The sequence below is a fragment of the Trichocoleus sp. DQ-A3 genome (assembly GCF_039961975.1).
Lineage (GTDB): Bacteria > Cyanobacteriota > Cyanobacteriia > Cyanobacteriales > FACHB-T130 > FACHB-T130.
The window spans coordinates 57,672-169,726 of record NZ_JAMPKC010000010.1 but is presented as its reverse complement, the minus strand read 5'-3'; the positions used below and the strand labels follow the sequence as shown (position 1 = coordinate 169,726).

The following is a 112,055-nucleotide window of genomic DNA, read 5'->3' as shown; positions in this document are numbered from 1 at the left end:
TTCAACTTCATGATCGTGTTCCAAGCCGAGCACAACATCCTGATGCACCCCTTCCACCAACTCGGTGTAGCCGGTGTCTTCGGGGGTGCCCTGTTCTCCGCCATGCACGGTTCTTTGGTGACTTCCTCCTTAGTGCGTGAAACCACCGAAACCGAATCTCAGAACTACGGTTACAAATTCGGACAAGAAGAAGAAACCTACAACATCGTTGCAGCCCACGGCTACTTCGGTCGGTTAATCTTCCAATATGCTTCCTTTAACAACAGCCGTTCCTTGCACTTCTTGTTAGGTGCATGGCCCGTCGTCGGCATTTGGTTCACCTCTTTGGGAATCAGCACGATGGCCTTCAACCTGAATGGTTTCAACTTCAACCAGTCAGTGATTGACAGCCAAGGTCGGGTGATCAACACTTGGGCAGACGTGATCAACCGCGCCAACCTGGGTATGGAAGTAATGCACGAGCGCAACGCTCACAACTTCCCCCTCGACTTGGCAGCAGGTGAGTCTACTCCAGTGGCTCTGATGGCTCCCAGCATCAATGGCTAATCGCTAGAGACAAGATATATCGCGTCTCTATATCAAAAGCGCCTCCCACAAGGGGGCGCTTTTTTATTGGGAACCGCAGATAGAAGCAGATTGTATCAATCCAATCTCTCGGGGGTTTAGGATAAATATGGAAGCATACAGATTGGAGATAGGACAACGGTTTACACACGTCCCTTAGCTCGTCTCATCGAGCAACTACAACGGTTGCCAGGAGTTGGCCCGAAAACTGCACAACGTCTGGCACTGCATATTATTAAGCGATCGCCCGAAGAAGTAGAAACACTGGCTCAAGCTTTAGTTGAGGCGAAAAAGCAAGTGGGTTTATGTCAGGTGTGCTTTCACCTCTCGGCTGAACCTGTCTGCGATATTTGCCGTAACTCTAACCGCGACAACAGCACGCTCTGTGTGGTGGAAGATTCCCGTGATGTGATTGCGCTGGAAAAAACTCGCGAATATAGCGGCAAGTATCACGTCTTGGGAGGCATCATTTCACCGATGGATGGAATTGGCCCCGACCAACTAAATATTCAACCGCTGGTGCGGCGAGTCAGCCAGCAAAAAATTAAAGAAGTGATTTTGGCAATTAGTCCCAGCGTAGAGGGTGAGACAACAACCTTGTATGTCGGTCAATTACTAAAGCCGTTTACCAAAGTGACGCGGATTGCTTTTGGTTTACCGATGGGCGGTGATTTAGAGTATGCCGATGAGGTGACACTAGCACGAGCCTTAGAAGGGCGCAGAGAGTTGGATTAAGCAAGTAGAACCCTAGAATTGCTAGATCCCTCTTCTGACAAACTGAGGTAAAAGCTTGATTTCTCATGGGCTGTAATACTGTAAATTCATCGAATTCTCTCAAAATGACACAAGAGGGAGATTAGCAATGAGTCATTAGCAGCCAGTAGATAATCTGGGTATTCTAGTCACTTAAATAGGGCTTCTAACTCAACTTTTGCTTAACGAAAGCCATCATCTGAGCCAATTGTTTTTTCAGTGCCGGAATTTCAGCAACTTGTTCCTTCAATCCCTTAATTTCAGCCTGCATTGCCGCCATTTTTTCATTTAATGCCTTAATTTCAGCCGATGCATCTGTAGAGTCAGCAACGACTGCGGTTGTCTGAGCAGAAGGTGTTCCAGCTTTTGGGCGTGGCAATTTGGCTTTAGCGATCGCTGACTGGATTGCCTGATTTAAGTGCTTCTCATTGAAGGGCTTCTCTAGAAATTCAAAATACTCAAATGGTTCTGAAAGTTTCTCCATCACTTCCGCTTTCCGCCCAGAGATGACTACTAAAGGAATCATCTGGAGTTCGGGCGAAGCTTGAAGTTGCCCAAAAACCTCCCAACCGCTCATGCGAGGCAGAATCCAATCCAAAATAATTACATTCGGATGCTCTTGACGGATGAGATTAAGTCCCTCTTCCCCATCTTTTGCTTCTAAAACTTGAAAGTTGCCCGGAGGCAACATTTCTGGCAATGAAGCCCGAATTACTTTAGCATCATCAACAATTAGGATTTTTTGAGTTGCTCCCGCTTTCTGAACGTCGGGAGCCGTTGGGGTTCCTTTAGCGGCTGGTGCTGTTTGGGCACCAGGCGCAGCCGCTTGCCGACGAGGCAGTTTCGCCTTAGCCATTGCTGATTTCATCGCCTGAATCAGCGTCTTCTGCTCCAACGGCTTGGCAACAAATTCAAAATACTCAAACGGTTCTGGAATTTTGTGTGTAACTTCTTCTTTACGTCCTGATGTCACCACTAAAGGAATCTTTTGGAGTTCCGGAGAGACTTGAATTTGTTGAAAGACTTCCCAGCTACTAGGCTGAGATGACAGGAAATCCAGCACGATTAAATTGGGGCGTTCTTTTCGGATTAAATTCAGTCCTTCTTGAGAGTCTTTTGCTTCGAGAACTTCAAAGTTACTCTGGGGCAATAGCTTGCGGACTAGACTCCGACTGGTGCTGCTGTCATCGATAACCAGGATCTTGTTACTTGGCATAACTAACTCCTAGGAGTGGTGACTGAGGACATTCCATGAAACAAGGAACTCAACCGTAAGAACGCCCCGATTACGAGTCAGATGAGCTGGAAGATTGAATGGGGACAGGATCTAAATGCTGAGGTGTATTCTATAAATGCTAGCGATTACTTCAGCTTTTGTTTAATGAATGTCACAATTTGAGCTAGCTGTTTTTTCAAGCCATCAACCTCACTAGGTATCGCTGCCATTGGAGCCACCTGTTTCTTCAAGGCGTCAATCTCAGCTTGCATCTTGGCAATCTTGGCATTTAACTGCTGAATGTCTGCTGACGCAACCCCTGAATCTGGTGGGACTGTATCCTTAGCGACGGCTGGCTGCGGTGCTGATGGTACTACCACCGGGCGGTTTCTTGCTTTTGCCATCGCTGTCTTGATAGCGGCAATCAGTTGCTTCTGGTCAAAGGGCTTGGGTATGAATTCAAAATATTCAAAAGGTTCTGAGATTTTCTCTGTCACCTCTTCTTTCCGACCAGACATTAAAACGAGAGGAATTGACTGAAGTTCGGGCTTACTTTGAATCTGCTGAAACACCTCCCACCCGCTCATTTTGGGCAAGAGAAAATCTAACATAATCAAGTTCGGGTGTGACTGGTAGATCAGATTCATGCCTTCCAGACCGTCTTTTGCTTCTAAAATTTCAAAGTTACCCGGTGGTAACATATCTCGTACTGTATTTCTGATCACTCGACTGTCATCAATCACCAGAATTTTGTGACCTGCCACGACTGACTCCTTAGGGGTAATTTAAAGAAAAACTAAAGTTGATTTGAGCCGACTGCTGCCTTGTCGCTAATTTCAGCAAGATGAGCGGCTAGCAGAAAACTGCCTCGCGTTCATACCAATCAGGATAATTTGGAATGTGTAGTACAAGTGTGTCTGCGCTACAGAACTATGATTTCTATACCCGATTACGGTAAACCAACGCTAGCGCCGTAATGGGGATTCTCATGAGTGCGTGGTATACAGCAACACAATGGCTTGCCTGATATCCTCACTCTTCGATCGTCTTGACATACAAAAACATAAAGCCAAAAAGCTAGCAGCGTGCCTAATTCTAGATTAATCCGGTCTGACCTGAAAGGGAAAAAAACTAAGGCAGAAGCAGAATCAGAGTTAGAGTCGAATGATTTAAGATTTGTATCATAGGACTCACGCATTGCCCGACAACGTAGGGGCTTTTTTGGGTTGTGCCAGTACTGGCTATCCTGTACTGGCTATATAGACAAAGGCGCAGGAAAGCAGGCGAGATAGTGGTTCTCACTCGATCGGAACCTCACCCCCAGCCCCTCAACCTTCACGGAGAGGGGAGAATATTGAACCAAATCCGCGAACAGAGAGGGGAAATATTAAACTCAAATCCGCGAACAGAGAGGGGCTGAGGTGGGGTTAAACCGGACTGCGTTTAATAGAAAATTGCGATGAAAATTGTTGTAAGCCCTTGAGTTTAGGAGTTTGGCTGCGTAAGTTCTGTATTATACGGATGCTCATTGAGCTGGTAGCCCAGAAAAAAACATGAATTTGCCTACCGAAACGAATGCTCGACAAATTCAGCCTGATGTACAAGCGTGGAGGTCAGAAATTGAGGCGCTACCGCCTTGGTTGCGACGCTCCATCGGGAAAGCAAGCGACATTTCGACGGTGCAGCGAATTATTAAGCAGCGGCAAATTCACACGATTTGCGAAGAGGGGCGCTGTCCGAACCGGGGAGAGTGTTATACCCAAAAGACAGCAACGTTTCTGCTGATGGGGCAAACTTGTACCCGTGCCTGTGCTTTTTGTCAAGTGGAGAAAGGGCACGCACCGATGCCTTTAGATCCGGAAGAACCGCAAAAGGTGGCTCAGGCGGTGCAGTTGCTTTCTTTGCGCTACGTGGTGCTGACTTCGGTGGCGAGAGATGATTTGCCGGATGGGGGGGCGAGTTGGTTTGCGGCGACGATGGCAGCGATAAGACAGATGAACCCGGAAACCCTGATTGAGGTGTTGACGCCAGATTTCTGGGGGGGTAAGGATGCGGTGGAGAAACAACGACAACGAGTTGCAACGGTGGTTGCAGCGTCACCCGTTTGTTATAACCACAATATTGAGACGGTGGAGCGTCTGCAAGGACGGGTGCGACGAGGGGCACAGTATGTGCGATCGCTTGATGTTCTCCGGATTGTGAAAGAACTTGACTCCACGATTGCCACGAAATCCGGCTTGATGCTGGGACACGGAGAAACTGAAGTCGAAGTGATTGAGGCGATGACCGATTTGCGGAATGCTGGATGCGATCGCATTACCCTCGGTCAGTATATGCGCCCTTCACTAGAACATCTGCCAGTCCAAAAATACTGGACGCCAGAAGAATTCGAGCATCTGGGAGCGATCGCGCGGAAAATGGGCTTTGCTCACGTCCGTTCCGGTCCCCTCGTCCGCAGTTCCTACCACGCGGGAGAGAGTGTTTAAAGTCAAGAAACCACGGGAGGAAAAAAGAATTTTTCTATTGATCGTGCATCGGGAAAGCGCCTATCAAGGTCTACGCTGCTTTCAGGAAGACTGCGGTAAATGAAAATATTTCTATCGAGCCGTGCTAATTGTGACAGCTCTTTGGTATTTCTTGATAAAGTCCAAAATTAGGAGCAAATGCTTATGACTGCACAAGCCAAGAAACCAAAAGGTTCTCTTACCCAAACGAGTAAGCCTCCCTATCCTTTCCGCACTATCGTTTCGCTGATCCTCTTAGCTGGTAACTTCCTGGTTGCAGCGATTTATTTCCACATCATCAACCCGTAATCCATCTCTAAGAAAACTGAATCTACAGTTTTGAGGTTAGGGTGAATGACAACGATGAAGGCGGAAGGGAGAAGGATGGATAGCCTGTTGATTCATCCTTCATCCTTCATCCTTCATCCTTTTATAGGGTGCCCTTGAACAAGCCTTGGGGACGGACAAGCAGAATTAAGACCATGATCAAGAGGGCAACACCCTGCTTGTATTCAGACCCCAGGAAGGGGACGCTGAGTTCTTGGGCGATACCAATTACCAACGCACCTGCGATCGCCCCGTAGGGGTTGCCAATCCCGCCGAGAATCACCGACGCAAACATCGGCAAAATCAAAAACCAGCCCATGTTGGGGCGTATGCCGGTAATCAGCCCGTACATGGCTCCTCCCAGGGACGTAAAAACGCCGGTAATTAGCCAAGTCCAAATCACCACGCGCTCAACGTTAATGCCTGAGACGCGAGCGAGATCGATATCATCCGCAACTGCTCTCATTGCCTTCCCGATTTTGGTGTTCTGCAACAGGAAATGCAGCCCCAACATTGCGAGGACGGCTAAAACCATGACAACGATCCGGTAATAAGCCACGTTGACTCCGAAGATGTTGAGGGCGGAGGCAATTGGCAAATTGTAGCGCTGGTTGCCTCCTCCCCAAATGAAAATGATGCCATTGCGGAGAAACAAGGCAAGTCCAATCGAGATGATGATCAGGGTGGTAGGGGAGGCACGGCGTGCCCGCATTGGTTTCCAGAGCAGCTGTTCGCTCAGTAGCATCGCCGCCACCGTTCCCCCCGCGCCTAGAATCATTGACAGCCAAATATTTATCCCACTGATATTCGCTAACCAGGTAAGATACGCGCCCAAGGTCATAAAATCGCCATGAGCAAAGTTGGAAAGGCGCAAAATTCCATAAGTCAGCGTTAGACCAATCGCCGCTAGCGCAATGATGCAACCCACGGCGATGCCATTCACAATTAATTGAGCAGTTTGTACATCCATTCACTTGACTCTCCAGTTAACTGGAGATTTCATAATAGCGATTGAAACAATAATCCTGAATTTACACTATGACACTACAACTGAAAGTTCCCAGCATGGCTTGTTCTGCCTGTGTAGACACGATTTCTAAGGCAGTTGCCACTCTTGACCCCACCGCGAAGGTAGAGGCTGATACCAAAACCAAGCTCGTAAGTGTGGAAACACAACAGCCAGCAGACAAAGTCAGGGAAGCGATCGCGAACGCTGGATATCCTGTCGCCTAGCGATAAGATTATCGCAAAGGTTAGGGGAAATTTGGATGCAGCAGTGGAGCAGAAAATTAACACTCGTCTTCGCCGCTGGCGCTTTGGGAGGACTGGCAAATAGTCTTGCTGTTTGGCTGTTTGGAGTTCTGGGCATCACTGCTGCCTTGGGGGTGAAAATTGCGCCAGCTTTGACCCCAGATTGGCTGTATCCTCGCATCGTTTGGGGCGGTTTATGGGGATTTCTCTTTGTCTTGCCTTTTCTGCGTTACCCCTCTTGGTTGCGAGGGATTGTCTTGCGAGGAATTGTCTATAGTCTTGCGCCGACACTGGCGCAATTACTGATTGTATTTTCGGTGAAAGCGAATCAAGGGCTGCTAGGGTTGAAATTGGGAGTTTTAACTCCACTGTTTGTATTATTTTTTAATGCAATTTGGGGCATCGCTGCGGCTTTTTGGCTTCAGTTTATCGAAGAAAAGCGAATTTCAACAAATAGCTACGAATAAGGCGATTTTCTTTGATTAGTTAGCCAGCCCTTCAAATCCCAAACTTCGAGAGAGAAGTCGGGTATCTCGCCTTCACAAACCATTTAAGAGTGCGATATTCAGCCGTATACAAAATCCGCTTCGGCGCGACAACCCTTACAAATTCCGTAAGCAGTGTCATCAGTACCTTCTAGCCATTCAAACTCTGTGCCTTTGCAGAAGGGACAGTACGCAGTGCTAGGTAAATTGCCAATGATACACTTCCATTTTGGTTCATTAAATGTTAATTCCTGCTCTAGTGAAGTTGCGGAATTAACAGGTAAACGCCATATTTTTTCTAGTAAATCATTTACCCTAGCCGCTACGTCATTGATGTCTTGGATATTTAAGTAGCCACATCGGACAGCGCGACTTATCAAGACATCGGTTTTCTCCTCAATATGAACTAAAGTGCTGTTAGGAGCGATCGCTCTACATTCCCAGCCAGCAGAGATAGGGACTTCTTTTTGGTATGCCAAAATTAAGCGATCGAAAACGTTGAGTTGATTTTCAGTAACAAAAGCAACCCAGCGATCGCCCCCAATTCGTTTGAAAGCTTTACCGAGATGAGCTTTTAACAAAGTATCGAATTCTAAAATATCTTTATTTACTTCTTCGTGACCTAAGTAAAGGTTGCGCCGCTTCGTATCAGCCAAATCAAAAATTGCTAGATAACCAGGTAACAATGGCTCTATGCAAAGCTTTAATTCTGCAATTAGCTGGTCGCGATACATAGGTGCTTTCTTCTAAACGGATGGGGGTGGTGGGGTGGCGAGAAGCGGAATTATCGCTGCATACGCGATCGCTCTTTTAACCACGAATATGGCACGCAAAATTTTTTCTCTACCCCTTGACTCTCCAGTTAACTAGAGAGATTAACCTAAAATCATCGAGTTAGAGAAAGTTATGGAAACACATTCTCTGAAGTTACAAGGAATGAGTTGTGCGGCTTGCGCCGGTGCGATAGAAAAAGCGATTCGCAATGTTCCAGGCGTCAGCGAGTGTAACGTTAACTTCGGCATGGAACAGGCGACTGTTAAGTACGAGCCTCAGCAAACGAGTTTAGAGGAAATTCAGCAGGCTGTCACCGACGCCGGATATACAGCCGCGCCAGTTCGAGAATTCGGAAGCAAAGAAGATGATACCGAGGCAGCCCCTCGCCGCCAGGAACGGCAAGATTTGGCGCGGAAAGTGGTATTCGGCGCAGCGATTAGTATTGTGCTGGTGGTGGGGTCAATTCCGGCAATGACTGGATTGCACCTCCCCTTAATTCCGGCATGGTTGCATAATTCTTGGGTGCAGCTAGTGTTGACAACGCCAGTTTTATTTTGGTGCGGTCAATCTTTTTTCACAGGTGCGTGGAAAGCTTTGAAGCGTCACGCGGCTGATATGAATACGCTGATTGCGCTGGGTACAGGTGCGGCGTATTTCTACTCGCTGTTTGTGACTGTATTTCCAGAATTCTTGGAGGGAATTACAGATGTCTATTACGAAACAGCGGCGGTTGTAATTACTTTAATTCTGCTAGGACGGTTTTTAGAAACTCGCGCCAAGGGACAAACGTCGGAAGCGATTCGCAAATTGATGGGTTTGCAAGCGAAAACAGCACGTTTGATCCGCAATGGACAGGAAATCGATGTTCCTGTTGAAGCTGTCCAAGTTGGCGATGTGGTTTTAGTGCGTCCTGGCGAACAAATCCCCGTGGATGGGGAAGTGGTAGAAGGTACGTCTAGTGTCGATGAAGCGATGGTGACGGGTGAAAGCTTGCCCGTGAAGAAACAGGCGGGGGATGAAGTGATTGGGGCGACGATTAATAAAACTGGCAGTTTTCAGTTTCGGGCGACGAGAGTTGGACGAGATACCGTTTTGGCTCAAATTGTCCGACTAGTGCAACAAGCGCAAGGTGCCAAAGCCCCCATTCAGCGATTGGCGGATCAAGTAACCGGGTGGTTTGTGCCAGTGGTGATTGCGATCGCGATCGCTACTTTTATTATCTGGTTCGACGTGATGGGCAATCTCACAATGGCCCTGATGACAATGGTGGGAGTGTTAATTATTGCTTGTCCCTGTGCTTTGGGTTTAGCAACGCCGACTTCTGTGATGGTGGGAACCGGAAAAGGTGCAGAAAATGGCATCTTAATTAAAGGTGCTGACAGTCTGGAAGTGGCGCATAAAATTCAAACGATTGTGTTGGATAAAACGGGGACTCTGACTCAGGGAAAACCCACTGTTACCGACTACATCACGATGGTAGGAACTGTCCACAGCAATGAGATAAAGCTATTAAAGTTAGCGGCAGCAGTTGAACGCAATTCAGAACATCCTTTGGCTGAAGCGGTTGTAAGGTATGCCCAATCTCAGGAAGTGCAGTTTCCATTGCCGGAGGCGAAAAATTTTGAAGCGATCGCGGGTAGTGGCGTTCAAGGGATTGTATCCGACCGACTGGTGCAAATCGGTACTCAGCGTTGGATGGATGAATTAGGGATTGAAACGCTACCTTTGCAAGGACAAAAAGTTGCTTGGGAATCTGCCGGAAAAACTGCCGTTTGGATTGCGGTAGATGGCGAAATGCAGGGATTGATTGGCATTGCCGATGCCCTGAAACCCTCTTCCGCAGGCGTTGTGCGATCGCTACGCCGCATGGGTTTAGAAGTGGTGATGTTAACGGGGGATAATCGCAAAACAGCAGATGCGATCGCGCAAGAAGTCGGTATCACGCGAGTGTTTGCGGAAGTCCGTCCCGACCAAAAAGCCGCTAAAGTCCAGGAACTGCAAGCCGAAGGTAAAGTAGTGGCAATGGTGGGCGATGGCATCAACGACGCCCCAGCACTGGCACAAGCAGACGTGGGGATAGCGATTGGCACTGGAACCGATGTCGCGATCACGGCTAGCGATATCACCCTCATTTCTGGTGACTTGCAAGGCATTGTTACTGCGATTCAATTAAGTCGCGCCACGATGCAGAATATTCGCCAAAATCTCTTCTTTGCCTTTATTTACAACGTGGCGGGAATTCCAATTGCTGCTGGTATTTTATTCCCTATTTTCGGTTGGTTGCTAAATCCAATGATTGCGGGTGCAGCGATGGCATTCAGTTCGGCTTCTGTTGTCAGTAACGCTTTGCGCTTGCGGAATTTTCAGCCACGAGTAAATTTCTAACTGCATAGAAAAGGAGGAAATATGGTAACTCAAAAAAAATTGTTGAGTAATCTTCTGGTTTTGTGGATTTTGCTCTCGGTTTTCTCAGGAACACCCGCAAAAGCCGCTTCAGCCGAGGCACCAATGCCCACAAACCAATTTCGTCAAATTAAGCAACCTTTTGAGCTAAAACTGGGTCTTACTTTAGGCGGGTTGGCTTTAATTGGGTTAGAACTTTGGTGGTTTCTGGTGAGTAAAACTCAAGCTCAACAAGCGACAGCAAATCAAGGAATTCAAGAACTGACTATCCAAGTAGATGGCGGTTACGATCCAAATCGAGTCGTCGTGAAAGCAGGGCAACCTGTGCGGCTCAATTTTTTCAGAAAAGACCCCAGTAGTTGTCTGGAAAAAATCATTTTACCGGATTTTCACATTGCTAAAGATTTGAATTTGAATCGGCTGACACCTGTGGAATTCACACCAAAAACCCCAGGCGAATATCCCTTTACCTGTGGAATGAATATGGCTAGAGGTGTCTTGGAAGTAAAAGCAGCCGGAACGGCAAATCAAGAGGAGTAAAATAATGAAAAATAAGTCAATGCTTTTGGGTTTGGTTGGTTTAGTGGCAGGAAGCGCGATCGCTACAGGCGCAGTCACTCATACGATGAAAATGAAGGATGGAACGATGCAAGCGACCCCTACAAACACTAGGAATGACTCCCATACGGGGCATCATGCGGCTGGAGGCGACCCTCATGCGGGGCATCACATGGGGCACGGATCGAAGCACGAATCGGGGCACGAATCGATGCCTGAAACTCAGCCAGCACAGGCGAAGCTGACGATTCTAGGAACGATTACCCCGAACAAACCCGTTCCTTTAGCGATTGATATTCAAGACAAATCCGGGAAAGCGATCGCTAAGTTTGACACTTTTCAAGAAAAACTGATGCACTTGATTATTGTCAGTGACGATCTCCAGTTTTTCAGCCATCTTCATCCCACATACAAGCAGAATGGGCGTTTTGAAGTCAAGGCAAGTTTTCCTCAACCGGGTAATTACACTCTTTTAAGTGACTACAAACCAGCCGGTCAAAAGGAACAAGTCTCGGCAGTAAAAACACAGATTCCTGGTAAAATTTTATCTGCGCCAGCAATCGATCTAAATCGGTTTAAAACTTTCGGAAATACAAAAGCGAATCTTGTATTTTCTGAGTCAACCCTCAAAGCAGGTAAAGATGTTACCTTAACGTTTGATCTGCGAGACGCTTCTAACACTCAACCCGTCAAAGACTTGCAACCGTACTTAGGAGAAAAAGGTCATTTAGTCATTCTCCGACAGTCACCAAGCTTAACAGCCGCAGATTACATTCACGCCCATGCCATGAAAGATACTCCTGAAGGCCAGGTTCTTTTCCATACCAAATTTCCCGAACCAGGAAAATATAAACTCTGGGGTCAGTTTAACCGCAACGGTAAGATTGTTACCACTGATTTCTGGATAGAAGTTCTCTAACACAATGGATTCAACCCCTTGAGCATATCTATAGCAATCCTAATTTCACTCGCAACACCATTCTTTCTCTCTTCTTCTCTTCTCTCTGCGCCCTCTGCGGTTCGTTAAAAACAACAAAGATAAATTTCACATTGGATTGCTATAGCCTTGCTCAACAAACTTAGACAAACTTACCTCATCGGAAATGGCTAACTTGGTGTAGACGATAAACACAATTCCTAAGCTTCATCTCCCCAAGTTTTTAGCTGAAAATACACTAACACCAGCGTTACTGCTAACAGCACAGTTGCCGCCGCTGCGGCATAACCAAAATCAAATTGGGCAAACGCTTGGTCGTAGATGTAGTAAACCAGCAAATTAGTCGAGTTTAATGGCCCGCCGCCGGTAATAACGTAAACTTGCTCGAAACTCCGCAGGGTAAAAATAGCCGTCGTGACGGTGGCAAAGATGAGAGTTGGACGCAATCCTGGCAGGGTAATGTACCAAAATTGTTGCCAGGAATTGGCACCATCTAGTTCTGCCGCTTCATAGCGACTGGAGGGAATCGCCTGCAACCCTGCCAAAAACACCACCATATTGAAACCCAATTGCTTCCAAATGCTTAACAAAATCAGCACTGGCATCGCCCAAAACGTGCTACCCAGCCAGGAAATCGGTTCAATTCCGATAAGATTTAGAAATGCGTTGATTGGCCCTTCGGTTTGAAACAGCCAGCGAAACCCCAAACCGGCTGCCACGAGACTGACGATTGAGGGGATAAAATAGGCAGTTCGCAGGATTCCTCGCAGGGCAAAGGCACGATTTAATAGCACTGCTAAACCCAAAGGAATTACCAAACTGGGAATCACCGTGGCAATGGTGAAATAAGCGGTGTTACCGAGAACTTGCCAAAACTCAGGACTCAGCATGAGACGCCAGTAGTTTCTCAATCCCACTAAGCGCACACCCGTAGCGGTAAAGCTACCCGTGGTAAAACTGAGGTAAAACAAATAAGCGATAGGCCATAGGAGAAAAAGCCCTAATAGAATTAAGGCAGGGGTCAGAAAAATCCAGGCAGCGATCGCATCATTATCTAACAGCTGCCTGCGAGAAGAGTGCGTATTTTTCATTGAGCAATTGGCTTACCGTTGAATGTTAGCGTCGTAGCGTTATTCTACCTGGCGGCACTGGTAAGATCCTGTTAATCTCTGGTCAGTAACTGATACCGTGAATATAACCGTATTCAAGCAACGCAGCCAACACCCTGGTTTCAGAATGCTTAGCGGATTGCTTGGGTTACTCGCTATCTATGGATGTAATTCAACCAATACACCTTCAGATTCTTCCTCTCCCAGCGCTGCTAATGCCAATTCAGGGACAGATCGATGGGTAGGACAATGGCAAGTCAACAACCCATCATCCAATCAGACGGTGAAATTTGTATTGACGGCAGAAGGTAAATTATTCCTCCTCCCGCCGGAAACATCTTCTGAGTCTCCGGTTGCTTATGAAATCCCGGTTCAAAAGCTTTCTGACTCACCCACTTTACCTCCCAATACTAAAATAGTTGATATTCAGGAAGCCTTTAACAATCAAGCAACCAAGGCAAAACAATCTGAAGGGAAAATGTACATTGGGGCGATGAATCGTTCCCAACAAGCTTATTACTTGGAAAATAATAAATTTAGTACAACAATCGAGCAGCTAGGGATTGGGATTAAGCCAGAGACAGAGAGTTATATTTACAAAATTGTGCCTCAAGGTAATGGCACTCAGAGGGTGATGCACACTGCCAGAGCCAAGCGCCCTGAACTTAATAGCTACACGGGTGCTGTATTTGTTGTCACAAATAATGGTGAAAATATTACAAGAACAGTAATTTGCGAAACAGATAAACCCTCATCCACGCCACCTGCAATGCCAACGCCTCCTAAGGATATATCTGGGGAAATCCAGTGTCCGGCTGGTTCCCATTCGGTAGGACGCTGAAGAGTTTATGAAAACGAATCCAACATTGGCTAAATCTATTCATAGCTAGGTCGATTTCTCCCTGAATCCTTATTTATGGGTTCTCCTTTTTAAGAAGGTATTTGAAATTTCCCCAAAATTCTGTAAGAGACCTTGAAAGAATGTTTATAAAATCGTATTCTTCAAGAAAAGATGTTGTCACTTGGATTCTTATTCCATCTCCAGCAAAAGAGAAACCCGCATCGAAATTTATAGTAAACTTTAAATAGTTGCCAGATTGGCTAATTATGAAAATTGCCGGTTGACTCATAGAATTGAGTTCCGCTATCTCCCTTATGCCAGATACAATGCCTTGTACATCCGTTATAAATTTATCAAAATCTTCAAATTTAAACCAGATGCGATCGCTGTAATTATATTGAAGTTTAATTGTTGAAGAAATTTTACAGTCAATTTTTGCTGCAAATGAGGGTAAGTAATTAAGCTCTGTTTCTATAGGATATATTTTGATGTAAAAATTATTAGATTCAATTAATAATTCATTGTCTATTTCTAGCTCCATGACTTTCAATCCCTCAACATCTGATTCTAGCCCTAATTATATCCCCAGCCTAATTTCTCCAACGGTTCCTCCCAATCTTTTGAGCGATCGCTCTCCTTTAAAATTAGGTGTGATGGCGTCGGGAAATGGCAGTAATTTCGAGGCAGTTGCAGAAGCGATCGCGCAACAGCAACTTAATGCCGAAATAAAAGTTCTGATCTACAATAATCCCGGTGCAAAAGCCGCTACCCGCGCCGAAGGCTGGGGTGTACCCACTGTTTTGCTGAATCACCGAGACTTTAACAGCCGCGAAGCGTTAGATCAAACAATTGTGGACACCTTGCGGCAGTATGAAGTGGAATGGGTAATTATGGCAGGTTGGATGCGCGTCGTTACACAGGTGTTAGTGGATGCTTTCCCGGATCGAATGATTAACATTCACCCCAGTTTGTTACCGAGTTTTAAGGGAATTCGAGCGGTTGAACAAGCCTTGAATGCAGGTGTAAAAATAACTGGTTGTACGGTTCACCTAGTAAATGTAGAAGTTGATAGCGGCAAAATTCTGCTACAAGCGGCTGTCCCGATTCTTCCTGACGATACGTTAGAAACGCTACACGCCCGAATTCAAGTTCAGGAACACAAGATATTGCCGCAAGCGATCGCTTTGGCAGCCGCGCGATCGCATTAACAAGATAAAAGGTATCGAAGTTTTATTTGATTTCTGAAAAAACGAACCGCAGAGGACGCAGAGAGCGCAGAGAAGAAGAAGAGAGAATTTTACAACTAATCGCAGTTTCCCTTGTCTTTCTCAACAATCGATATCCTAATTCTTAAAATTTATGCCTTTTTAGTATCCAGCTTCCAAAGGCAGCTGGATATTAAATTTGTCGTAATGTGAGCCACAATTGGCACTAGCAAATTACCCGTCTCCAAGGCGCTATAACCGAGTAGCAATCCTACAGTGGTTGCCCACGCTGCATAAGGCCATTGTTGAGGGCCACTCAGATGTAGGATGCCAAAGCAAAAACTCGATCCTACTAGCCCAACCCAGTTTAATCCCACTGCTGGCAGCATTACACCCCGAAATAGCAATTCTTCACTTAAACCGGGCAAGAGTCCTAACCAGATCAAATCAGGCCAAAATAAGGGTTTTAGGACTAATTCTAGATAGTAGTCGGCGCTGCGCTGATAACCAGGCCATAGGCGATAGATAACGCTACTGGCACCCGTAATTCCTAGCCCAATTCCGACGCCCAAAAGTAATGCTTCTAGGGTCGGGCGCACGGGCATAACGGAAAACGCGCCGAAATGCAGGGACAGCTTGGCGATGACGAGCAATACAACCGCTGTCACCCCCATCGCAATTAAAATTTGGGTGCGCGTTAGGGATTCGATTTCCGGATCGGTAGGAAGCTGTTTTGCCACTTCGGAAAGATGAAGGATGAAGGGTAAAAGTAGAGGATTGTCCGCCTTACTGAATTCTGACTAGCGAAGATAGGGTTGGACTAATGGCACCTGGACTAATGCCAGCTCGATGGGCCACCAAGACACCGAGTGCTTCTAAATATGAGTTTACCCGCAATGCTTTAATTCCCACTTGTTCTGGAGGAACTTGCATCTGAGTTTTATTTTCTTCAACGGCAATAATCTGCGATCGCGTTTGGCTTAAACTCAGGATTGCACTGCCGCCACAAGCAGTTGCGGGTACGACGACGGCATCGACTCGATCTGCCCACACATCTCCAGGTAAGGTCGTACCACTGTGGGTTTTTCCAATAAACTGGGGGGCGCGACTCAGACCAACTAGAACGCAGGGTAAAAAAGTATAACCCAATTCCTCGGCAGCTGAGCGGGGAGACAGGTGCGGATCGAGGGGCAGGGGTAACAAAGCTGGGGCGTGGGCACAGGGGATTTGAAAGGTTCGCACGATCAGGTGACTAATTACAGCTTCAGCACCGGCGAGGGGGTCAACTCCCTGCCCGTGTCGGTAACTTTCCAGCGCCTCGGTTTCGATGTCATCGGGGAAACGGGCAACGACTGCGATCGCTTCTGCCCTCGCCTTAGTAATCAGTACCTCTGCTGCCCGTAATAAACTATCAGGATTTCCAATCGTCCCCCAACTAGCTCCCGATGCCGCTGTCCGCAGTTCCACCCCTAGCGGGGCGTCTGTCACCACATAATCTGTGAGATTCAATCCCAGCGTGGCTCTCGTGGCATCCGCTGCCTGGAGATGCCGCAACCGCAGTTCGGGTTCAATTCCTTGGTCGAGGATTAAACCGACCCGGTTCTGATGCACGGGTCGCAGTCCCCAGCACCCAGCCGCAAATTTGTCAAGTCCGTAGCCTTCCACATAGAAAGCGTTGGGCAAATTCCAGTACAACTGGGCACCGTTGAGGACATTGGGGTGGGTAATCAGGATGTCGGAGATTTGCGCGATCGCTCTTGCCACTGGCAGCGCATCCCCCGCATATCCCCCAACTGCTGCCCCAACCCCAGTCGGGACAATTAAGACAACCGTGTAAGGACGCCGATTCACTGAGCTGAGTCGGATGCGACTGTGATGATTGCCTCAACGTGGGCTTTCTGCTGTTCGACATCTACAGAAGCGATCGCCCAGCGCAAGGGTTCTCCCCGTTTTTCCAATTCTGCCTCAATAGCAGAGTGTAACTGCACTGGCGATTCCTGAAGGTCAATTTCTGCGGTAATAAAGTGTGTCGTCATCTTAGTGGTTCTAGTACGGAATATTGAAATACCAGTTTGCCCTGTGCTGAATTAAGGCTAAATGACCGCAGGCTTTGTTTGAAAAGCCGCGAAATTACTTGTCGAGTCTGAGTAGCCCTACTTCTGGAACTGCCCGAATTGTAGCTCGTACAGTTCGTCTTCTTTCCCACTCTCAATTTTCAAATCGGATCGGGGATAAGCGACGCAGAGCAGTACATAGCCTTGTGCCTGAAGCTCTGGACTGACGCCCATGCCATCCCCCTGTTCTACCTTGCCTTCTAGAACCTTAGCCGCACAGGTAGTACAAACTCCCGCATTGCAAGAGCTGGGTAAGTCTAACCCAGCAGCAGAGGCAACCTGAAGGATCGTTTTATCCTCTGGCACTTCAAGGGTCTGAGTATTCCCTTGATCGTAAATTTCAACTTTATGTGTCTTGGACATGAGCAGCAATGGCTAGAGGGAATGCTTCCCTACGGAAACTAAACTTTCTCTATTGTTCCATGAATCAATTAGCTACTCACCCCGGTCAAACGACAATGCTGGAAATGAGAAACCCCAGCTTTGGAGGAGCTGGGGTTGAAGAAATTTTCACGTTGTCTTTGTCTTAAAACGAGTAGAAAGTAAAGGCTCCAACAATCACTGTGAAGACAACAGCACTCAAGATGTTGTTGAAGAGTCGCCCTACTTCAGGATTATCTCCCAGCGCCGCATCGTTACGACCAGCGGTAAAGAACAACGACCAAGCTTGATTAGCAGTGATGGGCGCAAAGTTGTTGAAATCAGTGTTAAAGACAGTCGGCGCAAACTGATAGCGGGCATCAAAGTCAAAGTCAGTCTTCATAACCGAACTCCTAAGTATTGGAAATAAGTGTCTGAAACTTCTCTTTCTTCAGGTTTAGCTGACACTCAATGCAGTCAGAACCAGCAGGGTGACAAACAAAGTAGCGATCGCGCCTTGAAAAGCGTAGCGACGCTGCTGCTCTGGTGAAGGGGACTCGGCAAAGTACACCGCAGGCTCAGCTGCATAGTTGTTGAGGATGCCTCTTTCGTCGGTGGTGTATTTCATGGTTGTTTGTCCTGGTTGGTTGTATTGCTCTGTAAATCTTGAATAACTTAGCTGACACCCAATGCAGTCAGAACTAGCAGGGTGACAAACAAAGTAGCGATCGCGCCTTGAAAAGCGTAGCGACGCTGTTGCTCTGGTGAGGGGGATTCGGCAAAGTACACCGCAGGCTCGGCTGCATAGTTGTTGAGGATGCCTCTTTCGTCGGTGGTGTATCTCATGGTTGTCTTTCCTTTGTTTCTCTATATTAACTATTGTAACAGTATGTAAATAAATTGCAATAATCTAGAAACTTTTTGTTATACGCTTTGCTTTGGGCAGTGATAGGTGCTGCTTAAGTGGGTCTATCCGTTCGATGATGCGAGTGCATACAACAAAAAAGCGTCTGAGATTACTCAGACGCTCTGTGTAAATTAAATTGAAAAGCTAAATCTAGCCTTGTAACGCTTCGGCACCGCCGACAACTTCCAGAATTTCCTGGGTGATTGCCGCCTGACGCGCTTTGTTGTACTTCAGAGTAAGAGAACCAATCAGCTCCTTAGCGTTGTCGCTGGCGTTGTTCATCGCCGTCATCCGTGCTGCTAGTTCGCTCGCTGCCGATTCTTGCAAAGCCCGCAGTAACTGGTTATTCAGATACAGCGGCAGGAGGGCATCGAGAATCTGTACTGGATCTTGCTCGAAGATCATGTCCCGTGGGAACTCTCGAACTTGGGTAGAGACTTTCTCCCGCGTTACCTCAAAACCACCACCGCGAGTTGTGAGGCGGAAGATTTCATCATCTCTTGCTTCTAGTCCTTGGGTTGTTAGCGGCAGCAAGGTTTGCACCACTGGGCGAGAGCTGATCAAGGAGACAAACTTGGTGTAGACCAATTCAATCCGGTCTACATTCTCTGACAAGAACAAGGAAAGCAGTTCGTCAGCGATTCTGGATGCTTCTGCTGCTGTAGGAATTTGCTCTAAGCCAGTATAAGTAGCGTCAATCGGCTGGTCGCGACGCTGGAAGTATTGGATAGCTTTGCGCCCTACCAGCACAAATTTATAGTCCCGACCTTCGGCTTGTAGTTCCTTGGCGCGGTTTTCAGCGCGACGGATGACGTTGGTGTTGTAGGCACCGCAGAGACCGCGATCGCCTGTAATCACCAAAATTCCTACAGACCGAACCTCCCGGTTTCTCAACAGAGGCAGATTTGCTTCTTCAAACCGCAGACGGTTTTGCAGACCGTAGAGAACCTGAGCGAGGCGGTCGGCAAAGGGGCGAGTGGCAGTCACCTGTTGTTGGGCGCGGCGCACTTTGGCGGCGGCAACTAGGCGCATTGCCTCGGTGATTTTTTTGGTGTTTTTGACCGACTGAATGCGATCGCGAATAAATTTTAGATTTGCCATAGTTTTGTCCGATGTCAGTTGTCCTTTGCGAGTGGCTAATTACGAATAGCTAATTGCGAAGCGCTACTGATTACAATTAGCTATTCGCGTTTAGCTATTCGCTTTGGACAAGTTACGCCATCGCCATGAAGGTCTTCTTAGCTTCACCGATCGCTTCCTTGAGAATGCCTTCCGCATCTTCCGTCAGCTGCTTCTCTTTGCGGAGGATTTCCATGTACTTCGGCTTGCTGTTTTTCAGGTACTCCCGCAGCGATCGCGCAAAAGGAGCCACCTTTTCTACAGGAATATCATCCAAATAGCCATTCAAACCTGCATACACAACTGCCACTTGCTCAGCCACTGATAGCGGCGAGTATTGCGGCTGCTTCAGAAGTTCCCGCAAGCGCTGACCCCGCGCCAACTGGTCTTGGGTTGCCTTATCCAAATCCGAGGCAAACTGAGCAAAAGCTTGCAGGTCGTCAAACTGGGCTAACTCCAGCTTTAGCTTACCAGCCACTTTTTTCATCGCCTTGGTTTGAGCCGCTGAACCCACCCGTGACACGGAAATACCAGGGTTCACTGCGGGACGCAAGCCAGAGTTGAATAGGTCGGAGGTCAAGAAAATCTGACCATCGGTAATCGAAATCACGTTGGTGGGAATGTAAGCGGAAACGTCCCCAGCTTGGGTTTCGATAATTGGCAGCGCGGTCATGCTGCCTTCACCCAGTTCTGTACTCAGCTTTGCCGCACGCTCCAGCAAACGGGAGTGGAGATAGAACACATCCCCAGGATAAGCTTCCCGTCCGGGCGGACGACGCAGCAGCAGGGACATCTGGCGATAAGCTTGGGCTTGCTTGGAGAGGTCATCATAGATGATCAGCGTCGCCTTGCCCTTGTACATGAAGTATTCTGCCAAGCTAGCGCCCGTGTAGGGAGCCAGATATTGCAGGGTTGCTGGGTCGTTAGCGTTTGCTGCTACCACAATGGTGTAGTCCATTGCGCCTCGTTCTTGAAGCACGTTCACCACTTGGGCGACGGTAGAAGCTTTTTGACCGATAGCGACGTAGACGCAAATCACGTCTTCTTCTTTCTGGTTGAGGATGGTGTCAACCGCGATCGAAGTTTTTCCGGTTTGTCTGTCACCAATGATTAGCTCCCGCTGACCCCGACCAATCGGAATCATCGCGTCAATAGCGGTAATGCCGGTTTGCATCGGTTCGTAAACCGAGCGCCGAGCAATAATTCCCGGTGCGCCTGATTCAATGAGGCGGGTTTCTGTGGTGTTAAGGTCTCCCTTTCCATCAATCGGACGAGCGAGAGCATCCACAACACGACCAATCAAGGCTTCGCCCACTGGCACCTGAGCAATCTTGCCGGTGGCGCTCACAGAGCTACCTTCCTGGATGTTGCGACCATCACTCATTAGCACCACGCCCACGTTGTCTTCTTCTAAGTTCAGGGCGATGCCAACGCTACCGTCTTCAAATTCCACCAATTCCCCGGACATGACCTTGTCTAGGCCATAAATCCGGGCAATCCCGTCACCTACTTGCAATACGGTACCCACGTTAGAAACACTAACGTCTCGGTCGTATTGTTCAATTTGCTGCCGAATAATGCTGCTAATTTCGTCAGGTCTGATGCTGATCATGGTTACTTGTTAAAGGAGGAAAGGGTTTGTGTTAAAGGTTGAAGGTTTTAAGAAGAATCCCTTCTCGAAGGGTAGCTTAAAGGTTGAAGCTCTCTATTTTGGCGGTGGTAGGTTGAACATTAGAAGTTAAGATTTGCAAATTTCACTTGCTTAACTTGCAAACATCTGAAAAGTTTCCACCGACAAACTGCTTACCTTTCCAACTCTCAACTTTCAACTTTAGGCGGCACTGTTCAGGCGTATGCCAATACGGCGCAGTTGTCCTCGCAAACTGGCATCCAATACCTGAGACCCCACTTTGATGATGACACCACCGATTAAATCTGGATCGAGTTTGGTATCGAGTTCTACTTGCTGGGCACCGCTAATCGCTTTTACTTTTTCACCGATGGCTTGCTGCTGAGACTCCGACAGTTCTACCGCTGAGATAACTTCTGCTAGAACAGTCTGATTCAGCTTCCGCAGAAGTGCCTGGAACTGTTTGCAAATTCCCTCTAGAAAGAGGATACGTCGCCTCTCTACCAGCAACATCAAAAAGTTGAGGATGTAGGGGTGAAGTCCATCGCCAGCAATTTGCTGCAATACCGCTTTTTTATTTTCAGCGCTTACAACTGGATTGCCCAGAAAATGCTGTAGATCCTCAGAACTTTCTAGGACTCCCAACAAAGATCGTACATCTTCGCCAAACCGCTCTGTCTGGTTCTGCGACTGAGCCAAGGACATTAATGCCTCTGCATACGGCTCTACGATTTCACCGCTAACCATACTACCTTTCATCAGCGACCTCCTACACTAGCGATGCTGCTGTCAATTAATTGTTGTTGAGCAGCATCATCCAATTGGCTTTTGAGTTGCGATTCAACGCGCTGCAACGCCATTGCAGAAACTTGCGCTCTGAGTTCAGCGATCGCTCGCTCCCTTTCAGTGTTCAAATCGGCAACAGCTGTTCTGTGCAAGCGCTCGACATCCATTGCTGCTTTCGCCAAAATGGCTTCTCTCGCTGCCTTCGCACTTTCTTCAGCATCTTTGCGGATTCGTTCTGCCTCCGCTTGAGCCTGAGTTAATTTCTGCTGGGCATCAGAGAGTGCAGCTGCTGCCTCTTTCTGGCGTTGCTCTGCTTCTCTAATCGCCGTTTCAATCCTTGCACGACGCTCGCTTAGGATATTTCCTAATAAGTTACGTCCAAAGTAAAACAGTACACCAATAAGAATTGCCAGGTTAATTAGATTGGCTTCAAAAATGTCCGGATTTAAACCGAAACCATGATGCCCCTCTGCCTCTGCTAATTCAGCGCCAGCTGAGTGAGCCACCTCGGCTAATAAGAAAAAAGTCCCCATGATACCCATCCCATTGAAGTATGAAGTTGGTCATTCGTCATCAGTCATTGGCTTTGGTCTAATGACTAATGACTAATGACTAATGACAGCTTTTCCTTCAAGCTCTCTATCTATTGACCAGCTGCTGTCCCAATATTTTTTCCAGAATTTGGCGACTCAGTTCGTCCACCTGGGTTTCTAGAGATTGCAAAGCTTCTTGCTTTTGCTGCCCAATCTCTATAGACGCCTGTTCTCGTTTTGCAACAGCTTCTTGCTGTGCCTCAGCTACTTGTTGAGCGCCTATTTTCTGGGCATCGGCTTGAGCATTTGCAATCAGCGCTTGAGACTGCCTGCGGGTATCCGCTAGCTGTTGCTCATATTGCTTTGCTAACTGCTCAGCTTTTGCCAAGCGTTCCCGCGCACCCATCTCATTCGATCTGATGTAATCGTCGCGCTCGTCTAGCACTTTAGTCAGTGGCTTATAGAAAACCACATTTAATACCGCTGCCAATAGCAGAAACTGCACTGCCATCAAGGGCAAGGTAGCGTCGAAATCAAACATTTCTTCCCTCTTTATGCTTGAACAGCAGTTTTAATGGCAAGCAAAATTATCTCACTTGTCATATTCTCTATACCCTCTAGGCAAGGGGTTCAACTTACATCAACAGGACTGGACACTAAAAACTTCGTTTGAGTAGAGACGTGGTTAACCACGTCTCTACTCAAACAAAAAATGTTAAGCGAAGGGGTTAGCAAACAACAGAACTAGGGCAATCACCAGACCATAAATGGTAAGGGATTCCATGAAAGCCAGGGTTAACAGCAAGGTGCCGCGAATTTTCCCTTCTGCTTCTGGCTGACGAGCAATACCTTCGACTGCTTGACCAGCAGCATTTCCTTGACCGATACCAGGGCCAATTGCAGCTAAACCAATTGCGAGAGCAGCAGCCAGAACTGAAGCAGCAGAAACCAATGGATCCATGATTATTTCCTTACCTTGAAGTACAGAACAAACAACAGAGAGTTTCGAGTAGAGACACGGCAATGCCGCTCCCTTACAAGTGTTGAGTTTTGAGCCAAGATTTTTAATCTTAAATCTCAAATCTCAAATTCTATCAACTGAGGGCATCCCGAATGCGATATGGAAAAGGAGGGATGATTTTATTCATCTTATATCCTTCTTCCTTACCTCTAAAAAAGGTCAATGCTCCTCATGCCCTTCATCACCATGCCCCTCCATCGCTTCATGAATGTATGCAGCTGCTAAGGTGGCAAACACTAAAGCTTGAATGGCACTGGTAAATAGCCCCAACGCCATAACTGGCAGAGGAATAAACAGGGGAACCAGTAGCACTAATACTGCTACTACCAGTTCATCCGCCAGAATGTTGCCAAATAAACGGAAGCTGAGGGAAAGGGGCTTTGTGAAATCTTCTAAAATGGCAATGGGTAATAGGATTGGTGTCGGCTCAATATACTTTTTAAAGTACCCTAAACCCCGCTTGCTAAAACCCGCGTAAAAATACGCTAAAGAAGTTAGCAATGCCAGTGCCACTGTGGTATTGATGTCATTAGTGGGAGCTGCTAGTTCTCCTTCTGGAAGGTGAATTAGCTTCCAAGGAACTAATGCACCAGACCAGTTTGAGACAAAGATAAACAGAAACAGCGTGCCAATAAATGGCACCCACGGACGGTATTCTTTCTCGCCAAGCTGGTTTCTAGCCAGATCTCGAATGAATTCTAGAGCATATTCCATGAAGTTTTGGATACCTTTAGGAATTCTCTGAATATTCCGAGTTGCAGCTAACGAGGCAAGCAGAAGAATACCAATAACAACCCAGGAAGTTAGAAAAACTTGCCCGTGAATCTTAAGATTTCCCACTTGCCAATAAAGGTGATGACCAACTTCTAGTTTGGCGAGAGGGAATGAATTAAAGGCGGAAAGAATACTTAGCATTTCCATTCAATGAGGGTTCTCCAGGGATTAAAGAGTGGAGAATTCTAACACTGTCCAACCTATCGAGCGTCCGGGGGAAACAAAGTCCGAAGCATATAGACGATGAGGGAGGCTTTATAAGTCAGAAATCCCAAAAAAACGGGCAGAATCTGTAGCTTATTCACTTGGGTTGCGATTATAATCAACCCAATAAACAGAGCAAACCGAGTCTTACTCAGACGCTGTTTCTCTGCGCCAAGTCGCTCAACGTCTTTAGCCAACATCCTCAAGTAAACCACACATGTGCACGCCCCTATCAAGTAATTCAGGGCAATGTTGAGAGAGTAAAAAATCCAGACGGAGATAAAAATAATCCCGCTCAAAGCAAGTGTAGTCAGCAACAACTCTTGTTGAAGTTGGTAGTACTCTTGCATGGAGCCATCTGGTTCTGATACAGGCGAACCAGTTTGTGGTAACTCCTCGGTGGTCGGCGTGGTTGTTTGAGATTCGTTTGACAAGTTCACAACTGATGTGTTTCAGCTTGTGCTATTTGGTCTGACTACTACAGGTCAGAACCAAACATTTTGAATATACCATGCAGAGGTAACATTACTTAAAAAAGAATTAAGTCGATGTCAGCAAATTAAAAGGTTCTCTCTGGTAGCGATCGCATTCATGCTCATGAGTTCTCATCCAAGAAGCATTTTTCGCATTCATGCTCATGGGTTCTTATTTAAAAAGCATTTTAGGCATCAGCGTGGGTATCGCCCCGCCCCTTGTTGTAGCAGCTTGCGGCGATTTTCCCTAGCTTTTTACTCAGCTTCCCCAATCAACGTGTATGCAGCCCAAGCGCTGGGTTGGTCAGGATATTGTTTCATCGTCGTCAGCATCGCGCTTCGCAAAGCTTGTGCTTTATCGGAGTTTTGTTGCAGATTTTGATAAAATTCGGTCATCAACAAGGCAGAAGGATTATCGGGTATCGACCACAAAGTGACGATGACACTGGGGACACCCGCAGTAATTAAAGAGCGAGACAATCCAATCACGCCATCGCCAGTCAGCTTACCTCGCCCAGTGTCGCAAGCACTCAAGACAACTAACTCGGCATTGAGCTTGAGATTGAGGATTTCGCTGGCGGTGAGCAACCCGTCATCTTGACCAGAAGGAGCCAGCGCGATCGCTCCCGGTACTCCGCTACGCTGAAAATCATCCAGCAACCCGTGAGTCGCAAGATGAATCATTTTTGCTTTAGACATTTGCTGGACAACCGCAGATTCATTGGCAGAGTTGCCAATGAGAGCTTTGGTATTAAGTAGAGTAGCGATCGCTAAAGCTTCCCGTTCCGCACCAGGGAGCGTTGACAATTTTTGAGGCGATTCTCCCCGCTTAAGAGAAACACTGGGCATATTGGGATTGCCAACCACTAGCACATTCGGGTTTTGTCGAGAGGCTAAACTTCGAGTCTCTACACGTTGTTTTTGCTGACGGGTTAAATCCAGTACCTGAATCGAGGGTGCAGTCAGGATGGTGTGATGTTCAATTAAGTATTTGCCAGAACGGTCTTGCAGAGCGGCAAAGGGAACCAAAAATAAAGATGTTTGAGGAATAAAAACAACACGGGCATTTGCCTCTTTTGGCAACAGATCGGTAATTGGTTGAATCAGTAGCTGATGAAGTTGTTGTAATTGTTTAGCTTGACTTGTTTCATCTACTTTGCTAACAACACTCAACCCGCGACCTCTGACACCAATTGATTCTCGACTATTGACAACAAGCTTTGCCAAGTCTGTATTCTGTTGCTGCCACAGAGGTTTAAGGTTAGAGGAGCGAAAACTCACTTCACCTGTGGGCTTAACGACCCAAATATAGAGTTCTGATTCTTCGATTTTTTCTCGATTTTTTTCTTCTAAACTATCGACGATAATTGAATACTCAACCAGTGTGGCGTTTTGTTCTTTGGCGATTTGTTGAATTTTCTGAATGTTAGGGGGAGTAATGGTTGTTAGAGCATTGGGTGAAGCGACGCGCGTCATCAATAACTCCACAAATGCCCGCGCCCGACCCCGTTCGGCAATTTCCAACGCTTCATTTATTTTATTTTGGGCGATGAGGACTTGTTGCAGCAGACGGTAAGTTTTGGCTTGCTGTTCAAAAACTGACACCTTGTAAGTATCGTTATTCCCTAATTTTTGCCGAAGCGATTCCCAAATTTGAATTCCTGCGCTTAGGGTTTTTTCAGCTTCTGTAAGCTTGCCCGCTCGGCGAAGCGCCACTCCCAAATTGTTTAGCGCCGTTCCTTCGCCTTCAATGTCGCCAATTTGCCGCGCGATCGCGATCCGCTGCTGCTGATAATCAATTGCCTTGGCATAGTCGCCCAAGGAAGTGTAAGCATTGCCTAAATTTCCCAGTGCTGTTGCTTCCCCTAAGCGATCGCCAATTTCCCGCGCGATCGCGATTCGCTGTTGCAGATACTCAATTGCTTTGGGATAATCCCTCAAATCCATGTAAGCAACGCCTAGATTCCCCAGAACTTGCCCCTCTGCGTGACGCTCACCTAACTCTCGCGCCAGCGGTAAACGCTGTTGATAGTAATTAATAGCTCGTGAATAGTTGCCTAGAGAATCGTAAGCGATGCCCAAATTATTCAGAGATGCACCTTCCCCAGAGCGATCGCCAAGTTCTCGCGCGATCGCTAAACTCTGTTGATGGAAATCAATCGCTTTGACATAATTTCCCAGGGAATAGAAGACAATCCCTATATTTCCCAGAGCGCCTTGTTCTCCGGAGCGATCGCGAATTTCTCGCGCGATCGTTAAACGTTGCTCAAAGTAATCAATTGCTTTGGCATAATCGCCCAAATGATGATGAACAATGCCCAAATTATTTAGAACGTATGACTCTCCTTTGCGATTGCCGAGGGAACGATCCACCGCTAAACTTTGTTGATAGAACTCAATCGCTCGTGTATATTCACCCAACGATCGATAAGCTTCTCCCAAATTGTTAAGAACCGCCCCCTCTCCCTTGCGATCGGCGATTTCTCGGTAAATCTTCAATGCTTCTTGTCCAGACTGTAAGGCAGCTCTAAATTGACCCTTCTTTTGCTGCTCAACCCCTTGCTCTAGCAACCGATCGGCTTCGGTTTCTCGCTCGGCTAGGGTTTGAGCCAACGCCTGAGAATTTTGGATGGCGCTAGAAGATTTTGGATTTTGGATGAATTGCCAATCTACAGTTGGAAATCCCAAATCGACACTCAGAATAGTAGCCAGGAAGGTGATGAAGGCGCAAAGTCCGATTTGAGAGCGCATAGCGATTTTTCGAGAAGTGTGCAGCGACATCTACTGTCTTAGCCCACACGGAAAAGGCGCGTCTATAGCACTTCTCTTGGACTCCTAAAAAACGAACCGCACAGAACACTCTAGAAACAGAAGTGTCAAGGAGCGATCGCCTCGCCATCGGTTTGTGACGCCAGAAGAATTATCAAATGGGTACAGTAGCGCTCTGGGTGTAGTAGCGATCGCTTCGTTTGCTAGTTTTATCTGGCTGAGTTTTAATCTCAGGTGATACGTCGGCAGCTAGAGGTTACAAAAAGCAAACTTGCTTAACTTGAATACTAGGAGACGACACGTAGTTAAGGAAGTATTGGTCAAATGAAATTTAAAACCCAGTGGCTGATTGGCATCCTGGGATTAACTGCCCTCATCAGTTCCCCAGCCGTAGCTCAAAACACACCGTTACAAGACTTTTTCAATGGTCTCCCCCCATATACGGGGGACGACGTTATTGAACCCCGCAACCCGACTGGAAATCGGGAAACCTCTAACGATGATAGCGAGGTTCGGGAATCAACTCAGAATGCGACACCGGCAACCAATCGCAAGTTAACAGAACCAGAAAACAACAATCCTAATCAGTCGGAAAGCCAGTTACAAAGAGATGCAAGACCCACGAACCAGCCCTACCAACCAGGTTCACTAAGGTAGTCATGCAAGTTCTAATAACGCCCTCATCTTTTATTTACTCTAAGTAAAGGTTGAAGGCTTATATTTTTATAATTGCATTTTTTACACAACTGATTCCCCTAAATTTTTCTTAATCAAGGAAGTTAGGGGAATTGTTTTTTGTACAGAGGTTCAGATGTGCGACTTCTCTAAGCAGTCGCGAATCTCGTCTTCAAGAATCATTTACAACTGCTATATTTCCTATTGTTTTAGGGGCAATTGTCTCCATTAGCAATGCCAGCAAAACTTGTTCTTGACGATATCAAAATATTCTTTGATGCTGAAAAAATCCTTCAAGGAGTACAATCACGTCCTTTTTGTTGCCGATTCCATCTGAACTAATTTTTTTGTTCAAGTTTTACAGAAGTCACTAAAGGATATAAACTGGAAACTTCGTTTAATTTTGGTGGTTATATAGACTACAGGTAGCTGTAGTTGAGGAGGTATTGGTTAAATGAAACCTCAAACTCAAGGGTTAATCTGCATCATTGGATTAAGTGTCTTTATCTGTTCCCCAGCCGTGGCTCAAACCTACCGGCTTGAAAAATTCTTCAATGGCACTCCCCCCTATGATGGTGACAGCCTTAACAGTGCGCGAAATCCTATAGGAGATATGGAAGCCTTTATCTATCAGGAGGCTAAACCGATTATTACGATTGAGTTTGAAGCAGGAGATGAAGCTCCATCTGAAACACCTGCTGAGACTCCTGCTGAAGTCCAAGAACCAACGCCTGCTGAGACTCCGGAAGAACCACAAAATCAAATCCCTGCTGAGACTCCTGCTGAAGTTCCAGAACCAACGCCTGCTGAGATTCCAGAAGAACCACAAAATCAAATCCCTGCTGAGACTCCTGCCGAAATCACCGAACCAACGCCTGCTGAGACTCCAGACGACAACGAAGAGCCAAAACGAGAGATCATTTGGGAAGCAGAACCAAGGAACCCGCAGCCAAACCAGGGTAACTAATGTAAGGCAAGCTGATTTTATATATGAAATATTGGTAATGGGAATAGGTAATAGGGAATGAATCGTCACGAATTTCCTATTACCCATTAACAATTACCGATTTGTTAACTCGGGGTCAGCATAATTAGCTGTTGTTTTAAGAGCGATCGCACAAGATCCAACTCCAACGAAACAGTCGCCAAAATTTCTTTTACGCTTCGGCGTTTTTCTGAGTTAACATCACACGCTTGCAAAAATTCAAACTCTCCCTCTGACAAATTGACAATCTGATAATCGTAGTTAAACAGACAGCGGCTAGGCCATCCATCCATGCATGGGTTTCGAGCTGGAATAGCTGCCAACAGCGCCTCATCCGATGACCAATCTGCTTTGGATAGGGGAGGACGTGCCAGGAAAAATTCGTAGTGAGTGACCGCTTCTGGGTCTAATAATTCGATTAAACGATAACGTTCGCGATCGCTCAAATTTTTTGCCCGTTCGAGCAAGTCTGGATTTTTCCCCAAGAGTCGCTCTAATTCCCAGTTTTTGGGATTAGAAAAACCAACAAAATCCAAACCTGAAGCATCAATGAGTTCAAAAAGAGTGTCGATGTTGTAGTCGATTTCCTGGGGATGAACGTACATATCTGCAAAACACTCATCCCGCTGATTTTCTAAAGACCAGCGCTCTTTTTCTCGCTTGACCAGTCGATTATTTTCTGGCAAAGCGGCAAATATTTGACGCCCCACCTGAACGCCATCGCGGTAGTCGCCTCGCCGTTCGCCTTGAAGCAGTGCGATCGCTTTTTGCATCAACTGGATTTCCCAGCGCCCCAGCTCAGCATAAACGAAAATATGCATCAAGCCTCCCGGCGCTAACTTCGCCACTAGGGATTGAATTCCCCGAATCGGGTCGGGCAAATGATGCAAAACCCCAACACAATTGATTAAATCAAACTCACCCGGTAGTTCCTGCGCGTCATACAAGCTCTTGTGATGAAACTCGACGCGATTTGCCCCGGAACGGCGACAACGCTCTCGTGCCACTTCCAAAGCGCCCGAACTCAAATCAATTCCCACCACTTGAGCAGCCGGATTGAGGTGAACCAGGTACTCTGTTCCTACACCCGTGCCACATCCGGCATCTAAAATGCGGACATCCTGCTTTTGGGGTGTTTGATTGGTGCAAAAGTGATAAGCAGCTAGCCAATTCCAGCGCCAGTTGTAGCCGGGAGGCGGACTATCCAGCAGAGGTTCTGGTGGAAAAGGGTAAGTATCGTAAAGTCGTTGGACGGCGGAACTGATATCCTGCCTGATTTCCATATCACGTTAAAGGGTAAAGTTAGAGATGTCCGGGCAGGTCATCTGTAGCTAGACGGCGTCTTAAGTAACAAAACTTATCGCTCTTCTCAGGGAATCTGCCGCCATTTAGTATTATGACCTTGTGAACACCTAGATAGGGTTCTACACACTTTTTAACAAACCAGTCTGAGAAGCCCGAAAAGTTTTAATCTAAAAACTGAGCTGATTAACCCCAGGCAGTTAAAGGATAAAGGCTCAAAGATGAACGCTGAGATGTTGAAGGCGCAAGAATGAAGTTGATAAGCCATAAGCCGTAGGGAAAAAGCCACTTTCTCCGGGTCAGTCGCTCCCGTGGCGGTTGGTTAACTTTAATCCCTCAACCTTCACAATTCATCATTCATCATCAGTGGCACTCTGGTCATGTTTAACGCAGTGACGATTTAGATAGGGAGCTTTTGAGATCCAATGAGTGTTAAGGCAAGTGGTGGAAGCTCAGTTGCGCGTCCGCAACTATATCAAACAGTACCAGTTGCAACTATTTCGCAAGCGGAACAACAAGACCGCTTCTTAGGGAGAGGTGAGCTGGATGAACTGAAGAGCTATTTCAGTTCCGGCAGCAAGCGTCTTGAGATTGCTCAAACGCTCACCCAAAATGCAGACCTGATTGTGTCCCGTGCTGCCAACCGCATTTTCGTCGGGGGTTCCCCGATGGCTTTCTTAGAAAAGCCTCGCGAACCCGAATTGGTGACGGCGAACGTTCCGGATGTCAAACAAGGGATGGCGCTGGGAAATGTCACCTATGTGGAAAGCAGCGGTGGCTTTTTGCAGGGGTTGCGATCGCTCTTCAGCGCAGGCGGTGGCGGTCCTACCCCAGCTGGTTTCCGACCGATCAACGTTGCCCGCTACGGTCCGGGCAATATGCAGAAGTCGTTGCGGGACTTATCCTGGTTCTTGCGCTACCTGACCTACGCAATTGTTGCCGGAGACCCCAATATCATCGCGGTTAACACGCGGGGTTTGCGGGAAATCATTGAAAATGCTTGCTCCGGCGAAGCGACAATTGTGGCGTTGCAGGAAATGCGGGCAGCCGCCTTGGGTTATTTCCGGCGCGACGAGGAAGGGACAACGATTGTCAACCAGTACTTTGAAGTGCTGATTAGCGAATTCCGCGCCCCCACCCCCTCCGACAAAGTGCGGCAGCGTCCTTCTGGCGATCAGCAAGGTCTGCAACTGCCCCAAATTTACTTCAATTCAGCCGAGCGGCGTCCCAAGTACGCCATGAAGCCCGGTTTGTCATCTTCGGAAAAGCAAGAAATCATCAAAGCCGCCTATCGGCAAGTCTTTGAGCGCGACATTACTCGCGCTTACAGCCTTGGCATCTCTGACTTAGAATCCAAGGTCAGAAATGGCGACATCTCAATGAAAGAATTTATCCGCCGCTTGGGTAAATCTACTCTTTACCGCAAAAACTTCTACGAGCCATATATCAACAGTCGCGCTCTGGAACTGGCATTCCGTCACTTCCTGGGTCGTGGCCCATCCAGCCGTGAAGAAGTCCAAGAATACTTCTCCATTGTTTCCAGCAAAGGTCTACCCGGTCTCGTTGATGCCCTGGTGGATTCTAAGGAATATTCCGACTACTTCGGCGAAGAAACCGTGCCCTACATCCGGGGTTTGGGTCAAGAAGCGCAGGAGTGTCGCAACTGGGGACCGCAGCAAGATTTGTTGAACTACAGCGCGCCTTTCCGCAAGGTACCGCAGTTCCTCACCACATTTGCTGCTTATGAGCGACCGCTGCCCGACCAACATCCGTATGGTTCCGGCAACGACCCCTTGGAAATTCAGTTTGGGGCAATCTTCCCCAAAGAAACCAAAAATCCCAACACCCGTCCTGCTCCCTTTGGTAAAGATACTCGTCGCATCCTGATCCGCCAAGGCCCAGGAATTGACAACCAACTGAGCAACCCAGCAGCTCGTCCCAAAGCTCCGGGTTCCTTGGGTCCGAAAGTGTTTAAACTGGATCAACTCCCCGGTCCAGGTGGGAACGGCGGCACATCCTTCAAACGGTATGTGAAGAATTCCAGCGTTAAATACTCCGAAAGTTCCACCCAAGCGGTGATTAAGGCAGCCTACCTGCAAGTATTCGGGCGGGATGTCTATGAAGGTCAGCGCCTCAAAGTGGCGGAAATCAAGCTGGAGAACGGCGAAACCACAGTGCGGGAGTTCATCCGCGCTCTGGCTAAGTCTGACTTGTTCCGCAAGTTGTACTGGACTTCGCTGTACGTTACCAAGTCGATTGAATACATCCACCGCCGTCTGTTGGGTCGTCCCACCTATGGACGTCAGGAAACTAACAAGTATTTTGATATTTGCGCCAAAAAAGGCTTCTACGCCCTGGTTGACGCGATTATCGATAGCCCCGAATACAGCGAGTCATTTGGGGAAGATACGATTCCTTACGAGCGCTATCTGACACCAGCTGGAGTCAGCTTGCGTAGCCTTCGGATTGGCAGCATTGCCGACACAGCTCTGAAAATTGAGAAGCAAGAAACCCCTCGTTTTGTGGAACTCGGTCAAGTCACGCAGCTGCGGACAGAACCCGACATTCAATTCCGCATCAACCAGGGTGTCAGCAAGAAGCGCGAGCAAACCAAGGTCTTTAAGCTGACAGAAACCAACGACAAAGCGTTGGTGCAAAACACAATCCGGGCAGCATACCGGCAAATTTTCGAGCGCGATATTGAACCCTATATCGTGAAGAACCAATTCAGCGACTTTGAAAGCAAGCTGCGGAATGGTGAAATCAACCTCAAGGAATTTATTGAGGCGTTGGGAGGTTCAGACCTCTACATCAAAGAGTTCTATACTCCCTACCCGAACACTAAGGTGATCGAGTTGGGTACGAAGCACTTCTTGGGACGGGCACCCCTAGACCAAGTAGAAATTCGCAAGTATAACCAGATCCTTGCATCTGAAGGGCTTCGGGGCTTTGTGGGCGCAATGGTGAATAGCCCAGAGTATGCCCAGGCGTTCGGAGAAGATACGGTGCCTTACAACCGCTTCCCGACCCTGCCAGCGGCAAACTTCCCGAATACCGAGAAGCTGTATAACCAACTGACCAAGCAGAATGATGACTTGGTGGTTCCCAGCTTCAAGCCGGTGCAGTCGCGCATGGATGTGGCGAAGATGCCGCTGATGGGTAAAGCGATCGCAGATATCGCTGCAAAAGCTCGTCAGCGCGACATGAGTAAGCCGCTGTTTATCGAGTTGGGTCGTTCCTTTACCAACGGTGACGGGCAATCCGTTGAAGTTGGAGTTGGGACATCGCGGCGTAAGCCTGCTCGAATTTACCGGATGAACCCAGGAATGAACCAGGGTGAATCTGCACAGGTGATTAATGCCATCTACTGTCAGGTGATGGATATCTTCAGCGGTCAAGTTCCTGGGGAACTGCGCCGTTCGGATCTCGATAGCAGACTCCGCAACGGTGAAATCTCGGTGCGCGAGTTTGTGAAGAGTCTGGCGAGTTCCGATATCTATCGCCGTCGCTTCTATGCCCCCTATCCCAACACCAAGGTGATTGAGTTCCTATTCCGGCACCTGCTGGGACGCGCACCCGCTACCCAAGGTGAAATCCGGCAGTACAACAAACTGCTGGCGGATAGCGGCTTGAAGGCGGCTGTAGAGGCAATGGTGGATAGTCCTGAGTATGCTCGTTACTTCGGCGAGGATGTGGTGCCTTACAACCGCTTCCCGTCCCTGCCAGCGGGTAATTATCTGGGCAGTGTGAAAGCAGCAGCTGACTTGGTGAAACAATCCTGGTCAGATATGTCGCCTTCCTACATCGGTAATCGCTTGAGCCGATAAATCCGAGAGTCGGGAATGGGGAATGGGTGATTAATATGACCCGTTCCCCATTCCTAATGAATCGGAAGTTTTGCTCTGTGCTCTGGATGACGCGGGGAGTTTATCGAAACGCAGAAGCGCTCCAGAAACCACAGAAATAGAAATAGAAGAGGCGATCGCTATCTTGTCGATCATCCTCCAATGAGATAGATTCTTCGGGTCAAATTCCCCCAATAACCGCACTGCAAAACCTTGTCCAACTGCATTGTGGTAAAGTGGCTCATCTAGTGTCCACAACTTGAATCCCTTAAAGTTTCTGCTAAAGCTAAATCAGCAGAACAGATTAGGGCATGGAATGGGCGATCGCATTTTTATGGAGCCGCGAAGATTTGGAGGACAAGGGGGAATAAAAGGTGATTGATGCTCAGGGGTGCAGAAATTCAAAAATCCTGACAGCGATCGCTCCCCTCCCAAGCAAGCGATCGCTCTTTGATGACCAACTGACCCCAGCGAAACCCGCTGCGATCGCCCTCAAAGCCCCAAAATGAGGAACAATATTAAAAAGTGTTAAGAAGAGACCTGGAATGTGAACAGAATGCCGCAAAATTATTTGCGGAAGGTAGCTGAGTCCCAGGCAGTGTGTACGGATGGTTACACTGAAAAATGCTAAAGATACCGAACAAGTATTCTTGTAGCAGTGACAGGCTTCCACATTCCTTGGCGAATGCCAGTTTCAAACCATCTGGTAAAACTTTTCTTTTGATTGGAGGAATCCACAAATGAGTATCGTCACGAAATCCATCGTGAATGCTGATGCCGAGGCTCGTTATCTTAGCCCAGGCGAACTAGACCGGATCAAGAACTTTGTGACCTCCGGTGAGCGTCGCCTCCGGATTGCCCAAACGTTGACCGACTCTCGCGAGCGCATCGTCAAGCAAGCTGGCGACCAGTTGTTCCAAAAGCGTCCTGATATTGTTTCTCCCGGTGGCAACGCTTACGGTGAAGAAATGACCGCTACCTGCCTGCGGGATATGGACTACTACCTACGCCTGATCACCTACGGAGTCGTTGCTGGTGATGTCACCCCGATTGAAGAAATCGGTTTGGTTGGCGTTCGTGAAATGTACAAGTCTCTGGGTACCCCGGTTGACGCAGTTGCTGAAGGCGTTCGCGCTATGAAGAATGCTGCTTCCTCCATGATGTCTGGCGAAGATGCTTCTGAAGCAGGCGCTTACTTCGACTACGTGATTGGTGCCATGCAGTAGGGTGTTTCCCTTCCCCTGCTAAGGATTAGAACCTGACTACGTAAGATAAGGAAACAAGAAAAATGCAAGACGCAATTACTGCTGTTATCAATTCCTCTGACGTTCAAGGTAAATACCTTGACACTGGTGCTTTGGAAAAGCTCAAGGGCTATTTCAACACTGGCGAACTACGCGTTCGTGCAGCAACCACCATTAGCGCTAATGCTGCCACCATCGTTAAGGAAGCGGTTGCTAAGTCCCTGTTGTACTCTGACATCACCCGTCCCGGTGGCAACATGTACACCACCCGTCGCTATGCTGCTTGCATCCGCGACTTGGACTACTACCTCCGCTATTCCACCTATGCCATGCTGGCTGGCGACCCATCCATCTTGGATGAGCGCGTGCTGAACGGTCTGAAGGAAACCTACAACTCCTTGGGTGTTCCCATCTCCGCTACTGTGCAATCTATCCAAGCCATGAAAGAAGTTACCGCCAGCTTGGTGGGTGCTGATGCTGGTAAGGAAATGGGCGTTTATTTAGACTACATCTGCTCTGGCTTGAGCTAAGCGTAAGCGCTCGTTCATCGCTTAAGTTTTAAGCGACTGCGTTTTGTCTGGTGAAGTCTGGGAAGTCTGGAGTGAATGCTAGCTCGTCAAAGGCTTGTCGAATTAAGTTGATAAGTTTTAGCGGTCTAGTATTGACTCTTGACTCCCAGCCTTCGGTGTCTTAATTAGATACGCCAATCCAAAGATTGATTGAGATCAAAAATTTCCTCACCACCTGACTAGGAGAAATTAACCATGCGGATGTTTAAAATTACTGCCTGTGTTCCCAGCCAGACCCGTATCCGGACTCAGCGGGAATTGCAAAACACTTATTTCACGAAACTCGTTCCCTACGAAAATTGGTTTCGCGAACAGCAGCGGATTATGAAAATGGGTGGAAAAATCGTTAAGGTTGAGCTGGCTACTGGTAAGCCAGGAGTAAATACTGGTCTACTTTAATTTGCGGAAATAGGCTTGTTTACGGAATTTTCAACATTTAGATAAGATTCAAATGCAAAGAGGTCTTAAGGACCTCTTTTTTTGTGGCTCAATAGCCGCTTTCGATAGCAATTCGTTTTATTAGTGGGACTTAGGCATTTTCTAGCCCCTTTAGGGGCTGAAAACCTCTCTGAGCAAGAAAAAAAGGTCGATAATCAAAAAATGCCTGAAACCCTTGTGAATACTGGATTTATGCTCTTTTGAGCTGAAAATTTTTCTCTGTCTAAGTTTGAAGCCATTTTTTTATCAGTTTTTGTCTAAGTCCCGTTAGGCTACACTTCGATTCCCGAAGCTCCCTTTTTCAGCAGACGCCTAGAGCGATTCTGTTGCTAGTAATTTGTGAATCATATAAGAACTAGATTAAAAACAACGACTAAAGTTTGCTAGGTAAGCATTTATTGACTTCTTGTCAAGGATTTTTCCGGAATTTCTGTTAAGCCAAATTCTTTTAGAACTCAGCGCTGTGTTCGTAATCCAGGCATTCTTCCTCGCTCTCTTCTCTCCAAGTTCTACCGCTTGTCTCACATCGATGCTGCTCGCCTATCCAAGGTATCACCACTGGATGTGTAGATGAGTAGAGTGAAGATGAGCTGACGAGAGCTAATAGGATGGAGGCGATGCCGATAAATCCTGCCAACACCAGGACAGTCAGCACCGTTACATTGAGAGGATGAGTTTTGACCTGCATTTCTAAGTAATCTCGCTCAACTTTATAGGAAATAGGGAATCGTCTCTGTAGTCTTGGGGGCTAATTGAGCTTTTTCAGCTTGCTCAATCCAAAACTCTAAGTGGTCTGCGTGATTATACGTAATAGGGGCGATAGATATTACGAAGTAATAAGGTCGCGTTTTTACTTAAACCACTGAAATTTAGAATTTTGATTCGGTAATCATACGGTTAAGTTCAATACAAAGATCGTCAGTGAAGCAATCTTCTTGAAAGCTTTAATTTAGAGGGTAGATTAATAAATTTTTGATTTAGAAAGCGATCGCCTGATGCCGTTAGATGTCAGAAAGATTTATAGAAAAGCAAAGAAAATCGGGAGCGGATGAACCGATATAGGGCAAAGCGCCTTATCATTTTGGTCGGTACCGCTGCTAATGTTGGGGAGCGAGCAGCACTCCGTGCATCCGCCAGAGCGATCGCTTTGTGATTCCTTGCCGCTGAATGTTACCTATACGCCAAGTCGCTGTGAATTTACGCCAGCTAATTCCTGTTTTTAATTCCTCTGCCCAGGATTGGGCAATAGATGCCAGATTGTTGCGGTGGCTCACCTTCCTCTGGCTGTTTATCGGGTTAGTCGTGCTATTTTCGGCGTCCTATCCCAGCGCAGATGCTGAGTTTGGAGATGGGATGTACTACTTCAAGCGCCAAATCATCTCAGTCATCCTGGGGCTAGTAGCCTTTAACCTGGTGGTGAACTTCCCCCTACGTTCTGTTCTAGAAATCGCTGATTGGTTTGTCATACTCCTGTTGGGAGTGATTTTCATCACCCTGATTCCAGGAGTGGGAACCACCACCAATGGCGCAACCCGTTGGATAGCCTTGGGGCCATTTCCACTTCAACCCTCTGAGTTGATCAAGCCGTTCCTGGTGTTGCAAGGCGCTCGGATTTTTGGGCATTGGGACAGACTAACGTGGAAAGTCCGCTTGACCTGGCTGTTTATTTTTTGCTGCGTGCTTTTGGGAATTTTGCTACAGCCCAACTTAAGTACAACCGCACTTTGCGGGATGACTTTGTGGCTAATTGCACTTGCTGCTGGGTTGCCTTATTCCTACTTGGGAGGAACAGCGCTGGGCGGGGTGCTCTTGGCGACAATCAGTATCAGCGTGAAAGAATATCAGCGTCGTCGGATAATGTCTTTTTTGAATCCTTGGGCTGACCCCATGCAAGACGGATACCAGCTGATTCAAAGTTTACTGGCAGTTGGTTCTGGCGGCACCTGGGGGTCTGGTTTTGGGCTATCGCAACAGAAGCTGTTTTATTTGCCGATTCAATACACCGATTTTATCTTTGCGGTGTACGCAGAAGAATTTGGCTTTGCAGGCAGTTTGCTGCTGCTGTTGCTGCTGATGGCTTATGCAGCGCTGGCGCTAATTGTGGCGATAAAGGCGCAAAATCCCATTCACCGGCTGGTGGCGATTGGAGCCATGATTTTGATGGTGGGGCAGTCACTACTAAATATTGGCGTTGCGACTGGTGTCCTACCTACTACGGGTTTGCCCTTGCCGCTGTTTAGTTATGGTGGCAATTCAATGATTGCGAGTTTGATTGCCGCTGGGCTGCTGATTCGCGTGGCGCGGGAAAGTAGCGAAGCAGAAATTGTGTCGCTGCAAGGACGTCGGTCTGCGGCTAGGCGGCGACGCCGAGAACAATAAGTTGTCTGTCATATATCTAAATTGCACAAATTGAAAGAGAGGTTTTAGGTGAGGATAATTTCCATTACCCACTACCAGAATTGACTGTGCCAGTTAAATGCTTTTCCCTGATGACGTTGACATTACATTGACTCGAACGAAGGCGTTTTCTGAAGATTCTGTCGAATCGGAATCGCTATGATGAATTCCGTACCCTCTCGGGGCGCTGAATTACACTGCATCTGTCCACCATGTTTGTCCACGACGATTTGATAGGTAAGGGACAACCCAACCTTCGTGCTTTTGCCATTCGTTTTCGGCGTAAAGAAGGGGTCAAACAGGTGAGGGCGGACTTCCTCCGCTATACCAGGGCCATTATCTATAATCTGAATCGTCACAAAGCCACGGTCAGTTACTTCGGTACAAATCCGAATGGTACTGCGGGAGAAGTGTATTTCTTCAGGCGATCGCTTATGGTCATACTCCTCCAAAGCATCAATCACACTCGACAGCACATTTATAAATGCCTGGTTCATTTGACCTGCATAACACTCTACAGGAGGCAGCTTGCCATACTCTTTAACGATCTGAATCCCCGGATAGTCAGCCTTGGATTTCAGCCGGTTGTTCAAAATTAGCAGAGTGCTGTCTAGCCCATCGTGAATGTTCACTGGCTTCATCTGAGCCTCATCCACGCGAGAGAAATTCCGCAATGACTGGACAATCTCGCGGATGCGCTCAGCCCCAATCTTCATCGAACCCAGTAGTTTTGGCAGGTCTTCAACCAGAAACTCCAGGTCAATTGCCTGAGCCTCCTCCAAGATAGTTGGCCCCGGATTGGTTAATTCCTTGGTATAAAGATTCAGCAGGTACAGCAGGTCTTGGGTATAGCGCTCTGCGTGAGTAATATTGCCGTAGATAAAGTTGACCGGGTTATTCATTTCATGAGCAACACCGGCGACTAACTGTCCTAAACTAGCCAGTTGTTCGCTTTGGATCAGTTGACCTTGAGTCTGTTGGAGTTGGCGAAAGGCGAGTTCTAGCTGATGCGCTTGTTCTCGATAGCGTGCCTCTGATTGTTGTAATACTGCTTCTGTAGAAATCCGCTCTTGAATCTCTTGTTTCAGCAGAGCATTAGAGTGGGAAAGTTCAAGGGTTCTTTCCTCTACCCGTTCTTCTAGTTCTTCTTTGAGCTGTAAGAGTGCTTTTTCTACCCTTGTACGTTCTTGAATTTCTTGTTCCAAAAGCACATTTTGTTCTTTCAGTTTCTTTGTTAAACTCTGGATACTCAGTTGGACAGTAATGCGAGCTAAAACTTCTTCATGCTGAAGTGGTTTAGTAATATAATCGACCGCTCCCAGGCTTAAACCTCTAACCTTATTGACCGTCTCGGAAAGCGCCGTCATAAAAATCACAGGGATATCTTTCGTAACTTGATTAGCTTTCAGTTGACGGCAAGTTTCAAACCCATCCATTCCCGGCATCAGTACATCTAATAAGATGAGATCCGGCAGGGCGTATTCCCCCTTTTGAATAGCACTTTCGCCATCCCGAGCTACCAAAATTTTGAAGCTAGAATCCGCCAAAAAGTCGAATAAAACCCCTAAGTTTGTAGGAGTATCATCAACAATTAAGATTATGCCTTTGTGGGGAATTTCTACGCTCATTTATTTTCTCTATATTGTTTGATAAATTCCAAAATTTGTTTTTCTTCAAAGCCCTTGGCTAATTGACGTAAATGGCTGGCAAACGGTATCCAGTCCTGATTCATCTGTTCCAGTTGAGCGGTTCGCTTGGCAATCCCTCTGAGGTCGCCCATCATTGCGAGATCGAAGAGAGCCGCGATTTCCTCTACAGGCGGAGGCACCATCGCTGCGGAAGGCTTCAAGAATTCTTTATTTTTAATTTTTTCATAAACCCATGACAGCCCCAAATAACCTCGTACCTTTTCTAAAAGTTCCTGGTTTCGGATAGGTTTTGCCAGGAAATCGTTACAACCGGCTTGAAAGCTCTGTTGTTGATCGCGATCAAAAACGCTGGCTGAAGTCGCAATCACAACGACCGTTAAATCGGGTAACTTTCTGATTCGACGAGTGGCTTCTAAGCCATTGAGGGTGGGCATCATTAAGTCCATAAAAATTACATGAGGTTGCCACTCCTGTGCTTTGGTTATGCAGTCGAACCCATCAGTGGCTTCCATAATTTCAAACCCTAATGGCTCTAACATTTTTACGAGAATCGAACGATTTTCCCATTGATCGTCGGCGATGAGAACTTTGCGTTTGTCGCCCAAATAACCAATGATCGGGCGTTCATCTATTTGGGCGATATCTGCCCACTGGTCAACGGAGGGTAAATCTAAATCAAAGTAAAAAACGCTACCTTTCCCTAAGATGCTATTAACTTTGATTTCGCCGCCCATCATTTGTACTAATTGACGGCTAATTGCTAAGCCTAAGCCGGTGCCTTCACTTTTGCGATCGCGCTCTCCGACTTGGTGGAAGGGTAAGAATATTTCTTCTAATTGCTCTGGTGCCATACCGACGCCGGTATCTTCTACTTGAAACCGAAATGTTCCGTCTTGATAGCTGACTTGGAAGGTGACGCCGCCGGTGGTTGTAAATTTGATCGCGTTGCTAAGTAAGTTGATTAAGACTTGCCGCAAGCGTTTTTCATCGCCCTGGACTGCTAAAGGAAGTGGGGCGGTGGGTTGGTAAGTTAAGTAGATGTCTTTTTGTTGGGCACGAATGCGGCACAGTTCGACGATGCCTTCCAGGAATTGGGGAAAATGAAAGTGACTCAAGTGGAGTTCCATTTTCCGGGCTTCTATTTTGGAGAGGTCTAAGATGTCGTTGATCAGGGTTAATAGATGTTCGCCGCACTGGTGAATGACGCCTAAACCATCTTTTTGCGGCTCATTTAAGGTTTTGTCTCGTTTGAAGATTTGGGCATAGCCGAGGATGCCGTTGAGGGGGGTTCTCAGTTCGTGGCTCATGTTAGCGAGAAATTCGCTTTTGGCGCGGTTGGCAGATTGGGCGGCTTGTTCGGCTTTTTGGCGATCGCGTATTTCTTGTTGCAGTTTTAGCGTTCGCTTTTGGACTTTCCCCTCCAGCATCCGGTTGTAGTTTTCTAGTTGCTCGTGGGAAAGTTTCAGTTGTATTTGCGATCGCTCTAGCGCTTCCTCAGCCCACTGGCGCTCCAGTTCGGCGCTAACTCGTGCTCCAAAGAGGCTCATAATTGATTTTGCCCGTTGCTCCTGCACGAGGGGCTTATCATCGATAAAGCAAATATGACTAATTGGCTTACTGGATGTTGAATCTAAAAGGGCAACTCCCAGGAAACACTCTCCTCCCAAAGCCGCTAAAGCTTCGCCTTTGGGGAAGAATGACTGGACGTTTTGGGGATAGCAACTGATGCCGTTGTTTTCAACCAGAGTCTCTTGTGTAAAGATGCTTTCGCAAGGAGTATGGACTAAGTCGTACTCAAAGTTGTCACCCAATTTGTCTGAATTCCAAAAGGAAAGCACTTTGGCTCGGACAGGTGTATCGTCCTCCCAGGCGGATGCTTCTGCCACGATAACGTAGCGAACTCCAAGCGCTGCGGCTAGATGCTGTGCAAACACCGGGTAGAAATCTTTGCCCGTAACTGAGGCGGTTCCGGCGATCAGATCCTGTAAGGCTTGTTCTGCTTGCCTGCGCTCGATAATTTGGCTATTTAAATAAGTGAGAGAGTTGGTTAATTTATCTCGCTGTTCTCCCCGGATATCTGCTGAATTGACTTCTATTAAGGCTGAGTCGGAGAGGTTGCCACCTAAAGCTACGTGACTGGACTCCACAACTTTGACAGCTTCGCCTTCAGCATTAAAAATAGGGACTTTAACGATGTCAAATAAATAGACTTGCCCATCGTAACGAGTTACAGGTTCTTGAGAGATGTGGAGCGTCTGCCCGGTATTCACGACATAGGCGTCATCCACGACAGACTGTTGGGTAGCATCCCGGTTATTTAGAGGAATATCTGTCGGATCGCGATCGCAAAGCTGTTCCAGTGTCATGCCGTAAAAGTCGCAAAATGCTTTGTTGGCATAAACTAGGCGCGATTGGGAGTTTTGGCACTTTACTAAATTTGGGATGGCATCTAAGACTTGTGCATACATCTCCGCCCGTTGACGCAGTTCTTTCTCGACCTCCTTGCAATCGGCTAGTGTCTGCTCTAGCTCGGCAATTTGCTGACGCAGTTTCAAGGATTCTTGATTCTGCAATTTGCCGGTACTGGTTTTACTGCGTCTATAACTTGTAACCATCTATTCCTCCTTCTATACCTTTTGGTTTTAGATATATCGAAATTAAGTTAAGCGGCTCAAATTCAACATTCAACACGGACATAGCACTCTCCTCGACCTTCTTGGAGTTTCCAATTAAATAGTCAATGATGCTCGCAGTTCGTTGGCGAAGTCATCCCTCTGCCAAGGAAAGGAGGAATAATATAGGCTCCTAGTGTCCGTATTTAGGATTCCCTAAATTTGGAAAAAAGCTCTAATGTTGAATGTTCTTTAATGTTAAGAAATACAAAAAAAATATTATTCCTTTATGAAAAAAGTAAAAATTTTCTTTTTTAGGCTTGACAATCAGTAGGCTGGATTAATGATTTGTAGGATGGGTTATCGATAGCGTAACCCTCACAGGTGTTGGGTTTCCTGGGTCAATCCAACTAAAGAACTATTCAATTTAATGCATCCGCCGACTGAATTAAGAACATTTGAATAAAAGACTCGCTGCAAGCTTAATGGGGCAATTAATAGAAACGGCGTTAAAAATTTCTTGAGAAACCTGCGTTGATAAAAAACATTGATGGGTGTTATTGTCAAGCAAACAATGCGGACGCTTTCCTTCGCGCCGGTTCTACCCTTCCAAGTAAGCTAAAATTCAAGCAGAATCAGCATTCCGCGAACTAGCCTCCTCATGATTGAAAGTCTGCAAACCCAGCTTTACGAACTCAGTGAATTTGCCAACCGTCTCGTTTTTATCCAGCTGCAACATCTCAGCGTTATCAGTATTGGCATTATCTTTGCAGCCGGATTGCTCACCAGTTTGACCCCCTGTATGCTTTCCATGTTGCCCATCACCCTTGGCTACATCGGGGGCTATGAAACCAAAAGCCGCCTCCAAGCAGCTGCCCAAGCTACCTGGTTTTCCTTGGGATTGGCAACAACGCTGGCAGGGCTTGGTATCTTAGCGGCGTTGCTGGGGAACGTCTACGGTCAAGTAGGATTTGGTTTGCCGATCCTGGTGAGCATTCTTGCGATCGCAATGGGGCTAAATTTACTAGAAGCTTTGCCCCTTCCGTTGCCTGCTTGGGGTGGGATGGAGTGGATTTCTAAAGAATTACCAGCGGGAGTGCGTTCCTATCTGATTGGTCTAACTTTTGGGGTGGTTGCGTCCCCGTGCAGTACTCCCGTGTTGGGAACGTTACTGGGTTGGGTTGCCACGACGCAAGACATGGTATTAGGTGCAGTCTTGCTGCTATCCTACACAGCAGGTTATGTGGCACCGTTGATTTTGGCAGGAACTTTTACAGCCTCTATTAAGAAGTTGCTAGAGTTGCGCCAGTGGTCGAGTTGGATTACACCCGTTAGCGGTGTGCTTTTGGTTGGATTTGGGGTATTTTCGCTGCTGTCTCGGATTCCAATTGGTTAAAGGTAATCAAAAGCACTCGCTATTACCAATTACCAATTATCAATTATCAAAAAATGACTGCAAAAAATTCTTTTTTCTCAAACTTAGGGTCAACTTCCTATCGGTTTTGGCGACAGGAGTTGTTGCCATTACTGGCAGATTTGCGGTTAGCGATCGCGTTGCTATTAGCGATCGCGCTTTTTAGCATCTCTGGCACGGTGATTGAGCAGGGTCAGTCGCCTGCTTTTTACCAAGCGAACTATCCAGAGCATCCCGCTTTGTTTGGTTTCCTGACTTGGAAGGTAATCCAGGTAGTCGGATTAGATCGTGTTTATCGCACCTGGTGGTTCTTATCACTCCTAATTTTGTTTGGCAGCAGCTTAACTGCCTGTACATTCACCCGCCAGTTTCCAGCTTTAAAAGCAGCACAGCACTGGAAGTTTTACGACCAACCCCGCCAATTTCAGAAACTCGCCCTGAGTGCGGAACTAGAAACAGGTTCGCTAAACAAACTGACCGAGTTGTTGCAGCAGCGACGCTATAAAGTTTTTCAAGAAGGAGATAAACTTTACGCCCGAAAAGGACTGGTGGGACGGATTGGCCCAATTGTTGTTCATGCCAGTATGTTAATTATTCTGGGGGGCGCAATTTGGGGGAGTATCACGGGTTTTGTCGCCCAGGAAATGGTTGCTAGCGGCGATACATTTCAGATAAAAAATATCATCGAAGCTGGTTCTTGGGCGCTGCCACAAGTTCCCAAAGATTGGTCGGTGCGGGTAAATCGCTTTTGGATCGACTATACACCTGAAGGCAGAATCGACCAGTTTTATTCCGATTTGTCGGTTTTGGATAAACAAGGACAAGAAGTTGATCGTCAAACGATTCACGTCAATCAGCCGCTGCGTTACCGAGGTGTGACGCTTTATCAAACAGACTGGGGAATTGCAGGTATCCAGGTGCGGCTGAATAATAGCCCAGTTTTACAGTTGCCGATGGCGTCATTAAATACTGTCAGCAAGGGCCGAATCTGGGGAACTTGGATTCCCACTAAACCGGATTTGAGTGAGGGCGTTGCCTTAATTGCCAAGGATTTGCAGGGAACGCTGATGCTTTATAACCCAAAGGGTCAGCTAATCAATACTATTCGCCCCGGGATGTCGGTACCTGTGAATGGAGTCAGGCTGAGCATTGATGAAGTAATCGGCAGCACTGGCTTGCAAATAAAAGCCGATCCGGGTATCCCGTTTGTTTATGCTGGCTTTGGTTTGCTGATGCTGGGTGTGGTTATGAGTTATTTTTCTCATTCGCAAATTTGGGCGCTACAAGAAGGGGTTAGTGCAGCGTCTCAGAAGGAGATTCGCTTCTATGTCGGCGGCAGAACTAACCGCGCACAGGTTGCTTTTGAACGGGAACTGTTGGAAATTTTGGATCGAGTCAGTCATCCGTCTCAGGAGGAAGTGCCAGTTGTTGAGATAGAAGCGAGCGCGACCCAGTCCTAAACCATTTTTGATGTGGGTTGGTAGAGGGGCGATTCATCACGCCTCTACCAACAAATAACGTCTTCCACTCACACCTTTTTTTCTAGTTTCCAAAGCCAAACTTGACCCGTTTGGTATGCAGGCTCTATTTTGTAGTTTTGCTTTTGTAGTGCCTTTCTTAATTCCTTGGAACTCCTGTATAAAAACACATCACTGAACCCATCTGGAATCTGAGGCACATTTGGTTTAACGACTAATTGAAGCCGCACTTTCGGTTCCAGTGCATAGGTTAAAGGAAGAAAAAAGTTTAGTTTCTCATTGCTGATCAAAAGCGGATGAGCTGTTTTGTTGATGATTTGGGCTACTTTTGGATTGTATTCAGTTTGAGAGAGAGCTTTATTCCACCAGATTTCTTGTTGAGAACTGATGGCACAGGATATAACACCACTCGAAACTACTGCAACAAGCACAAATTGCCATAGTTTTTGTACCTTTGCACTTCTCGAAGGCAAACTAATTTTAGTAGCCAGTAAGTAAGCAATTGCTAGCTGAATCCCCAAATAAACAGCAACTAGATGTCGAGTTGAACCTGACAATCCTCCTCCGGAGATTAGATCTCTGGAAATAAAGGGAAGGGCAGTTACCCCAAGCAAAGTTAAAACAAATAACCAAACTTGCTTGCCGGTGTTACGACACAAAAAATAAATTGCATATCCTGACAGGAATAAAATCATTCCTACCAGTGTCAGTCGGATAAATTCTGTCCATTGATTGTTAAATCCAAACTCAATCACTCCTCCTGCTGGATCTGTATCAAGAAATGTCCGAGTGATATTGCGAGTCCAAGCTTTCACCCAAGAAAACAGGCTTTCTTTCTGGCGAGACCAATCTGTTGTCTTTTCAACGGTAGATGAATTAGCAATTAGAATTAAAAGCCAAGGCACAAATGTGAGCAAACCAGCCAAAGATGCCAGCAAATAGGCAAAGACTGTTTTAGTGAATCGGAATTTTTCGATTGTCAATAAATAAATGCCATGTCCAATCGCAACTAGCGCAAAAAATAACTGGGTATAAATTCCCAGTGCTAGCGTTGCTGCATACAGCCCCCAAGTGGAAATAAGGGTTTTGGTGTCTCTATTTCCCATCCGCATCGCTCGCAGTAGTGCCGCACTTGATAGTAAGATTGCCACAATCCACAGACTATAAGGTCGTGCTTCCTGGGCGTAGAGAACTTGAAACGGGGAGACGGCAATGAGTGCGATCGCTATCCATCCTGCTAAGGAAGATCCAAATAATTCTTGGCATAGCCAATAGATGCAAGGAAACGCTAGCAAGCTAATTAAGGCGGACAAGCTTCTGATTATCCCTGGTGAATAGCCAAATCGTTGTACCCAAAATCTTGCCATCAAAAAATAGAGGGGCGGATGCTGGGGAGTATCGACCACTATCGAGTTGATGGTTCCGCTTACACCTTTTTCCGAATTGGGTTGTTGAAACTTCTGTAATTCTTCGACCCCCATCACCTGTCCATCAAAGACTTCTTGGGCGAATTCTGCCTTGCTGTAACCGGCAATCCGTAATGAAGTGAAAGTCTCATCGCCCCAGTAAACTTTGCGATCCAGGTTGACGAATCGAAAAAATACTCCCAGTACCAGCACGACAATGATAAAAAATTGTAACCAAGTTGGAGGAAGTAGCTTTGTCTGAGTTAACCTATTCTTAACATAGTTAAGACTTTGTGCAACTGTCATGAAACCTCCATTTCGCAATCTAAAAAGCCGCTAAGCTCTGCGAAATGTTAGGCGTGCCAATGGAAGTTATCATTCACCCTGAGACTGATATTGTGTCTATTTTTTGAGCCGATAAGATAGACTTTTGATGACACAAAGCAGAAAGCCCGTTGGACGGGCTTTCTGAAAAAGATAATTTTTAAACCAGGTGGAAGTAGCCAGATGCAAGTGAATTTTTTTGCTGCTATCTAGGCGTCAGAGGACTTCTGATGACGCACTTCAATGACTGTGTGAACATTACCGCGGGGCGCGAAATCCCCTTTGATAGTGGCTTCTAAAGGATCGCAAGCTGCCACAAAGTCATCCAAAATTTGATTGATGGATTCTTCGTGGGAGATGTAGCGATCGCGGTAACTATTGATATAAAGCTTGATCGCCTTCAGTTCCACTACCCTTTGATCGGGAACATAGGTAATATGGATGGTGGCAAAGTCAGGATAGCCAGAAAACGGACACTTACAGGTAAACTCTGGCAGAGTAATGTGAATGTCGTAGCGGCGTCCGACTCGCGGATTGGGGAAGGTAATTAATTGTCCTTCAGCAATATTGCGCTCACCGTATTTCATTTCCGAGAGCGGCGTTTCAGGTGATAATTGTTGTTGTGTTGGCGACTGACTCATCAGTAGTGCTTAGCAAACGTGGGTCATTAAACATTAGTTATTAGTCATTTATAACAAACAAAGGACTAATAACTTTTGAACATGAATGCAGGTCAAGCTTTTCAGCCTTCTTCACCTGCTTTCTTCAAAAAATATCTCTAGAGTTGAACGGGTCTGTGCTACCTTCCCAATCCGGACAATTTTTATCATCCCAGCCATAGGGATGCATGGCGCAGACTAACAAATTTCCGCCATAAGCTTGTCCGTGGTAATGGTGACAACCCATACATGCAGGATTTTTTTGTGGGGTGGGTTCAACAGTATCCACCATATAGGAAAAAGGCTGCTCGCCTTCGCCTACAATTTCTTCAAATTCTAAATAAATTTCAGCGATTGGTTCAAATAATTCTTGCAAACACTGATTGAGATCGGTTGCAATTGTAGTTTGCACGCTTTCGGCAACAGCGTCTACTACTTCTGTGATGCCAATGAAGAATTGCTCTACTTCATCAGCAACTGCTTCCATCATCTCGAAAAAATCTTTTTGCCACTCTTCCATTTTGGATACTCAGCACAAAAGGCTTAGTTTTTACCGGCGACGCGATGACGCCAATTAATCTGCAACTCTATTCTAAATAGTGCGAATCAATGATGCGATCGCAATGCTATAGATTAGCACCCGTTGCCTTGCGCGATCGCAAGGCGTGTGATGCTCTTCGCAGCGACTCGCTCTTGCCTATGCAGCTAACGATTCGGCTGTTCGCAGTTCATCGTTCATTACTGCAAAGCTAATCGCGCTTTAGCCGACGCAGTTCGTCCTGTAGTGCTTGCACCTGTTGGCGCATCGCGTCCACATCATTATTTGGAGCCGCATTTGGAGCTGCTGCCGACTTTGGCTCTTCATCTTCTGAGAGAATTTCAATCCGCCGCGGCTCACCGGGTTGGGTGCTGCTAGTAGATGGCTCAACGGGTGCCTGCTGGGCTTGTTTCATCATATCATCGACAAACCGGCGAGCTTCGTCTGTTGTCATCTCGCCTTTTGCTACCATTTCATCGGCTAGCTTTTGAGCTTGCGATCGCAACTCAGTTAACTTTCCCCCAGCTCTCTCACCCGCACAGGCAGCTAAGCCAACCCCTAAGTAAAACGCTTTTTGAACAATATCTCCAAAACCAGCCATCGCAATAAGTCGCTCCTTTAATCTGCAAGTATCTGCTGATTCCAGCATAAGCGTGAAATCGAGAAACTGCCCACCAATTACAAGGCAAACGAGGGCGAGGCGGCGATTCGGGTGATCCGGATACCACGCCTATCACAAGCATCCCGTGTTGCTGCTACCTTCCGGTTCTGACAAGGTTTAGGCGTTGCGATCGCATGGGTCCAGATCATCTAAAGCATAACATCATTCACTGAAAATTGAAACCTCTGGCGGCAATCAAGGATTCGCTTTTATTCGGCAACCACTCGCCACTCATAAAGTTCATACTTGACGCAGCCGTTTTGCACCAGCGGATCGAGTGAGACAATTGCGCGCGCCTCCTCCAGTGAAGACGCCTCAAATAGCATCATGCCGCCTCGCCGTTCCAGCCAGTAGCCGCTACGCGCCTGATATCCTTTGGTAATCAAATCCTGGACATAAGCTTTGTGCGCCGGTACAGATTTATCAAAGATCGGTTTATCAACGATGCCTTCTTCAATCTTTACAAACCAGGGCATTCACTTTCTTCCCTTATCTGGCTATATCTATTTAACAAGTAAACTACCGCTGGAAGTTCTTGGACAATACAAAACGCCGCTTCTTTATCGCTCTCTTGCCGCCGCAAGAGATTCAAGACTACGCCAAAGAGATTCAGCAGCACTTCGCCCAAACCTATGCTAGCAAAGGTGCCCAGAAATCTCCCCCGCATATCACGCTGCAACCGCCGTTTGAATGGCAGGTAGAGGCAGTGCCAGTGCTGGAAGAATGCTTGAGAACGTTTGCTTCCCATCGTTCACCTGTCTTCATTACCCTGAAAGGGTTTGGAGCTTTTCCACCCCGTGTTATTTACATCAATGTTCTTAAGACGCCGGAACTGCTAGCGTTACAAGCCGATTTAATGACCGATATGGAGACAAACTTGGGAATTGTCGATGCGGTTTCCAAGCAGCGTCCCTTTGCTCCTCACATGACTGTTGCCTTTAGAGACTTGACACGGCAAAACTTTCATGCGGCATGGCCTGAATTTCAGGGGCGATCGTTAGAGTTTGAGTTCACTGCTGCTCAGCTAACCCTACTGATTCATACAGGGGAACGATGGGAAGTGAGCGCCGAATTCCCTTGTTTAGCGCGCCGGAGGTAAACAGGGCAAGCCTTTCAGCCAAGGTTGCGGCTGGTTGTGGCGCGATCGCAACCTTTTTTCTTTCGCTCAGAAAAACCCTCACTATAATAGCGAATCTTGTTCACTCAATTTTCCAATCTATCCGAGGGAATAAACGTTGATAAAGATTTGTCCTCTCTCCTGGTAGAGGTAGTGCAAGCTTGACTCTCACTATTGTGTTGTTATTAGTGTGCTGTCCCCACACGAGTAGATTGCTAAAGTGAGAGGAGTCAATGAAAAAAGTTAATGTACTTAATGTATCCATTGACAACTTGTCAAGAGCAGAGCTATTAACCAAACTCGATCGGGAAGGTGGTATCGTATTTACGCCAAACGTAGACCACCTGATGAAGCTGCAAACCGATGGAGATTTCTACAAAGCTTACAATATCGCTACTTATAAAGTGTGTGACAGTCAAATAGTATTGTACGCTTCTCAATTTTTGGGAACGCCGATTAAAGAAAAACTGTCGGGTTCAGATTTATTTCCCGCTTTCTATATGCACCACAAGGACAATGAAAGCGTTAAGATTTTCTTGCTGGGTGCTGCTGAAGGGGTGGCTCGTAAAGCTCAAGAGCGAATCAATAACCAAGTAGGCAGAAATATTATAGTCGCTTCTCATTCGCCGTCTTTCGGATTTGAAAAGAGCGAAAAAGAATGCCTAGAAATTATTGACAGGATTAATAAGTCAGGCGCTACAGTCTTAGCCATTGGCGTCGGTGCCCCTAAACAAGAAAAGTGGATATTGAAGTATAAAAATAAATTACCCAATATCAAAGTTTTCTTGTCTGTTGGCGCATCTCTTGACTTTGAAGCAGGTCATAAACCAAGGTCTCCACAGTGGATGAGCGACGCAGGAATAGAGTGGTTACATAGACTCTTATCCGAGCCACAAAGGTTATGGAAAAGATATTTAATAGACGATATGCCTTTCTTCTGGTTAATTTTGAAACAAAAGCTTAACCTTTATAAAAAGCCTTTTCAGGCAGAGAAGAAATCTGTGAAATTAGAACGAGTTAAGTGGGAATAAAAAAATTCTTATTTGAAGGGACGTTTGTAAAGTACCTATTGTTGTGATGCTGTAGCTTGCTTGTCGTAGGGTAAGCAGCCTTAGCAGCTATAGGCTTTCTGTTAAAATTTATGGTTGCATGATGGACGTTCCCCGGAACGTCTATTTTTGTGATGAGATATCTTGGCAGGCGATTAGACTACTTGAATTAGACTACTTGAGAAATTTCTCCCACCTTTCCTCAAGCTCTTTCTTTCCGATAAACGGGTAAGGCTGGGGTTCTAAATAGATTGTAAGGGCCGAGCGCATTCCGAACCCCTTCGCTACAACTGCGTCACGAGATGTATTTGCTTGCCGCCTTAGGAGGATGTTCCTGCTGGATTACTAATTGCCATAGTAAATTCCTCTGCCATTTGTACCAATAAAAACTAAACCAAACTGCTGCAAGCTTGCTTCCATCACATTTGGGCTATTGCCAATCGGATTTTTCGGATTACCAATCCTTTGCCATGTCTTCCCTCTGTCGAGAGAACGGAAGATTCCTTTGCCCATATTATTAATTTCTCCGTATACATACAGTGCTGGAATCGTGCTTCCCTGCTGTGGTTTTCCTAAAGAAAACAAATAGGATCTCTTAACTGCATTCATCTTAGAGAAGGTCTTGCCACCGTCTGTCGAATGGTAAAGTTGTTTCTTATCGAGACTCAGCCAAATTTCACCTTTAACTCCAGATACGGTTCTTAGCGAGTGCCAACTTTCATCGGGAAGTGATGAATTCACGACTTTAAAAGACAAACCTCCATCGGTACTTTGATAGAATTTGCCATTCTTATAGTAATAAAACGTGTTACCATCCACTTTGTCTGCTGCCAGCGGCAAAGACCAATTCCAAGGTCCCTTGGAACCCTTGGGTAAGCCAGTAACTTCTTTCCACGAAGCGCCTCCATCATCTGTGCGGAGAGCTTTATCTCCACTAACAGTGACAACAAATAACTTTGGATTAGTTGCTGACATCGCTATACGCATCGGCATCGTGTCTTTTGGAAATGAAGCAAATTCTTTCCAAGTTAAGCCGCCGTCTGTCGAAGTTGCTCCCGAATAAGTATTGTTCCAGCGATTACCGCCAACGCGCACCATTTGCAGGGGAGCTTTTTCATAGTAGGCAATGCTGTAGGTATCCTGGAACGAAGGGCCACTAGCACTAAAGGTTTTAGATGGATAATTGTCTAATCCCTTGTTGTGGTAAAACCCGTCTACATCTGCCACCCCACTCAACAACAACGCGCCACTCGGAGGCGCAGTTAAGGTGAAGGTGACAAGCTCTTCGTGTCCTTTTTGATAGTTCGTCCAGGCAGAGGGTTGTTTGTTAATATTGTCTGTCCGCCATATTCCGTACCAATCGGTAAACCAAACTCTTCCAGAAACGTGGGGGTCAAACTCAATCGCAGAGACAGAAGGATTGGAGAGCATATAGCTAGACCACCAAGGAACGGTATTGTTAAGCGATCGCTTCTGCTCTTTCCATGTAGTTCCGCTATCGAATGAGCGGTAAATTTTAGTATTTTTTCTCTCTTTTGTAGCAACAAGAATATCTTTAGGATTAGCAGGGTTAATGCTCAACCCATTAAAATCCTCTTTGGAGCCTTGTGGAGTAATGTTTTTCCAATCTCCATCTGTATACTTTCTAACTCCAGGACTTCCATTAATTGTTGTGTAGAGAGTGTTATTGCGACTTGTCACTAGCCGCATCGCTTTTTTTGGGCTTCCGTCAATCTTGCTCCAGGTAATGCCTGTGTTAGTAGATTTATAAATTCCATCACCATAGGCATTGGCATAGACTAAGCCAGGCTTATCTTTGTCAAAGACAATTGCTGTGATGCCGATATCTTTTTCCGGCTTTCCGGGAAAAGAAGTCACTTTAGTCCAGTTCGCGCCAGCATCTGAAGATTTCCAAAGCCCATCGCGCCGCGAACCAAATAAAATCATTTTGGAATTAAACGGATTGATGACGAGTCTCTCTCCTACCTCCCGCCTATCTTGGTTGCCGCCCATTGGCAAGTCCAAATCCAGCTTTTTCCAGGTTGTACCTCGATCGTTAGACTTAAAGATAGTTCCAGGCTCATCCCAGACGTATTTGCCTGCGGCAATATAAATAATATTTGGATCTTTTGGATCGAGGGCTAGGGCTTCTCCGCCGTAGTAATTGCTCTTCTCTAGTGGAAAGTGGTCAGTTAGCGGTACCCAGCTTTTATTTACTGAATTCCAACGATAGAAGCCACCCACATCAGTTTTGATGTAAACAAGATCCTTCTGTAGCGGATGCAGAAAAATACCCGTAACATAGCCCCCTCCGCCTATTGCAACATTCGTCTCCCCCAAAGACACATTGGTTCGGTAATTGCGGGAAATGACGACTTCTGCCTGTCCTGATGCACCGTTAAGGATGTTGCTAGCAAGCCAGATGTGCTGAAGTGCGACTGTGGCAAACAGAGCAATGACAGCAAAGCGAACCGTTCGAGCTAACGAAAGGCTTGGTTGGGCGCTAAATTTAGTAATCAGCTTGAAGGCGATATGGGCGAGGCAAATCCCGATGGCGAAGACTAATAAGCTAGTCAGAACTGGTTGGACGCTTGCCAGCCCTGCAAATGTAACATTAGCGATCGCTTCAATGGTTGACCAATGATTAATAGCTGCATTAAACATCGTTGAGCCTCAAATCTCATAATCAGCTACTTCCAACTAAGGAATTATAGCTGACTATACAGATTTGACGGGTTAAGTCTTAACTAATGCCTAAGGTGACTGGGCTACTTTCTTTTAAAACTCTTGCATCAAGCATATCTAAAATTCTGCTGTCCTGCGTCATATCGAATTTTCGGGCAAAGTGAACGTCCCTTCTTATAATTGCTGAGTAATCTTCAGCATTTAGAGTACGAGGATGACCGTGGCGAGTCCCAGTCCAATCAATATAGCGTTTATAGTCGTTACACAAATGAAATTGCCCGCTATTGACTAAAACCGTTTGGACAAAAGATTCATCAGGAATACAAGTCTTTTTATAGTAATTAATTAGATCGGGGTTATGCTGGCAAAAATGATGTAAATATTCGACACACTTCCTCGATAGAGTCTTGAAGTAAGACCCTGCATAGCATTTAAAGTTTTCATTGAATGGAGATGAAGTCGTACGAACTCCTAGCATCAGCCCATAGGAAGAATTTATTCTCACCAAAGGCTGGACATTATTAATGACCATGCGAGGAATTTTGACGATAGCGCGTTTCCACAGTGGTAAATATTGACCCGAACGCCAGTACTGATAGAGATAGCGATCGCTACCTTCCCGGCTTCCCCAAAGATTTCCCTCTAAATCTGAAAGTACATCAAAATACTCTAAAAAGCCATCAAAAAGTGATTCCGCAAGAAACTTCTCAATTTTTGGTAGCGGTTGAATCGGATAGTCTTGGCCTGTAATATTGGCAAGCCAATCAAATTCAACATTATGGCTAAAAAGCCAGTCAATGGCATTCAGATAACCTTGAACAATGGAAAAATCTCCTCGTCCTCCCGTACCCCTAATTACATTCACTCCTGGGAATTCGTGAAAGGCCGTTACGTCTAAATGGCAACCCCTAAAGTCATGGCTAATCAATATCTGAGATTGGGGACTTGATTTTTTTAGAGTTTGCACTAGTCTAAAAATCTGTTCGGGATTTTTATGACTTTGAATCAGATATAAAACTTTCACGATCTTCAACCTCCAGAAAACAACTGCACGAAAAAGTGAACGCAGCAATCTGCCAAAGTGTTGTGCATAACACTTCGGATGTACCCTAAGTAGAGATAGCTAGATTCAACCAGGTCAAGGTATTAAAAAAACCTGATTATCTGCTCTCTATGCGGTAACAACAAAATTTGCAACAATTGTCAAACTAGAAATGCCTGCATAATAAATACTGGTGATTTTGTGCAAGCAAAGTCATAAATTGACAGAGAAATCTGTGTTCAAAAACTTAACTAAAACTGTTTAACTGCAATAGCATCGACAAAGTTAAAACAGCAGTAAATAGGTGCTTTCACTGGAAATCAGGCACTCTAGAATAGTTAAGTTCAGAATGGTAAATAGTACACCTGGTATATAGACGAAATGTGGGTTTATTTGGTTCCCGGTTTTCAACCGAACCTTGTTTTATTGTTTCACCCACATAGACATAGATACTAAACTCTGTACCCTAGGAAAAAAATCTCTGTCTTTTAACCATGTCCAAATTCAGTAATGGTGTACAAAATTAGATTCTTCACGACAGGCTATGACCTTTTCGTTGCACCCAATTTTTTACATTTACAGCTATGGTCATAATTAAAATCCCAGTCTAAGGAACTCTTTAAGGGACTCAAGCCACGCTTGCAATCCTAGTCGCTTTACGCTTTACATCTTGTTACAGTGCCTATCTTGCAAGCGTCCCCCTTAAGATAGACTTTACTTATGCGATTTGTCCGCCTAAAGTAAAACATTAATATATTTCCTTTAAAATTAAAATAACAGTAACAAGCAATACCAATCTTGCCTGCACAAAACTAGCATAATAAAAAGTACTAGAAAATTAGCTAATTGCCACTTTGCAGATAGCTCAAAAAGTATTCAGGCAAATTTTTCTGTTACTAAGGCATTGCTAAAAAATTCCAAGCAGAAGATTTTAGAAATTCATCCCGACTCAGCGGAGCTAAACCATCTACCCAATTTTTTAGCTTAAAAATTTTTAGACCACACTCATTGACAAGCAGATCATAAATTCTGCTATCGTGCCATTTTCCGTCTTTCAATGTGCCATCAACCCATTCTTGAGAATTAATTAAGCCACTTTCAAAAACTAAGTAAGGTTTATAAGTTTTTAATGTTCTGATAGCACCTCTAAAAACCTGCAATTCTACCCCTTCTACATCTACCTTGATGAAATGAATCTTAAGGTCTGGGGCTAATACATCATCAAGTCTCTGAGTTTTAACAGTGATTGGTTCCATAAGTGCATCAGGAATATGGCTTTTACAGCATTCTTTATCCAGGCTACTTACAGCAGGAGCATTCACTACATACCAAAAAGTAGTTTCTGCCTCCGAATCACTCAAAGCTGTTTCTCTTACCTCAACAGTTGGAAATTTTTTTCTAAGCCTACTGGCTAACCGTGGTATTGGCTCAAATGCATAATGAAATCCTAGAGGTGAAAACTGTAAAATTTTGTCAAGTAAATCGCCCGTGTTACAACCAACATCAATACAGTTTGAGTCTTTTGCTAAAACACAAGACATTATTTCAATCGTGAAAGCATTGTCTTGTCTATTAAGAATGTCACTGCGTCTAGGAGGATTTACTATATCTAAAAATGGTCTAACGACCGGATCGAGAAATGAACCCTTAATTGTTTCTTTGAAAAAGTTTTTTATTTCTAAGAAAATTTTCATGGTCTAGCTGCTCCAGTCACTAAGACGCCACTATACTAACATCAATTAATGCAACGTCAAGGTTTTATTGAAGCAGTTAGATTAATTTTATTAGAAGTATAAAAATGTTGATTATAAAGATTAGCTAGACTGATCTTGAAGAATACGGCGTCTTTGAATAAGCCCAGTCATTTTGGCAGCAAGAGCCTCTATTTGGTAATAAACAGGATGGGGTAAGAAGCAGAGCAAGTAGGCAGCTGCTAAGGTCATCAGCGTGCGGCGGGGTTGCTCCAAAAGGATGCGCCAGTGAGCAGCCAAGGCTCGGTGCATTAGCTGCACAGCCATTGAGCCTGCTTTTAAACGGACTGCACTTCTCGCTAAATATCGCAGTTGATATGCTTTAGTAGGGTTTTCCCATTCAGCGATTAATTCTGGAGCGTAGGAGCGTGTTTTTTCAATTACCCTTTCGAGAGCTTCTAATTGCTTCAGCAAACTAGCTGAAAGACCTCCCGCGTTTACCCGATACAGTGTCAGCGCTTCAGGAATCCCCTCAATTTGCCAGTTGGTTTGGAGGAGGATGCGAAGCCAGCATTCTATATCCTCTGCCTGACGAAAATTATCATCAAAATAAAAATCTTCAACAGTCCCGTAAAGATTATCTTGAAATTTAATCTCTTCAAATACCTCTCGCCGAACTACGGGAGCAGAACCATTTCCAACTGGATTGTCGCGAAGTAAATCGGGTGGTGTAATGTCCTTGAACTTGGGCATCAGATACGTACCCAAGGGATTTCCTGTTGCATCGATAAAAGCAGAACGGCTAAAGCTAATCCCTACCATCGAGGAATTATCTAAATGTTCGAGATGTTTCTCTAATTTTTCCGGTAGCCAAAGGTCATCGCCATCTAAAAAAGCTAAATAGTCGCCATGAGCATGGCGGATTCCAGTGTTTCTTGCTCCAGCGAGTCCTCTATTTTTCTGGCTAACGATTTTAATTCTAGGGTCTATAAACTGCTGGCAAATTTCTACAGTTCTATCGGGAGAGCCGTCATCAACTACAATAATTTCAAAATTTTTGTATGTTTGAGCTAGAACCGATTCAATTGCAGCAGCTATATAATTTTCTACTCCGTAGGCTGGAATAATAACCGAAAATTTTTTCATGAAAAGTACCATTTTCTTTAAGTTGCTTGAAAAATTCTTTCGTCAAGCATATCTAATACTTTGCTGTCCCGGTTCATGTCAAATTTTCTAGCAAAGTAATATTTATCTTTAATTAAATTTGGAAAATCTTCAGATGTGAGGATGCGGGGATGACCGTGTCGGCTGTTCTCCCAATCAATATAGCGCATATTGCGGGGATAAAAATTAAACAACCCACTATTTAATAAGATGGTTTGCATAAAAGATTCATCGGGAAGGCGAACTTTCTTGTAGTAGTTCACCAAATCAGGATTGACAGAGCAAAAATCATGAATGTATTGAATGCATTGTCTAGAAATTGTTTTAAAGTAAGAGCCTCCATAGCATACAAATTTGTCATTAAATGGAGCTGAAGCGGCCCGTTGCCCGATGATGAGTCCATAGGAAGAATCAATCCGCACAAAAGGCTGAACATTATTAATAAGAACTCGAAAAGGTTTGAATAAGGCTCTTTGCCACTTGGCTAATTCTATACCTGACCACCAGTATTGATAGAAGTAGCGATCGCGCCCGTCTTTAGCTCCCCAAGTACACTTATCAGAAAGCACATTAAAATAATCAAAAAATCCATCGTACTCGGTTGCAGCCAGAAAATTCTCAAATTTTGAGAGCGATTGAGTCGGATAGTCTTGACCTGTGAGATTAGCTAGCCAATCAAATTGAATATTCTGGGTTAAAATCCAGTCAACAACATCCAAATAAGCTTGGGTAATTGAGAAATCGCCTCTTCCAACTTTCTTGGCTCTCAGTACTTTAACATTCGGTAAACTCTCGAAGAGTTCTACATCTATTTGACTAGCATTAAAGTTATGACTCATCACTATATAAGAGTCATTACTGGACTTTTTAATAACTTTAACCAGCCGATAAATTTGCTCCGGATTGGTATGGGTTTGGATTAGGTAGACAACCCTCATATTCTGCAACCTATTTTGATGGCGAGCGGGTGTTTATAAAAAAGGTTCTATCGTTATGCCAATTGACGGGAACGATCTTGAAGAATGCGTCGTTTTTGGGCGGCTCCTGTCATTTTTAAGGCAAAACTTTCCATCTGGCGGTAGAGAGGACGTGGCAGTAGCCACAGCGAATAGGCAGCTCCCAACGTCAAAAGTGTCCGCCGGGGTTCGTCAAGAATCATGCGCCAGTGGGTAGATAAGGCGCGGTGAGCCATGTCTACAGCGGTTGGGGCAGCTTTCAGCCGGACTGCCCACCGGGCTAATTTCCGCAACTCGTAGGCTTTAGCTGGGTTTCCATACTGAGCAATCAAATCTGGAGCATAGGAGCGGGTTTTTTCCAGCACCTTTTCCAAGTCTTCTAACTGCTTGAGCAGATTTGCTGAAGCCCCTCCGGAATTAACTCGGTACAGCGTCAAAGCTTCAGGAATGCCTTCGATTTGCCAATTAGTCTTTAAGGAAATGCGAAGCCAGCATTCGACATCTTCAAAATGTCGCAATCTTTCATCGAAATAACAATCTTTTGCAGTACCCTGAGGAGCATCTTGAAACTTAATAGCTTCAAAAACCTCTCGCCGAATCACCGGAACTGAGCCATTTCCAATCGGGTTACGGCAGAGGATCAAGGGTGGAGCAATATCCTTGAGTTTAGGCATTTGATAGATACCTAATGGCTGCCCCGCTTCGTCAATAAAAGCAGAGCGGCTAAAGCTAAGCCCGACAGTTGGTGAATTTTCTAGATGCTCAATATGTTTTTCCAGCTTTTCTGGTAACCACAGATCGTCTCCATCTAAAAAAGCAAGATATTCTCCTTGAGCATGGCGAATTCCTGTATTTCGAGCGGCGCAAACCCCGCTATTCTGCTGGCGAATAATCTGAATTCGAGGATCTGTGAATTGCTGACAAATTTCTACACTTTGATCGGGAGAACCATCATCAATAATTAGAAGTTCAAAATGTTTGTAGGTTTGGTCTAAAACTGATTGCACTGTAGCAGCTATATATTTTTCGACTCCATAGACCGGAATTATGACAGAAATTTTTTTCATTTTAATTTTGAAAAATTGTGAAAAAATAATATTTGCTACAGCCAGCACTTCCTTGTGATTAACTGCCCCCTTACTCTGACTGACTTATAGTAGGAACATCCGTTGTCATGGACGTACTGGGACGCAAATTACCAAATTTACGGGCTATGGCAGAAACTAAACGACGCGGTTTATGAATCAACAAATTATAAAAGGTGAGGGACAGCCGCTTCTGATAGGACTTTGGTGCAAGACGAAACGAAACATCTTGAGCGTTTGTGTTACAAAGTTCGCTAGGTATTTCAGCGGAGGCAGTTTCTTTAAATGCTTCTGTTAGTTGAATAGCTAAATTAGGAAAACCTAACTTTTCTGCCATTTCTACGATCAGATGACCGTCATAATTAATGTATTGTTGATGTTTGAAATCTCCACAATAAACAATGCCAAAATCCAAGTATTCCTCTAGCTCATTGGCTAAGCGCACCAAAAGAATATCGCGCTCAAGCGGATCGAGCGTATCAATGCGGTGAAAAATAGCGGGAATCGTCTTTTTATTCCAGGATAGCGTTGCATATCTAGCAAGATACTCCTCAATCTCTTTGCCAACAACACGTTTTACCTGTTCGCGTTTGGCATTGGAAATGCCTTTTTTCCCGTTTCCAAAGTCACCATGAGTATAGGTAGCATGAAGCAGACCTGTTGCTACTATCTTTGCAGGTACATGAAGAGAAACCAGGATACTAGCAGTGCTGACTAGATGGGCGATAAACGTCTTACCTGAGGCTCGAAAAGCACCTGTGAACAGCTGCATTGTCAGCTGATAAGCATCACGGATGCGGTTAATATCGTTGCTTGAGTAGCCTTCTGCACGTAGCTGGTTGAAGAGTTGGATGTTTGTTTGGGCAAAAGAGTGCATAGTTTTGTTGTTGATTGGGATGCTTCATTTTTGTTGCACTCGGCTTAGGCGAATTCCGATGATTTTGCCTGGTTTAGTGCATTTACAAAAATTAACAATCATTGAACGGCTTAGGCAAAACCTCTCCCTGAAGAAGGAAAACCCAAACAACATTTCAATTTCAACAGGAGCGTTCCTGAAAAAGCGGGGAATCGCTTAACACAGAACAAGTTTAGTAATAGCATCCACTTTTCCAAGGTAGGAGTACGACTAAAAAAGTCTGTGGATTGCGATCGCTTTCCCCACTTGTTTTCTGGATGAAGACTTAGGTTTTGGCTGTGTAAGGGTATTTATCGTCGAAGCGATCGCACCTTCTTTTGGCACCTTCGTTTCGTCGTTCTACACCCTTACACGCCAACCTAACGGGACGATGCCGTCACTGTAGGCTTCTTCTCCGGTATTGCAGGCATCTGAGGTTGTAGCCCTTTCGCTTGCAGGCGAGCCTGACGATTCGTGAGATAACGGTTAAACACCTTATCTAGAGGACGCAACACTTTTGCCACCCCGCCCCCAGCAAGACCTAAAGTCAGGCGGCTACCAATTGGGTTCAGGATTGTCACGTATCGCCGCCATCCCAAGCGCTTGTAGCGATATTTGAAGTACCCGTCCTCGTCCAAATTCCATTTATCGCGCAAGCGATGCAAGCTATTGAGTTCCCAAGCGTCGCTCCAACGCAGCATATAGAAGAGCATATCTGAAGGCTTCAGTGGCGGGCCTGGAACATAAGTGACAAGAGACGCTGGCTCAAAGTAAACGCTACCACCCGCCTCAACGACTGTCATGCAGAAATCGAGGTGTTCTTTAGTATTGAACATTTGTTCATCGAGCAAGCCGACTTTCTCAAAGATTTCAGCGCGAACCAGCACGCAATGGAATTCTGCTAGTTCGGTTTGTTGACGTTTGAGCTTGGGTCGCACCTCCGCTACTTTCTGACCTTGCTTGTACATTTTCTCGCGGAGACGCCGTCTGGGGTTTTCGCCGACTTTTTCCAGCCAAATGTGGGCTTCTCCACCGGCAAAATGGACAATTTCGTGTACCGGAGTGCCTTGGCAGGTCAGGGGACCCACTACGCTAGCGTTTGTCTCTTCAGCGCACTGAACTAAGCTTTCTAACCAGCCTGGGCTGACGATCACATCGTTATCGATAAAGACGAGATACTTGGTTGTAACCTGACTCAGACCGAGGTTTCTGGCGCGGTTTGGAGTGAGGTAGTGATCGGTGCGAATGATTTGAAATCCTTTTTCAGTCGCTTGCTGTTGCAAATAACGCTGAATGTGAGCGGGTGAACCCCCATCTACGTAAACTAACTTGAATGGGACTGATGTATGTTCGTAAATGCTTTCCAGCGACTCGCGGGCGCAGCTGAAACGTTCGCGGGGTGAAACAACAATCGTAACTTGGGGATCTAACATCAGGAACTCCTCGCTAAAGACTAAACAATTTATCGGCTGTTTTGTTTGCTATGCATCAACTCAGCTAGATAGGGAAAAAACTTGTTTGTGTTTAAAGTCTGTACTGTGTAGTTGCCCGGTGTCGCTTGGGCAGGTCTGTTTTACACAGGCAAAGACTGGAGATTGTGGTAAGACCAGTAAGCTCCCTGCTGGGCAAGCAACTCGTCATGCCCTCCCTGTTCGATAATTCGACCTTTCTCCATTACCACAATTTTGTCGGCATTCCGGACAGTAGCCAAACGGTGGGCAATCACAATTACAGTCCGGTTTGTTCGCAAACGTTCCAGTGCTTCTTGCACTAACTGTTCTGACTGCGAATCTAAGGCGCTGGTGGCTTCATCGAGAATCATGATTTCCGGGTCGCGCAGCATTGCCCTAGCAATTGAAATGCGTTGTCGTTGTCCTCCGGAAAGCCTAACGCCTCTATCTCCTACCACTGTGTCGTATTGGTTGGGCAACTGACAGATAAATTCGTGGGCATTGGCAAGGCGGGCTGCCTCAATCACCTTTTCTCTGTCCATTCCCTCTAAACCGTAGGCAATGTTATCCAGAAGTGAGGCATTAAAGATGTAGGTGTCTTGGCTAACGACTCCGATGTGCTGGCGTAGCGAGACAACATCGTAGTTTCGGATATCTTGACCGTCGATCTCGATTACACCGTCGGTCACTTCGTAGAAACGGGTAACGAGAGATGCCACAGTGGATTTCCCGGCTCCAGAAGCGCCAACCAGCGCCACAGTTTTGCCACGAGGAATTTCTAGATCCAAACCGTTGAGGACGTAAGATCTGCCGCTGTAGGCAAATTTTACATTTTGGAAAAGAATGCGATCGCGCAACCCTGTAAATTTCTGGTTTCCATTAGGAAGCGGATATTTCTCTGGTAACGAGAGCGCCTCCGTGACTTTCGTTAACGCTGGCAGAGACTCTTGGACAGAACCCCTCGCTGCATTCACCTTTTTCAGTACCGGAACAATTCTAATCAGAACCAGCATGAATATCAGCAGCTCTGCGGTCGTGAGCAGACCCTTGGAGATAAACAAAGTGTAGCTACCGACTAGAACTACCATCGCCGCCGCCAAAGTCGCTAACTCTGTCAGCGGGTCGATGATGTTTAGCTTCTTAGCTAGCCCGATGTTTGCCTCCATATAATTGCTACTGATCTTATTGAAGCGGTTCAGTTCAAAATCTTCCGCACCATAAGATTTAACGATGCGAACACCGCCTAACGTATCTAAAGCCATCGCGTTCAGAGTGCGTTTAGCAGTGACAACTAAACCCCCCGATGTCTTAATCTTTTTCAAGAAATAACTGAGCCATAAAGCAACGCCTGTAATCAAAAATGTCGTTAGAACCGTCATTTTCCACGACACGATCACCAACGTTCCCAAATACGCGATTAAAATCAGCAGGTTGGTCAAGCCATAAAAGAAGTTAGTCAACAGCTTGTTTGTTTCCATCACCTCTGTATGTAAGGTGCTGGTTACTTTACCCATCTGCACATTATCAAAAAATTCAATGGGCGAATATAAATAGGTTTGATACAGCCGTTTCCTCAAGCGTTTGATGACGGCTTCCCGATAAATGGAAGTCAAGACTTGGGAAATGTAGTAGAAATACCCTTTTAAAATTAAAGAACCCATGAGGACTAAGGCAAACAAGCTAATGAGCGTTCCTTTACCTTGCTGCGCTAGCCAACTGTTCAACCCTTCCGTTAAAGCCATTTGAGGAAGAAGCGTTCCACCTCCTTCATTCAAAATTACTTTTAGGAAAGGAATCATCAATCCGATTCCTACACTATCTAGAATAGAAGACAAAATCATTGTCACTAAACCTAGATAGAGAGTTTTCTTCTGCACCTCCAAAATCAGAGAGGTCAGTTTATCGAATTTTCCAATTCGCTTCATTAAGCCCAATTTTAATTTTGCTTTAGCCTCACGCAACCTTGTTTCTCGTCCGAGTGTCTGACTTCGACTCATAGTGTCTACCGCTACTGAACCTTTGAACAGCCAATCGTTGATTGCTAATTCCAGGCTAAATTTTCTTGCCGGAGCGCTTTTTCCTGATGTTTCACTGTGCCGACGCTTGCTCTTAAATTATTTTGCTCGTAGGAAACACAGTGTTAGCTTTGTTCACTTTCTCTAGTAAATGTTACCAGACTTTTTGCTATAAAAGCATCGAAAAAACACGATTTCCCCTATTTTTAATGTGAAGTTTTAGTGAAGTTGCAATTAATATAAAATCCTTACTTGAAGTTTTTATTTTTTAACTCATTCAATCAGAAAATTATTCGGTTTATATCATGTTTTTTCTAGAAAAATATACTTCTAATGGCAGATTTTAACCTGCCAAATGCAATTTTAATGGTTGAACTCTATCTAATGGTAGATTTCTACTAACCGCTCGTTCAACTTGTTAAAGTCGTAATGCGCTTCTACGTAGGCGCGACCGGAGCGACCCATTTCAGGCCAAACTTCCGGATGTTCAAATAAATAGCCCAACTTTTCAGCCAGAGTATCGGCATCTCGTTCGGGAACCAAAAAACCTGAAATCCCATCTTCAATTAGTTCTGGAATGCCACCGTGTTGCGTCCCTATCACGGGTAAACCCATTGCCATTGCTTCTTTTAATACGTTTACGGGGGCATCTTGATCGCCGTTCTTCGCTGTCACGCAGGGGGCGATAAATATATGGGAGTTGTCGAGAATTTCAATGAGTTCCTGCTGCTGCTTGTGACCGAGCAATTTTACTTTGTCACTAACGTCCAGCTCATCAATGAGTTGCTGCAAACTTTCCTTTAATGGCCCATCCCCAACGATGTTGTACTCGATGTTGGGGTATGCCTTAGCCAACTTGGCAATGGCACGAATTCCATACTCAATCCCTTTTTTTTCGACAAGGCGACCCGTGGTGACAATCCCAATACGACCATCAGCGGGTAGATGACGTGTGGTAAACACAAACTTGCTACAATCAATGCCCGAACGAAGGACGATGATTTTCTTCTCATCGCAACCTAGCTTAATCAGGCGACGTTTGAAATAATCGCAGTTAGAAAGAAAAAGGTCTCCTGTGGCGAATAGGGGATTATAAACGTCTTCACCGAATTCCTGAATATGCTGGCTAATATCGAAACCGCGAAATGAGGTAATTAATTTTCCGTGGGGCGCACCAATCAGCCGAAATGACATCCCGATGAATCCTAAAGGGCCAAATTGACAATGGATGATGTCGTATTCTTTTTTGCCCAATAATGAGACTGCTGCATATAGCAACCTCAATGAAGCAGCTTCTTTGCCATACTTAAAAACATTAAGCGATCGCAGTAAGAGGGCTGGGTCTTTGTAGCTGTTCGCGAATAGCAACCCCAAGCCTTTTAGCCCGCGAATCGCAATATTAGATGGCATTTGGATATAGTAGGTGCGATTCAGGAGTTGGTACTTTTCTACTGCTGGATGCACCTTGGAAGTATCTCCGAGTTGGTCAGAATAGATATCAACTTCGTGACCCCGATCGATTAAACCAGCGATTTGGTTTAAGATAAAGGTTTCTGACAAAACCGGAAATCGACCAACAATCATCGCGACTTTCACAACAATTTTACCCCTACAACTTGACTTTTCTATTTACTAAATACCCTATCAGGTAATTAGCAGTTTCTCGTATATTTCAGCTAAATAGTCGTTTAGCTGCCCAATTTCATAGTGCTTTTCCACGTATGCACGACCAGCCGCACCCATTTCGGGCCAGACCTCTGGGTGGGCGATTAGGTAGCCTAATTTTTCTGTCAAAGCATCGACATCTCGTTCTGTAACTAGGAACCCTGAAACCCCATCTTCGACTAGCTCAGGGATACCACTATGGTAAGTGCTGGCAACTGGCAAACCCATTGCCATTGCTTCTTTTAAAACATTAGGAATTCCTTCTTGATTATTATCCTTACTGGTTACGCAGGGAGCTACAAAAATGTGGGAATCGTTGAGAATTTGCACGACTTCGTGCTGTTGTTTCCAACCCAAGAGATTTACTATATTTCCAACATCTAGCTCTTGAATCAGTTGCTGCAAATCTGGCTTTAAAGAGCCATCACCAATGATATTGTATTCAAGATCGAGGTTCATTTTTGTCAAGTTAGCAATAGCGCGAATACCATATTCAATCCCTTTTTTTTCAATTAGGCGACCTGTTGAAACAATCCGCACTTTACCATCGGGATGCGGATAGCGTGTCTTAAAGGAAAACCGATTACAATCGATTCCTGAGCGGAGTACAATAATTTTTTTTTCATTGCAGCCCAGACTAATCAATTTATTTTTAAAATGGTTACAAATGGGCAGGAAACAGTCTCCTTTTTCAAAAAGCTTTTTATAGATATCGTTACCATATTGACTGAGATACATAGTGAGGTCAGAACCTCGAAATGAGATAATTACTTTAGCTCTGGAGGCAGCAATTGTCCTAAAGTACATCCCTAAGAATCCTAAGGGTCCAAACTGGCAATGGATTATATCGTATGGCTTATTTGATAGAAATGGGAGTAACGAGAATGTTGTATACAGCATCCTCAATGAAGCAGCTTCTTTGCCATACTTAAAAACATTAAGCGATCGCAGAAATGCAACAGGATTTTTGGGGAAATTTGCTAACAGCAGCCAAATCGCCTTAATTACATAAATTAAAGGATTGGCTGGTCTTTGCTCCGGAACATAGTAGGTGCGATCAAGAAGTTGATATCTTTCCACATCTGGGTGGATTTTGGCAGTATCGCCCGGTTTCTGGGCGTAAATGTCAATCTCGTGTCCTCGCTCAATCAGTCCCACAATCTGATTTAAGATGAACGTCTCTGATACAGTAGGAAATTTACCAACAATAAAGGCGATTCTCATCGTAAATTTCACCTAATATCCGATACTCTGCTGTCATCATTCTGGACGGTTAAGCATCAAGAGCCTTTAGGTCGTTTGAACTGTTTTAGTACAGATAGGTAAAGGTCTTTGGTATTGAATACATAGAGCATCAAGATTAAATAGGTCAAAGCCATTACCGCCAAACTGACAATCACTGTAGCCCAAACGGTTAAAGTTGGCGCGATCGCTAACTTAACCCCAAACGCGATCGCTCCTGCGATTAGAGATGCCAGCAAAGGATGCTTCATCGTTTCTAATAAATTGAGCATGGTGATAGACGTGCCGCGCGTTGCATAGTACATACAAGGCAATGTCTGCAATAGCTTGGCAATTGAATAACTTAAAGCAACACCGCGTGCGCCGTAAGGTAATCCAAAGAAAAAAGAAATCACTAAGAAGCTGGAAGAAAATACTCCCCACTTGAACATCTGAGCTGTCCTTCCTGAAGAAATGTAGAGCCAGCCAGAGGTATTCGTAAGTGGTTGAACGAGTGCAGATATACCAAGAAGCTTGAAGATTGTACCAGCCTCTCCCCATTGGGAGCCAAGTATCAGCTCGACCAATTCTTCGGAGACAATCATCATAAATAGGACGATGGGCGTCGTCAAAAATCCGATCAGCGAAAGTCCTTTTAAATAGTGGTTGCGAAATTGCTGTGGCTCAGAATGCAATCGGCTCAGACCGGGAACGGCAACAGCGGTAATGGGGGAATTGATTTGTTGCAAAGGAAGCATCATTAGGCTGTATGCTTTCGCGTACACACCTAGAGCCTCAGCACCCCACACCCGCCCGATTAAAATGTTGTCCAGGTTTCGGGCGCAGTAGTTAAGGACGCTAAAACCAGTGAGGTTGCCACCAAAAGCCAGCATAGAACGGACGCCTGAGCGTTGAGCAGGTAAGCCAGGACGCCAACCACACATTACCCAAACCCCAACAGCCGTGACGATTGCTGTAGTCAGTGACATAAATACCAGCGACCAGTATCCAGCCCCATACACAGCTGAAATAATCGCGATCGCTACCCCCAGCACGATGGAGACGATCTCAATTGCAGCGAGAGCGGTGAAGCGCATCTGCCGCCGAAGCAAGGCTTGGTGCTGGACGCTCAACCCACCAAATATAAATGCACTAGCAGAAACGATCGCAATCCAGGTGAGGCGCGGCTCACCATAAAACCAAGCGATCGCAGGTGCCATCACCGCAGTCAATAGCATCAGCAAGAGGCTCATCCCCACATTCACCCAAAACAGGGTGCTGACTTGCTTGTGGTTGATTTCGGCTCTTTGGATCGTCGCCGTTGACAGACCCATGTCATTGAAGAGAAACACGATACCCGTCACGCTAGTCACCATCCCAATTAGACCGTAGTCTTGAGGTGAGAGTAGACGAGCTAGCACAACCGTCGATCCCATTTGAAGTACAAATTTGCACCCCTGACTCACCATCGTGACTGCACCGCCACGAACCGAGCGACCTTTTAAATCAGCCTTCAGATGGTCAGTCTGAAAGTGCTGAGTTTGGTCAGGCTCAGATAGAATCTTTTTCTCTAATCTTGACAAATTGATACCTCTTATAAAACTCTTTGAAGCGACTAATTTAAAAATTGCTAATTATTTCTGATATTTATAGAAGGATTAAAACCCTTCTTCTAAATTCCCTTGCTTTGGTCGGTTTTCAAACTAAATTTAGGGCGTCTCCTTACCGATATTTGCTAAATTTTTACTCCAGCGTTGATATCTAAAATCACGAAATTTAGTAGATATCTGCCGAAAATAGTTAGCGAATTTAGGGGAAAGCGATCGCATCACCAGCCATTTCAGCAGTAAGCGCTGAGCGCTGCTATTTAGGAGCATTTTTGGATACAAACGAACTGCCGTTTTTAGTTTGTAACCCGCTTGCTTAACTGCATCAGGATCTGCTTTACGAGTTAAATACAGATCGGCGAGGTGCTGATAAACATTTGCTAAACTCTGGTTCTTGAGAGATTGCAACTCTGATGGCGCTGTTTGAAAAGCCTTTTCAAGCGCCATCAGATTATATTTTTCCCTAACCTCTATCTTGGAAGAAATTGAGCCAGGTACTTGACGATAAAAAATTTGATGTTGAGGAACTAGAACGTAAGACCACTTAGCTGCTAACCTGAGCCAGTAATCCCAATCATGAGTAGATTTCAGTTCTGGGTCGAGTTCCCCAACGGACTCAATTGCTTGCTTACGAATCAGTGGAATTGACCCACAAACTAGAAAATTGCTGACTAATAATTGTGGATAAACATTTCCTTCAAAATATACGGGTTGCTGCACATATAAAAGTTTTCCTTTTTCATCTATAAAAGAAGTCCAGCTATAAGCTACTCCTGCTTCTGGGTGCTTTTGTAATTCTGCAAGTTGTAGTTCTAGCTTGTCTGGTGTCCATAAATCATCTGCATCAATAAAGGCAATAAATTCACCTTTAGCGTGAGCTAAACCGCGATTGCGAGCGACGGCGGCTCCGCCATTTTTATAGACAAATACTTTTACCCGTTCATCAACAATTCCTTTAAGCAGTTCTACGCTTTTGTCACTCGATCCGTCATCAACTAAAATTATTTCCAAGTCTGAAAATGTTTGCTGCTGAACAGATTTAACCGTTTCCAAGATTGTTTGTTCAGCATTGTAGACCGGAATTATCACTGATATTACTGGCATTTAGTTTAACCTTTGTGTAAGTCTAATAAAAAAAATGTTATCTTAATTCCCCTCAATCATCAGTAAACAGTTTAAAGTTCTGTTTTGACTCTATAACCGTTTTCAGGAATATTGGTCTCAGTGAATAAAAAGCTAGGAAACTTTTCTTTGATGCTAATTCCTAACATAACTAACCCAGGCCAATAAACATAGGCAAGAGCCTCTATATTTTCCCCAAAAGTAAACATAAATATCACCAAAATTATACTTAATCCTACTCGTGAAACTCGACTACTTTGCGACTTAATTACTAAATCTATGAAGCTCCAAGCCAAGGGAATGACAAGTGCCGTAAACCCTACGATTCCTTTCGTTACCAGAAGACCAAACCAAGTATTGTGAGAACCGATTGGCTTGAATGTTGCAACAGCAGGCCCTTTAAATTCACCAATTCCATGTCCCCAAATAGGAGCTTCTTTCCAACGTTCTACTGCTAGGCGAGCCAATATATCTCTCACTCTAGAAGAGCCGGCTCTAGCCTGGTAGAACATATCTGAGAAAGCTCTAAATGAATTGATTAGCCAGGAAGAAAACACTCCCATAATAAAACTGGCGATTCCGGCTATGAGCTGTATATAAGGTTTCGTAAAATTTGATAAAGCCCAAGTAGAAAATATGACAAAAGGAAGAGATACAATACCTAAACGCGAAACCGAACCCACAATCATTGCAACCGCGCCAATCATGCCAATGAATCGCCATTTTTTGTTCGATTCTTGCGCTGCTAGAAAGAAATAGATATTTCCTACCATTCCCAAGGCAGGTGCCCAGGGCGTAAACAATTCAAGACGAACTCCACCTCCTTCCGGATCGAGACCGTAGAGGTTAACACTGTAGTAAGCAAGACCGCTACGTTCTATGATCCGCAAAGGGGAAGTGTAGATATGAGAAGGTAGGTGTAATCTAGACGCTGTATAGCAAACGATCACAGCAATTAAACTTTGCAGACAAAGTATGCAAGCTGCTCTATAAATTATCTGAGGTCGAATTTTTAAACAGCCTGCAAGAGGAAATAACGCTAAGGGAGCATATCTTACAACCCAATTGATTGATGAGTTAAGAATTTTGCCTAATCCTAGATTGAAGTTCATGTGAGCAGCAATTAAAGCCACCTCCATGACTAAGATACAAATAATCCACACCCAGATTGTTGTGGGAATGGTTATTTTCTCCTCAGTGGGCGTATTCTCTGTTTGGTTCCACAGTTTCTTTCCTACACGCCACAAGAAAAACCAAGCTAGTATAGGCACTAAGGTCATTTGTAGCCCAAGAATGTGAATTACATAAATCCAGGTAATGTAATACCAAATCAACTTTTCTTCAAGATTTTGAGGTTTCATTGATATCTGGTTCATGCATCTTGGGTCTAATCAAAACAATATTGTTGCTGCGGTTTATCTCCTGAAATCTGAATCGATTTCCAGTGATTACGGACTGGTATCCAAGTAGGTATGTTTAACTAGCGTAGAAGACCGAGAAATTTTGCGATCGCGCAGCCACAGTAACAGCAGTCCATTGGTACAAAACAAGGAACCTAAGGCTGCACCTAGCAGAACTAATTTCTTATTGGGAGCACTCGCAGAAGTCGGAATTGTAGGCTCTGTAAAGATTTGAAGTTGAGGATAAGAGGAAGATATATTTGACTTGCTCAAATCCAATCTCGCTAAAGTAGAAGAAAAAACTGCTTCGGCAATTTGCACATCCCGCATCAGGTCGGCTAATGAAACCTCTTGCTGTGCTAGTGACTTGAGGCGACTCTCAAGTAGAGCAAGCTGTTGGTTGAGCGATCGCGCTTCTGCTTGGAGTCCTTGTGCCTCTGTCTGCACTGTCACTAACTCTAGGAAAAGAGCATCCCGCGAGGTTCCCGATCCACCACTTTTGCTCAGGTTAAGTTCTTCTAGACTTGCTATCGTAACGGGTCGCTTTAAAAGAGAGCGCCCCTGCCTCAGTAAAGCCGTTTGAGCGGCATTTAGCTTTGCCTGCTGCTGAATTAGAGCAGGATGATCGGGTAAAAACTTTGATTGCAAAGCAACGAAGAGGCTGTTCGCTTCACTATAGTCTTGTAAGTATTGTTGAAATAGGGAGTCGGCTTGAAGAACAAAAGCATCTGCTGCTTGTTTAGCCGATAAATCTAAGCTACTAGATAGTCCTTGCAAACGAGCATTCGCATCTTGCTGTTTAGCTAATACTTCAGCCCGCTGTCGGCGTAGCTGTTCAATATTTTGTGAAAGGTTCGTAAGTTGATCCGTAGAAGTTAAACCCGAACGCGCTTTGTACTCAGATAGGCGTGTTTGCGCTGCTTTTAATTTTTTTTGGGACTCCCCAAGGGTGGATTGTAGCGTTTTATCCTGCTGAGCGGCTTCCTTAATTCTCAGTTCGTTGATTTTTACTTGCAAGGCTTCGTAGAGCGCTAAAGATTTTTTATAAGCTTCTTCGGGAGTCGTTCCTTGAAACTCAAAAGTCATCAGCGTGGTGTTGTCTAATACTTTAGCTCTGGGTTTACCAAAATCTTGCAAGGGCATATTGAGCTTATTAGCAGCAGTCTCCAAGACCGGCTTACTGAGAGCTAGAAATTTATAGTTCTCTCTGGGATCTTGATTCGTACTCATGTAGGGAGAGTCGCTTTTAGAGGAAGCTTGCCCAATCCCTGGCAGGTTGATATTGCTGGCTGAACCGGCTGAGGGTAAACTAAGCGCTAACTCAGTGCTGTAATTGGGTTTGGTAACTTTTATATAATATAAAGCTCCTCCCCAAATAGCTGCATTAGTTAATAGTCCTAAGACTAAGTAACGCATCCAATTTCCTTGAGACCTTGTCGATTTTGGGGAAGATTTAGAAATACTTGCAGAGTCAGTAATAGCCAAATCTTCATGGGGAGAGGTAATCGGGCGTTTCATAGTCAAAGAATTAGGCTTACACTAGGGTTATTGCGATTGTTTGTCTCTTTGAATAGCTAGGCTCAAGGACTGAATGGCAATCTTGATTCAATAGTTTTGTATAACCTTTGCTTATTAGAGTATACACAGCCTTTACTTCGCTACTTTTTAGGAGTGGTTTATCATTGCTCTCGTGAAGAGATTGAGATAAAACGCTTTGATATTTTCAGTTTCAAACAACAGCTAGGATGCAATTTCAAGAGCTATTTAGAAACTACTAAAAAGCCTTTTGATTGACTGCAATTTCAACATAGAATGTTTTTCTATCCACCCTATAATTTGTTTTTCGCTAGTCATTCGCTTTTCGCATTAGAAACACCCGGAAAAAGCTTAGTTACTCGTATTTAAGAACAGCCTAGATTTCAATGAAATGATTCGGTTCAAGGAATCATTAAACATAATTTTAGTGTCATCTCATCGTAAGGGGCTTTACATAGCGAAACATCAGTCCAGAGGATGATTATGGACTGCATGATTTTTTTTAACCAAAGTGCAAATCTAGCGAACTAAAAACGTGTTGAAAGAGGCACAGGCAGGTTGTTTGAGCAATTGCTCGTGAGATAGCGATCGCTCTGTTACGGTGACAAGTAAAGTGATTAAGCGATCGCTATCTCAGCAATGAAAACTTCATCAAAAATTGCACAAAAATCGTGCAACTTTACCTAAACTTTACAGAAGTTGGATTGATTTTGTGATTCGATGAGCCTCTATATCTTAATCACGATCGCTCACTTCGTTACTGTAAATTTATACCGCAAAGGGCGACGAAATTAACAAATTTTTGTTCCCATGCCGCTCTTATTGAATTATCGATTCGCCAGGATAAACAAAAGCGATCGCTCTCTTGGGGCGATCGCTTTCCCAGCAAATACTACACTACAAACGTTAACTATTCGGACGTTGGATAATCGTTTCTGCAACGCGCCGCTTGGCCTTGGGGTCAATGCCAATGAAGCGCACGTACTCCCCATTATGCTCGCTCAAGCTAGCTTCCAAAGCAGCGATCGCTTCCGACGCATTTGTTGTCTGAATGGGATCGCCGCTTTGCCAAGATTGGCTGCGGAACCGACGTGCATTTGCGTGTTCTATACCAATGCGATAGCCTTGGGCAAGTAGATCCCGGATCTGTTGCTGCACCTCTGGACTAATTCGGGCACTATTTACCTGAGTGTTGCTGCTGTGACCGTTACCTCGATCGGACTCATGGGGGTGCGATGGCTCGTTCGCCAGTTCATTGCGGACAACGGTCTTCCGATTTTCCGGGGGTAGGGATGACATCTGAGGCACATCCCTAACTTCAGGAGTCACGGAGCGTCGGCTTGTATTGTACTCCTCTACCAAGCGTGAATTCTGAACTCGCTGCTGTTCTTGAACCATCAGGTTGCCAAACTCGATTAAGCGAGAAAGAGTGAAATCAGGCTTTTTGAACACTGGTGGCCCTTCAGCACTGTTTACTACCCTAGTAGAAACCCGGTTAATCCCAATGTCGTGGATGAAAGAGCGGATTTGTTCATCGTAAATGCGCGATCGCACTGCACCAAAGAAATCAATCGCTTGATCGGGAAAACGATCGACTAACTGTTCAATCTGACTGCGAGATAATCCATCTGGCTCAAAAATGCCTCCGACGATGCCAATCTTGTCATCTCTATCGGGTTCCCAGTGGAATTTTTCCATCCGACCATCCCGAATCAACGGCGCATACAGGGTGGCGAAGTCATTGCCTGTGACAATAATCGGCACTCTGGGTAGCGGCGTGGAATCATAACTGCCAGGAAGTTGCACATCTGTAGGTTTATCAGCAATATTCATCAGCGTGCCATTCACCAGCTGAGTATTCACCGTATATTGGGTGCCTTGATCGAAGCGCCCTGCCCCAGCATCCAAATCATTGATCATTAGCACGCACATCTTGCCGCGCACCTTGATCAAGTCTGCTGCTTCCCGATAGCGCAGGCGGATCAAACGCCCGGGATCTCCTGCATCTGGACTTTCCAGTTCCCCTGCCGACATATGGACAGCTTCAATGCCCATCCGCTCAAATACTAATTCACACTGAAAAGATTTTCCCTCTCCCTTCCGTCCATGAACTCCGAGAATCAGAGGAACTCGTACTCCAGGGAGGTCAAGAAAATTTTTGGTGATATGAACCGCCAGCTTGTCTAAAAAGCGGGGAGAAATGTAGTAGGTCATAGTCTGTTAAAGTGAATGCTCCGATTGCTAGGCATCAAACAAACAAATTGGAGAGGTAGATTGCTCTGCCTCTCCAATTTTGCACGAACGAGTTAAAAGTGAGTCGGTTAGGCAGCGCCCACCTGACTAATTAAGGTTTAGTAACCTCTTTGGTTTGGTTTCCCAACGATGAAGCTGAGAACTTGGCACTGCTTGATGTTATCAAAGCCCATGACTCGGACATAGGCGTTGGGGTTCTCAGAACGGCAAGCTTTGATTTCAGTGAGAACTTCTTGGGTTGTCGTAGCATTGAACAGAGGCAGTTTCCACAATGTCCAGTAGTGCTGTTCCGGTGCAGAACTATCGCTGAATTCAACCCCTGCAATATAGCCTTGGTCGAGGATGTATTGGATTTGCTTGTTGATTTGCGCGTCGGTAAGCGCTGGCAAATAGGAAAGAGTCTCGAAACGAATCTCTTTAGGCAGAGTTCTCATAGTTGTGTGGTCTTCCTTGTAGGTATGTCTGCTAAGTGGACGCTTGATGCGGTCTAACGTCCAAAGTTGAAGAGTTCTGTCAGATGACGGTCGAGGTTATCCAGACTCGCCTGGTGATTCAGTTTGTTGTTCCGGCTGGAAGCTGGGGTCAGGTAAAGTAAGTAGCGTAATTCGCTCCAGATGTTGACGCCGATATTCGATATTAGATTTCTCAATACCAGTGCGAGTCATCTCAGGTAAAAAGTCTGCTACTTCCTCTGCAAGATGCTGGCGCACAGTCATAATCCGAAGCGCTAACTCTGGATTTTCTTTGAGTAATTCCTTGACGTAAGCTTCTCCATCTTGGATGACGCCCGTTTTAGAAAAGTTACTCAGCCAAATTGCCAAAGGAGGATTTGTTTCGCTCAACTGAGCCACGATATTTTTCACTGCCTGATAAGTCAGGTAGCTAATCAGTGTCTTAGCCGTGTCTTTGGCAATTTGCTTGAGATCCATATTTGACCCCAGACCTAAAGAGTTCTGAATTTTGAGTGTTGAGTTTGTTTAAGTTTAACTCAGCACTCAACAATCATGACTCTGTCATTAGATTACAGAGTATCCATTGCCTCGAACTCGAACTTGATTTCCTTCCAAAGTTCGCAAGCAACCGCCAACTCAGGACTCCACTTACAAGCTTCGCGGATCACGTCGCCGCCTTCGCGCATCAGGTTGCGACCTTCGTTACGAGCTTGGACACAAGCTTCCAAAGCAACACGGTTGGCGGTTGCACCAGGTGCGTTACCCCAGGGGTGCCCAAGGGTTCCACCACCGAACTGCAAGCAGGAGTCATCACCAAAGATTTCCACCAGAGCAGGCATGTGCCAAATGTGGATACCACCAGAAGCCACGGGCATCACACCAGGCATAGAAGCCCAGTCTTGGGTGAAGAAAATACCGCGAGAGCGATCTTCTTCAATGTGGTCTTCACGCATTAGGTCAACAAAGCCCATCGTGATGCCTTTTTCGCCTTCCAGTTTACCAACGACGGTACCGGAGTGCAGGTGGTCTCCACCAGACATCCGCAGACACTTGGCGAGAACGCGGAAGTGAATACCGTGGTTCTTTTGACGGTCAATCACAGCGTGCATAGCGCGGTGAATGTGCAGCAGGATACCGTTGCGGCGGCACCACTTAGCGAGGGTGGTGTTAGCGGTGAAGCCACCCGTCAGGTAGTCGTGCATGATGATCGGTGTGCCGATTTCCTTAGCGAATTCAGCCCGTTCCATCATTTCTTCGCAGGTGGGAGCCGTCACGTTTAGGTAGTGACCTTTGATTTCACCTGTTTCAGCTTGAGCTTTTTCGATGGCTTCTTGAACGAACAGGAAGCGATCGCGCCAGCGCATGAAAGGCTGGGAGTTAATGTTTTCGTCGTCTTTGGTGAAGTCCAAACCACCGCGCAGGACTTCATAGACTGCACGACCGTAGTTCTTAGCTGATAAACCGAGCTTCGGCTTAATCGTACAACCCAGCAAAGGACGACCGTACTTGTTCAGTTTGTCGCGCTCAACGGTAATCCCGTGAGGAGGGCCTTGGAAGGTTTTGAGGTACGCAACAGGAATTCTTAAGTCTTCCAAGCGCAGCGCACGTAAGGCTTTGAAACCAAACACGTTACCCACCAGAGAGGTCAACAAGTTGGTAACAGAACCTTCTTCAAACAAATCCAGGGGATAAGCAATATAGCAAAAATATTGGTTGTCTTCGCCTGGTACTGGCTCGATGTTGTAGCAACGACCCTTGTAACGATCCAGGTCTGTCAGCAGGTCTGTCCATACTGTTGTCCAGGTACCTGTGGAAGATTCAGCAGCAACAGCAGCTCCAGCTTCTTCTGGAGGAACACCAGGCTGAGGCGTAACCCGGAAAGCCGCTAAGACATCAGTATCTTTGGGGGTATAGTCTGGGGTGTAATAGGTGAGTTTGTAATCTTGAACCCCGGCCTTATACCCAGTCTTTGTCTGAGTTTTTGTTTGAGAGTAAGACATGTCTTCCTTCCTGAGGGAATCCTGAATGTTGTTACGGGTTTAAGCGATCCCATAACTTTTTTCTTTATTAATTTTTAACTATACCAGCAAGGTAATAAGTTGATATTCTAATCTTCTTTTTGTAAACATAAGCTTTACTTATTGCCTATAAATCTATAGGTTTTGTTACAAATAAAGACTTGACTTTTGGAAACAATTAGTGAACGAATAAAAATCACTGAAAATAGCGATCGCGCACCGAATATTATAGGGTCGTTGTTTTTTGTTGGGAATGCTAAAAAAAGTTTCTCTCCTAGCCGCATCCTTGATGCTGGCAGCGTGTAGTGCGATCGCTGTATCCAACCATCTGCCGCTGAGTACATTAACCGATGTGACCGCCTCTCGCCGCGATCCCGCTTCGATCGGGACTCAAGCAGCCCCATCCATGACAGCGCTACCAGAACCTCAGTGCCAAGGAGAAATTCCCAAATCGCTCGAAGCAAGCTTGGGCGAGTATCGCTTGGCGCAAGAATCGGACTTTGTCGCTTCCATTCGTGCCTACGAGCGAGAAAATCCCGGACAGCGAAAGACTTGTAGCATTTTCACTGCTGACTTCAACGAAGACAAGCAGAAAGATTACGCTCTATTGTTAGTCAACCCTAAAAATAATAATTTTCGATTTTTGATCGCCATTAGCCAGAGCAGCGGACAGTTCGATTCAGCCGTGGTTAAGGATTTCAGCCATCTTCCAGACTCCTCAGAAGGCACTATTTACACAGCGATTAGCTTCAAACCATCCGGAGAACTAGGACCAGCCGCCCGCGAATATTCTCCTTTGAAATCTGGAACATCGGAACAGCAAATTTTTAAAGCAAAACCAGCAATTGAACTCTGGAAAGCACTACCAACTGATTCAGCCGGTGTCCCTCAATATTTAGAAATTGGCACCCTTGCATACTGTTCAAATGCTTTCTACTTTGTCAATGGCAAACTAAAAACATTTGGCGTTTGTGATTAATTTGTTGAGTACATATACTCAAGTTATGCAATCTGCGATCGCGACTTCGTTGTAATTTTTCAATCTGTCGCTAACACAGGCTTAAATGTAGTAGGAACTTATATTTCAGCTAAATGAAGAGAGGCACGTTAGCAAAGCCTCTTCTAAGGAGATTAGCGATGGCATTCTTGAGTGAGCGTATCGGTTTGTTTATTAGTGCTACGCTGCTTTCTTTAAGCCTACCAGTATGGGGAATCATCCAATCAGATTCACAGACCCGTGGTAGTGGCGTACTAGCTCAACAATCTACGGAGGTAGACTGGGGAGATGACCTACTCACCTATCCACCCTCATCGCCGCCGCCTGGAGGTCGTCCCTTGCCCCCCGAACGCCGACGGCAAGAAGCCACCCCCCTACCCGCAGATTTTCGCGTCACTGCGTTGCAACCGGGTTATACCGGCAGTCTCTGGGTCGGTTCCTGGCAGAGTTTAGCGCGGATAAATCCGAGGACAGGCAATGTTTTGGCTCGAATTGCTCTACCGAACTACACCATCGGCGCGTTAGCGCAAGACCGAGTGGGACGGGTTTGGGTGGGAACTTACGAAGGACTGTTGCGTGTAGATCCCCGTAGCAATGAAGTGACGGCGCAAAATTTCACCTTACCGTCTAACCGGGTGTTGTCGCTATTGACTGACCAGCGGGGTTATCTGTGGGTAGGAAGCGATCGCGGTCTTGCCATGATCAGTCCCGACCAGGGATTGTTAATGACAACGGTGCAAAAGCTTCCCGGAGTGTCAGCGAATGCCCTCACCCTCGACCGCGAAGGTCAGTTATGGGTTGGAACCTTAGAAGGATTAGTGCGAATTAATACCGCCAATGCCTTTGTGATGAAGCGGCTGAGGGATATTCCCGGCACCACAGTGCAAGCTCTCACCCTAGATCCACAGGGACGGATTTGGGCAGGAACGCCCAGCAGTTTGCTAGTCATTGACCCAAAAACCGGGGATGTGCTGCGGTCGGTGACGCCACTCAGGGGGCGCAACGTTACCGCTGTGCGCTTTGCCCAAGATCGGAGCGTTTGGGTGGGGACAGATAATGGTTTATTGAGATTGAATCCGGATACGGGTGCGGTTCTGGATCGAGTTGGCGACCTCCCCTCCAGTCGGATACTCTCTTTATCAACGGATGTCGCCGATAAGTTGTGGGTGGGAACCAGTGAAGGACTCGCTTGGATTAGCTTGACAACGGGGCGCGTGACCCCGCACTTAGCTTTCGTTCGGGGAGAAGAGTAAACAATTTGTCAGGGTCTAGTTTGACGGAATAAGTCAGCCGGAAGTTGAAGTCTGTTACAGGTTGTTTGAGTCATTAACAGATTGACGCTTCCATGCTGAAAAAATTTGCCAAAACTGTTGTGAGTGCAGCGATCGCTGCCACGGCTTTCTCTGCGATCGCTCAAGCTGCTAGTCCAGCAGACATCCGGATCAATACCATCCGATTAGAAAATACCCTCGATGCCAGTGCTAACGTACGACTGGGTTACTTTGAAGTCCCCGATCGAAACACAACTGTTTCTGCTTTCGGGGGTGAGATGCGCCGCTACGATGTCCACATGGCGCGGATGATTGCCTTGAGTCATCGATTCTACTGTCAGCAACCCTATTCTGCTGGAATTGAAAAGGTAGTCGTTTGGGATTACAGAGCTAACAATGGCAGAATCAATATGGGTACGTTCAATATGCCTTGTACTCTGGTAGAACAGGTAGTGAACACCTATGGTCTTGGTGGAACAGTGCCGATGGAAGTCGAACTGACTGACGGTTCTGTAGGAGTTTTTAACATACAGACCCTAGATATTGAAGACGGCTGGGAAACTGACGATTTTCTAAGATTTGTGCAAACGATGAAACCGGAGCGCTGAAATAGTTGTTAATTTTTACAAGTAGGGTGGGCGCTAGCCTATCCCTACCAATGATTAACAACCTTCTCAAAATCGCATCTAAAAAATGGCAGTCACCACCCAGCAATTAATCCAGTGGAAACAACAGGGGCGTCCCATTGTCGTGTTGACAGCTTGGGATTATGCGATCGCGCAACTTTTAGACGCCGCTGGAGTGGATGTGATTCTGGTGGGGGATTCCCTAGGGATGGTGGCACTCGGTTATCAGACAACCCTGCCGGTGACGCTAGATGAAATCCTACACCATGCATCCTCCGTGCGTCGCGGTGTCAAACAGGCGTTAGTCGTGTGCGATTTACCATTCTTGAGTTATCAAGAAAGTCCTCAGCAAGCGATTCACTCAGCTGGGAGAGTATTAAAAGAAACTGGCGCTCAGGCGGTGAAAATGGAGGGAGGATATCCGGCAATGGTGGAAACGATTGCCAGAGTCGTGCAAGCAGGCATTCCGGTGATGGGTCATGTGGGTCTGACTCCTCAATCGGTACATCAGTTAGGCTACCGACAGCAGGGGAAAACACCAGAAACGGCAGAGAAAATTTTACAAGAAGCGATCGCGCTGGAACAAGCAGGTGCTTTTGCGATGCTTTTGGAGCATATCCCATCCGATTTGGGATTGCAGATTACCCAAAAATTATCGATTCCGACGATAGGAATTGGGGCTGGGGTGCATTGCGATGGACAGGTACTCGTTACCGCCGATTTGCTAGGACTCTCCGAACGCCAGCCGCCCTTTGCCAAATCTTACGCCAATTTGCGAGAAACAATTACCCAAGCAGTGCAGAATTACGGTAGCGAAGTGCGATCGCGACAGTTTCCTGATTCCCCACAACCCTAAACAGCATTCCTAAAATTCTTATTTCAACGCCAAGGTACGCAAAGAGAATCCTTCTTCTGCGTACCTTGGCGTTCTTAACTTTTGGGTTCTTTGCATTTAAAAACAAGCTTGTGTGGCTAGGATACCGGATCGAAAGGTTCGCAAAAATTTTTCACACCCTGCTGAGCCACATACATCAAAACGGGCGTTACTAAAGGGCTTGGGCAAAGTTTTGTGGCTGCCAAATGCCCCATCATCCGGGCAAATTTTCCATTAACCAGCTCATCGCGAAATTCTTGTTGGCAGATAACAGCGCGGCATTTTTTAGTTAAAATCGGCAACCATTCTGCGTTTGCTATCTCTGGTTGCTGTCCGACTCGAATTGCCAGCACCATCGCCGCATCTTCTAAATCTCCTTCACAATCCTCGATTACATCCAAAGCTGCCAGAGCGTCTGGATAATCTGCCAATTCGGAACGAAAATTTTCAATTTCTGCCGATGTAACGATAGTCATGGGATTGTTATTCAAGGTAGCCAATCTGGAATTCAGATAGGCAATTACAACTATTGTGCCAAAGCATTGCCATTGTGGTGCGACAAAAAAAGGGCGGGCAGTGCCCACCCCCACTTGTTTGTAGAAACACCGACTTATCCCATCTTCTGGTCATCGGTGAAGCTTTTATCGCTTACACACCCACCAGTTCCAAGGCTTCGGAACCAGCAAGCTGTCGGGCGATCGCAAGACGTGTTTCCAGCTTGGCAACGCTAAACTGGTTGCGGAGATACTCCAGGTGAGCCACCGCATTGGCTTTTTCAGCACTTAAGCGCATCATCGTATTCAGCGCCTGCTGATACTCCAAATTCACCATCAGTAATTCAAAGCGACGCGCCTTGCGTTGATTGTCATTTTTCAAATCTTGCTCAAATGCCACCGTTTTGTCAGCATTGCCTTCCATGCGGTTAATCACCAGATGAGCGGCGGCAAGCTGAGCATCCACTTCATTCACAGTATGAGCAGCTTGAGCGATCGCAGCGGGATATTGACTCAGTTTCATTTGCATCTTCTTCTTGAAGAATACTTGTTGTAGAAAAATCTGTACTAGTCCACCGAAAGCGGACTTCCGTAGCGTCGGTAGGCGAACGGCACTGCCTTGTCCTAGTGTCGTCCGGACATGAGAAGCTGTAAAAAATTTGTACTAGCCTTCATGAAAGGCGGCTGCGTTCTTGTAGCCCCACCCTCGCCGGATTTCAACTTTAAACCGGAGGGCGGGTTTACAACAACGATTGCTGAAATGCCAAATTAGTTGGTATTCCGCCTCTACGCGACTAATTCCTTGAGCTGCTTCGGCGTCACTTGCACATCCAGATGAACGCGCTCTGGTTGCAGATTTGGTGCTTTTTCCAAAACTTGGACTTCGATATGGACAGCTACCAGGTAAGAACCGGCATCCGCTCCCACCGCTTCGGCAATCAAACTCGCCAAGTCTGGGCGTTCAGCAGTGATAGGGTTTCTGAGAGTGCAACGATCCCAGTCATGCTGAGCAGTCGGATTCAGGCTGAGAATGTAGTGCTTGGTCATGGCTTGAATACTTGACTCCATGTGGGGTTCAGGCGGTTTCTCGACTGGATTTGCCTACCCTTCTATTATAGTACATCAGTACTAAATTGGCGAGTGAGATTCGTGTTCATCCATCTGAGATTTTGCAGGCAGAGAACGGTTAAACCAAATCTCCTGTTGGGGTAGCGGGATTGGAACACCCGCCTCATCAAAGGCAATTTTCAGGCGGCGGCGGAACTCCCGCGCCACATCCCATTGTTTCAAGGGCTGGGTTTTAATCCATACCCGAATCGTGACGCCCCGTTCCCCAAAATTATCGACTCCTAGTACTTGGGGTTTTTCCAAAATTTGCTCTTGCCATGTCACGTCACGGCTCATTTCTTGGGCAATGGTGTCAATCAGCTTCAGCGCCTGATCGACATCGGCATGGTAGGCAACAGGGATATTTAAGTCTGCCCGCGACCAGTTGCTGGAAAGATTAGCGACAATTTTGATTTCACTGTTGGGAATCGTAATCAATCGACCCTCAGCATCGCGTACCTGAGTAATCCGCAGATTGATGTTTTCTACCAAACCGCCTACGTCGCCTACAGCAATCACATCGCCAACCGCATACTGGTCTTCCACAATGATTAAAAACCCATTAATCGCGTCCTTAATCAGGTTTTGGGAGGCAAGAGACACCGCAACGCCAACCAAGCCAGCACCGGCAAGTAAGGGGGCAATCTCCACGCCTAATGTCGTCAGGGCGACCAAGCTACCCACTCCTAACAAGACTAGGGTGGTAATACTTTTGGTGACACCGGAAATTGTCGAAACTCGCAGTTGCAAACGGCGGGAGGCTTCGGGCGTGAGTAAATAGCTGTTGGCTAAAGCGCCAGCGAAGCGGTCGATCAAGACGTAGCTCAAACGTATGACAACATAAGTCCCTAGTCCGACAATCCCCAGTCGCAAAGGGATTTGGAGAACGTTGAGCATCAAAACCTGTAGGATGCGGGTGTAGGGAAATAAACCAAGCCCGATGAGGGTTCCCCCGCCCCAAATACTGGCTTGCGCCATTTGATACAAGCGGCGCTGAACTTCTTGTAAATTCCCTTGTTGTTGTTGAGCCAGCTGGGTTGTGACCGGATGACCTGTAGGTGTAGTGGTGGTGCCGGTTAACCGTTGTCGCGATCGCTTGAAAGTACTGTGAATCGCGCAGCTACTCACAATCATTGCTACCAAAAACCCGCCCGCGATCGCACCTCGACGAGTTAAAAACTGGGGTTGTCGCTCCCGTTTCGCCCGTTTCAGTCCTTCTTGTAAGGATTCTTTGAGCTTTTCTGCCCGTGTATCTAAGTCTCCCCCTTGTAAGTCGGCATCGGGTCGTGTCACTGTCAGCAGGGGTTGGTCATTGACATAGATAGCTGGCAAATTATTTTGCTTTTTGCTTTCAATTTGGAGTTTTGAGGCATCCTCCTGCAAGTATTGGCTGCTAATTGTTTCCAATCTCTGCTGAATATCTTGGATACGTGTGGGTAATTCCGACTGGGGTACGGCTACTTGAAACAGACAGCGACCATCCAAGCGGATGCAACCAGACATGATTCTGCTTTGTGCATCGCTACTGGGTAGGCTAAGTGCGGGCAGTTCCAAATTCTGCGGAAGTGGAATTTGAGCTTGGATGGGAGATGCTACCCAACCAGTCAACAGAATTGTTCCAGCGATCGCCCAAGAAGATTGAGAAGGCATTTCAAACCTCCGAAATGCATTGAACACAGGTATCGGGGTAAATTTAAGTACATTTGCTTACTTAAATAATCCCCACCCAGCCTAACAACCCCTTTGTCAGGTAACTTCACACCAAAGCGAGAAGTTAAGCAACAACTTGGCAGAGTAAGGGTTCTAGCTCGATTTTGAATTTCTCCCAGCCTCAAACCTTTGTGTGGCTGGTGGGGTGGGGCTAAAAAATCAGGCTACCTTTTTAGCGGTCTAGTCGAGTAACCTAGTAAAAACCCGCAACTTAAATATTTGTTGAGCAAGCAATTTCATGACTGCAACTGTTACTCAGCCCAAGCACGAAGTCAAAGACCTCTCCCTCGCGCCTCTCGGTAAACAACGCATCGAATGGGCGGGTAGAGAGATGCCCGTGTTGAGACAAATACGCGATCGCTTTGCCCAAGAAAAACCCCTCGCCGGTATCCGGTTAGTCGCCTGCTGCCACGTCACAACTGAAACCGCGCACTTGGCGATCGCTCTCAAAGCCGCTGGTGCTGATGCCCTCCTCATTGCCAGCAACCCCCTCTCCACTCAAGATGACGTGGCTGCTAGCCTGGTTGCCGATCATGGCATCCCCGTATTTGCCATCAAAGGCGAAGACGCTGATACCTACAGTCGCCACGTGCGAATCGCCTTGGATCACAAACCCAACATCATCATTGACGATGGTAGTGATGTGGTCGCTACTCTGATTCAGGAACGTCAACACCAGATTGCAGATTTGATTGGCACCACCGAAGAAACCACAACGGGCATTGTCCGTCTTCGTGCCATGTTCAAAGATGGTGTTCTCACTTTCCCCGCCATCAATGTTAACGACGCTGACACCAAGCACTTCTTCGATAACCGCTACGGTACCGGGCAATCTACTCTGGATGGGATTATTCGCGCCACCAACGTTCTGCTCGCTGGTAAAACGATTGTTGTCGCCGGTTATGGCTGGTGCGGCAAAGGCACGGCACTCCGGGCGCGGGGAATGGGTGCCAATGTGATTGTCACCGAAATTGACCCCACTAAAGCAATTGAAGCGGTGATGGATGGCTTCCGAGTGCTGCCAATGGCAGAAGCCGCCCCCGTAGGCGATTTGTTTATTACTGTCACTGGCAACAAGCACGTCATTCGCGCCGAGCATTTCGATGTGATGAAAGACGGGGCAATGGTTTGCAACTCCGGTCACTTTGATATTGAAATTGACCTCAAGTCGTTGGGTGCCAAAGCGACTGAAGTCAAGGAAGCGCGGAACTTCACCCAAGAATACCGCCTCCAGAATGGTAAATCGGTTATTGTGCTGGGCGAAGGGCGTTTAATTAACTTGGCGGCTGCGGAAGGACATCCCAGCGCAGTGATGGATATGAGCTTTGCAAACCAAGCTTTAGCTTGCGAACACCTCGTCAAGAACAAAGGCAACCTGGAACCTGGATTGCACTCCATTCCAGTCGAGGTTGACAAAGAAATTGCACGGCTGAAGTTGCAAGCAATGGGTGTTCAAATTGATAGCTTGACACCCGACCAAATTGAGTACATCAATTCTTGGACTTCTGGAACCTAAATCGGTAAGGGTGGGCATTGCCCACCCTTCGTCATCATGTAGTAACAACTCAGGATTGCCACTTATCCGGATTGTTTGTTTGTATTACCGAAAATTTTGCAAGAACAGCCTCAGTTGTAGAAACTGACCCAGAAAACGTTAGGGTTACTCAACAGCTTTTCAACCTCACGAGATTTTTAATGCAGTCAAGCTGCGCTTGCTAAAAACTGAACCCTGTCTTTAGTAAAAAAGGGCAATTGAAAGAATGATTGCCACTTCAAATTGCCAATAAAACTTTCACTGCAAAAATTGGATATTGCAAATTTACGATGAAGATTTAGATAAATCAATTTTCAGATTCTCGAAAACCTGATAAAGTTAAGCAAACTTAGCTTGTTCACTAAACTTAACAGTTTAATTGTGACGTTAAGACAATGCGATTGCCAGAAGTATTGAAATTTTCAATTAAAATAACTGTCCCCTAATACCCAACACTAACTTATGCAGGAATGGATCACGAACACCATGAATTCCCTCGGTCACTTGGGAATTGGTCTACTGATGTTTTTGGAAAATCTTTTTCCCCCCATCCCTTCCGAACTGATTATGCCCTTGGCAGGGTATGTCTCAACGCAACCAAATAGCAAGATCCACTTTTTTGGAGCGATTGCAGCGGGAGTAATCGGCACGATGCTGGGTGCATTGCCGTGGTACTACGTGGGTAAACTCGTAGGCGAAGAAAACTTAAAGCGATTAGCGAATAAGTATGGCAGGTGGATAGGGTTATCCAGCAAGGATATTGACAAGGCAGATAATTGGTTTGATAAGCACGGCGGTAAAGCAGTGTTTTTCTGCCGTTTGGTTCCTGGAGTTCGCACTTTAATTTCGCTTCCAGCAGGCATCAGCGGGATGCCTTTATTGCCTTTTTTAATCTACTCAACCCTTGGCACTACATTATGGGTGGGTTTGCTGACTTATGCCGGATACGCACTAGGCGAAAACTATGAGCTTGTAGATGAGCATCTTGGGCCTGTTTCTAAAATTGTGTTTGTGATTCTTATTGTCGCTTTTGTTGTCTGGTTAGTTAGGAAAAGGCAAAAAAACAAAGGCAACAAGCAAGCGTGAAGAGGAAAAGCTTGGTTATATACAAAGAATCATTGATTCCCAGAATGGCTAAGTCATTTTATAGGTGTAGCCATCCTCAATGATTTGTGAATCTCTGTAGAGACGCGATATATCGCGTCTCTACAAGCAAATATCCGTTTATAACTTAAATAGCATTTTTATAAAAAAATATTCAAGAACTAGGGTACTTTCCGAAAAAATTTAATTGGTTTGGGCCAAATTTACTCAATAGCTACCCTTAACCCTACTTGGTCAAGGGATTTTGTTGCACGCGGAATTTTTTTTATAAAAATGTTAAAAACTCCCTAATACCAATTCACTTTTTCGATGCTACATATCTGAATTTCCTAAAGCAATCAACAAAGGGGTGCCAGACCGAACTCTTGCAGAAATAGAGTGAAAGGGTATAAGCAAGAAAGGAGTTATATTGGAGCGTTTTTCACAAAATTTTCGCACTTTTCGCAGTTTTGCTCCAAAATTACCGTATTAGCGCTGTGCAATCGCGAACGTTTTTAGCTTATAACTAGAGCTGGCGTTTTTAAAACTTTATATTAAAACTTTAGAAACAGGGAAGCGATCGCAATTGAGTGGAGCGATCGCTGACAACAATTATTGAAAAAACTTCAATCAGTCTCAAGCTGTGTTAAAACCGGAGAGATCGGTAAACAGAGCGCATACGCTACGCGACCCCTGCGGAGTTTTCCCTTGAGCGAAGCCTAGCGCGTTGCGGTAGAAAATACCCTACGCGAAAACAAGGAGAAAAGAGAATGATGTCGGGACAACATCAGCGAATTATTGGCTACTTTATTGAAGAGGCAATTGACCACCTCAATACACTTGAGCAAGGTCTCCTGGATCTACAAGGCACTATCGAAGACCCAGAAAAGATTAATCAGGTTTTTCGAGCTGCTCATTGTATCAAAGGTGGTGCAGCAATGCTGGGATTCCTCAGCATTCAGAAAACGGCTTACCGCCTAGAAAGATGTTTCCAGGTCTTCAATGCTTGTCCCGTTAGGATCGATCAAAAGCTAGAGTCACTCTTACAACGGGTTTTGGATACCCTAAAAGCTCTGATGCAGGAGCTTTCTTGGTCTTGTGGGTTGAATGATGAGCTGACTCACAAGATGATGTCGAAAGTTGAGCCAGTTTTTGAAGAACTTAATAATCACCTCAATCACTTGTTTATTGAAGGAACAAGAGAATATATCCGGACAATTGAGCAAGGTTTGCTGTCCGGAACAAGCACGATTAAAGACGCAGAAGAAATCAACCAGCTTTTTTGTGCTGCTCATTCGATTAAAAGCGGAGCAGCGATGTTGGGACTCACAAGTATTCAAGAAACTGCTCACCATTTAGAAAAGGGATTCCAGGTTATAAAAGAGTATCCAATTCAGGTTGATCAAAAGCTAGATTCATTCTTGTTGCGGCTTTTGAAGACGCTACAGGCACTTTGGCAGCAGTTACAAAGAGCGCTTGGTCTAACTGAAGAAATAACAGGCAAAATTATGTCGGAGGTTGAGCCAGTTTTTCAAGAACTCGATAATCACTTGAGATTGCTGGTTATTCAAGCAGGATTTGTTCGCACCAATCTGACTCTCGTAGCCACGGCGGGAACGCAACGGATTGATATATGTGGTTATTTTACGGTTGAAGCTAAATGTACTCTTAAAGTCATTCGTCAAGCTGTCAGTAAAGTCGGAGGCAGAATCACGGGTTGCCAATGCATACCGGGTGCTATCAACGACCACTTTTTCGGCGAACCGGAGGGAATCAACGACCAACTCTCGATTGGCGTGTGGCTACCAACCTTTTCCTGCCAGCAAGAGCTTCGAGACACGATTCCCTCTGCCGGTGGAGTCATTGAAACCGTTCATATAGAAGCGCTCCAGACCTGTCGAAGATGCCGTTTTTACTACGGACAATGCGAAATTGTCTGCGCGGTTCATCCTTCTGGCCCCCAGGAAGAACCTTGTCGGGATTGGGAACAAGGGGATGATTGGATAGGGGAATTATGGGCTTAGGTCGCTGTTATCTTAATACTTAGGCATCAAGAAGCAAATGAGCGATCGCTTTTCTCTGATTTCATCCCAGAACAGATAGCGATCGCATCATCATCAATTCTAAAACGCCTCTGGATCAATCACCGGCAACTAGCTACTTAAATCAATACTCATTTTGCGTTAATCCCTGCGACTTCCGAGAGCCGAAGACCCCCTATATTTTGGCAGTAAAAAGTTGCGTGATTTTCAGGACTACGACCAATTAGCTCGATAATTTGTCCTGCTGAGTTTTGCCAAAACCATTGGCATAGAGAATCACCCTTAAGAGGCTCTCTAGACAATGGATGAAACCCTTTTTTCTCCCAAACTAAACCAGCACTCTGCACATCGTCTACGCGAATCGCAATATGGTGGACGCCAGTGTTTCCCCGCTCATGTAGGAATCGGTCAAGTTGATCGTCTGGTGCGTGGGGCGCAGCTAGAACCACCAACCCCCCCGATGGCATCAATATTGTCAACAAATGCAACCATAAATCATTGGTAATTACATAAGTTTCAGGACAAAATTCGATGGGAAAGAGTCCTGGCCCTTCAACAATCTGACCACCCAATTGACACAAAGCTTCAGCGTAATTTTTGAGACGTGTAAAATCAGGAAAAGTCAGGACAAAGTGATCCACTTGCACTCGTTCACCATACACATTGGTGACAAATGACCAGCGTTTGAAAAACTCAGGAGTGGTCAATTCTGCCTTGAACTCCAATAAGCCATCTTTTTGGGAAAAAGGTGAGTCTAGGTCGGAATTCAAAGTTTTATCGTTTCCTTTAGGTAGCTCTAATTTCGTCATTTATCTACCCTCATTTTTCTTTAAATCCAATCGGTAGATGCTGGTTGTAAATCCAGCCTTTGTTAGAAGCTTCCTCACTCCACACTTTTAAAAACACTTACTCCAGCAGATCTGGTTGTTGACGCACAATCATGTCGTAGAGTGGTTGAAAACTAAACCACCCCATGTGGTGCGACCCCACTTGGCGAGACGTCAGACGAGCCATATCGGAGTCAATCAGGACAGGTTTACCCGCTGCCTCTGCCATCAGCTGTGCCTGACAGGAGCGATCCATTGTGATAAACCACCAGGCAGCTTCATCGACTGAGTGCCCCACTGTGAGAAGCCCGTGGTTGCGGAGGATGAGGGCTTTTTTGTTGCCTAAAGCTTCCGCAATCCGCTTGCCCTCCTCTAGTTTGAGAACGACGCCCGTGTAGTCATCAAACAGCCCGTGGTCTTCGTAGAAGCTACAGGCATCTTGCGTAAGAGGATCAAGGAGGCGACCCAGACTTGACCAGCTTTTGCCGTAGGTTGAATGGGAATGTGCGGCTGCTACAACGTCGGGACGGGCGGCGTGGATGCGGGAGTGGATGGCAAAGGCTGCTTGATTGACAGGCTTATTCCCCTCAACGACCTCACCTTGCTCATTGACTAGAAGCAGGTCGCTGGCTCGGATGAGGCTGAAGTGCATCCCGAAGGGATTGACCCAAAAGCGATCGCGGTGTTCGGGATCGCGGGCGGTGATGTGTCCGGCGATGCCTTCACTAAAGCCGAAGCGAGCAAACAGGCGAAATGCAGCGGCTAGGCGTTGTTTGCGATGGAGGCGTTCATCTTCGATGGAAGCAAAGGTCGGCGGCTGGGGAATATTGATAGGAATGTTTAATGTCTGCATAGATTTAGCCTGTATAAATTGGTTGTTGCAAAGATGTTTGATTCGTGAGTGTATTGTATTTTGCCAGGAATTCCCTAGAAAATCGTTAGCGATCGCTACCGATGGGCGGCGATTGAGCGCAGGAGTTTTTCAGGCAGATACAAGGCTTTCTCTAAAGCTGTTGCCCGAATTTTGAGTTCTATAATTTATTTTTTCTTGGTGAGGAAGCCATTGCAATCTGAGCAATCGCCAAAAGTATTTATTTCTTTAGCTTTATTTCTAGCTAAGCTGAAAATAATTGGGGAGAGGTTCTTGAATGCAGGAAGAATTTTATTGGTAATCCTTCTTTTATTTTAAACGTCTTTCTTTTAAAGTGCCATGATTGACTAATTCATAAATTAATATTTCGTAGCAAAAACTATAGCAGAAATTTTAATCTTTCTTAATTGTTCATAAAGTAGCGATCGCTCATCTAACTCCTTTAATTGTTCGGCTCAAGAGAGCGATCGCGCTTCAGCCAACTAACTTTATTATTCATAGGATGGGTGGAGCAGAAGCAAAACCCATCAAACCTTTGCCAAGATTGGATTCACTGATACTGCCAGCATTTGTGCTACGAAATGGTTACGCAAATGTGACAATGACTTCAGCCATTGGTATATTAATATTTCGTTCTCTACCAAAAGGTGTAACACGATAGAGGATGTATTTGTAATACTTTCACGAACAGCATCCAGAACTCAACGCAGCTTCCAAAATTACACAGTTAATTCAAGCATCCTAACTTAGTTCTGGAAGTAGCCTCAGCAGCAAGTTACAAACAGGAGAGGAGACGCTTGTGATTCTTTCCCGAAAAAGTTTTAATTATTCTCTGCTCATATAAAATAGTGAGGTTGTCGAAGAAACGAACGGCTACTTAGAAGAGCATCCCCTATTTATAGGAATGGCTGTCGCCAGAGAAGCAAGACGCTAGCTCAAAATGCCAGCTTAGCAATATCACTTTGTTTGCTCAATGCTATGTACAACCAGAACCCAGCTTTTATCTCTTCTGTTGCCAAGCAAAACAATTTTCTAGAATTCCAAGCAATACTCTTATGCCAAGAACCTCATAACAGAATTTCGCTGAATTAAACTAAACTTCAAGTTATTTTCACCGCCAAGTATATTGTCATGAAAACCGAAACCAAATCTGCACAAACTCCCAAACTGATTACACTCAACTGCTCTGGTGGCATTTCATTGGGTGCTTATATGGCAGGAGTTTTTTATGAATTGACGAAAGAATCCGTCAAGCCTGAACCGAAAGTGATTATTGATATTATTACTGGATCTTCAGCAGGGGCAATGTCTGGTGTCATCGCCGCCTACTGCTTACTTCAAGGAAAGGTAGATCCACCTTTTAAATTCGATCAACGACTCAAATTTTCAGAAGAAGAGCATAAAAGCCCTTTGTATCAAGCCTGGGTTCAACAAGCCGATATTCAAAAAATCGATAGCTTTTCGGTAATGCTATCTAGTTTTAAAGATGGATTTCAAGCGACGATAGAAAGTTTTGCCGATAGCTTTGAAGCAACCCTAGAGAAATATAAAAAGAGTTCTAATCCACTTAGAAAAGGTTTTTATAAGCTTTTTCATCGTTCTAAAGCCTCTAAATCTACTCCCCAAACAAAACGCGAAAAAACCAATCTCAGCGTTCTTTCTGGTGAAGCAATTGAAAAAATTGCCGAACTTGTTATCAAGCCTCCCCAAATTACAGAAAATACGAAACCCCTGGCGCTTTTAATGACGCTTACCAACTTGCAAGGACTTCTTGAACAAATCAATCTCACCGATGCACAAGGACATTTGGAACAAGAAATTGAAACGATTACCAGTTCAGAGACTCGTCAATTTCTTTTTCATTCAGGAATTCCTCAAGAAACAATGAATAAGATGTGGGCCAAGGCAGTAATGGGGGGTCGCGCTTCCGGCGCTTTTCCGGTTGCTTTTCCACCCATTTGGGATCATTCTGATATTAGTAGTATCAATCTTAAAGACCTCAGTGATGACTACTTTAAAACACCCAAAAGACAAGAACTGAAGGAAGAAGGGCTAGGCGCTGTACGTGAAAGCAAGGCAGATGATACACATTTAGTATTTCTGTATACGGATGGAGGCATCCTAGATGGTCTACCTATTTTAAAAGGAATTGAACTAGAAAATGATTTGCGCTCCAATCAAATACACAAAAAGGAGCGTTCAAGTCAGTTTCAGGAGGAATTTACGGCACAACAGCCATCAATTAATACAGAACGATTGCACGTGTATATCCGTCCAGTTCCCGTAGAAAATTTGAATAGTGCAAAACGCCTAACCCAAGGGGAATTTTCGACACTAGAAGTTGGATTGAGTGGCTTAACGCTGCCAAAATCAGAACATGACTCGCTCCGCTTAAGAGAAATTCAAAAACGAAATCAATTAGCCTTAGCAAAGGAAAAATTAATAGAAGCAATTGAAGATAAAAATTTTGGAGATATCAGCCAGATTGAGAAAATTATCGAAGAAGCAATCCCTTATCGGCACATAAAGCTTCGTCCAATTACTCCAGCAATTATCGGCGAAATTGCTAATTCTAGAAGTAATGGAATAAGCAGGCTGCAACCCATCTACGATAATCTACCCAAAAATATTAAAGCTTCTCTGCAAGAAGGAAGCGCCGCAGAACTACTCGCATCAGATTTCCTGGGTGCATTTGGTGGTTTTTTTGACAAACGTTATCGAGATCATGATTTTCTATTGGGGCGAATTTGTGGAATTACTTGGTTACACCAATACTGCAATGTAGAAATTACAGAAGCAGAAGTAGATACGATAGTAAGACAAATCAAGAAATATCTGCTAGCACAAGATCCGCAACCTGCGGATCTGAAACTTAGTCAAAAAATTAGGATTGCTAGAATAGTTTTACGCGCTTTGAGAATTGTATTAACTGAATCAAAAATTATTGGATTGATTTGGTTATTCGTTTTTGGAATCCTGAAAGTATTAGCGATTTCAGGGTTAGCAATTCTTGAAATTTTGGCAACTGTATTGATTGTGGTTTCTGACTTGATGGAGAAAGCACAAAACAGGATGTTTGGCAACGAAAAAGTATAAAAAAATGTGTCTGACTACTGACATTGTTGGTGCTGCCATTGAGCGATCGCAACTTCGTCCACCTCGTCGATACACACAAGCTGAAATGGAACCCTCTCCGCTAGCAGACAGAAAGCGGGATTGCCCTTGTTTTCCTTGCGAACGGGGGAAGCGATCGCTTCCTATCCCTAAAATACACCCAAGAATAATTGCTCAGAAACAACCGAAAACTGGTAGCGTCAGACAAAGGAGACGATTATTACAGGACGTTAAGGTTTGAAAACGCGCTCTAGTTACTGGCATCTACTGCCATACATCCGCCCTCAGTGGAAAACCATCGCGCAAGCTTTCGCTTGCACGTTAGGGGTTACAGTATTCTGGCCCGTCCAGGCGGCACTTGCAGGCAAAATCGCCAATTTCATTGGACAAGGCGATATGGCAGCACTTGCCCAGTTAGCAGGAGTGCTGGCAGTCGTTTTTCTCGTGCAGAAAATCCTGATGTATGGACAGGATTCGCTGATGGCGAAAGCCGCCCTTTTCGTTGCCTTTAACTTACGCAAGCAAGTTTATACTCACCTACATCGTCTCAACTTTGGCTACTTTGAAACTGCACAAACCGGCGATTTAACTTACCGTCTCACCGAGGATATTGACCGAGTTGGGGAAGTCGTCAATAAAGTTTTCCATGACTTTATTCCCTGCGTGTTGCAGCTAATCGTCGTACTGGGCTACATGATTTATCTCAACTGGCAGCTGACATTGGCAACGTTTATCGTCGCACCGCTGATGGGCGTTTTAATTGGCTGGTTTGGCGAACAGATGCTGAAGTTTTCTCGCCGCAGCCAAAATCGCGTCTCTAATTTATCGGCGTTGCTGACAGAGGTGTTTAGCGGAATTCGTCTAGTACAAGCTTTCGCCGCCCAAGATTATGAAATTGCCCGTTTTGCCCAGGAAGCTGAAGAAAACCGGAAAGCGAAGTATGCAACTGAACGGCTAAAGGCGATTCAGAATCCTGTGGTTGGATTTTTGTACGCGATGAGCGTTTTACTGCTGTTTTTCCTCGGTGGCTGGCAAATTTCGATTAATAATCTGACTGGGGCAGAATTTGTTAGCTATATCGCAGCAGTGGCGTTACTGATTGACCCGATTGCCCATCTCACTAGCAATTACAACGAATTTAAACAGGGTCAGGCATCGGTCGATCGGATTTTTGAACTGATGGCGATTCAGCCAACCGTGGTGGAAAAGCCGGGTGCCGTTGAGCTTCCGGCGGTCACGGGTAAGGTGGAATACTGTAACGTTACCTTTGCCTATCCGGCACTAAATTCTCCAAGTCCTACCTTCTCAGAGGATGACAAAGAAGGAGTGCAACCTCTTTCTAAGTCGGGGCAAGGAGGAACTCCGGTGCTGCAAAATTTGAATTTGCTGGCACACTCCGGAGAAATGATTGCCTTAGTGGGGGCGTCGGGTGCGGGTAAAACGACTTTGGTAAATCTTCTTCCCCGATTTTATGACACCCAAGCGGGTGAAATTTTGATTGACGGGACTAATATTCAGGATGTGACGCTGCGGAGTCTGCGGCGGCAAATTGGGATTGTCCCGCAGGAAACGATTCTATTTTCTGGGACGATTGCTCAAAATATTGCTTTTGGACAAGCGCAGTTTGACCTCAAGGACGTGCAGGTGGCGGCAGAGATTGCCAACGCCCACCAGTTCATTACCCAATTTACACAGGGTTATCATACCTGGGTGGGGGAGAGAGGGGTCAATTTATCGGGGGGGCAGAAGCAGAGAATTGCGATCGCGCGTGCTGTTTTGCTGAATCCTCGAATCCTCATCCTGGATGAAGCAACCTCCGCCCTGGATTCGGAATCAGAAGCCTTGGTGCAGGAAGCCTTAGAACGGATCATGAAAGACCGGACTGTTTTTATCATCGCCCACCGCCTTGCCACAGTGCGCCGCGCTGATCGAATTCTGGTTGTGGAACAGGGGCAGATTATGGAATCTGGAACCCATGAAGAATTGCTGCACAAGGGCGATCGCTATGCCCGATTTTACGCACAACAGTTCAGTCAGGTCTAGGCTGATGATGAATGACCGATCATCCATCCCTACTCCCATCTACAATTCCTCTAAATAACGCAGTAAATCTGCCATTTCTTGGGTACTGGGCTGAAACTGGGGCATGGGCGGTGTATCCCCACTGATGACTTGGTGAATGATTCTTACGCGAGACTTGCGCTTAGAGATGGCTTCCAGACTTGGCCCCACTCGACCGTGTGCTTCCAATCCATGACATCCCGCACAGTTCATTTGAAAAATCGCGTGTCCCTTCACGGAGTCGCCCGTTAGGGTCAAAACTGTCTTGACATAAGGATCGGAGACGCGAAACAGGTTAACCCCAACAAGTGCTAAGAGGATGACCAGGAAAGCAGCCAATGCCATCAAGCTGAGGCGCTGCATCAGGATTTCAGGTTTAGGTAGCTGGTTATCCAAAGGTTTTTGAAAGTGAGATGTAAGGGCAGTTTTTGATCGGGGCGCAAGCGATCGCTATGCAATGAACGAGTATAGCGATATGTGTGGTTGTGTATCGATAAAGATTTCGATTCATATACATAGCTTAAATTTTCTAGAGAGTCGAGGCAAGCGTAGTTTTCTCCAGCCTGCTACTGGAATCGGAGATGCCTTGAAATTGTGTCGCTACAGGCTCACCCGTTCTTCCGCTCTAGCTTGTAGGATGAGAAACAGGCAAGAAACGTTAACAAAGGAGTACTGACGTGGTAGAACCCCTGCTTTCTGGTATCGTGCTTGGTTTGATTTTAGTCACCCTCGCGGGACTATTCTTCGCTGCCTATATGCAGAAAAAGCGCGACAACAAACTAGGAGTATAAAAGTGCTGTAGGGGCGCGGTTCTCCCGCCCTCCTGAGTCAGCTGAGTGAGGTGGGCACAGCCCACCTTTTTAAATGGTTGTAAACTTTCAGATGCTGGCTGGGCAATAGAAGGTAAGGGCAGTGTTGCCGTAAACCTTTTGGCGACAGATTTCCAGTGCGGGAACGGGTTCAACCGTCCAGTTGTTAGGACTATGTTCCACTGCGAATTCACCGCCTTCAGCCAGCAGTTGATATTGTGTGATCGCTTCCAGCACCGGCTGATATAATTCACTCGCATAGGGCGGGTCAAAGTATATCCGGTCGAACTGCTGACCGCCAAGGGTTTTCAATCGTTGAACGACATCTCCCCGCAACACCTGAAATTTTTGCTCGTCTTGAGCGACTTGCTGCCAGTTTTCCTGGATAATGGCGCAGGCGCGATTCCACTGTTCAATTCCGACGACGTAGCTGGCACCCCGACACAATGCCTCTGCGCCCATCGAACCACTACCGGCACACAAATCCAGCCAGCGACAACCACTGATGTTGCCCTGCCAAATGTTAAATACTGCTTCCCGCACTCGTCCTAGCGTGGGTCGGGTTTCCTGACCTGGTAAAGTTTTGAGGAGGCGATTGCCGTAGATTCTGAGGCTCATAATTAGGTCAGACGTGCCGCTACGCTAAGGCAACTTTACTATGCGGCAACTTCGGTTCGCACCTGGGCAACAAAGTTGGATAATATTTGCAGTCCGCTGGTAGAAGATTTTTCCGGGTGGAACTGCACAGCCATCAAGTTATCACGCGCGATCGCAGCCGTCACCGTTTGGCTTCCGTGGGTGATGGTGGCGGCGCGGATTTGAGGATCGACGGGATCGACGTAGTAAGAATGGACAAAATAAACCCAAGGCTGAGACGGTAACTGCCGCCAGATTGGGGCATCCGGTTGGGCGATTTCTAGTTGATTCCAACCCATGTGGGGAATCGTCAAGTTAGGTTCAGGTCGAAATCGTCGCACCACACCGGGGATAATGCCTAAACCGGGTTCTTTGCCTTCTTCGCTGGAATCGAATAGAATTTGCAATCCCAGACAGATCCCTAAGAAAGGTTTGCCGGATGCGATCGCTTCTTTGATGGGTTCTACTAGGTGGCGCGATCGCAAGTGTTGCACCGCCGGATCGAAAGCTCCCACTCCAGGCAACACTACAGCATCCGCCCGTGCAATGTCTGCCGGTGAATCCGTAATTTTAGGGGTTGCACCCGCTTTTTCCAATCCCTTACAGGCAGAGTGCAGATTTCCCATGTCGTAGTCGATGACTGCAATGACTGACATTAATATGCGCCTTTGCTGACTTTTGTTGTTTGTGTTGGGTGTCTAGTTCCCTTCTTTTAACTTTACATTCTTTTGTTAAAAATTTCAAAAATATCTCTTTTCACCGTTCGGCAATTCATACTGAATGAATATTTCTTTACCTTCAGGCAGTTGTAATTCCGATATTTTGAAAGTTTTTGAGTTTTTGTCATCTTCCTCAAAGTATCCCCGATGAATTTGAGTGGGATTATATACTTCTACATCCCTTGTCCCAAATCTATCTTCGGAAGAATCTAAAACTATCTTTATTTTATCATTTTCAACGATTATGTATTCTGTGACAGGATCTCCCTCTTGGGTGATACAGATTTTTTTTGCCCCAAGATTACCTTTTTTTAACTTGAATACCCAGCTCAGCAAAGACTTGGTTGAATTGTTTTCATCAAAATTAGTTGATTCCTCTCTAGATGGGCACTCGATTGCTTTCAGCGATTTATCTTTCTTCAACCGCTCAAGTAAAGCCTTTTCTTCTTTTGTAATCTTTTCTTGATTCAGATTGACAGTCTGCGTTTGAGCAGCCTTTTCTAAATTACATCCTGATGCCAGAAGCACCACTCCTAAAATAAGAAGTAATCGTCGCACTTTCTACCTCAACCTCATTTCAACATCTGTTGCATTTGCATCTATTAGACGAAAGACGCATCGACCTAAACATTTGTTGCTGTCAGGCAGATAAGTGGTTAGATTAAGCAAATCCATGCATCCCACAAGACTACTTATGAATCGAAAAATTCTGCTAACGTCATTTACTACCTGGCTTCCCCATCAAAAATCTAATGCTTCCGACGATCTATTACAGGAAGTTGGCAACCTAGACGCTTTATCGCTATCATTGAGTTTTTTAAGACAGCTACCCGTTGATGTTGCTCAAGCAAGCGATCGCGTCTTTGCCAAAATTAACGAATTACAGCCGGATGCCATTATCTGCTGCGGTATGGCAGAGTCTCGGACTCAATTGAGCGTAGAATCCTGTGCGGCTTGTGGAACCACACTGCTAAAAACATCGGTAAATCTAGAAAAACTATTAACAGGCTCAGTCGCAACTGAAATCAGCGATGATGCCGGTAAATTTGTCTGCGAAGGGCTGTATTACTCAGTATTAGACTACTTACAAGAACGCCAAATTAACAGCCGCTGTATCTTCGTTCACGTCCCAATCCTAACTCCGGAAAACTCTTCGGGAATCATGGCAGATTTTTTATGTATTCTGAAGAACCTGGCACTTTCTTAAAGTCCTTGATGTCTTAGCACCCATCCGGAAAATCTTTGGTTAGCATCCTCAGCGAACGTACAAGGACGACTCAGTAAAGTTGTGGCTTCACGGACGAAGTCCGCCTACACTGAACTAACAGTGAATTTAGCTTGCGGAGGCAGGCTTTGTTTGTGTCGTCCCATTTAGTCTGAGGGCACACTTCTTAAGAAGTCTAGTCAGACGATTTTTCCGGATAAGGTCGTTATCGTTTTTAAATATTAATCTTCCCATGTTGCCATTCTTGCCCTTTTTACCCCTTGCTCAAACACCACCGCCGCCACCCAAACCAGCCCCACAAGAGATTGTGCGACCCCAGCCAGTTATGCCTTTACCCGGACAACTGGATAAAGTGCCAATGTTTAACAGTAACAGCCCAGAATGGGTGAAAAGTGAAGGGATTTTACTTTCTACTTTTCCCCCAAATGGTAAAAAGGTGCCAGCGGCTCATCTTAATTTCCCTTTCCAGGGAAGATTTGATTTATTTGCCCACCACTTTAGCCACACTCCCAAGGATTTGCAGACGCTTTATCTGGGCGTAATCTTGCATAATCCGGGTACAAAACCCGTCAAAGTGGAAGTATTGCAAGCGGCAAGTCAGCTAATGCAGAATGCGCCCTATATCAAACTGCCGACTTATGTCGAAAATCCCAACGGAGACGTATATTCCGGTCATGGCGATCGCGCAGTCAACGATGTCATGCGAGGCAAGCGACAAGCTGATTTTCCCGCCCAGCTAGTGATACCACCGGGGCAAAGCCGTTTGTTGATGAATCATCCGATTCCGGTGCGGAATCTAGAAAAGCCTATTAATGGTCGGTCTACGCTAATGAGGTTGCAGAGTAATGGCAAGGTTTATGCAGCCAGTTTAGCGATGTATGCCAAAAAAAATCCAGATGGCAGCGAACGGAAACCAACCCAAGCAGAATGGCAAACTTTACTCGATACAGGCACTTTAGCCGGACCCAGAGATAAAGCCCCCTCCCCTCCAGGGCAAACCAGCGGGCAATTTATCTATAGTCGCGTAGCAGGAGTCTCTGAAGGTTCTGCCTGGAAAGCGCAACTGGTGGATAAACCCAATGCCCAAAATCTCACCATCCCCCAACCCGGTAACGCCATCTCTTATCCCATCAGTTCCCTCAAGTTAGGCACCCTCGGTACAAGTCAAGTGCAAACTGCAAAAATGCTGGTGCGCTATCCGGATACCGCTTACGAAGCACATGGGAACTACGGAGTTGAATACAACCTCAGTTTGCCCTTAATCAACTCCACCAAACAACCCCAAACTGTCACCCTGACGCTAGAAACGCCTTTGAAGGAAGACAGGCTAACAAAAGGAGGATTGCGTTTCCAGAAACCCCCGCATTTTCCAATTTTCCGAGGTACGGTACGGTTGCGCTATAACGATGACCAAGGGAAATCCCTGACGCGCTATGTGCATTTGTGGCACCAAACGGGTCAGGTAATAGAACCACTGCTAACGCTAAAAATGCCACCGGCAAGTCGCCGCCAGGTGCAAGTCGATTTGATATACCCACCAGATGCGACGCCGCCGCAAGTCCTGAGTGTGCGAACTTTAGAAAATACCTCAGCGAATGTAAGTGACAAGTCATTAGTGGAATTGATGCGTGTCCTGTATGGAATTCGGTTTGTACTTTAGTTAAAAAATTTCCTGATGTATTGGCTGCGGGGTTTGCCTCGCTTCCCCATTTCCAAGCGTAGGGACACGGCAATGCCGTGCCCTTACTTTAGACAGACGAGAAAACTAGGCAAGAATTGTTAAGTTATGTAACATCCTCTAATTTAGGCACTTTTGACAAATGCCTAAATTAGTGCTTACTGTCTCAAAAAATTGAAGGTCAATTCAGTGAAAAGCAAATTCATCGAAAAGCAAGTTAATTTTGATAACTGTTGTATTTCCTACTATGAAGGAGGAATTGCCTCAAATTTAGATCCGATACTTTTTATACACGGATGGGGAGTATTAGTTGAACCTTATCAAGAAAGCTTAGATATTTTATCTGAGCGTTATCAGGTAATCGCGCCGGTTTTACCAGGTTTAGGGGACTCAACCGCACCTGAAACAATTCAAAATTCTAATGACTATGCAAAGGTTATCGGTAATTTTGTAAAAAAGTTAAATTTAAAGAAAGTTCATGTAGTTGGACATTCACTAGGAGGCGCAATTGCCATAGCATTGGCAGCTTTGATGCCGTCGATTGTCCGCAGCCTCATCGTCGTAGACAGTACAGGGATTCCTCTGGGTTCTATACCGGAAGTTGTATTGAAAAGGGCAATTGAAATGCCTGCACAATCTTGGCAAATGAAGCTTCAGCCGGTTAGTGCTATTTTTAAAAACTTGTTTTATAACAGCTTATTTAACCTGGAAAACACAATAAAGATGGGATTCATCGCGTTACAAGAAGATATCAGACCAATTTTACCAAATGTTGAATCCCCTTGTTTGATTTTATGGGGAGAAAACGATGTTCTAACGCCGGTAAAATTTGCCCAAGAGTTATCACAAGGAATCAAAGGTTCTAAATTAAAAGTGGTAGAGGAAGGATACCACGAATGGAACCTGTTTTTTCCAGATAAATTTACAACGATTACCTTTGAATTTCTTGCAGAAATTGAGGAGATGTTATTGATAAAGGCATGATCTTCTCTGGGCTTTCGCATACCCTTCGGGAAGGCTTACACCTACGGGCGACGATTTCTGGTTCCAATCGCTGATTTAGCGACTGCGAAAGCCCCTCCTTCCTGCGTGAATTGCCTCAGTTAGAAGAATAGGGGTGCGATCGCATTCGACAGCGGAGAAAATGGTGAGTGCTAACCGTGAGACTCCGAAATCGCTTCATGCTGACTTTTTTGCCGCTTTTTCTTCTCGCGCAAACAAATCCGATCCCGACACCTGCACCTCCTGCACCACCACTTGAGGTCGTGCAACCGCAGGAAGTCCGCGCTTTACCGGGCAAACTGGATGATGTGCCAGTTTTTAATAGCAACAGCCCGGAATTAGTCCAGACAGAGGGAATTTTACTTTCAACCTTTCCCCCCAGCAAAAAAAGCACCTCGGCGGCTCATTTAAATTTTCCCTTCCAAGGGCGTTTTGATGTGTTTGCCCATCATATTGCTAAGCCACCGACGCCGGAAGACTTACGGACTCTCTACTTGGGAATCATCGTGCATAATCCCGGTAAGCAACCCGTCACGGTGGATATCTTGCAAGCAGCCAGTTATCTCAGTCAACCAGATGCGCCATTTATACCGATGGCATCCCACATTGAGAATCCCTTGGGTACTGTGTATGCTGGCCCTGGCGATCGCGTCAGCAATGAGATTTTGCGAGAACGGCGTCAAGCCGACTTTCCCCCTCAGTTGACGATTCCGCCGGGGGAAAGCCGAATGTTGATGAATCATCCGATTCCTGTAAAGACGCTGACGCCGCCGCTGAATGGTCGCTCGACATTGATGCGGTTGCGGAGCAATGCCAAAGTCTATATGGCTAGTTTAGCGATGTATGCGCGTCAAAATCCCAATAAGAGCGAACGCGCACCGACGCTCGAAGAATGGCAGACACTTCTGAATTCTGGTAATTTAGCACAGCCGCGCGATCGCGTTCCGACCTCTCCTGAAGCCAATAAGGGGCAATTGATCTACGGTCGTGTTGCTGGTGTCGCACAAGGTTCTCAGTGGAAAGCCAGACTGGTAGAAAGACCGGGTGCAGTGAATCTGAGCATTCCCCAACCAGGAAAAGCGTTTTCCTATAGCCTCAGCACCGTTCCTCGCGGCACTCTCGGCACCGAACGAGTGCAAAGTGCCCCCATGTTGGTGCGCTACCCAGATACCGCTTATTTGGCTCACGGCAACTATGGAGTGCAATACAGCCTCACCTTGCCGCTGATGAACGATACAAACGACAGCCAGACTGTAACCTTGGCAATACAGACACCAATCAAACAGGATCGCTTGCAAGGAGGACTGCGTTTTCTAGAACCACCGCCTCAGCAAGTTTTTTTCCGGGGCACCGTCCAGATCCAATACACTGATGACCGAGGCTTACCGCAAATTCGTTACGTGCATTTAGTTCAACGGCGCGGTCAGCAAGGCGAACCTTTGATAACCTTGAAGATGCTACCGGGCGATCGCCGACTGGTAAAAGTCGATTTTATTTATCCCCCAGACGCCACGCCGCCGCAAGTTTTAACGGTTAGAACCTTGGAAAAGACTTCCTGAAACCTTGTAACTTAGCCTTTTATCTGCGGGATAATCCCTGACCGCGATTGACATAGGTCTGGACGTTCCGCAGTGCTTGGCTAGCATAATAATCGCCCGGACGCTGCTTTAATGCCCTTTGGAAATTAATCAGCGCGGTGTGATAATCGCCTTTCTTGGAAGCCTCGTAGCCAACTCTCATGTATTTGTCATAGTTTGTTGCTGCTGGGGCACTTGCTGGCGGGGGATCTTGCCCTTTTAAATAGTCTGTAATATTCCAATAAGCGAGTGTGGCATAGCGGTCAGTTGGGCGTTCGGCAAGTGCTGAGCGGAAGTAAGACAAAGCGGCAGGATAATCCTTTCTTTGCGTTGCTGCATACCCCAATCTCATGTACTGGTCATAAGCATATTCCGCACCATAAGTCGGGGTTCCATCGGGATCCTTCGTCGGTGTGGGAACCACGGTCTGTGTGGGTTGAGGAACAGCGACGGTCGTTGTTTGAGCTTGGGTTCGTTGGGCGGGGACAACGAAAGCGAGCGCTAAGAAAGCGGGTAATATTTTTATCCAATTTGTTAGTTTCATAGGGTTTCTCTTTTTGGTTTTTCCCTCTTTTCCACAGGGATATATATTCATAGAATGCCACCTATTTTTTCTTACTACCTCTCCCAGAAGTCAGGGGAAACCCTGATAGAGGGACATTCCTAGCGATAGAAATTTTGCATCTATTCGCTGCATTTTCAACCTATTAGCGCAAACTTCAGTTAAGTCTCATCAACTCATAAATAGGGTTGGTAGTTGGCGCTAACTGCAAATCTATCCAGAGAAAATCTAAATTTTACTTATAATTAGTAATTCTTCGTAGTTAATTACTTTTTTTTATAAAGATTCGGTAAAGATTTAGTGAAGATAGGTAAATAAGCCGATATTTTTAAAATTAATATTTATAATATTGTGGAAATTACTGAGAAGAGAAAGTAAAAAATAAATAGCTGCAAACTAAATTAAGTTAATCCTTGACTAAATGTTAAGCGTGATTCTGGCAGTCAAAAAATTTTAAGTCCTGAACAATTCGATAATCCTGAGGGAGAATCCTATGAATGTGGTGAGAAGCATCGGTCGGTTGCTGGTAGTTTTTCCTTTGGCAGGAGCGATTAATATCCAAGCGGTACAGGCGCAATCCATTATTCCAGCAACTGATGGCACTGGCACCAATGTTGTCCTTGAGGGCGATCGCTTCGACATCAGCGGCGGACAACCATCTGGAGCGAATCTTTTCCACAGCTTTGAGAAATTTGGACTGAACTCAAACCAAATTGCCAACTTTCTCTCCCAACCAGAGATTCAGAATATTCTGGGGCGCGTTGTCGGTGGAGACGCCTCCGTTATTAATGGACTGATTCAGGTAACAGGCGGGAATTCTAACCTCTTCTTGATGAATCCCTCAGGCATTATCTTCGGCGCAGGAGCCAGCCTCAACGTGCCTGCTTCCTTCACCGCGACAACAGCAACCGGAATCGGGATCGGCTCAAATTGGTTTAATGCAGCAGGTTCTAACAACTACGCCGCACTGACAGGAAACCCCAACGCTTTTGCTTTCGCCACCAGTCAGCCAGGAGCCATTATCAACGCTGGCAACCTCAGCTTACAGCCGGGACAAAACTTCTTAACTTTGTTAGGCGGAACAGTCGTCAGTACCGGGCAACTCTCCGCACCAGGGGGTAACATTACCGTAGCTGCCATCCCTGGTGAAAGTGTCGTCCGCATCACTCAGCAAGGACTGCTGCTAGGTTTGGATATTCAACCCTTGGCAACGGCAGACACTCAACCTGAAAACTGGACATTGCCGATTCCCACATTACCTCAATTGCTGACTGGCGGAAGTGGGGGCAATGCTACTGGGTTAACCGTTAAAAACGGACAGGTAGTATTAACTGGCTCAGGCATCCAGATAAATGGTGAAACAGGCACTACTATTGTCTCCGGTACTCTCGATGCGGCAAATAAAGCACCAGGTGCAGCAGGAGGCGCTGTGGAAGTGCTGGGTAACAAAGTTGCCTTAGTGGAACAAGCTCAAATTGATGTCTCTGGAGATGGCAAGGGAGGCACTGCCTTAATTGGCGGCGGTTATCAAGGTAAGGGTAAAGTACTGAACGCCACGCAGACGTATGTAGGTAAGGACGCAACGATTAAAGCTGACGCCATTAACAATGGCAATGGTGGGAGAGCAATCGTTTGGGCAGATGAGAAAACCAGTTTTTCTGGGAGTATTAGCGCCCGTGGTGGCAAGAATTTTGGTAACGGTGGATTTGTCGAGGTGTCAGGGAAGAACAGCCTTACTTTTGAGGGCACGGTCGATCTGAGTGCCGCTCAAGGTAGTTTTGGCACTTTAGAAATCGATCCAAAAAACATCAAGATTGTCAATGGTGCTGGAGACAATGACGGTGAATTAAATGACGGAAAAATCTTCAAGGATGATGGAAATCCTGAGGCGACATTTACGATTTCTATAGAAAAGCTGGAATCTATCTCTAAGACCGTAGCGAATATTCTTTTAGAAGCGACGAATGACATTACCATCGAAGACCTAAGTGATAACAGCCTGGATCTTGCTACTACTTCTGGATCGACAGTCACCTTCAAGGCGAATGCTGATGGTATCGATGGTGGTTCATTTTTTATGAATTCAGGAGATACTATTCAGACTCAAGGAGGAAATTTAAAGATTGAAGCCGTAGATATTACAACCGGAGCAATTAATACTTCATCTTTAAAAGGAAATGGTGGTTCTGTAACTTTTCTTGCGTCAGGAAACATTAAAGTTCCCGGAAACATCAATACTTCATCTTTAGATCCAGATCCAATAGTAAACGTTGATGATAACCCTGACAGCCCTAACATCATTGTAGCTCGAAGTGGTGCCATTAATATGTCTGCTACGGGTAACATTGAACTTAAAGATATTAATGTTGACCTATCTCAGGGCGGCGGTTCGCGGGGAGGAAATATAGCAATTTCTGGGGCAAGTATTATAGCCGGGAATATCAATGCCTATAACGCTGATATTAACTTTTCTGCCGATAATCCTGAAGGTTATGTAAAGTTGACCTCTACGGCAGGCGATATTGTAGTCGAAACTATTCGTTCTGGGGCTGGCGGTATTGAAATTGATTCTGCTAGTTTTTTCCAAGCTAGAGGAGCTTCTAATATTGGAGGGCTTGGATATGAAATTCCCATTAAACAAAATCCCCAGTTGCTGGATTTCCTCACCAACGTGCTAAAGGCAAAAGGACAAACGGTGAATCCGGATGCATCAATTCCAATATTTACACCAGAGGAGTTTCTAGCTAGCATTATCGCTCACCCTGATGATGGGGGTAAGGGCGCTTCTATTAGTATCGCCTATAAAGGTAGTCAATCCATAAGTAGTGGCGATAAGGATAAGTTGATTAATATTCAGGGTAGCGACGACGCTCCTTTTGGCTTTTCGATTGGTCCCACTACCACTATTAAGCCGGGTGGGCAATTTGTACCAAATGATCCTGCCGATAGCTTTGACAATTTTGATCTTGACAATCCTTTTACAATCGCAATAAATGAGAGTTACGTTAAGAAGCCAATTCCCGTTAATCATAGCGGTACTGTAGGCGCGATTGTTAGAGCCTTCGGACAAAATTCAACCATATATACATCTCTTGCAGATCAAAAATTCACTCCTAGCAGTAAACCAACCACTAATACTGACACCAACACCAATACCAATACCAACACAAATGCTGGCAACAACACGAATACCAGCACTAGCCCTAATATCGTTTCTAACACGAATACCGGCACTAGCCCTAATATCGTTACTAACACGAATACTGGCGCGAACACTAATACGAATACTAACAATGGCACAAACACAAATACTGGGAGCAATACTGCTACTGATGGATCTGACAATCTCACAACCGATATACAACTCATTGCATTGAGGAATGATGCTTCTAATTCGGGATTATCGGATTCGAGCGATCGCATTCTTGTCTTTGATAACAGCCTCAAAAGCAGCTTAGATGCACGTCATGCGAACCGGGTAACGCGCAACAGCGATGGAACGCTAAAATTGTCAACGACTGAAGCATCTGCTGTGTGCGCTGCACAACTGCAAGATCCGCGACGGAGAAACCTGCAACTACGAGATCCGCGTTGTTTGCAAGAACAACCCGCCGCACCAATCGCATCAGCGTCAGCTCAAAATAGCCGCAAAGTGACGGCAGATCAACTGTTACAGCAAGGCTTTGAACAGTATCAACCGAATCAGGTTGCACCTGCTGTCCAGTCTTGGCAACAGGCATTAAAAATCTACCAGGAACTCAAAGACGTTCCGGGGGAAGTCGCTGCCAGAGGTGTTCTGGGTGCGGCTTCTCTGGTTCAGGAAAACTATAAGGATGCGATCGCGCTCTTAGAGCCATTCTTGACGATGGAAGCAGGAAATGGCAATCCTACAGCTAAAGCACAAGCACTTTCAAATCTGGGAATTGCTTACAAAGCCGTAGGCAACTATGCAAGCGCGATCGCATCTCATCAGCAAGCTTTGACCATTATGCAGGAAACCAAAGACCGTCAGGGAGAAGGTCAGGTTTCAGCCAATTTAGGCAATACTTACGAAGCTTTGGGTGAATATGACAAAGCAATTCAGTCTTATCAACAGAGTTTAACGATTGCGCGAGAAATTAAAGATTCCTTAGCAGAAGGGAGAGCATTAGGAAATCTGGGAGCGATTTACGCTAATTTGGGCAAGTCTCAGCAAGCCGTTCAATCTTACGAACAGAGTTTAGCGATCGCGCGGCAAATTAGCGATCGGGAAGGACAAGGAAGCACCCTAGCCAATCTCGGATCTGCTTATCATGTTCAGGGCGAATTTACTAAGGCTCTCGATTATTATCAGCAGAGTTTTGCGATCGCAAAAGAAATTAGCAATCGCGAGTTACAGCACAAGTCACTCGGAAATTTAGGAATTGCTTATGAGGATTTGGGCGACTACTCCAAAGCGGTTGAACATCATCAGAAGAGTTTAGAAATTGCGCGATCGCTGGGTGACAAACGAGGAGAGGGGGCGGCTCTCAATAACCTGGGACATACGCTATTTGCTTCCGGCAAACTCCCAGAAGCTGAGAAAAACCTCCGCGATGCTGTTGAGGTTATGGAATCTCTGCGACCGGGATTAAACGATATTCACAATGTTTCAGTTTTTGATACGCAAGTTCTGACTTACAACCTATTGCAACAAATCCTGATTGCCCAGAACAAAGAAGATTCGGCTCTGGAAATTTCCGAAAGGGGACGTGCCCGTGCGTTTGTAGAGTTACTGCAACAACGATTATCTCCTGAAGCTTCGGCACGTCAAACTAATTTAAATCCTCCGACCATCGCCCAAATTAAAAAAATTGCCAAAGAACAAAATGCCACGCTAGTTGAATATTCAATTGTCCCAGAAGAAGAATTCAAAGTTCAGGGTAAACTCAGAGGTCAGGCATCAGAACTCTTTATTTGGGTCGTTCAGCCTACAGGTAAAGTTGCCTTTCGCCGAGTTGACTTGAAACCGCTGCGACAGCAAGATAATTCTTTTGAAAAGTTGCTAGCTAACAGTCGTATTTTATACGGTCCTAATATTCAAAAAGGAGAAGCTGCTAGAGCGCAACTTCATCAAGTGTTGATTGAGCCAATTGCTGATTTTCTGCCGAAAGACGCAAATTCCCACGTAATATTTATCCCGCAAGGTGGGCTATTTTTGTTGCCTTTCCCGGCGCTAAAAGCTCCGAATGGCAAATACTTAATCGAGCAACACACAATCCTAACTGCTCCAGCAATTGAGGTGCTAGACCTCACTCAGCAACAACAGCAACGTGTAGAAGAGTTGCATAGAACATCTCTAGATAGTAAAAACGTCCTAGTGGTGGGCAATCCGACGATGCCCAAGATGCCTACTACTAAAGCTGGACAAACGCCTCAGCCACTAGCACCGTTACCGGGTGCCGAACGGGAAGCGCTGACGATTGCTAAACTCTTGAACACTCAAGCGATTGTGGGTGACAAAGCAACCAAAGTTGAGATTGTGCAACAGATGCCCCAGGCGCGGGTAATTCATCTAGCGACGCACGGCTTACTGGATGATATTCAAGAATTAGGCATTCCTGGCGCGATCGCTCTGGCTCCATCCAAGAACGATAATGGATTCCTCACTGCTGGAGAAATTTTTGACCTGAAGCTAAATGCTGAACTTGTAGTGTTGAGTGCTTGTCACACGGGACGCGGCAAAATCACCGGCGATGGCGTCATCGGTTTGTCGCGATCGCTCATTTCATCGGGAGTACCCAGCGCGATCGTATCCCTGTGGGCGGTTCCTGACGAGCCGACGACCCTTCTCATGACAGAGTTTTACCGAACTGTGCAAAAAAACCCGAATAAAGCCCAGGCATTGCGCTTCGCAATGCTAGCGACGATGAAACAACATCCAGAGCCACTCAACTGGGCAGCTTTTACCCTCATTGGGGAAGCACAGTAATCACGCCCCCTTTTTACTTGCGTTAGGGATGCGCTCTCTTCGCAGGGATTTAGGGAGATATCTGCGTAAGCCCTGACAATATTACTGACTGACCGATCGTAAGGGCAAGGCGAAACTTTGCATTACCTTTACGTAACTTGTGCTGTCTTCATCAACTTCATACGAAAAATTACTGAGCTGAGGACTAATCTTTGTAAAGAACCAATTAGTCTACCTCAGCCACAACTATGGGTGTTTCTAGACTTATCAAGTTTTGGCAATCGACCATACTTCTTCCTGAATTGATTTTTTCCTCAGTAATTAAGCGGCAAAAGTCTTGCTGTGAATTTACTGAAGTTCAAAAAAACCTGAAAGCCAGCTCCCGAATTGTGATTCAGCCACAAGGGGTTCTAAATCGCTGTAATGGCGCTTTCTTACAGCAATGGATTGTGAACAACGTCGTACTGGATGCTCCAGCTTTATGCGTGCTAGATATGACCCATATCAACGGGGTGGATAGTTCGGGACTATTTTCTTTAGTGGCAGGACTCAAAGCAGCCCGGAAACAGCAGTGCCATGTTGTAATTTGTAACTTGCAATCTCCAGTCAAAACACTTTTTGAAGTAGCGCAGCTTGAGGAAATGTTTGATATTGAGGAAAGTTATGAAGCTGCCCTTGCCAAACTGGCTTGAAGACTACTTTATCAAGAGTGCCAATAGCCAAACGATTGCAGGCTATAAGGGCACTCTAGCCTGAACTGCGCGGCTAGAAATTTTATCTAAATTCAGCGTTAGGAAGTCAATGCTCGGCTTTCAGCCCTCCGGAAATCAAGCGACACTGATAGGATCGAGATGGATGAATATCGTCTTATCAATCTCGCCATGACTTTGGGCAATCTACGCGACCTTTATCAACAGGTCATTTTAGAACACTACAAGAAGCCACGGCACAAGGGTCAAACCAATCCCGTGCATCGGTCTCAGAGAGGGCACAATCCTTCTTGTGGCGATACCATTGAGCTGACATTGCAGATGAATGCAGCAGGCGACGTCATAGAAGATGTGAAATTT

101 protein-coding genes, 1 other RNA gene and 4 pseudogenes (1 of these 106 only partly in view) are annotated in these 112,055 nt (G+C 45.8%); 42 read left to right on the top strand and 64 right to left on the bottom strand.

The window, feature by feature from the left end:
- Positions 1–546, top strand: a pseudogene (locus tag NDI44_RS16810) (photosystem II q(b) protein); the annotation flags it as partial.
- Positions 547–687: 141 nt separating this feature from the next.
- Entirely contained in the window at positions 688–1,299 is a 612-nt protein-coding gene (recR, locus tag NDI44_RS16805) for a recombination mediator RecR (protein ID WP_190411240.1), read from the top strand.
- A gap of 184 nt (positions 1,300–1,483) precedes the next feature.
- Here the strand turns inward: recR and NDI44_RS16800 are convergent, their stop codons facing one another.
- The 3 genes and pseudogenes from NDI44_RS16800 to NDI44_RS16790 all read right to left on the bottom strand — a co-directional run bounded on the left by NDI44_RS16800 (position 1,484) and on the right by NDI44_RS16790 (position 3,297).
- Complete coding sequence (locus tag NDI44_RS16800) at positions 1,484–2,056, bottom strand: response regulator (protein ID WP_347276895.1); 573 nt, start codon at positions 2,054–2,056, stop codon at positions 1,484–1,486.
- Between the two features lie 90 nt (positions 2,057–2,146).
- Positions 2,147–2,533 (bottom strand): annotated as a pseudogene (locus NDI44_RS16795) (response regulator); the annotation flags it as partial.
- 146 nt (positions 2,534–2,679) lie between these two features.
- The gene (locus NDI44_RS16790) at positions 2,680–3,297 is read right to left on the bottom strand and encodes a response regulator (protein ID WP_190411228.1); all 618 of its coding nucleotides are present in this window, start codon (positions 3,295–3,297) and stop codon (positions 2,680–2,682) included.
- A gap of 789 nt (positions 3,298–4,086) precedes the next feature.
- Here NDI44_RS16790 and lipA point away from each other — a divergent pair.
- Both lipA and NDI44_RS16780 read left to right on the top strand, forming a co-directional pair.
- Entirely contained in the window at positions 4,087–5,019 is a 933-nt protein-coding gene (gene lipA, locus NDI44_RS16785; protein ID WP_190411227.1) for a lipoyl synthase, read from the top strand.
- A 183-nt stretch (positions 5,020–5,202) separates the two neighbouring features.
- The gene (locus NDI44_RS16780) at positions 5,203–5,346 is read left to right on the top strand and encodes a photosystem I protein PsaX (RefSeq protein WP_190411226.1); all 144 of its coding nucleotides are present in this window, start codon (positions 5,203–5,205) and stop codon (positions 5,344–5,346) included.
- A 121-nt stretch (positions 5,347–5,467) separates the two neighbouring features.
- Here the strand turns inward: NDI44_RS16780 and NDI44_RS16775 are convergent, their stop codons facing one another.
- Positions 5,468–6,334, bottom strand: coding sequence for a branched-chain amino acid ABC transporter permease (locus NDI44_RS16775; protein WP_190411225.1), 867 nt, complete (start codon positions 6,332–6,334; stop codon positions 5,468–5,470).
- Positions 6,335–6,402: 68 nt separating this feature from the next.
- Between NDI44_RS16775 and NDI44_RS16770 the strand changes: the two genes are divergently transcribed.
- Positions 6,403–6,597 (top strand): heavy-metal-associated domain-containing protein, encoded by a 195-nt coding sequence (locus tag NDI44_RS16770; RefSeq protein WP_190411224.1) that lies wholly within the window; start codon positions 6,403–6,405, stop codon positions 6,595–6,597.
- Positions 6,598–6,632: 35 nt separating this feature from the next.
- Positions 6,633–7,082 carry a hypothetical protein gene (locus NDI44_RS16765; RefSeq protein ID WP_190411223.1) on the top strand — a complete coding sequence of 150 codons (450 nt, stop codon included), beginning with the start codon at positions 6,633–6,635 and terminating at the stop codon, positions 7,080–7,082.
- 98 nt (positions 7,083–7,180) lie between these two features.
- Here NDI44_RS16765 and NDI44_RS16760 read toward each other — a convergent pair whose 3' ends face one another.
- Positions 7,181–7,834: a hypothetical protein gene (locus NDI44_RS16760; protein WP_190411222.1), complete on the bottom strand. Its 654-nt coding sequence runs from the start codon at positions 7,832–7,834 to the stop codon at positions 7,181–7,183.
- A 172-nt stretch (positions 7,835–8,006) separates the two neighbouring features.
- Between NDI44_RS16760 and NDI44_RS16755 the strand changes: the two genes are divergently transcribed.
- From NDI44_RS16755 to NDI44_RS16745, 3 genes are read left to right on the top strand one after another with little or no spacing between them, the layout of a single operon-like run.
- Positions 8,007–10,259, top strand: a complete 2,253-nt coding sequence (locus tag NDI44_RS16755) for a heavy metal translocating P-type ATPase (RefSeq protein ID WP_190411221.1) — start codon at positions 8,007–8,009, stop codon at positions 10,257–10,259.
- A 21-nt stretch (positions 10,260–10,280) separates the two neighbouring features.
- Positions 10,281–10,817: a cupredoxin domain-containing protein gene (locus NDI44_RS16750; RefSeq protein ID WP_190411220.1), complete on the top strand. Its 537-nt coding sequence runs from the start codon at positions 10,281–10,283 to the stop codon at positions 10,815–10,817.
- Between the two features lie 4 nt (positions 10,818–10,821).
- Positions 10,822–11,754: a hypothetical protein gene (locus tag NDI44_RS16745; RefSeq protein ID WP_190411219.1), complete on the top strand. Its 933-nt coding sequence runs from the start codon at positions 10,822–10,824 to the stop codon at positions 11,752–11,754.
- Positions 11,755–11,972: 218 nt separating this feature from the next.
- On the opposite strand, the gene NDI44_RS16740 is transcribed toward NDI44_RS16745, so the two are convergent.
- A complete protein-coding gene (locus tag NDI44_RS16740; RefSeq protein ID WP_190411218.1) occupies positions 11,973–12,863 on the bottom strand; it encodes a sugar ABC transporter permease in 891 nt (296 codons plus the stop codon).
- A 97-nt stretch (positions 12,864–12,960) separates the two neighbouring features.
- Here NDI44_RS16740 and NDI44_RS16735 point away from each other — a divergent pair, with 97 nt between their 5' ends.
- Complete coding sequence (locus NDI44_RS16735; protein ID WP_339380922.1) at positions 12,961–13,722, top strand: type IV pilin-like G/H family protein; 762 nt, start codon at positions 12,961–12,963, stop codon at positions 13,720–13,722.
- A 73-nt stretch (positions 13,723–13,795) separates the two neighbouring features.
- Here NDI44_RS16735 and NDI44_RS16730 read toward each other — a convergent pair whose 3' ends face one another.
- A complete protein-coding gene (locus NDI44_RS16730; RefSeq protein ID WP_190411216.1) occupies positions 13,796–14,263 on the bottom strand; it encodes a hypothetical protein in 468 nt (155 codons plus the stop codon).
- Between NDI44_RS16730 and purN the strand changes: the two genes are divergently transcribed.
- Entirely contained in the window at positions 14,262–14,930 is a 669-nt protein-coding gene (purN, locus tag NDI44_RS16725) for a phosphoribosylglycinamide formyltransferase (RefSeq protein ID WP_190411215.1), read from the top strand. The genes NDI44_RS16730 and purN overlap by 2 nt on opposite strands.
- A gap of 149 nt (positions 14,931–15,079) precedes the next feature.
- Here purN and NDI44_RS16720 read toward each other — a convergent pair whose 3' ends face one another.
- The 16 genes from NDI44_RS16720 to NDI44_RS16645 form a co-directional block, all read right to left on the bottom strand.
- Positions 15,080–15,667 (bottom strand): CPBP family glutamic-type intramembrane protease, encoded by a 588-nt coding sequence (locus tag NDI44_RS16720; RefSeq protein ID WP_190411214.1) that lies wholly within the window; start codon positions 15,665–15,667, stop codon positions 15,080–15,082.
- A 46-nt stretch (positions 15,668–15,713) separates the two neighbouring features.
- Complete coding sequence (locus NDI44_RS16715; protein ID WP_190411213.1) at positions 15,714–16,778, bottom strand: DUF3326 domain-containing protein; 1,065 nt, start codon at positions 16,776–16,778, stop codon at positions 15,714–15,716.
- On the bottom strand, positions 16,775–16,963 hold the full coding sequence (locus NDI44_RS16710) for a hypothetical protein (RefSeq protein WP_190411212.1): 189 nt from the start codon (positions 16,961–16,963) through the stop codon (positions 16,775–16,777). The genes NDI44_RS16715 and NDI44_RS16710 overlap by 4 nt, the downstream gene beginning before the upstream one ends.
- Before the next feature lie 117 nt (positions 16,964–17,080).
- Entirely contained in the window at positions 17,081–17,404 is a 324-nt protein-coding gene (locus tag NDI44_RS16705) for a 2Fe-2S iron-sulfur cluster-binding protein (protein ID WP_190411211.1), read from the bottom strand.
- A gap of 163 nt (positions 17,405–17,567) precedes the next feature.
- Entirely contained in the window at positions 17,568–17,804 is a 237-nt protein-coding gene (locus tag NDI44_RS16700) for a hypothetical protein (RefSeq protein WP_190411210.1), read from the bottom strand.
- Between the two features lie 54 nt (positions 17,805–17,858).
- Positions 17,859–18,029, bottom strand: a complete 171-nt coding sequence (locus NDI44_RS16695) for a ssl1498 family light-harvesting-like protein (RefSeq protein ID WP_190411209.1) — start codon at positions 18,027–18,029, stop codon at positions 17,859–17,861.
- A gap of 47 nt (positions 18,030–18,076) precedes the next feature.
- Positions 18,077–18,247, bottom strand: coding sequence for a ssl1498 family light-harvesting-like protein (locus NDI44_RS16690; protein WP_190411208.1), 171 nt, complete (start codon positions 18,245–18,247; stop codon positions 18,077–18,079).
- A 211-nt stretch (positions 18,248–18,458) separates the two neighbouring features.
- Positions 18,459–19,409: a F0F1 ATP synthase subunit gamma gene (locus tag NDI44_RS16685; RefSeq protein ID WP_190411207.1), complete on the bottom strand. Its 951-nt coding sequence runs from the start codon at positions 19,407–19,409 to the stop codon at positions 18,459–18,461.
- 112 nt (positions 19,410–19,521) lie between these two features.
- A complete protein-coding gene (gene atpA, locus NDI44_RS16680) occupies positions 19,522–21,039 on the bottom strand; it encodes a F0F1 ATP synthase subunit alpha (RefSeq protein ID WP_190411206.1) in 1,518 nt (505 codons plus the stop codon).
- A 219-nt stretch (positions 21,040–21,258) separates the two neighbouring features.
- Positions 21,259–21,816, bottom strand: a complete 558-nt coding sequence (atpH, locus tag NDI44_RS16675) for an ATP synthase F1 subunit delta (protein WP_190411205.1) — start codon at positions 21,814–21,816, stop codon at positions 21,259–21,261.
- On the bottom strand, positions 21,816–22,385 hold the full coding sequence (locus NDI44_RS16670; protein ID WP_190411204.1) for a F0F1 ATP synthase subunit B: 570 nt from the start codon (positions 22,383–22,385) through the stop codon (positions 21,816–21,818). The genes atpH and NDI44_RS16670 overlap by 1 nt, the downstream gene beginning before the upstream one ends.
- 97 nt (positions 22,386–22,482) lie before the next feature.
- Positions 22,483–22,917, bottom strand: coding sequence for a F0F1 ATP synthase subunit B' (locus NDI44_RS16665; RefSeq protein WP_190411203.1), 435 nt, complete (start codon positions 22,915–22,917; stop codon positions 22,483–22,485).
- Positions 22,918–23,091: 174 nt separating this feature from the next.
- Positions 23,092–23,337 carry an ATP synthase F0 subunit C gene (gene atpE, locus NDI44_RS16660; RefSeq protein WP_015112744.1) on the bottom strand — a complete coding sequence of 82 codons (246 nt, stop codon included), beginning with the start codon at positions 23,335–23,337 and terminating at the stop codon, positions 23,092–23,094.
- Between the two features lie 219 nt (positions 23,338–23,556).
- Positions 23,557–24,318, bottom strand: coding sequence for a F0F1 ATP synthase subunit A (gene atpB, locus NDI44_RS16655; protein ID WP_190411202.1), 762 nt, complete (start codon positions 24,316–24,318; stop codon positions 23,557–23,559).
- 53 nt (positions 24,319–24,371) lie between these two features.
- Entirely contained in the window at positions 24,372–24,815 is a 444-nt protein-coding gene (locus tag NDI44_RS16650; RefSeq protein WP_190411201.1) for an ATP synthase subunit I, read from the bottom strand.
- Between the two features lie 288 nt (positions 24,816–25,103).
- Positions 25,104–27,599, bottom strand: coding sequence for a CHAT domain-containing tetratricopeptide repeat protein (locus tag NDI44_RS16645; protein WP_190411200.1), 2,496 nt, complete (start codon positions 27,597–27,599; stop codon positions 25,104–25,106).
- A gap of 342 nt (positions 27,600–27,941) precedes the next feature.
- Between NDI44_RS16645 and NDI44_RS16640 the strand changes: the two genes are divergently transcribed.
- Both NDI44_RS16640 and NDI44_RS16635 read left to right on the top strand, forming a co-directional pair.
- Entirely contained in the window at positions 27,942–28,274 is a 333-nt protein-coding gene (locus tag NDI44_RS16640; RefSeq protein WP_190411199.1) for a hypothetical protein, read from the top strand.
- A gap of 472 nt (positions 28,275–28,746) precedes the next feature.
- On the top strand, positions 28,747–29,259 hold the full coding sequence (locus NDI44_RS16635; RefSeq protein WP_190411198.1) for a hypothetical protein: 513 nt from the start codon (positions 28,747–28,749) through the stop codon (positions 29,257–29,259).
- A 104-nt stretch (positions 29,260–29,363) separates the two neighbouring features.
- On the opposite strand, the gene NDI44_RS16630 is transcribed toward NDI44_RS16635, so the two are convergent.
- Positions 29,364–30,560 carry a class I SAM-dependent methyltransferase gene (locus tag NDI44_RS16630; RefSeq protein WP_190411197.1) on the bottom strand — a complete coding sequence of 399 codons (1,197 nt, stop codon included), beginning with the start codon at positions 30,558–30,560 and terminating at the stop codon, positions 29,364–29,366.
- Between the two features lie 444 nt (positions 30,561–31,004).
- Between NDI44_RS16630 and NDI44_RS16625 the strand changes: the two genes are divergently transcribed.
- The 5 genes from NDI44_RS16625 (at position 31,005) to NDI44_RS16605 (ending at position 36,636) form a co-directional block, all read left to right on the top strand.
- Positions 31,005–34,406, top strand: a complete 3,402-nt coding sequence (locus NDI44_RS16625) for a phycobilisome rod-core linker polypeptide (RefSeq protein WP_190411196.1) — start codon at positions 31,005–31,007, stop codon at positions 34,404–34,406.
- Between the two features lie 392 nt (positions 34,407–34,798).
- Positions 34,799–34,933, top strand: coding sequence for a hypothetical protein (locus NDI44_RS16620; RefSeq protein WP_277877513.1), 135 nt, complete (start codon positions 34,799–34,801; stop codon positions 34,931–34,933).
- Positions 34,934–35,164: 231 nt separating this feature from the next.
- Complete coding sequence (apcA, locus tag NDI44_RS16615) at positions 35,165–35,650, top strand: allophycocyanin subunit alpha (protein ID WP_190411195.1); 486 nt, start codon at positions 35,165–35,167, stop codon at positions 35,648–35,650.
- A 62-nt stretch (positions 35,651–35,712) separates the two neighbouring features.
- Positions 35,713–36,198 carry an allophycocyanin subunit beta gene (apcB, locus tag NDI44_RS16610; protein ID WP_190411194.1) on the top strand — a complete coding sequence of 162 codons (486 nt, stop codon included), beginning with the start codon at positions 35,713–35,715 and terminating at the stop codon, positions 36,196–36,198.
- A gap of 234 nt (positions 36,199–36,432) precedes the next feature.
- Positions 36,433–36,636, top strand: coding sequence for a phycobilisome linker polypeptide (locus NDI44_RS16605; protein ID WP_190411193.1), 204 nt, complete (start codon positions 36,433–36,435; stop codon positions 36,634–36,636).
- Between the two features lie 487 nt (positions 36,637–37,123).
- On the opposite strand, the gene NDI44_RS16600 is transcribed toward NDI44_RS16605, so the two are convergent.
- The gene (locus tag NDI44_RS16600) at positions 37,124–37,363 is read right to left on the bottom strand and encodes a hypothetical protein (RefSeq protein WP_190411192.1); all 240 of its coding nucleotides are present in this window, start codon (positions 37,361–37,363) and stop codon (positions 37,124–37,126) included.
- 503 nt (positions 37,364–37,866) lie between these two features.
- On the opposite strand from NDI44_RS16600, the gene NDI44_RS16595 reads away from it, so the two are divergent.
- Positions 37,867–39,054, top strand: a complete 1,188-nt coding sequence (locus NDI44_RS16595) for an FtsW/RodA/SpoVE family cell cycle protein (protein WP_190411238.1) — start codon at positions 37,867–37,869, stop codon at positions 39,052–39,054.
- Positions 39,055–39,176: 122 nt separating this feature from the next.
- Here NDI44_RS16595 and NDI44_RS16590 read toward each other — a convergent pair whose 3' ends face one another.
- From NDI44_RS16590 to NDI44_RS16580, 3 genes and pseudogenes are all read right to left on the bottom strand, one after another.
- Entirely contained in the window at positions 39,177–40,700 is a 1,524-nt protein-coding gene (locus NDI44_RS16590; protein WP_190411191.1) for a response regulator, read from the bottom strand.
- Positions 40,697–42,166, bottom strand: a pseudogene (locus NDI44_RS16585) (ATP-binding protein); the annotation flags it as partial. The pseudogene NDI44_RS16585 and the gene NDI44_RS16590, both read right to left, overlap by 4 nt.
- Positions 42,167–42,865: 699 nt before the next feature.
- Positions 42,866–43,336: pseudogene (locus NDI44_RS16580) on the bottom strand (PAS domain-containing protein); the annotation flags it as partial.
- A 658-nt stretch (positions 43,337–43,994) separates the two neighbouring features.
- On the opposite strand from NDI44_RS16580, the gene NDI44_RS16575 reads away from it, so the two are divergent.
- Complete coding sequence (locus NDI44_RS16575; RefSeq protein ID WP_190411189.1) at positions 43,995–44,729, top strand: cytochrome c biogenesis protein CcdA; 735 nt, start codon at positions 43,995–43,997, stop codon at positions 44,727–44,729.
- 53 nt (positions 44,730–44,782) lie between these two features.
- Entirely contained in the window at positions 44,783–46,207 is a 1,425-nt protein-coding gene (locus tag NDI44_RS16570; protein WP_190411188.1) for a cytochrome c biogenesis protein, read from the top strand.
- A gap of 68 nt (positions 46,208–46,275) precedes the next feature.
- On the opposite strand, the gene NDI44_RS16565 is transcribed toward NDI44_RS16570, so the two are convergent.
- From NDI44_RS16565 to NDI44_RS16555, 3 genes are all read right to left on the bottom strand, one after another.
- Positions 46,276–47,937, bottom strand: a complete 1,662-nt coding sequence (locus tag NDI44_RS16565) for a glycosyltransferase family 39 protein (protein WP_190411187.1) — start codon at positions 47,935–47,937, stop codon at positions 46,276–46,278.
- A gap of 227 nt (positions 47,938–48,164) precedes the next feature.
- Positions 48,165–48,596: a preQ(1) synthase gene (gene queF / locus NDI44_RS16560; protein WP_190411186.1), complete on the bottom strand. Its 432-nt coding sequence runs from the start codon at positions 48,594–48,596 to the stop codon at positions 48,165–48,167.
- 124 nt (positions 48,597–48,720) lie between these two features.
- On the bottom strand, positions 48,721–49,134 hold the full coding sequence (locus tag NDI44_RS16555) for a hypothetical protein (protein WP_190411185.1): 414 nt from the start codon (positions 49,132–49,134) through the stop codon (positions 48,721–48,723).
- An 89-nt stretch (positions 49,135–49,223) separates the two neighbouring features.
- Here NDI44_RS16555 and NDI44_RS16550 point away from each other — a divergent pair, with 89 nt between their 5' ends.
- Complete coding sequence (locus tag NDI44_RS16550; protein ID WP_190411184.1) at positions 49,224–49,367, top strand: hypothetical protein; 144 nt, start codon at positions 49,224–49,226, stop codon at positions 49,365–49,367.
- Here NDI44_RS16550 and NDI44_RS16545 read toward each other — a convergent pair.
- The 3 genes from NDI44_RS16545 to NDI44_RS16535 form a co-directional block, all read right to left on the bottom strand.
- Positions 49,364–49,753 (bottom strand): phasin family protein, encoded by a 390-nt coding sequence (locus NDI44_RS16545; protein WP_190411183.1) that lies wholly within the window; start codon positions 49,751–49,753, stop codon positions 49,364–49,366. The two genes, NDI44_RS16550 and NDI44_RS16545, sit on opposite strands and share 4 nt — an antisense overlap.
- A gap of 110 nt (positions 49,754–49,863) precedes the next feature.
- Positions 49,864–49,960, bottom strand: an RNA gene (gene ffs / locus NDI44_RS16540) — signal recognition particle sRNA small type.
- Positions 49,961–50,022: 62 nt separating this feature from the next.
- Entirely contained in the window at positions 50,023–50,289 is a 267-nt protein-coding gene (locus NDI44_RS16535; RefSeq protein ID WP_190411182.1) for a YciI family protein, read from the bottom strand.
- A gap of 59 nt (positions 50,290–50,348) precedes the next feature.
- Here NDI44_RS16535 and NDI44_RS16530 point away from each other — a divergent pair, with 59 nt between their 5' ends.
- Positions 50,349–50,912: a 2'-5' RNA ligase family protein gene (locus NDI44_RS16530; protein WP_190411181.1), complete on the top strand. Its 564-nt coding sequence runs from the start codon at positions 50,349–50,351 to the stop codon at positions 50,910–50,912.
- A 251-nt stretch (positions 50,913–51,163) separates the two neighbouring features.
- Positions 51,164–51,961 carry a WecB/TagA/CpsF family glycosyltransferase gene (locus tag NDI44_RS16525; protein WP_190411180.1) on the top strand — a complete coding sequence of 266 codons (798 nt, stop codon included), beginning with the start codon at positions 51,164–51,166 and terminating at the stop codon, positions 51,959–51,961.
- Positions 51,962–52,324: 363 nt separating this feature from the next.
- Here NDI44_RS16525 and NDI44_RS16520 read toward each other — a convergent pair whose 3' ends face one another.
- The 19 genes from NDI44_RS16520 to NDI44_RS16430 all read right to left on the bottom strand — a co-directional run bounded on the left by NDI44_RS16520 (position 52,325) and on the right by NDI44_RS16430 (position 78,219).
- Positions 52,325–54,643, bottom strand: a complete 2,319-nt coding sequence (locus NDI44_RS16520) for a hypothetical protein (protein WP_190411179.1) — start codon at positions 54,641–54,643, stop codon at positions 52,325–52,327.
- A gap of 79 nt (positions 54,644–54,722) precedes the next feature.
- Positions 54,723–55,688, bottom strand: a complete 966-nt coding sequence (locus NDI44_RS16515) for a beta-1,6-N-acetylglucosaminyltransferase (RefSeq protein ID WP_190411178.1) — start codon at positions 55,686–55,688, stop codon at positions 54,723–54,725.
- A gap of 914 nt (positions 55,689–56,602) precedes the next feature.
- Positions 56,603–57,400 carry an FkbM family methyltransferase gene (locus NDI44_RS16510; RefSeq protein ID WP_190411177.1) on the bottom strand — a complete coding sequence of 266 codons (798 nt, stop codon included), beginning with the start codon at positions 57,398–57,400 and terminating at the stop codon, positions 56,603–56,605.
- Positions 57,401–57,520: 120 nt separating this feature from the next.
- Positions 57,521–58,543 carry a glycosyltransferase family 2 protein gene (locus tag NDI44_RS16505; RefSeq protein ID WP_190411176.1) on the bottom strand — a complete coding sequence of 341 codons (1,023 nt, stop codon included), beginning with the start codon at positions 58,541–58,543 and terminating at the stop codon, positions 57,521–57,523.
- Between the two features lie 17 nt (positions 58,544–58,560).
- Positions 58,561–59,499, bottom strand: coding sequence for a beta-1,6-N-acetylglucosaminyltransferase (locus tag NDI44_RS16500; protein WP_190411175.1), 939 nt, complete (start codon positions 59,497–59,499; stop codon positions 58,561–58,563).
- Positions 59,500–59,552: 53 nt separating this feature from the next.
- Positions 59,553–60,584: a glycosyltransferase family 2 protein gene (locus NDI44_RS16495; protein ID WP_190411174.1), complete on the bottom strand. Its 1,032-nt coding sequence runs from the start codon at positions 60,582–60,584 to the stop codon at positions 59,553–59,555.
- A 70-nt stretch (positions 60,585–60,654) separates the two neighbouring features.
- Positions 60,655–61,479, bottom strand: coding sequence for a DUF6817 domain-containing protein (locus NDI44_RS16490; protein WP_190411173.1), 825 nt, complete (start codon positions 61,477–61,479; stop codon positions 60,655–60,657).
- Positions 61,480–61,877: 398 nt separating this feature from the next.
- On the bottom strand, positions 61,878–62,930 hold the full coding sequence (locus NDI44_RS16485) for a glycosyltransferase (RefSeq protein ID WP_190411172.1): 1,053 nt from the start codon (positions 62,928–62,930) through the stop codon (positions 61,878–61,880).
- Between the two features lie 140 nt (positions 62,931–63,070).
- Entirely contained in the window at positions 63,071–64,945 is a 1,875-nt protein-coding gene (locus tag NDI44_RS16480; RefSeq protein WP_190411171.1) for an ABC transporter ATP-binding protein, read from the bottom strand.
- A gap of 399 nt (positions 64,946–65,344) precedes the next feature.
- Positions 65,345–66,559 carry a glycosyltransferase gene (locus tag NDI44_RS16475; protein ID WP_190411170.1) on the bottom strand — a complete coding sequence of 405 codons (1,215 nt, stop codon included), beginning with the start codon at positions 66,557–66,559 and terminating at the stop codon, positions 65,345–65,347.
- 48 nt (positions 66,560–66,607) lie between these two features.
- Positions 66,608–67,852, bottom strand: a complete 1,245-nt coding sequence (locus tag NDI44_RS16470) for a glycosyltransferase (RefSeq protein ID WP_190411169.1) — start codon at positions 67,850–67,852, stop codon at positions 66,608–66,610.
- 56 nt (positions 67,853–67,908) lie between these two features.
- On the bottom strand, positions 67,909–69,432 hold the full coding sequence (locus NDI44_RS16465) for an MOP flippase family protein (protein ID WP_199304755.1): 1,524 nt from the start codon (positions 69,430–69,432) through the stop codon (positions 67,909–67,911).
- Between the two features lie 126 nt (positions 69,433–69,558).
- Positions 69,559–70,560: a glycosyltransferase family A protein gene (locus NDI44_RS16460; RefSeq protein WP_190411168.1), complete on the bottom strand. Its 1,002-nt coding sequence runs from the start codon at positions 70,558–70,560 to the stop codon at positions 69,559–69,561.
- Between the two features lie 71 nt (positions 70,561–70,631).
- The gene (locus NDI44_RS16455) at positions 70,632–71,939 is read right to left on the bottom strand and encodes an O-antigen ligase family protein (RefSeq protein ID WP_190411167.1); all 1,308 of its coding nucleotides are present in this window, start codon (positions 71,937–71,939) and stop codon (positions 70,632–70,634) included.
- Between the two features lie 87 nt (positions 71,940–72,026).
- Positions 72,027–73,394, bottom strand: a complete 1,368-nt coding sequence (locus NDI44_RS16450; RefSeq protein WP_348235300.1) for a hypothetical protein — start codon at positions 73,392–73,394, stop codon at positions 72,027–72,029.
- Between the two features lie 1,026 nt (positions 73,395–74,420).
- Positions 74,421–75,728, bottom strand: a complete 1,308-nt coding sequence (locus NDI44_RS16445) for a ribulose bisphosphate carboxylase small subunit (RefSeq protein ID WP_190411166.1) — start codon at positions 75,726–75,728, stop codon at positions 74,421–74,423.
- Between the two features lie 137 nt (positions 75,729–75,865).
- On the bottom strand, positions 75,866–76,201 hold the full coding sequence (locus NDI44_RS16440) for a ribulose bisphosphate carboxylase small subunit (RefSeq protein ID WP_190411165.1): 336 nt from the start codon (positions 76,199–76,201) through the stop codon (positions 75,866–75,868).
- Positions 76,202–76,297: 96 nt separating this feature from the next.
- Positions 76,298–76,696, bottom strand: coding sequence for a chaperonin family protein RbcX (locus NDI44_RS16435; RefSeq protein ID WP_190411164.1), 399 nt, complete (start codon positions 76,694–76,696; stop codon positions 76,298–76,300).
- Positions 76,697–76,788: 92 nt separating this feature from the next.
- Positions 76,789–78,219 carry a form I ribulose bisphosphate carboxylase large subunit gene (locus tag NDI44_RS16430; protein ID WP_190411163.1) on the bottom strand — a complete coding sequence of 477 codons (1,431 nt, stop codon included), beginning with the start codon at positions 78,217–78,219 and terminating at the stop codon, positions 76,789–76,791.
- A gap of 271 nt (positions 78,220–78,490) precedes the next feature.
- On the opposite strand from NDI44_RS16430, the gene NDI44_RS16425 reads away from it, so the two are divergent.
- From NDI44_RS16425 to panB, 4 genes are all read left to right on the top strand, one after another.
- Entirely contained in the window at positions 78,491–79,216 is a 726-nt protein-coding gene (locus tag NDI44_RS16425) for a hypothetical protein (protein WP_190411162.1), read from the top strand.
- A 158-nt stretch (positions 79,217–79,374) separates the two neighbouring features.
- Entirely contained in the window at positions 79,375–80,487 is a 1,113-nt protein-coding gene (locus NDI44_RS16420; protein WP_190411161.1) for a two-component regulator propeller domain-containing protein, read from the top strand.
- Between the two features lie 92 nt (positions 80,488–80,579).
- Entirely contained in the window at positions 80,580–81,113 is a 534-nt protein-coding gene (locus NDI44_RS16415) for a hypothetical protein (RefSeq protein WP_190411160.1), read from the top strand.
- 85 nt (positions 81,114–81,198) lie between these two features.
- Entirely contained in the window at positions 81,199–81,987 is a 789-nt protein-coding gene (gene panB, locus NDI44_RS16410; protein WP_190411159.1) for a 3-methyl-2-oxobutanoate hydroxymethyltransferase, read from the top strand.
- 116 nt (positions 81,988–82,103) lie between these two features.
- On the opposite strand, the gene NDI44_RS16405 is transcribed toward panB, so the two are convergent.
- From NDI44_RS16405 to NDI44_RS16390, 4 genes are all read right to left on the bottom strand, one after another.
- Positions 82,104–82,481 carry a hypothetical protein gene (locus NDI44_RS16405; RefSeq protein WP_190411158.1) on the bottom strand — a complete coding sequence of 126 codons (378 nt, stop codon included), beginning with the start codon at positions 82,479–82,481 and terminating at the stop codon, positions 82,104–82,106.
- 172 nt (positions 82,482–82,653) lie between these two features.
- Entirely contained in the window at positions 82,654–83,022 is a 369-nt protein-coding gene (locus NDI44_RS16400) for a hypothetical protein (RefSeq protein ID WP_190411157.1), read from the bottom strand.
- A gap of 263 nt (positions 83,023–83,285) precedes the next feature.
- Positions 83,286–83,546: a hypothetical protein gene (locus tag NDI44_RS16395; RefSeq protein WP_190411235.1), complete on the bottom strand. Its 261-nt coding sequence runs from the start codon at positions 83,544–83,546 to the stop codon at positions 83,286–83,288.
- Positions 83,547–83,627: 81 nt separating this feature from the next.
- A complete protein-coding gene (locus tag NDI44_RS16390; RefSeq protein WP_190411156.1) occupies positions 83,628–85,256 on the bottom strand; it encodes a mechanosensitive ion channel family protein in 1,629 nt (542 codons plus the stop codon).
- A 298-nt stretch (positions 85,257–85,554) separates the two neighbouring features.
- On the opposite strand from NDI44_RS16390, the gene ahcY reads away from it, so the two are divergent.
- The 3 genes from ahcY to NDI44_RS16375 all read left to right on the top strand — a co-directional run bounded on the left by ahcY (position 85,555) and on the right by NDI44_RS16375 (position 89,957).
- Positions 85,555–86,832, top strand: a complete 1,278-nt coding sequence (ahcY, locus tag NDI44_RS16385; RefSeq protein WP_190411155.1) for an adenosylhomocysteinase — start codon at positions 85,555–85,557, stop codon at positions 86,830–86,832.
- Positions 86,833–87,312: 480 nt separating this feature from the next.
- A complete protein-coding gene (locus tag NDI44_RS16380) occupies positions 87,313–87,936 on the top strand; it encodes a DedA family protein (protein WP_190411154.1) in 624 nt (207 codons plus the stop codon).
- A gap of 767 nt (positions 87,937–88,703) precedes the next feature.
- Positions 88,704–89,957, top strand: a complete 1,254-nt coding sequence (locus NDI44_RS16375) for an Hpt domain-containing protein (protein WP_190411153.1) — start codon at positions 88,704–88,706, stop codon at positions 89,955–89,957.
- Positions 89,958–90,106: 149 nt separating this feature from the next.
- Here NDI44_RS16375 and NDI44_RS16370 read toward each other — a convergent pair whose 3' ends face one another.
- Positions 90,107–90,784 carry a VOC family protein gene (locus tag NDI44_RS16370; RefSeq protein WP_190411152.1) on the bottom strand — a complete coding sequence of 226 codons (678 nt, stop codon included), beginning with the start codon at positions 90,782–90,784 and terminating at the stop codon, positions 90,107–90,109.
- 97 nt (positions 90,785–90,881) lie between these two features.
- Positions 90,882–91,655, bottom strand: a complete 774-nt coding sequence (locus tag NDI44_RS16365; protein ID WP_190411151.1) for a class II aldolase/adducin family protein — start codon at positions 91,653–91,655, stop codon at positions 90,882–90,884.
- 1,149 nt (positions 91,656–92,804) lie between these two features.
- Here NDI44_RS16365 and NDI44_RS16360 point away from each other — a divergent pair.
- From NDI44_RS16360 to NDI44_RS16350, 3 genes are read left to right on the top strand one after another with little or no spacing between them, the layout of a single operon-like run.
- The gene (locus NDI44_RS16360; RefSeq protein WP_190411150.1) at positions 92,805–94,769 is read left to right on the top strand and encodes a patatin-like phospholipase family protein; all 1,965 of its coding nucleotides are present in this window, start codon (positions 92,805–92,807) and stop codon (positions 94,767–94,769) included.
- 4 nt (positions 94,770–94,773) lie between these two features.
- On the top strand, positions 94,774–95,028 hold the full coding sequence (locus NDI44_RS16355) for a hypothetical protein (protein ID WP_190411149.1): 255 nt from the start codon (positions 94,774–94,776) through the stop codon (positions 95,026–95,028).
- Entirely contained in the window at positions 95,025–96,830 is a 1,806-nt protein-coding gene (locus NDI44_RS16350) for an ABC transporter ATP-binding protein (protein WP_190411148.1), read from the top strand. Before NDI44_RS16355 ends, NDI44_RS16350 begins: the two co-directional genes overlap by 4 nt.
- 39 nt (positions 96,831–96,869) lie before the next feature.
- Here NDI44_RS16350 and NDI44_RS16345 read toward each other — a convergent pair whose 3' ends face one another.
- On the bottom strand, positions 96,870–97,244 hold the full coding sequence (locus NDI44_RS16345; protein WP_190411147.1) for a cytochrome c: 375 nt from the start codon (positions 97,242–97,244) through the stop codon (positions 96,870–96,872).
- A gap of 281 nt (positions 97,245–97,525) precedes the next feature.
- Between NDI44_RS16345 and petG the strand changes: the two genes are divergently transcribed.
- The gene (gene petG, locus NDI44_RS16340; RefSeq protein ID WP_190411146.1) at positions 97,526–97,639 is read left to right on the top strand and encodes a cytochrome b6-f complex subunit V; all 114 of its coding nucleotides are present in this window, start codon (positions 97,526–97,528) and stop codon (positions 97,637–97,639) included.
- 87 nt (positions 97,640–97,726) lie between these two features.
- On the opposite strand, the gene rsmD is transcribed toward petG, so the two are convergent.
- From rsmD to NDI44_RS16325, 3 genes are all read right to left on the bottom strand, one after another.
- Positions 97,727–98,275, bottom strand: coding sequence for a 16S rRNA (guanine(966)-N(2))-methyltransferase RsmD (gene rsmD / locus NDI44_RS16335; RefSeq protein WP_190411145.1), 549 nt, complete (start codon positions 98,273–98,275; stop codon positions 97,727–97,729).
- A 38-nt stretch (positions 98,276–98,313) separates the two neighbouring features.
- Entirely contained in the window at positions 98,314–98,949 is a 636-nt protein-coding gene (hisH, locus tag NDI44_RS16330; protein ID WP_190411144.1) for an imidazole glycerol phosphate synthase subunit HisH, read from the bottom strand.
- An 84-nt stretch (positions 98,950–99,033) separates the two neighbouring features.
- Positions 99,034–99,570, bottom strand: coding sequence for a DUF4362 domain-containing protein (locus tag NDI44_RS16325; protein WP_190411143.1), 537 nt, complete (start codon positions 99,568–99,570; stop codon positions 99,034–99,036).
- A 136-nt stretch (positions 99,571–99,706) separates the two neighbouring features.
- Between NDI44_RS16325 and NDI44_RS16320 the strand changes: the two genes are divergently transcribed.
- The 4 genes from NDI44_RS16320 to NDI44_RS16305 all read left to right on the top strand — a co-directional run bounded on the left by NDI44_RS16320 (position 99,707) and on the right by NDI44_RS16305 (position 104,476).
- A complete protein-coding gene (locus NDI44_RS16320; protein ID WP_190411142.1) occupies positions 99,707–100,219 on the top strand; it encodes a peptidase C15 in 513 nt (170 codons plus the stop codon).
- Positions 100,220–100,469: 250 nt separating this feature from the next.
- Positions 100,470–101,897, top strand: coding sequence for a DUF3370 domain-containing protein (locus tag NDI44_RS16315; RefSeq protein ID WP_190411141.1), 1,428 nt, complete (start codon positions 100,470–100,472; stop codon positions 101,895–101,897).
- A 207-nt stretch (positions 101,898–102,104) separates the two neighbouring features.
- Positions 102,105–102,899 (top strand): alpha/beta hydrolase, encoded by a 795-nt coding sequence (locus tag NDI44_RS16310; RefSeq protein ID WP_190411140.1) that lies wholly within the window; start codon positions 102,105–102,107, stop codon positions 102,897–102,899.
- 197 nt (positions 102,900–103,096) lie between these two features.
- A complete protein-coding gene (locus NDI44_RS16305) occupies positions 103,097–104,476 on the top strand; it encodes a DUF3370 domain-containing protein (RefSeq protein WP_190411234.1) in 1,380 nt (459 codons plus the stop codon).
- Between the two features lie 19 nt (positions 104,477–104,495).
- Here the strand turns inward: NDI44_RS16305 and NDI44_RS16300 are convergent, their stop codons facing one another.
- Complete coding sequence (locus tag NDI44_RS16300) at positions 104,496–105,038, bottom strand: hypothetical protein (RefSeq protein WP_190411139.1); 543 nt, start codon at positions 105,036–105,038, stop codon at positions 104,496–104,498.
- Positions 105,039–105,549: 511 nt separating this feature from the next.
- On the opposite strand from NDI44_RS16300, the gene NDI44_RS16295 reads away from it, so the two are divergent.
- The 3 genes from NDI44_RS16295 to sufU form a co-directional block, all read left to right on the top strand.
- Positions 105,550–111,006 carry a CHAT domain-containing protein gene (locus NDI44_RS16295; RefSeq protein ID WP_190411138.1) on the top strand — a complete coding sequence of 1,819 codons (5,457 nt, stop codon included), beginning with the start codon at positions 105,550–105,552 and terminating at the stop codon, positions 111,004–111,006.
- Between the two features lie 368 nt (positions 111,007–111,374).
- Positions 111,375–111,677, top strand: a complete 303-nt coding sequence (locus NDI44_RS16290; RefSeq protein ID WP_190411137.1) for an STAS domain-containing protein — start codon at positions 111,375–111,377, stop codon at positions 111,675–111,677.
- Positions 111,678–111,866: 189 nt separating this feature from the next.
- Positions 111,867–112,055: the beginning of a Fe-S cluster assembly sulfur transfer protein SufU gene (gene sufU, locus NDI44_RS16285; RefSeq protein ID WP_190411233.1), read on the top strand. Its footprint extends 294 nt past the window's final position; the window shows 189 of its 483 coding nt (coding positions 1–189); the start codon lies at positions 111,867–111,869; its stop codon lies beyond the right edge, outside the window.

What these genes read in the sequence shown, in the direction of transcription:
- lipA (WP_190411227.1), top strand. Translation starts at nt 4,087, where the DNA reads ATGAATTTGCCTACCGAAACGAATGCTCGACAAATTCAGCCTGATGTA.
- NDI44_RS16780 (WP_190411226.1), top strand. Translation starts at nt 5,203, where the DNA reads ATGACTGCACAAGCCAAGAAACCAAAAGGTTCTCTTACCCAAACGAGT.
- NDI44_RS16775 (WP_190411225.1), bottom strand. Translation starts at nt 6,334, where the DNA reads ATGGATGTACAAACTGCTCAATTAATTGTGAATGGCATCGCCGTGGGT.
- NDI44_RS16770 (WP_190411224.1), top strand. Translation starts at nt 6,403, where the DNA reads ATGACACTACAACTGAAAGTTCCCAGCATGGCTTGTTCTGCCTGTGTA.
- NDI44_RS16765 (WP_190411223.1), top strand. Translation starts at nt 6,633, where the DNA reads ATGCAGCAGTGGAGCAGAAAATTAACACTCGTCTTCGCCGCTGGCGCT.
- NDI44_RS16760 (WP_190411222.1), bottom strand. Translation starts at nt 7,834, where the DNA reads ATGTATCGCGACCAGCTAATTGCAGAATTAAAGCTTTGCATAGAGCCA.
- NDI44_RS16755 (WP_190411221.1), top strand. Translation starts at nt 8,007, where the DNA reads ATGGAAACACATTCTCTGAAGTTACAAGGAATGAGTTGTGCGGCTTGC.
- NDI44_RS16750 (WP_190411220.1), top strand. Translation starts at nt 10,281, where the DNA reads ATGGTAACTCAAAAAAAATTGTTGAGTAATCTTCTGGTTTTGTGGATT.
- NDI44_RS16745 (WP_190411219.1), top strand. Translation starts at nt 10,822, where the DNA reads ATGAAAAATAAGTCAATGCTTTTGGGTTTGGTTGGTTTAGTGGCAGGA.
- NDI44_RS16740 (WP_190411218.1), bottom strand. Translation starts at nt 12,863, where the DNA reads ATGAAAAATACGCACTCTTCTCGCAGGCAGCTGTTAGATAATGATGCG.
- purN (WP_190411215.1), top strand. Translation starts at nt 14,262, where the DNA reads ATGACTTTCAATCCCTCAACATCTGATTCTAGCCCTAATTATATCCCC.
- NDI44_RS16730 (WP_190411216.1), bottom strand. Translation starts at nt 14,263, where the DNA reads ATGGAGCTAGAAATAGACAATGAATTATTAATTGAATCTAATAATTTT.
- NDI44_RS16710 (WP_190411212.1), bottom strand. Translation starts at nt 16,963, where the DNA reads ATGACGACACACTTTATTACCGCAGAAATTGACCTTCAGGAATCGCCA.
- NDI44_RS16705 (WP_190411211.1), bottom strand. Translation starts at nt 17,404, where the DNA reads ATGTCCAAGACACATAAAGTTGAAATTTACGATCAAGGGAATACTCAG.
- NDI44_RS16700 (WP_190411210.1), bottom strand. Translation starts at nt 17,804, where the DNA reads ATGAAGACTGACTTTGACTTTGATGCCCGCTATCAGTTTGCGCCGACT.
- NDI44_RS16695 (WP_190411209.1), bottom strand. Translation starts at nt 18,029, where the DNA reads ATGAAATACACCACCGACGAAAGAGGCATCCTCAACAACTATGCAGCT.
- NDI44_RS16690 (WP_190411208.1), bottom strand. Translation starts at nt 18,247, where the DNA reads ATGAGATACACCACCGACGAAAGAGGCATCCTCAACAACTATGCAGCC.
- NDI44_RS16685 (WP_190411207.1), bottom strand. Translation starts at nt 19,409, where the DNA reads ATGGCAAATCTAAAATTTATTCGCGATCGCATTCAGTCGGTCAAAAAC.
- atpA (WP_190411206.1), bottom strand. Translation starts at nt 21,039, where the DNA reads ATGATCAGCATCAGACCTGACGAAATTAGCAGCATTATTCGGCAGCAA.
- atpH (WP_190411205.1), bottom strand. Translation starts at nt 21,816, where the DNA reads ATGAAAGGTAGTATGGTTAGCGGTGAAATCGTAGAGCCGTATGCAGAG.
- NDI44_RS16670 (WP_190411204.1), bottom strand. Translation starts at nt 22,385, where the DNA reads ATGGGTATCATGGGGACTTTTTTCTTATTAGCCGAGGTGGCTCACTCA.
- NDI44_RS16665 (WP_190411203.1), bottom strand. Translation starts at nt 22,917, where the DNA reads ATGTTTGATTTCGACGCTACCTTGCCCTTGATGGCAGTGCAGTTTCTG.
- atpE (WP_015112744.1), bottom strand. Translation starts at nt 23,337, where the DNA reads ATGGATCCATTGGTTTCTGCTGCTTCAGTTCTGGCTGCTGCTCTCGCA.
- atpB (WP_190411202.1), bottom strand. Translation starts at nt 24,318, where the DNA reads ATGGAAATGCTAAGTATTCTTTCCGCCTTTAATTCATTCCCTCTCGCC.
- NDI44_RS16645 (WP_190411200.1), bottom strand. Translation starts at nt 27,599, where the DNA reads ATGCGCTCTCAAATCGGACTTTGCGCCTTCATCACCTTCCTGGCTACT.
- NDI44_RS16640 (WP_190411199.1), top strand. Translation starts at nt 27,942, where the DNA reads ATGAAATTTAAAACCCAGTGGCTGATTGGCATCCTGGGATTAACTGCC.
- NDI44_RS16635 (WP_190411198.1), top strand. Translation starts at nt 28,747, where the DNA reads ATGAAACCTCAAACTCAAGGGTTAATCTGCATCATTGGATTAAGTGTC.
- NDI44_RS16630 (WP_190411197.1), bottom strand. Translation starts at nt 30,560, where the DNA reads ATGGAAATCAGGCAGGATATCAGTTCCGCCGTCCAACGACTTTACGAT.
- NDI44_RS16625 (WP_190411196.1), top strand. Translation starts at nt 31,005, where the DNA reads ATGAGTGTTAAGGCAAGTGGTGGAAGCTCAGTTGCGCGTCCGCAACTA.
- apcA (WP_190411195.1), top strand. Translation starts at nt 35,165, where the DNA reads ATGAGTATCGTCACGAAATCCATCGTGAATGCTGATGCCGAGGCTCGT.
- apcB (WP_190411194.1), top strand. Translation starts at nt 35,713, where the DNA reads ATGCAAGACGCAATTACTGCTGTTATCAATTCCTCTGACGTTCAAGGT.
- NDI44_RS16605 (WP_190411193.1), top strand. Translation starts at nt 36,433, where the DNA reads ATGCGGATGTTTAAAATTACTGCCTGTGTTCCCAGCCAGACCCGTATC.
- NDI44_RS16600 (WP_190411192.1), bottom strand. Translation starts at nt 37,363, where the DNA reads ATGCAGGTCAAAACTCATCCTCTCAATGTAACGGTGCTGACTGTCCTG.
- NDI44_RS16590 (WP_190411191.1), bottom strand. Translation starts at nt 40,700, where the DNA reads ATGAGCGTAGAAATTCCCCACAAAGGCATAATCTTAATTGTTGATGAT.
- NDI44_RS16575 (WP_190411189.1), top strand. Translation starts at nt 43,995, where the DNA reads ATGATTGAAAGTCTGCAAACCCAGCTTTACGAACTCAGTGAATTTGCC.
- NDI44_RS16570 (WP_190411188.1), top strand. Translation starts at nt 44,783, where the DNA reads ATGACTGCAAAAAATTCTTTTTTCTCAAACTTAGGGTCAACTTCCTAT.
- NDI44_RS16565 (WP_190411187.1), bottom strand. Translation starts at nt 47,937, where the DNA reads ATGACAGTTGCACAAAGTCTTAACTATGTTAAGAATAGGTTAACTCAG.
- queF (WP_190411186.1), bottom strand. Translation starts at nt 48,596, where the DNA reads ATGAGTCAGTCGCCAACACAACAACAATTATCACCTGAAACGCCGCTC.
- NDI44_RS16555 (WP_190411185.1), bottom strand. Translation starts at nt 49,134, where the DNA reads ATGGAAGAGTGGCAAAAAGATTTTTTCGAGATGATGGAAGCAGTTGCT.
- NDI44_RS16550 (WP_190411184.1), top strand. Translation starts at nt 49,224, where the DNA reads ATGATGCGATCGCAATGCTATAGATTAGCACCCGTTGCCTTGCGCGAT.
- NDI44_RS16545 (WP_190411183.1), bottom strand. Translation starts at nt 49,753, where the DNA reads ATGGCTGGTTTTGGAGATATTGTTCAAAAAGCGTTTTACTTAGGGGTT.
- NDI44_RS16535 (WP_190411182.1), bottom strand. Translation starts at nt 50,289, where the DNA reads ATGCCCTGGTTTGTAAAGATTGAAGAAGGCATCGTTGATAAACCGATC.
- NDI44_RS16525 (WP_190411180.1), top strand. Translation starts at nt 51,164, where the DNA reads ATGAAAAAAGTTAATGTACTTAATGTATCCATTGACAACTTGTCAAGA.
- NDI44_RS16520 (WP_190411179.1), bottom strand. Translation starts at nt 54,643, where the DNA reads ATGTTTAATGCAGCTATTAATCATTGGTCAACCATTGAAGCGATCGCT.
- NDI44_RS16510 (WP_190411177.1), bottom strand. Translation starts at nt 57,400, where the DNA reads ATGAAAATTTTCTTAGAAATAAAAAACTTTTTCAAAGAAACAATTAAG.
- NDI44_RS16505 (WP_190411176.1), bottom strand. Translation starts at nt 58,543, where the DNA reads ATGAAAAAATTTTCGGTTATTATTCCAGCCTACGGAGTAGAAAATTAT.
- NDI44_RS16500 (WP_190411175.1), bottom strand. Translation starts at nt 59,499, where the DNA reads ATGAGGGTTGTCTACCTAATCCAAACCCATACCAATCCGGAGCAAATT.
- NDI44_RS16495 (WP_190411174.1), bottom strand. Translation starts at nt 60,584, where the DNA reads ATGAAAAAAATTTCTGTCATAATTCCGGTCTATGGAGTCGAAAAATAT.
- NDI44_RS16490 (WP_190411173.1), bottom strand. Translation starts at nt 61,479, where the DNA reads ATGCACTCTTTTGCCCAAACAAACATCCAACTCTTCAACCAGCTACGT.
- NDI44_RS16485 (WP_190411172.1), bottom strand. Translation starts at nt 62,930, where the DNA reads ATGTTAGATCCCCAAGTTACGATTGTTGTTTCACCCCGCGAACGTTTC.
- NDI44_RS16480 (WP_190411171.1), bottom strand. Translation starts at nt 64,945, where the DNA reads ATGAGTCGAAGTCAGACACTCGGACGAGAAACAAGGTTGCGTGAGGCT.
- NDI44_RS16470 (WP_190411169.1), bottom strand. Translation starts at nt 67,852, where the DNA reads ATGAGAATCGCCTTTATTGTTGGTAAATTTCCTACTGTATCAGAGACG.
- NDI44_RS16460 (WP_190411168.1), bottom strand. Translation starts at nt 70,560, where the DNA reads ATGCCAGTAATATCAGTGATAATTCCGGTCTACAATGCTGAACAAACA.
- NDI44_RS16455 (WP_190411167.1), bottom strand. Translation starts at nt 71,939, where the DNA reads ATGAAACCTCAAAATCTTGAAGAAAAGTTGATTTGGTATTACATTACC.
- NDI44_RS16450 (WP_348235300.1), bottom strand. Translation starts at nt 73,394, where the DNA reads ATGCGTTACTTAGTCTTAGGACTATTAACTAATGCAGCTATTTGGGGA.
- NDI44_RS16445 (WP_190411166.1), bottom strand. Translation starts at nt 75,728, where the DNA reads ATGACCTACTACATTTCTCCCCGCTTTTTAGACAAGCTGGCGGTTCAT.
- NDI44_RS16440 (WP_190411165.1), bottom strand. Translation starts at nt 76,201, where the DNA reads ATGAGAACTCTGCCTAAAGAGATTCGTTTCGAGACTCTTTCCTATTTG.
- NDI44_RS16435 (WP_190411164.1), bottom strand. Translation starts at nt 76,696, where the DNA reads ATGGATCTCAAGCAAATTGCCAAAGACACGGCTAAGACACTGATTAGC.
- NDI44_RS16430 (WP_190411163.1), bottom strand. Translation starts at nt 78,219, where the DNA reads ATGTCTTACTCTCAAACAAAAACTCAGACAAAGACTGGGTATAAGGCC.
- NDI44_RS16425 (WP_190411162.1), top strand. Translation starts at nt 78,491, where the DNA reads ATGCTAAAAAAAGTTTCTCTCCTAGCCGCATCCTTGATGCTGGCAGCG.
- NDI44_RS16420 (WP_190411161.1), top strand. Translation starts at nt 79,375, where the DNA reads ATGGCATTCTTGAGTGAGCGTATCGGTTTGTTTATTAGTGCTACGCTG.
- NDI44_RS16415 (WP_190411160.1), top strand. Translation starts at nt 80,580, where the DNA reads ATGCTGAAAAAATTTGCCAAAACTGTTGTGAGTGCAGCGATCGCTGCC.
- panB (WP_190411159.1), top strand. Translation starts at nt 81,199, where the DNA reads ATGGCAGTCACCACCCAGCAATTAATCCAGTGGAAACAACAGGGGCGT.
- NDI44_RS16405 (WP_190411158.1), bottom strand. Translation starts at nt 82,481, where the DNA reads ATGACTATCGTTACATCGGCAGAAATTGAAAATTTTCGTTCCGAATTG.
- NDI44_RS16400 (WP_190411157.1), bottom strand. Translation starts at nt 83,022, where the DNA reads ATGAAACTGAGTCAATATCCCGCTGCGATCGCTCAAGCTGCTCATACT.
- NDI44_RS16395 (WP_190411235.1), bottom strand. Translation starts at nt 83,546, where the DNA reads ATGACCAAGCACTACATTCTCAGCCTGAATCCGACTGCTCAGCATGAC.
- NDI44_RS16390 (WP_190411156.1), bottom strand. Translation starts at nt 85,256, where the DNA reads ATGCCTTCTCAATCTTCTTGGGCGATCGCTGGAACAATTCTGTTGACT.
- ahcY (WP_190411155.1), top strand. Translation starts at nt 85,555, where the DNA reads ATGACTGCAACTGTTACTCAGCCCAAGCACGAAGTCAAAGACCTCTCC.
- NDI44_RS16380 (WP_190411154.1), top strand. Translation starts at nt 87,313, where the DNA reads ATGCAGGAATGGATCACGAACACCATGAATTCCCTCGGTCACTTGGGA.
- NDI44_RS16375 (WP_190411153.1), top strand. Translation starts at nt 88,704, where the DNA reads ATGATGTCGGGACAACATCAGCGAATTATTGGCTACTTTATTGAAGAG.
- NDI44_RS16370 (WP_190411152.1), bottom strand. Translation starts at nt 90,784, where the DNA reads ATGACGAAATTAGAGCTACCTAAAGGAAACGATAAAACTTTGAATTCC.
- NDI44_RS16365 (WP_190411151.1), bottom strand. Translation starts at nt 91,655, where the DNA reads ATGCAGACATTAAACATTCCTATCAATATTCCCCAGCCGCCGACCTTT.
- NDI44_RS16360 (WP_190411150.1), top strand. Translation starts at nt 92,805, where the DNA reads ATGAAAACCGAAACCAAATCTGCACAAACTCCCAAACTGATTACACTC.
- NDI44_RS16355 (WP_190411149.1), top strand. Translation starts at nt 94,774, where the DNA reads ATGTGTCTGACTACTGACATTGTTGGTGCTGCCATTGAGCGATCGCAA.
- rsmD (WP_190411145.1), bottom strand. Translation starts at nt 98,275, where the DNA reads ATGAGCCTCAGAATCTACGGCAATCGCCTCCTCAAAACTTTACCAGGT.
- hisH (WP_190411144.1), bottom strand. Translation starts at nt 98,949, where the DNA reads ATGTCAGTCATTGCAGTCATCGACTACGACATGGGAAATCTGCACTCT.
- NDI44_RS16320 (WP_190411142.1), top strand. Translation starts at nt 99,707, where the DNA reads ATGAATCGAAAAATTCTGCTAACGTCATTTACTACCTGGCTTCCCCAT.
- NDI44_RS16315 (WP_190411141.1), top strand. Translation starts at nt 100,470, where the DNA reads ATGTTGCCATTCTTGCCCTTTTTACCCCTTGCTCAAACACCACCGCCG.
- NDI44_RS16305 (WP_190411234.1), top strand. Translation starts at nt 103,097, where the DNA reads ATGCTGACTTTTTTGCCGCTTTTTCTTCTCGCGCAAACAAATCCGATC.
- NDI44_RS16300 (WP_190411139.1), bottom strand. Translation starts at nt 105,038, where the DNA reads ATGAAACTAACAAATTGGATAAAAATATTACCCGCTTTCTTAGCGCTC.
- NDI44_RS16295 (WP_190411138.1), top strand. Translation starts at nt 105,550, where the DNA reads ATGAATGTGGTGAGAAGCATCGGTCGGTTGCTGGTAGTTTTTCCTTTG.